The 112,395-nt window shown below is 61.9% G+C and carries 112 protein-coding genes, 1 tRNA gene and 1 pseudogene (1 of these 114 only partly in view); 55 read left to right on the top strand and 59 right to left on the bottom strand.

All coding sequences use genetic code 11. From position 1 onward, the window contains the following. Window positions 1-439: 439 nt before the first annotated feature. Genes J1N02_RS01405 through J1N02_RS01430 form a run of 6 tightly spaced genes read right to left on the bottom strand, consistent with a single transcriptional unit; the run spans window position 440 to window position 6,363 of the window. Window positions 440-2,182, bottom strand: coding sequence for an ABC transporter substrate-binding protein (locus J1N02_RS01405; protein ID WP_092357432.1), 1,743 nt, complete (start codon window positions 2,180-2,182; stop codon window positions 440-442). 32 nt (window positions 2,183-2,214) lie between these two features. Next, window positions 2,215-2,487, bottom strand: coding sequence for a DUF2160 domain-containing protein (locus tag J1N02_RS01410; protein ID WP_027607297.1), 273 nt, complete (start codon window positions 2,485-2,487; stop codon window positions 2,215-2,217). Window positions 2,488-2,497: 10 nt separating this feature from the next. Further along, window positions 2,498-3,298, bottom strand: coding sequence for a carbohydrate ABC transporter permease (locus J1N02_RS01415; RefSeq protein ID WP_003174634.1), 801 nt, complete (start codon window positions 3,296-3,298; stop codon window positions 2,498-2,500). A gap of 10 nt (window positions 3,299-3,308) precedes the next feature. Further along, window positions 3,309-4,175, bottom strand: a complete 867-nt coding sequence (locus tag J1N02_RS01420) for a carbohydrate ABC transporter permease (RefSeq protein WP_025858174.1) — start codon at window positions 4,173-4,175, stop codon at window positions 3,309-3,311. Then, window positions 4,172-5,269, bottom strand: a complete 1,098-nt coding sequence (locus J1N02_RS01425; RefSeq protein WP_092357434.1) for an ABC transporter ATP-binding protein — start codon at window positions 5,267-5,269, stop codon at window positions 4,172-4,174. Before J1N02_RS01425 ends, J1N02_RS01420 begins: the two co-directional genes overlap by 4 nt. Further along, window positions 5,269-6,363, bottom strand: coding sequence for an ABC transporter ATP-binding protein (locus J1N02_RS01430; RefSeq protein WP_027607299.1), 1,095 nt, complete (start codon window positions 6,361-6,363; stop codon window positions 5,269-5,271). The genes J1N02_RS01425 and J1N02_RS01430 overlap by 1 nt, the downstream gene beginning before the upstream one ends. A gap of 262 nt (window positions 6,364-6,625) precedes the next feature. Here J1N02_RS01430 and J1N02_RS01435 point away from each other — a divergent pair, with 262 nt between their 5' ends. Beyond that, on the top strand, window positions 6,626-8,443 hold the full coding sequence (locus tag J1N02_RS01435) for a sigma-54-dependent Fis family transcriptional regulator (protein WP_092357436.1): 1,818 nt from the start codon (window positions 6,626-6,628) through the stop codon (window positions 8,441-8,443). Here the strand turns inward: J1N02_RS01435 and J1N02_RS01440 are convergent. From J1N02_RS01440 to J1N02_RS01450, 3 genes are all read right to left on the bottom strand, one after another. Then, window positions 8,440-9,372 carry a FecR family protein gene (locus J1N02_RS01440; RefSeq protein ID WP_092357438.1) on the bottom strand — a complete coding sequence of 311 codons (933 nt, stop codon included), beginning with the start codon at window positions 9,370-9,372 and terminating at the stop codon, window positions 8,440-8,442. The genes J1N02_RS01435 and J1N02_RS01440 overlap by 4 nt on opposite strands. Further along, window positions 9,369-9,911: a sigma-70 family RNA polymerase sigma factor gene (locus tag J1N02_RS01445; RefSeq protein WP_092357440.1), complete on the bottom strand. Its 543-nt coding sequence runs from the start codon at window positions 9,909-9,911 to the stop codon at window positions 9,369-9,371. Before J1N02_RS01445 ends, J1N02_RS01440 begins: the two co-directional genes overlap by 4 nt. Before the next feature lie 231 nt (window positions 9,912-10,142). Continuing rightward, window positions 10,143-12,260: a TonB-dependent receptor family protein gene (locus J1N02_RS01450; protein ID WP_108572703.1), complete on the bottom strand. Its 2,118-nt coding sequence runs from the start codon at window positions 12,258-12,260 to the stop codon at window positions 10,143-10,145. Window positions 12,261-12,500: 240 nt separating this feature from the next. On the opposite strand from J1N02_RS01450, the gene J1N02_RS01455 reads away from it, so the two are divergent. From J1N02_RS01455 to J1N02_RS01465, 3 genes are all read left to right on the top strand, one after another. Further along, window positions 12,501-12,659, top strand: coding sequence for a hypothetical protein (locus tag J1N02_RS01455; RefSeq protein ID WP_162844266.1), 159 nt, complete (start codon window positions 12,501-12,503; stop codon window positions 12,657-12,659). Window positions 12,660-12,663: 4 nt separating this feature from the next. Beyond that, window positions 12,664-13,290, top strand: a complete 627-nt coding sequence (locus J1N02_RS01460) for a helix-turn-helix domain-containing protein (protein WP_421147087.1) — start codon at window positions 12,664-12,666, stop codon at window positions 13,288-13,290. Window positions 13,291-13,354: 64 nt separating this feature from the next. After that, on the top strand, window positions 13,355-13,861 hold the full coding sequence (locus J1N02_RS01465; RefSeq protein WP_027607306.1) for a hypothetical protein: 507 nt from the start codon (window positions 13,355-13,357) through the stop codon (window positions 13,859-13,861). A 253-nt stretch (window positions 13,862-14,114) separates the two neighbouring features. On the opposite strand, the gene J1N02_RS01470 is transcribed toward J1N02_RS01465, so the two are convergent. The 7 genes from J1N02_RS01470 to J1N02_RS01500 form a co-directional block, all read right to left on the bottom strand. Further along, on the bottom strand, window positions 14,115-14,384 hold the full coding sequence (locus tag J1N02_RS01470) for a hypothetical protein (RefSeq protein ID WP_065927112.1): 270 nt from the start codon (window positions 14,382-14,384) through the stop codon (window positions 14,115-14,117). A gap of 124 nt (window positions 14,385-14,508) precedes the next feature. Beyond that, a complete protein-coding gene (locus J1N02_RS01475) occupies window positions 14,509-15,258 on the bottom strand; it encodes a hypothetical protein (protein ID WP_027607308.1) in 750 nt (249 codons plus the stop codon). Window positions 15,259-15,758: 500 nt separating this feature from the next. Next, window positions 15,759-16,391 (bottom strand): hypothetical protein, encoded by a 633-nt coding sequence (locus J1N02_RS01480; protein ID WP_421147088.1) that lies wholly within the window; start codon window positions 16,389-16,391, stop codon window positions 15,759-15,761. A 101-nt stretch (window positions 16,392-16,492) separates the two neighbouring features. Beyond that, on the bottom strand, window positions 16,493-16,777 hold the full coding sequence (locus J1N02_RS01485) for a hypothetical protein (RefSeq protein WP_027607310.1): 285 nt from the start codon (window positions 16,775-16,777) through the stop codon (window positions 16,493-16,495). A gap of 30 nt (window positions 16,778-16,807) precedes the next feature. Next, window positions 16,808-17,704: a hypothetical protein gene (locus tag J1N02_RS01490; RefSeq protein ID WP_421147089.1), complete on the bottom strand. Its 897-nt coding sequence runs from the start codon at window positions 17,702-17,704 to the stop codon at window positions 16,808-16,810. Window positions 17,705-18,016: 312 nt separating this feature from the next. After that, window positions 18,017-18,580 (bottom strand): hypothetical protein, encoded by a 564-nt coding sequence (locus J1N02_RS01495; protein ID WP_223841603.1) that lies wholly within the window; start codon window positions 18,578-18,580, stop codon window positions 18,017-18,019. Between the two features lie 296 nt (window positions 18,581-18,876). Beyond that, window positions 18,877-18,967, bottom strand: a tRNA-Ser gene (locus tag J1N02_RS01500). Window positions 18,968-19,119: 152 nt separating this feature from the next. Between J1N02_RS01500 and J1N02_RS01505 the strand changes: the two genes are divergently transcribed. Further along, window positions 19,120-19,791, top strand: a complete 672-nt coding sequence (locus tag J1N02_RS01505; RefSeq protein ID WP_027607314.1) for a Bax inhibitor-1/YccA family protein — start codon at window positions 19,120-19,122, stop codon at window positions 19,789-19,791. Window positions 19,792-19,854: 63 nt separating this feature from the next. Here the strand turns inward: J1N02_RS01505 and murB are convergent, their stop codons facing one another. The 8 genes from murB to J1N02_RS01545 form a co-directional block, all read right to left on the bottom strand. Continuing rightward, the gene (murB, locus tag J1N02_RS01510; protein ID WP_027607315.1) at window positions 19,855-20,874 is read right to left on the bottom strand and encodes a UDP-N-acetylmuramate dehydrogenase; all 1,020 of its coding nucleotides are present in this window, start codon (window positions 20,872-20,874) and stop codon (window positions 19,855-19,857) included. Further along, window positions 20,871-21,335 (bottom strand): low molecular weight protein-tyrosine-phosphatase, encoded by a 465-nt coding sequence (locus J1N02_RS01515; protein ID WP_027607316.1) that lies wholly within the window; start codon window positions 21,333-21,335, stop codon window positions 20,871-20,873. Before J1N02_RS01515 ends, murB begins: the two co-directional genes overlap by 4 nt. Next, window positions 21,335-22,099: a 3-deoxy-manno-octulosonate cytidylyltransferase gene (gene kdsB, locus J1N02_RS01520; RefSeq protein WP_065927093.1), complete on the bottom strand. Its 765-nt coding sequence runs from the start codon at window positions 22,097-22,099 to the stop codon at window positions 21,335-21,337. Before kdsB ends, J1N02_RS01515 begins: the two co-directional genes overlap by 1 nt. After that, window positions 22,096-22,281 (bottom strand): Trm112 family protein, encoded by a 186-nt coding sequence (locus tag J1N02_RS01525; RefSeq protein ID WP_003174668.1) that lies wholly within the window; start codon window positions 22,279-22,281, stop codon window positions 22,096-22,098. The genes kdsB and J1N02_RS01525 overlap by 4 nt, the downstream gene beginning before the upstream one ends. A gap of 23 nt (window positions 22,282-22,304) precedes the next feature. Further along, on the bottom strand, window positions 22,305-23,315 hold the full coding sequence (gene lpxK / locus J1N02_RS01530; protein ID WP_421147090.1) for a tetraacyldisaccharide 4'-kinase: 1,011 nt from the start codon (window positions 23,313-23,315) through the stop codon (window positions 22,305-22,307). Continuing rightward, on the bottom strand, window positions 23,315-23,743 hold the full coding sequence (locus J1N02_RS01535) for an ExbD/TolR family protein (RefSeq protein WP_027607319.1): 429 nt from the start codon (window positions 23,741-23,743) through the stop codon (window positions 23,315-23,317). The genes lpxK and J1N02_RS01535 overlap by 1 nt, the downstream gene beginning before the upstream one ends. Further along, window positions 23,740-24,375: a MotA/TolQ/ExbB proton channel family protein gene (locus J1N02_RS01540; protein ID WP_027607320.1), complete on the bottom strand. Its 636-nt coding sequence runs from the start codon at window positions 24,373-24,375 to the stop codon at window positions 23,740-23,742. Before J1N02_RS01540 ends, J1N02_RS01535 begins: the two co-directional genes overlap by 4 nt. A 109-nt stretch (window positions 24,376-24,484) precedes the next feature. Next, window positions 24,485-26,710, bottom strand: coding sequence for a DNA internalization-related competence protein ComEC/Rec2 (locus tag J1N02_RS01545; protein WP_421147091.1), 2,226 nt, complete (start codon window positions 26,708-26,710; stop codon window positions 24,485-24,487). A 135-nt stretch (window positions 26,711-26,845) separates the two neighbouring features. On the opposite strand from J1N02_RS01545, the gene J1N02_RS01550 reads away from it, so the two are divergent. Further along, window positions 26,846-27,361 carry a DUF2062 domain-containing protein gene (locus J1N02_RS01550; RefSeq protein ID WP_027607322.1) on the top strand — a complete coding sequence of 172 codons (516 nt, stop codon included), beginning with the start codon at window positions 26,846-26,848 and terminating at the stop codon, window positions 27,359-27,361. Between the two features lie 3 nt (window positions 27,362-27,364). On the opposite strand, the gene J1N02_RS01555 is transcribed toward J1N02_RS01550, so the two are convergent. Both J1N02_RS01555 and J1N02_RS01560 read right to left on the bottom strand, forming a co-directional pair. After that, window positions 27,365-28,732, bottom strand: a complete 1,368-nt coding sequence (locus J1N02_RS01555) for a sensor histidine kinase (protein ID WP_043293730.1) — start codon at window positions 28,730-28,732, stop codon at window positions 27,365-27,367. Then, the gene (locus J1N02_RS01560) at window positions 28,722-29,450 is read right to left on the bottom strand and encodes a response regulator transcription factor (RefSeq protein ID WP_027607324.1); all 729 of its coding nucleotides are present in this window, start codon (window positions 29,448-29,450) and stop codon (window positions 28,722-28,724) included. The genes J1N02_RS01555 and J1N02_RS01560 overlap by 11 nt, the downstream gene beginning before the upstream one ends. Window positions 29,451-29,655: 205 nt before the next feature. Between J1N02_RS01560 and J1N02_RS01565 the strand changes: the two genes are divergently transcribed. From J1N02_RS01565 to J1N02_RS01580, 4 genes are all read left to right on the top strand, one after another. Further along, window positions 29,656-32,409 (top strand): response regulator, encoded by a 2,754-nt coding sequence (locus J1N02_RS01565; RefSeq protein WP_421147092.1) that lies wholly within the window; start codon window positions 29,656-29,658, stop codon window positions 32,407-32,409. A gap of 23 nt (window positions 32,410-32,432) precedes the next feature. Then, window positions 32,433-33,422, top strand: a complete 990-nt coding sequence (locus J1N02_RS01570) for a 2-hydroxyacid dehydrogenase (protein WP_092357596.1) — start codon at window positions 32,433-32,435, stop codon at window positions 33,420-33,422. A 71-nt stretch (window positions 33,423-33,493) separates the two neighbouring features. Then, window positions 33,494-33,934, top strand: a complete 441-nt coding sequence (locus tag J1N02_RS01575; RefSeq protein ID WP_098479180.1) for a hypothetical protein — start codon at window positions 33,494-33,496, stop codon at window positions 33,932-33,934. Continuing rightward, on the top strand, window positions 33,931-34,335 hold the full coding sequence (locus J1N02_RS01580; RefSeq protein ID WP_027607328.1) for an META domain-containing protein: 405 nt from the start codon (window positions 33,931-33,933) through the stop codon (window positions 34,333-34,335). Before J1N02_RS01575 ends, J1N02_RS01580 begins: the two co-directional genes overlap by 4 nt. Before the next feature lie 140 nt (window positions 34,336-34,475). Here the strand turns inward: J1N02_RS01580 and J1N02_RS01585 are convergent, their stop codons facing one another. Beyond that, entirely contained in the window at window positions 34,476-34,937 is a 462-nt protein-coding gene (locus tag J1N02_RS01585; RefSeq protein ID WP_032889653.1) for a TlpA disulfide reductase family protein, read from the bottom strand. Between the two features lie 115 nt (window positions 34,938-35,052). Between J1N02_RS01585 and arsC the strand changes: the two genes are divergently transcribed. Genes arsC through J1N02_RS01600 form a run of 3 tightly spaced genes read left to right on the top strand, consistent with a single transcriptional unit; the run spans window position 35,053 to window position 36,408 of the window. Beyond that, window positions 35,053-35,406 carry an arsenate reductase (glutaredoxin) gene (arsC, locus tag J1N02_RS01590; protein ID WP_092357602.1) on the top strand — a complete coding sequence of 118 codons (354 nt, stop codon included), beginning with the start codon at window positions 35,053-35,055 and terminating at the stop codon, window positions 35,404-35,406. Continuing rightward, window positions 35,403-36,017: an NAD(P)H:quinone oxidoreductase gene (gene wrbA, locus J1N02_RS01595; RefSeq protein ID WP_092357604.1), complete on the top strand. Its 615-nt coding sequence runs from the start codon at window positions 35,403-35,405 to the stop codon at window positions 36,015-36,017. The genes arsC and wrbA overlap by 4 nt, the downstream gene beginning before the upstream one ends. Then, window positions 36,001-36,408 carry a DUF2069 domain-containing protein gene (locus J1N02_RS01600; RefSeq protein ID WP_092357606.1) on the top strand — a complete coding sequence of 136 codons (408 nt, stop codon included), beginning with the start codon at window positions 36,001-36,003 and terminating at the stop codon, window positions 36,406-36,408. The genes wrbA and J1N02_RS01600 overlap by 17 nt, the downstream gene beginning before the upstream one ends. Before the next feature lie 7 nt (window positions 36,409-36,415). On the opposite strand, the gene J1N02_RS01605 is transcribed toward J1N02_RS01600, so the two are convergent. Continuing rightward, a complete protein-coding gene (locus J1N02_RS01605) occupies window positions 36,416-37,087 on the bottom strand; it encodes a DNA-3-methyladenine glycosylase I (protein ID WP_053128532.1) in 672 nt (223 codons plus the stop codon). Between the two features lie 80 nt (window positions 37,088-37,167). Further along, window positions 37,168-37,992: a tRNA 2-thiocytidine(32) synthetase TtcA gene (gene ttcA / locus J1N02_RS01610; protein ID WP_065948342.1), complete on the bottom strand. Its 825-nt coding sequence runs from the start codon at window positions 37,990-37,992 to the stop codon at window positions 37,168-37,170. A gap of 264 nt (window positions 37,993-38,256) precedes the next feature. Between ttcA and J1N02_RS01615 the strand changes: the two genes are divergently transcribed. Then, the gene (locus J1N02_RS01615) at window positions 38,257-38,859 is read left to right on the top strand and encodes a Yip1 family protein (RefSeq protein ID WP_027606356.1); all 603 of its coding nucleotides are present in this window, start codon (window positions 38,257-38,259) and stop codon (window positions 38,857-38,859) included. A 129-nt stretch (window positions 38,860-38,988) separates the two neighbouring features. Further along, a complete protein-coding gene (locus J1N02_RS01620) occupies window positions 38,989-39,483 on the top strand; it encodes a SprT family zinc-dependent metalloprotease (protein ID WP_027606355.1) in 495 nt (164 codons plus the stop codon). A 33-nt stretch (window positions 39,484-39,516) separates the two neighbouring features. On the opposite strand, the gene J1N02_RS01625 is transcribed toward J1N02_RS01620, so the two are convergent. After that, the gene (locus tag J1N02_RS01625) at window positions 39,517-40,692 is read right to left on the bottom strand and encodes a CaiB/BaiF CoA transferase family protein (RefSeq protein WP_027606354.1); all 1,176 of its coding nucleotides are present in this window, start codon (window positions 40,690-40,692) and stop codon (window positions 39,517-39,519) included. Window positions 40,693-40,849: 157 nt separating this feature from the next. On the opposite strand from J1N02_RS01625, the gene tusD reads away from it, so the two are divergent. The 6 genes from tusD (at window position 40,850) to J1N02_RS01655 (ending at window position 44,286) form a co-directional block, all read left to right on the top strand. Continuing rightward, window positions 40,850-41,242 (top strand): sulfurtransferase complex subunit TusD, encoded by a 393-nt coding sequence (gene tusD / locus J1N02_RS01630; protein ID WP_027606353.1) that lies wholly within the window; start codon window positions 40,850-40,852, stop codon window positions 41,240-41,242. Window position 41,243: 1 nt separating this feature from the next. After that, window positions 41,244-41,594: a sulfurtransferase complex subunit TusC gene (tusC, locus tag J1N02_RS01635; protein ID WP_027606352.1), complete on the top strand. Its 351-nt coding sequence runs from the start codon at window positions 41,244-41,246 to the stop codon at window positions 41,592-41,594. Further along, window positions 41,594-41,872 (top strand): sulfurtransferase complex subunit TusB, encoded by a 279-nt coding sequence (tusB, locus tag J1N02_RS01640; RefSeq protein ID WP_421147093.1) that lies wholly within the window; start codon window positions 41,594-41,596, stop codon window positions 41,870-41,872. Before tusC ends, tusB begins: the two co-directional genes overlap by 1 nt. After that, window positions 41,869-42,204 (top strand): TusE/DsrC/DsvC family sulfur relay protein, encoded by a 336-nt coding sequence (locus J1N02_RS01645; protein WP_027606350.1) that lies wholly within the window; start codon window positions 41,869-41,871, stop codon window positions 42,202-42,204. Before tusB ends, J1N02_RS01645 begins: the two co-directional genes overlap by 4 nt. Further along, complete coding sequence (locus tag J1N02_RS01650) at window positions 42,201-43,202, top strand: glycosyl transferase family protein (protein ID WP_027606349.1); 1,002 nt, start codon at window positions 42,201-42,203, stop codon at window positions 43,200-43,202. Before J1N02_RS01645 ends, J1N02_RS01650 begins: the two co-directional genes overlap by 4 nt. 88 nt (window positions 43,203-43,290) lie before the next feature. Beyond that, window positions 43,291-44,286 carry a glutathione S-transferase family protein gene (locus J1N02_RS01655; protein WP_368962772.1) on the top strand — a complete coding sequence of 332 codons (996 nt, stop codon included), beginning with the start codon at window positions 43,291-43,293 and terminating at the stop codon, window positions 44,284-44,286. Between the two features lie 50 nt (window positions 44,287-44,336). On the opposite strand, the gene cysG is transcribed toward J1N02_RS01655, so the two are convergent. The 6 genes from cysG to J1N02_RS01685 are packed head-to-tail and all read right to left on the bottom strand — an operon-like array spanning window position 44,337 to window position 51,839. Continuing rightward, window positions 44,337-45,731, bottom strand: coding sequence for a siroheme synthase CysG (cysG, locus tag J1N02_RS01660; protein ID WP_027606347.1), 1,395 nt, complete (start codon window positions 45,729-45,731; stop codon window positions 44,337-44,339). Continuing rightward, window positions 45,732-47,012, bottom strand: a complete 1,281-nt coding sequence (gene serS, locus J1N02_RS01665) for a serine--tRNA ligase (RefSeq protein ID WP_027606346.1) — start codon at window positions 47,010-47,012, stop codon at window positions 45,732-45,734. Window positions 47,013-47,028: 16 nt separating this feature from the next. Beyond that, complete coding sequence (gene crcB / locus J1N02_RS01670; protein ID WP_027606345.1) at window positions 47,029-47,403, bottom strand: fluoride efflux transporter CrcB; 375 nt, start codon at window positions 47,401-47,403, stop codon at window positions 47,029-47,031. After that, the gene (locus tag J1N02_RS01675; protein WP_027606344.1) at window positions 47,403-48,725 is read right to left on the bottom strand and encodes a replication-associated recombination protein A; all 1,323 of its coding nucleotides are present in this window, start codon (window positions 48,723-48,725) and stop codon (window positions 47,403-47,405) included. Before J1N02_RS01675 ends, crcB begins: the two co-directional genes overlap by 1 nt. 27 nt (window positions 48,726-48,752) lie before the next feature. Further along, window positions 48,753-49,376 carry an outer membrane lipoprotein chaperone LolA gene (gene lolA / locus J1N02_RS01680; protein ID WP_027606343.1) on the bottom strand — a complete coding sequence of 208 codons (624 nt, stop codon included), beginning with the start codon at window positions 49,374-49,376 and terminating at the stop codon, window positions 48,753-48,755. A gap of 54 nt (window positions 49,377-49,430) precedes the next feature. Continuing rightward, on the bottom strand, window positions 49,431-51,839 hold the full coding sequence (locus J1N02_RS01685) for a DNA translocase FtsK (protein WP_027606342.1): 2,409 nt from the start codon (window positions 51,837-51,839) through the stop codon (window positions 49,431-49,433). 498 nt (window positions 51,840-52,337) lie between these two features. On the opposite strand from J1N02_RS01685, the gene aat reads away from it, so the two are divergent. The 3 genes from aat (at window position 52,338) to infA (ending at window position 54,100) form a co-directional block, all read left to right on the top strand. Further along, a complete protein-coding gene (gene aat, locus J1N02_RS01690) occupies window positions 52,338-53,018 on the top strand; it encodes a leucyl/phenylalanyl-tRNA--protein transferase (protein WP_027606341.1) in 681 nt (226 codons plus the stop codon). A gap of 55 nt (window positions 53,019-53,073) precedes the next feature. Continuing rightward, window positions 53,074-53,781 (top strand): arginyltransferase, encoded by a 708-nt coding sequence (locus J1N02_RS01695; RefSeq protein WP_027606340.1) that lies wholly within the window; start codon window positions 53,074-53,076, stop codon window positions 53,779-53,781. A 100-nt stretch (window positions 53,782-53,881) separates the two neighbouring features. After that, entirely contained in the window at window positions 53,882-54,100 is a 219-nt protein-coding gene (gene infA / locus J1N02_RS01700; RefSeq protein ID WP_002553999.1) for a translation initiation factor IF-1, read from the top strand. Between the two features lie 163 nt (window positions 54,101-54,263). Here the strand turns inward: infA and clpA are convergent, their stop codons facing one another. Together clpA and clpS are read right to left on the bottom strand one after the other, a co-directional pair. Continuing rightward, window positions 54,264-56,534, bottom strand: a complete 2,271-nt coding sequence (clpA, locus tag J1N02_RS01705; RefSeq protein ID WP_027606339.1) for an ATP-dependent Clp protease ATP-binding subunit ClpA — start codon at window positions 56,532-56,534, stop codon at window positions 54,264-54,266. A gap of 29 nt (window positions 56,535-56,563) precedes the next feature. After that, on the bottom strand, window positions 56,564-56,932 hold the full coding sequence (gene clpS / locus J1N02_RS01710; protein WP_010567912.1) for an ATP-dependent Clp protease adapter ClpS: 369 nt from the start codon (window positions 56,930-56,932) through the stop codon (window positions 56,564-56,566). 225 nt (window positions 56,933-57,157) lie between these two features. On the opposite strand from clpS, the gene cspD reads away from it, so the two are divergent. Next, window positions 57,158-57,436: a cold shock domain-containing protein CspD gene (cspD, locus tag J1N02_RS01715; RefSeq protein WP_043293603.1), complete on the top strand. Its 279-nt coding sequence runs from the start codon at window positions 57,158-57,160 to the stop codon at window positions 57,434-57,436. 81 nt (window positions 57,437-57,517) lie between these two features. Here the strand turns inward: cspD and icd are convergent, their stop codons facing one another. Then, a complete protein-coding gene (icd, locus tag J1N02_RS01720; RefSeq protein WP_027606337.1) occupies window positions 57,518-58,774 on the bottom strand; it encodes an NADP-dependent isocitrate dehydrogenase in 1,257 nt (418 codons plus the stop codon). A gap of 493 nt (window positions 58,775-59,267) precedes the next feature. Here icd and J1N02_RS01725 point away from each other — a divergent pair, with 493 nt between their 5' ends. Continuing rightward, window positions 59,268-61,493, top strand: coding sequence for an NADP-dependent isocitrate dehydrogenase (locus J1N02_RS01725; RefSeq protein WP_146477137.1), 2,226 nt, complete (start codon window positions 59,268-59,270; stop codon window positions 61,491-61,493). A gap of 57 nt (window positions 61,494-61,550) precedes the next feature. On the opposite strand, the gene J1N02_RS01730 is transcribed toward J1N02_RS01725, so the two are convergent. Together J1N02_RS01730 and J1N02_RS01735 are read right to left on the bottom strand one after the other, a co-directional pair. After that, on the bottom strand, window positions 61,551-62,423 hold the full coding sequence (locus tag J1N02_RS01730; RefSeq protein WP_027606335.1) for a LysR family transcriptional regulator: 873 nt from the start codon (window positions 62,421-62,423) through the stop codon (window positions 61,551-61,553). A 72-nt stretch (window positions 62,424-62,495) separates the two neighbouring features. Beyond that, on the bottom strand, window positions 62,496-63,392 hold the full coding sequence (locus tag J1N02_RS01735; RefSeq protein WP_092357614.1) for a DMT family transporter: 897 nt from the start codon (window positions 63,390-63,392) through the stop codon (window positions 62,496-62,498). A gap of 189 nt (window positions 63,393-63,581) precedes the next feature. Here J1N02_RS01735 and J1N02_RS01740 point away from each other — a divergent pair, with 189 nt between their 5' ends. The 21 genes from J1N02_RS01740 to nuoN all read left to right on the top strand — a co-directional run bounded on the left by J1N02_RS01740 (window position 63,582) and on the right by nuoN (window position 87,210). Continuing rightward, window positions 63,582-64,028 (top strand): NUDIX hydrolase, encoded by a 447-nt coding sequence (locus J1N02_RS01740; RefSeq protein WP_027606333.1) that lies wholly within the window; start codon window positions 63,582-63,584, stop codon window positions 64,026-64,028. Between the two features lie 59 nt (window positions 64,029-64,087). Further along, window positions 64,088-65,212, top strand: coding sequence for a tRNA 2-thiouridine(34) synthase MnmA (gene mnmA, locus J1N02_RS01745; protein ID WP_098479174.1), 1,125 nt, complete (start codon window positions 64,088-64,090; stop codon window positions 65,210-65,212). Beyond that, entirely contained in the window at window positions 65,209-65,832 is a 624-nt protein-coding gene (gene hflD / locus J1N02_RS01750) for a high frequency lysogenization protein HflD (protein ID WP_027606331.1), read from the top strand. Before mnmA ends, hflD begins: the two co-directional genes overlap by 4 nt. 125 nt (window positions 65,833-65,957) lie before the next feature. After that, complete coding sequence (gene purB / locus J1N02_RS01755; RefSeq protein WP_027606330.1) at window positions 65,958-67,328, top strand: adenylosuccinate lyase; 1,371 nt, start codon at window positions 65,958-65,960, stop codon at window positions 67,326-67,328. An 83-nt stretch (window positions 67,329-67,411) separates the two neighbouring features. Next, window positions 67,412-68,578, top strand: coding sequence for a cupin domain-containing protein (locus J1N02_RS01760; protein ID WP_027606329.1), 1,167 nt, complete (start codon window positions 67,412-67,414; stop codon window positions 68,576-68,578). Further along, complete coding sequence (locus J1N02_RS01765; RefSeq protein ID WP_027606328.1) at window positions 68,571-68,993, top strand: GNAT family N-acetyltransferase; 423 nt, start codon at window positions 68,571-68,573, stop codon at window positions 68,991-68,993. Before J1N02_RS01760 ends, J1N02_RS01765 begins: the two co-directional genes overlap by 8 nt. Before the next feature lie 126 nt (window positions 68,994-69,119). Continuing rightward, complete coding sequence (locus J1N02_RS01770; protein ID WP_027606327.1) at window positions 69,120-69,857, top strand: secretin N-terminal domain-containing protein; 738 nt, start codon at window positions 69,120-69,122, stop codon at window positions 69,855-69,857. Window positions 69,858-70,351: 494 nt separating this feature from the next. Next, on the top strand, window positions 70,352-71,677 hold the full coding sequence (gene aceA, locus J1N02_RS01775) for an isocitrate lyase (protein WP_003219577.1): 1,326 nt from the start codon (window positions 70,352-70,354) through the stop codon (window positions 71,675-71,677). A 594-nt stretch (window positions 71,678-72,271) separates the two neighbouring features. Beyond that, window positions 72,272-72,685 carry an NADH-quinone oxidoreductase subunit A gene (locus J1N02_RS01780; RefSeq protein ID WP_015372409.1) on the top strand — a complete coding sequence of 138 codons (414 nt, stop codon included), beginning with the start codon at window positions 72,272-72,274 and terminating at the stop codon, window positions 72,683-72,685. A gap of 10 nt (window positions 72,686-72,695) precedes the next feature. After that, window positions 72,696-73,370: a NuoB/complex I 20 kDa subunit family protein gene (locus J1N02_RS01785; protein ID WP_003174719.1), complete on the top strand. Its 675-nt coding sequence runs from the start codon at window positions 72,696-72,698 to the stop codon at window positions 73,368-73,370. A gap of 72 nt (window positions 73,371-73,442) precedes the next feature. Then, complete coding sequence (nuoC, locus tag J1N02_RS01790; protein WP_098479172.1) at window positions 73,443-75,227, top strand: NADH-quinone oxidoreductase subunit C/D; 1,785 nt, start codon at window positions 73,443-73,445, stop codon at window positions 75,225-75,227. A gap of 2 nt (window positions 75,228-75,229) precedes the next feature. After that, entirely contained in the window at window positions 75,230-75,727 is a 498-nt protein-coding gene (gene nuoE / locus J1N02_RS01795; protein WP_421147094.1) for an NADH-quinone oxidoreductase subunit NuoE, read from the top strand. Continuing rightward, entirely contained in the window at window positions 75,724-77,079 is a 1,356-nt protein-coding gene (nuoF, locus tag J1N02_RS01800; RefSeq protein ID WP_027606325.1) for an NADH-quinone oxidoreductase subunit NuoF, read from the top strand. Before nuoE ends, nuoF begins: the two co-directional genes overlap by 4 nt. A 135-nt stretch (window positions 77,080-77,214) precedes the next feature. Next, complete coding sequence (nuoG, locus tag J1N02_RS01805) at window positions 77,215-79,929, top strand: NADH-quinone oxidoreductase subunit NuoG (protein ID WP_027606324.1); 2,715 nt, start codon at window positions 77,215-77,217, stop codon at window positions 79,927-79,929. Continuing rightward, entirely contained in the window at window positions 79,926-80,933 is a 1,008-nt protein-coding gene (nuoH, locus tag J1N02_RS01810; RefSeq protein ID WP_017137518.1) for an NADH-quinone oxidoreductase subunit NuoH, read from the top strand. Before nuoG ends, nuoH begins: the two co-directional genes overlap by 4 nt. An 11-nt stretch (window positions 80,934-80,944) precedes the next feature. Further along, window positions 80,945-81,493, top strand: coding sequence for an NADH-quinone oxidoreductase subunit NuoI (gene nuoI / locus J1N02_RS01815; protein ID WP_003174725.1), 549 nt, complete (start codon window positions 80,945-80,947; stop codon window positions 81,491-81,493). 9 nt (window positions 81,494-81,502) lie between these two features. Beyond that, window positions 81,503-82,006, top strand: a complete 504-nt coding sequence (nuoJ, locus tag J1N02_RS01820; RefSeq protein WP_003174726.1) for an NADH-quinone oxidoreductase subunit J — start codon at window positions 81,503-81,505, stop codon at window positions 82,004-82,006. A 2-nt stretch (window positions 82,007-82,008) separates the two neighbouring features. Further along, the gene (gene nuoK / locus J1N02_RS01825) at window positions 82,009-82,317 is read left to right on the top strand and encodes an NADH-quinone oxidoreductase subunit NuoK (protein WP_003174727.1); all 309 of its coding nucleotides are present in this window, start codon (window positions 82,009-82,011) and stop codon (window positions 82,315-82,317) included. Beyond that, window positions 82,314-84,167, top strand: a complete 1,854-nt coding sequence (gene nuoL, locus J1N02_RS01830) for an NADH-quinone oxidoreductase subunit L (protein WP_027606323.1) — start codon at window positions 82,314-82,316, stop codon at window positions 84,165-84,167. Before nuoK ends, nuoL begins: the two co-directional genes overlap by 4 nt. Window positions 84,168-84,206: 39 nt before the next feature. Beyond that, a complete protein-coding gene (nuoM, locus tag J1N02_RS01835; protein WP_017527174.1) occupies window positions 84,207-85,739 on the top strand; it encodes an NADH-quinone oxidoreductase subunit M in 1,533 nt (510 codons plus the stop codon). 7 nt (window positions 85,740-85,746) lie between these two features. Next, window positions 85,747-87,210, top strand: coding sequence for an NADH-quinone oxidoreductase subunit NuoN (gene nuoN, locus J1N02_RS01840; protein WP_003174731.1), 1,464 nt, complete (start codon window positions 85,747-85,749; stop codon window positions 87,208-87,210). 124 nt (window positions 87,211-87,334) lie between these two features. Here the strand turns inward: nuoN and J1N02_RS01845 are convergent, their stop codons facing one another. Both J1N02_RS01845 and J1N02_RS01850 read right to left on the bottom strand, forming a co-directional pair. Beyond that, the gene (locus J1N02_RS01845; protein WP_368962754.1) at window positions 87,335-88,087 is read right to left on the bottom strand and encodes an outer membrane beta-barrel protein; all 753 of its coding nucleotides are present in this window, start codon (window positions 88,085-88,087) and stop codon (window positions 87,335-87,337) included. Between the two features lie 123 nt (window positions 88,088-88,210). Further along, complete coding sequence (locus J1N02_RS01850) at window positions 88,211-89,050, bottom strand: arylamine N-acetyltransferase family protein (RefSeq protein WP_368962753.1); 840 nt, start codon at window positions 89,048-89,050, stop codon at window positions 88,211-88,213. 120 nt (window positions 89,051-89,170) lie between these two features. Between J1N02_RS01850 and J1N02_RS01855 the strand changes: the two genes are divergently transcribed. Further along, window positions 89,171-89,407, top strand: a complete 237-nt coding sequence (locus J1N02_RS01855; RefSeq protein WP_027606320.1) for a DUF6555 family protein — start codon at window positions 89,171-89,173, stop codon at window positions 89,405-89,407. Between the two features lie 32 nt (window positions 89,408-89,439). Here the strand turns inward: J1N02_RS01855 and J1N02_RS01860 are convergent. Next, window positions 89,440-89,639: pseudogene (locus J1N02_RS01860) on the bottom strand (DUF6021 family protein). A 12-nt stretch (window positions 89,640-89,651) separates the two neighbouring features. Beyond that, window positions 89,652-89,831: a hypothetical protein gene (locus J1N02_RS01865; RefSeq protein WP_027606318.1), complete on the bottom strand. Its 180-nt coding sequence runs from the start codon at window positions 89,829-89,831 to the stop codon at window positions 89,652-89,654. 133 nt (window positions 89,832-89,964) lie between these two features. Between J1N02_RS01865 and J1N02_RS01870 the strand changes: the two genes are divergently transcribed. Continuing rightward, window positions 89,965-90,486, top strand: coding sequence for a DUF3087 domain-containing protein (locus tag J1N02_RS01870; RefSeq protein ID WP_098479170.1), 522 nt, complete (start codon window positions 89,965-89,967; stop codon window positions 90,484-90,486). 1 nt (window position 90,487) lies between these two features. Here the strand turns inward: J1N02_RS01870 and J1N02_RS01875 are convergent, their stop codons facing one another. The 3 genes from J1N02_RS01875 to J1N02_RS01885 form a co-directional block, all read right to left on the bottom strand. Next, window positions 90,488-91,621 (bottom strand): MFS transporter, encoded by a 1,134-nt coding sequence (locus tag J1N02_RS01875; protein ID WP_027606316.1) that lies wholly within the window; start codon window positions 91,619-91,621, stop codon window positions 90,488-90,490. A gap of 57 nt (window positions 91,622-91,678) precedes the next feature. Continuing rightward, the gene (locus tag J1N02_RS01880; protein ID WP_421147095.1) at window positions 91,679-93,046 is read right to left on the bottom strand and encodes an MFS transporter; all 1,368 of its coding nucleotides are present in this window, start codon (window positions 93,044-93,046) and stop codon (window positions 91,679-91,681) included. Between the two features lie 118 nt (window positions 93,047-93,164). Continuing rightward, window positions 93,165-94,028, bottom strand: a complete 864-nt coding sequence (locus tag J1N02_RS01885; RefSeq protein ID WP_421147096.1) for a Dyp-type peroxidase — start codon at window positions 94,026-94,028, stop codon at window positions 93,165-93,167. 151 nt (window positions 94,029-94,179) lie between these two features. Between J1N02_RS01885 and J1N02_RS01890 the strand changes: the two genes are divergently transcribed. Together J1N02_RS01890 and J1N02_RS01895 are read left to right on the top strand one after the other, a co-directional pair. After that, window positions 94,180-95,796: an NADP-dependent glyceraldehyde-3-phosphate dehydrogenase gene (locus J1N02_RS01890; RefSeq protein ID WP_169898927.1), complete on the top strand. Its 1,617-nt coding sequence runs from the start codon at window positions 94,180-94,182 to the stop codon at window positions 95,794-95,796. Window positions 95,797-95,886: 90 nt separating this feature from the next. Continuing rightward, window positions 95,887-96,948 (top strand): FUSC family protein, encoded by a 1,062-nt coding sequence (locus J1N02_RS01895; RefSeq protein ID WP_065927053.1) that lies wholly within the window; start codon window positions 95,887-95,889, stop codon window positions 96,946-96,948. A 166-nt stretch (window positions 96,949-97,114) separates the two neighbouring features. Here the strand turns inward: J1N02_RS01895 and J1N02_RS01900 are convergent, their stop codons facing one another. Next, window positions 97,115-97,867, bottom strand: coding sequence for a TetR/AcrR family transcriptional regulator (locus J1N02_RS01900; RefSeq protein WP_027606310.1), 753 nt, complete (start codon window positions 97,865-97,867; stop codon window positions 97,115-97,117). A gap of 362 nt (window positions 97,868-98,229) precedes the next feature. Here J1N02_RS01900 and J1N02_RS01905 point away from each other — a divergent pair, with 362 nt between their 5' ends. From J1N02_RS01905 to J1N02_RS01920, 4 genes are read left to right on the top strand one after another with little or no spacing between them, the layout of a single operon-like run. Continuing rightward, window positions 98,230-98,934, top strand: a complete 705-nt coding sequence (locus tag J1N02_RS01905; protein WP_027606309.1) for an ABC transporter ATP-binding protein — start codon at window positions 98,230-98,232, stop codon at window positions 98,932-98,934. Next, window positions 98,931-100,130: an ABC transporter permease gene (locus J1N02_RS01910; protein WP_027606308.1), complete on the top strand. Its 1,200-nt coding sequence runs from the start codon at window positions 98,931-98,933 to the stop codon at window positions 100,128-100,130. Before J1N02_RS01905 ends, J1N02_RS01910 begins: the two co-directional genes overlap by 4 nt. Continuing rightward, window positions 100,123-101,601: a TolC family protein gene (locus J1N02_RS01915; RefSeq protein WP_027606307.1), complete on the top strand. Its 1,479-nt coding sequence runs from the start codon at window positions 100,123-100,125 to the stop codon at window positions 101,599-101,601. The genes J1N02_RS01910 and J1N02_RS01915 overlap by 8 nt, the downstream gene beginning before the upstream one ends. Further along, the gene (locus J1N02_RS01920; protein ID WP_421147097.1) at window positions 101,591-102,832 is read left to right on the top strand and encodes an efflux RND transporter periplasmic adaptor subunit; all 1,242 of its coding nucleotides are present in this window, start codon (window positions 101,591-101,593) and stop codon (window positions 102,830-102,832) included. Before J1N02_RS01915 ends, J1N02_RS01920 begins: the two co-directional genes overlap by 11 nt. Before the next feature lie 76 nt (window positions 102,833-102,908). On the opposite strand, the gene J1N02_RS01925 is transcribed toward J1N02_RS01920, so the two are convergent. From J1N02_RS01925 to J1N02_RS01970, 10 genes are all read right to left on the bottom strand, one after another. Next, complete coding sequence (locus J1N02_RS01925; RefSeq protein WP_108572666.1) at window positions 102,909-104,303, bottom strand: FAD/NAD(P)-binding protein; 1,395 nt, start codon at window positions 104,301-104,303, stop codon at window positions 102,909-102,911. Window positions 104,304-104,315: 12 nt separating this feature from the next. Further along, window positions 104,316-105,083 carry an ABC transporter ATP-binding protein gene (locus tag J1N02_RS01930; RefSeq protein WP_027606304.1) on the bottom strand — a complete coding sequence of 256 codons (768 nt, stop codon included), beginning with the start codon at window positions 105,081-105,083 and terminating at the stop codon, window positions 104,316-104,318. Window positions 105,084-105,086: 3 nt separating this feature from the next. After that, complete coding sequence (locus J1N02_RS01935) at window positions 105,087-106,427, bottom strand: ABC transporter substrate-binding protein (protein ID WP_065940088.1); 1,341 nt, start codon at window positions 106,425-106,427, stop codon at window positions 105,087-105,089. A gap of 18 nt (window positions 106,428-106,445) precedes the next feature. After that, complete coding sequence (locus J1N02_RS01940) at window positions 106,446-107,495, bottom strand: branched-chain amino acid ABC transporter permease (protein WP_421147098.1); 1,050 nt, start codon at window positions 107,493-107,495, stop codon at window positions 106,446-106,448. Between the two features lie 4 nt (window positions 107,496-107,499). Then, a complete protein-coding gene (locus J1N02_RS01945; RefSeq protein ID WP_027606301.1) occupies window positions 107,500-108,381 on the bottom strand; it encodes a branched-chain amino acid ABC transporter permease in 882 nt (293 codons plus the stop codon). Then, window positions 108,381-109,151 carry an ABC transporter ATP-binding protein gene (locus tag J1N02_RS01950; protein WP_065940090.1) on the bottom strand — a complete coding sequence of 257 codons (771 nt, stop codon included), beginning with the start codon at window positions 109,149-109,151 and terminating at the stop codon, window positions 108,381-108,383. Before J1N02_RS01950 ends, J1N02_RS01945 begins: the two co-directional genes overlap by 1 nt. Beyond that, the gene (locus J1N02_RS01955) at window positions 109,148-109,996 is read right to left on the bottom strand and encodes an acyl-CoA synthetase (protein WP_421147099.1); all 849 of its coding nucleotides are present in this window, start codon (window positions 109,994-109,996) and stop codon (window positions 109,148-109,150) included. Before J1N02_RS01955 ends, J1N02_RS01950 begins: the two co-directional genes overlap by 4 nt. Before the next feature lie 114 nt (window positions 109,997-110,110). Next, a complete protein-coding gene (locus J1N02_RS01960) occupies window positions 110,111-111,559 on the bottom strand; it encodes an LLM class flavin-dependent oxidoreductase (RefSeq protein WP_043293595.1) in 1,449 nt (482 codons plus the stop codon). Next, window positions 111,559-111,885: an acyl-CoA dehydrogenase gene (locus tag J1N02_RS01965; protein ID WP_027606297.1), complete on the bottom strand. Its 327-nt coding sequence runs from the start codon at window positions 111,883-111,885 to the stop codon at window positions 111,559-111,561. Before J1N02_RS01965 ends, J1N02_RS01960 begins: the two co-directional genes overlap by 1 nt. A gap of 11 nt (window positions 111,886-111,896) precedes the next feature. Next, window positions 111,897-112,395, bottom strand: the 3' end of a protein-coding gene (locus J1N02_RS01970; protein ID WP_092357640.1) for an SfnB family sulfur acquisition oxidoreductase. The gene runs 698 nt beyond the window's last position; 499 of the gene's 1,197 nt are visible here — the last part of the coding sequence; the start codon falls outside the window, past its right edge; the stop codon is at window positions 111,897-111,899.

Here is a 112,395-nt window from a genome sequence, read left to right on the forward strand (position 1 = left end):
CGAACGCAGGCTTTGGAGCGTGGGTAACCCGGCAGGACGCCGGGTTAGCCGCGCTGGGCCAGGGATGGCCCATCGCGGCGGCCCACGCTCCAAAGCCGGAGTGAGGGCACACCGAGCCTAGGCGAGGTGCCGAGTGTTGGGGCGAAGACCTTTTGGTTACTTTTGGGTCTTTCCAAAAGTGACCCGCTGTAAGAGCGGAACCGTAGGCAGCCGTGACCGCAGCAACGGATATGTACTCGGTCAACTCCAAATACATGGTCGGCCCGAAGGCCGCCACGGAAGCAAGCTTCCTCGCCACAGACCAATGAAAATTGTGTAGACACCCATACTCAGGATTACCTGACCACCGCGCGTCATCGGTCACAGAGCTGCGCCTTTATGTTTGCACCAAAACAAAACGGCACCTGGGTGCCGTTTTGTGTTCGACGCCCCGGCACGTTTACTTACGCGCTGCCTCCCACTGCTTGAGCAGGTCGCCATAGGCCACGGTCTCGCCTTTCGGTTTCTCGTTGGCCAGTTTCGGTTTCGGCGCACCCGGTTGGTCGAACCAGTATTGCGCATCACGCTCGGGGTTCATTTTCGGACCGCATACCGGCTGCACCTTGGAGCGCTCCAGGCGCGTCATGATCGCGTCCTGCTCCTTGGCCAGGTTGTCGAGGGCCTGTTGCGGGGTTTTCTCGCCGCTGGCGGCGGCGGCGATATTGCTCCACCACAGTTGCGCCAGACGTGGGTAGTCCGGCACGTTGGTACCGGTCGGGGTCCACTCGACCCGCGCCGGGCTGCGGTAGAACTCCACCAGGCCACCGAGTTTCGGCGCCATGTCGGTCATGGCCTGGGAGTTGATGTCGGACTCACGAATCGGCGTCAGGCCGACGATGGTTTTCTTCAGGGACACGGTTTTCGAGGTGACGAACTGCGCGTAGAGCCAGGCCGCGAGTTTCTGTTTCTCCGGGGTGGACTTGAGGAAGGTCCAGGAACCCACGTCCTGGTACCCCTTCTTCATGCCTTTTTCCCAATACGGCCCGACCGGCGACGGCGCCATGCGCCATTTCGGCGTGCCGTCGGCATTCACCACCGGCAGGCCCGGCTTGGTCATGTCGGCGGTAAACGCGGTGTACCAGAAGATCTGCTGGGCGATGTTGCCCTGGGACGGCACCGGGCCGGATTCGGAGAAGGTCATGCCCGCCGCTTCCGGTGGCGCATAGGCTTTCATCCAGTCCACGTATTTCTGCGTGGCGAACACCGCCGCCGGGCCGTTGGTGTCGCCGCCACGGGTGACGCTGGAGCCTACCGGGTGGCAGTCCTCCACGCGGATGCCCCACTCGTCCACCGGCAAACCGTTGGGCAGGCCCTTGTCGCCGCCGCCGGCCATGGAGAACCAGGCATCGGTGAAGCGCCAGCCCAGGGACGGGTCTTTCTTGCCGTAGTCCATGTGCCCATAGATGCGCTTGCCGTCGATTTCCTTGACGTCTTCGCTGAAGAATCTGGCGATGTCTTCATAGGCCGACCAGTTCACCGGCACGCCGAGTTCATAGCCGTATTTTTCCTTGAACTTGGCTTTCAGTTCCGGCCGCTCGAACCAGTCGGCGCGGAACCAGTAGAGGTTGGCGAATTGCTGGTCGGGCAGCTGATAGATCTTGCCGTCCGGCGCGGTGGTGAAGGAGATGCCGATAAAGTCCTTGATATCCAGGGTGGGCGAGGTGAAGGCCTTGCCTTCGTTGGCCATCAGGTCGGTGATGGATTCGGTCTTGCCATAGCGAAAGTGCGTACCGATCAAGTCGGAATCGTTGACCCAGCCGTCATAGATATTCTTGTCGGACTGCATCTGGGTTTGCAGTTTCTCCACCACGTCGCCTTCCTGCAGCAGGTCGTGGGTCAGCTTGATGCCGGTGATTTCGCTGAAGGCCTTGGCCAGTACCTTGGATTCGTACTCGTGGGTGGTGAGGGTTTCCGATACCACGTTGATTTTCATCCCACGGAACGGTTCGGCGGCCTTGATAAACCACTTCAACTCCTCAAGCTGCTGGTCGGCCGTGAGGGTCGACGGCTTGAACTCGCTGCCGATCCATTTCTTCGCCGCATCTTCATACGCATCAGCCCAGGCCGAAGCGCTCAAACCGCTGAGGGCCAGTACGGCGGCCAATGAAATGCTATGTCGCAGCTTATTGTTCTTATTCAACATAGAGACCTCCTGGTTGTTTATTCATAAGGGCACTAGCCCCAACGCATCACACTCAACAGCCATACCAGGGAGAGCGCGGACGCTACCCAGATGCTCCAGTCGGTAACGCCGATCACCAGCAAATGCAGGTAGGCGCTGCCGAGAAGACCGATAAACAAGCGATCACCACGGGTGGTGCTGATCGGCAGGACGCCGCGCCGCGGGATGCTCGGCGAGCGCAGCTCCCAGGTGGTCATGCCCGCCAGAATCAGGGCAATGCCGCCAAAGAACAGTGCAGTAGGGGTGGTCCAGGCCATCCATTCCATCATCGACTCCTCAGACCCGGCCCAGGGCAAAGCCCTTGGCCACGTGGTTGCGAACAAACCAGATCACCAGCATGCCGGGCAGGATGGTCAACACCCCCGCCGCTGCCAGCACGCCCCAATCGATACCCGAGGCCGACACCGTGCGGGTCATCACCGCCGCGATGGGCTTGGCGTTGACCGAGGTCAGGGTGCGCGCCAGCAGCAGCTCGACCCAGGAAAACATGAAGCAGAAAAACGCGGTCACACCGATGCCGGAGCCGATCAACGGGATAAAAATCTTCACGAAGAACTTGGGAAAACTATAGCCGTCGATGTAGGCGGTTTCGTCGATTTCCTTGGGCACCCCGGACATGAAGCCCTCCAGGATCCACACCGCCAGCGGTACGTTGAACAGGCAGTGGGCCAAGGCCACGGCGATGTGCGTGTCGAACAGGCCGATGGACGAATACAGCTGGAAAAACGGCAGCAGGAACACCGCCGGTGGCGCCATGCGGTTGGTCAACAGCCAGAAGAACAGGTGCTTGTCACCCAGGAAGCGGTAGCGCGAGAAGGCATAGGCTGCCGGCAACGCCACGCTCAGGGAAATCACCGTGTTCAGGCTCACGTAGTACAGCGAGTTGAGGTAACCGGTGTACCAGCTCGGGTCGGTGAAGATCACCTTGTAGTTGGCCAGGGTGAAATCCTGCGGAAACAGGGTCAGGCCGCCGAGGATTTCGGTGTTGCTCTTGAAGGACATGTTCAGCAGCCAGTAGATCGGCACCAGCAGGAACAGGATGTAGATCAGCAGCGGAATAACCTTGCGCTTGCTCATGTTGGCGGCCTCAGCGGTTGGCGTCGGAGTGGGTCATGGCGGTGTAGAACAGCCAGGACACCAACAGGATGATCAGGAAGTACACCAGGGAAAACGCCGCCGCCGGGCCCAGGTCGAATTGGCCTACGGCCATCTGGGTCAGCGTCTGACTGAGGAACGTCGTGGCATTACCCGGCCCGCCCCCCGTGAGGACGAAGGGCTCGGTGTAGATCATGAAGCTGTCCATGAAGCGCAGCATCACCGCGATCAGCAGCACGCTTTTCATCTTCGGCAACTGGATATGCCGGAACACCGCCCACGCCGAGGCCCGATCGATACGCGCCGCCTGGTAGTACACATCCGGGATCGCTCGCAGCCCGGAATAACACAGCAGCGCCACCAGTGAGGTCCAGTGCCACACGTCCATCACCAGCACGGTGACCCAGGCGTCCATGGTGTTGGCCGCGTAGTTGTAGCTGATGCCCAGGGCGTTGAGGCTGTAGCCCAGCAGGCCGATATCGGCGCGGCCGAAGATCTGCCAGATGGTGCCCACCACGTTCCACGGAATCAGCAGCGGAATGGCGAGGATGATCAGCACCAGCGACGACCAGCGGCCCTTGGTCGGCATGGTCAGGGCGATGGCGATGCCCAGGGGAATTTCGATCAGCAGCACGCAGGCCGAATAGATGAACTGGCGCAGCAGCGAGTCATGCAGGCGCGGGTCGAGCAGCACCTGCTTGTACCAGTCGGCGCCGACAAAGTAGCGGCTGGACTGGTCGAAGATGTCCTGCACCGAATAGTTGACCACCGTCATCATCGGGATCACCGCACTGAACGCCACCAGCAGGAACACCGGCAACACCAGCCACCAGGCCTTGTTGTTCTGCACCTTGTTCATGGCTGCACCTCCAGCAGGTAGTCGTCGGCATACACCATCAGCCACTGCGCGGGAAAGCTGATGGACGCCCTGCCCTCGGGCACCGGTTTGTCTTCGGCCAGGCGCACCTTGAGGGTGGCGCCGTCAAGGTTGAGGGTCATGATCTTGTAGGTGCCGAGGTCTTCGAGGTGAGTGACATCGGCTTGCAGGGCGTCAGGGTTGTACTCGTCCCATACGTGAATGAATTCCGGGCGGATCCCCACCTGCAGCGTCTTGTAGTCGCTGCCGGCAATGCGTTGCTGCAAGGCCTCGGACAACGGCAGAAGCGTGCTGGCAAAGCGCACACCACCGGCCTCGGCCTGCACCTCGATCAGATTCATCCCAGGGCTACCGATGAAATAGCCGACAAAGGTGTGGCTGGGCCGCTCGAACAACTCACGGGGCGTGCCGAACTGCACGATCTGCCCGCCGTACATCACCGCGATCTTGTCGGCGAAGGTCGAGGCCTCAAGCTGGTCATGGGTGACGTAGACCATGGTGATATTGAACTGCTCATGGATCTGCTTGAGCTTGCGCCGCAGCTTCCACTTCAGGTGCGGGTCGATCACCGTCAGCGGTTCGTCAAAGAGGATGGCCGACACATCATCCCGCACCAGGCCACGGCCCATGGAGACTTTCTGTTTTTCGTCGGCGGTGAGGTTGCGGGCTTTTTTGCTCAGCAGGTTTTGCAGGTCGAGGACTTCGGCGATTTCCTGCACCTTGCTGTGAATTTTCGCCTCGGCCATGCCCTGGTTTCGCAGGGGAAAGGCCAGGTTATCGAACACGGTCATGGTGTCGTACACCACCGGGAACTGGAACACCTGGGCGATGTTGCGTTTTTCCGGGGTGAGGTCATTGACCACTTTGCTATCGAACAGCACCTGCCCTTCGGACGGGCTGAGCAGGCCGGAGATGATGTTGAGCAACGTCGACTTGCCGCAGCCCGACGGCCCGAGCAAGGCGTAGGCACCGCCCTGCTCCCACACGTGATTCATTGCCCGGATAGCGTAGTCCTCAGGGCCGCTCGGCGTGGGACTGTAGCTGTGCGCCAGGTTCTGCAAATGGATCTCGGCCATCAGGCAACCCTCGCGACGCGGCGCCCGGGGGCCTGGACCAAACGGCCCTGGCCATCGAACACAAACAGTTTATGGGTGGGGATGTACACACGGATCGGCGCGTCGACGTCGTACTCATGTACCCCCGGCAGGTGCAGCACCAGCAGGAAGTGCTCGCTGCGCACATGCAGGAAGGTTTCCGAGCCGCTGATCTCGGCGACTTCCACGGTCACCGCCAGTTCGAGGTCGTCGTCGTTACTCGGCACCAGGCTGATATGGCTGGGGCGCACACCAAAGCGGAATTCGCCTTCGCCGATGGGGCGCAGGTCGACGTTCAGCGGGAAGTGCACGAAATTGGCGAAGCTCACCTCGTTACCGCTGATACGTCCCGGCATCAGGTTGATCGGCGGCTCGGAAAACAGCTCGGCGGCCAACACCGTTTGTGGTTGGTGATACACCTCGGCAGCCTTGCCGCTCTGGATCACCCGGCCTTCGTGAAGAATGGTGGTGGTGCCGCCCAGGGCCAGGGCCTCGTTCGGTTCGGTGGTGGCGTAGATGGCGATGGTGTGCCGCGCCTTGAACAGCTCGCGCATTTCCTGACGCAGCTCTTCGCGCAGTTTGTAGTCCAGGTTCACCAGCGGCTCGTCGAACAGGATCAGTTCGGCATCTTTCACCAACGCGCGGGCCATGGCCGTGCGTTGCTGCTGGCCCCCGGACAACTCCAGCGGGTGACGTTGCAGGAATTTCTCGATGCGCAGCATCCGCGCGGTTTCCAGCACCTTGCTCTGGATCAGCTCGTTGGACACACCGGCCTGGCGCAGCGGCGAGGCGATGTTTTCGAACACGGTCATGGTCGGGTAGTTGATGAACTGCTGATACACCATCGACACGTTGCGCAGGCGCACCGGTTTGTGGGTGACATCCACGCCGTTCATTAGGATGCGCCCGCTGTCGGGCTTGTCCAGGCCCGCCATCAGGCGCATCAGGCTGGTCTTGCCGGACAGGGTGCGGCCCAGCAGAACGTTGAAGGAGCCGGCTTCGAAGCGCAGGTTGGCGTCGTCGATCCAGGTTTGGCCTTCGACGACGCGGGAGACATGTTCCAGGGTCAATGACATGACACGACCTTTTTATTATTGGAATGAATCTGGCCAGTCGTCAGAGCGAGTTTCATGCCAAAAACGGCAGGTGCTTGATCCGCAAGGAAATGGATTGAACGTGATGTTCAGGAGCGAACAGAAATGAACAGGTCTGGCTGAACAACTGAACAATCCGGGGGTTGACAATGAACAGTTATGAACAACACTCTTTGAACCCGATTGACTTCGTTGCATCCGTTGATTGTGCAAGACCCCAAAACAATAAAAAGAAGGTCGCCCCATGGCCGAACCCCTGGCTCACGACACCCTTATCCAGGAATCCTGGCGCCGTTGCCGCGCCTTCGGCCTGGACCACCAGAGCACGCCCAGCTTCGATCAACTGCCCGCCGAGGGCATCAGCCAATTGCTGGAAAGCCAGCATTCCCTGGTGCAGACCACGCACCAGGAAGTCCTGCCTTACTACGAAAACATCCTGAGCAATTCCAACTGCCTGATCATGCTGGCCGACAACCAGGGCCAGGTGCTGACCAGCTGGGGCACCCAGCGCTTTATCGAGCCCAAGCTGGCCCGAGGGTTCAGCGCCGGCGCCAGCTGGATGGAGCGCTCCAGCGGCACCAATGCCATCGGCACCGCACTGGCCTGCGCCCAGGCGGTGCATATCGAACATGACGAACACTTCCTCAAGGCCAACCGCTTCATGACCGGCTCGGCAGCGCCGATCTTCGATGCCCAGCGCGAAATCATCGCGGTGCTGGATGTCTCCAGCGACAGCTACCTGCCGCCCTCCCACACCCTGGGCATGGTCAAGATGATGAGCCAGACCGTGGAAAACCGGCTGATCCTCAACCTGTTTCGCGGCGAACACTTCCAGCTGACCTTCAACACCGGCCTGAGCAACCTCGACAGCCAATGGGCGGGCCTGCTGATCTTTGACGAGAGCGGCCAGGTGCTCTCGGCCAACCGCCGGGCCGACAACCTGCTGGGCATCAGTCTGTCGCGGGTGATGATCGACAGTCTGTTCAAGGTGTCGCTGCTGGAGTTGCTCAATCAGCCGGAGGGCCTGCCCTTTTCGCTGCAGGCGGCCGGACGCAATCGCTTCCAGTGCCTGCTGAAGCGGCCGAAGCAGATGCCGGTGCAGGCCCGCGTGTTCAGCGAGCCCATTGCGCCAAAGCCCGCCGCGATTGGCCTGAAGACCTTGCACTTTGGTGATGTGCGCGTGGAAAAAGCCGTGCGCCAGGCCGAGCGCCTGCTGGAGAAGGACATCCCGCTGCTGATCCACGGGGAAACCGGGGTGGGCAAGGAAGTCTTCGTCAAGGCCCTGCATCAGGCCAGTTCCCGCAGCCAGCAGGCGTTTATCGCGGTGAACTGTGCGGCGATTCCCGCCGAGCTGGTGGAATCGGAACTGTTCGGCTACGAAAAAGGCGCGTTCACCGGCGCCAACCAGAAAGGCAGCATCGGCCTGATCCGCAAGGCCGACAAGGGCACGCTGTTCCTCGATGAAATCGGCGATATGCCGCTGCCGACGCAAGCGCGCCTGTTACGGGTATTGCAGGAACGTTGCGTGCAACCGGTGGGCAGCAGCGAGTTGTTCCCGGTGGACTTGCGCATCATCTCGGCCACTAACCGAGCCTTGCGCGAGCAGGTCCAGGCCGGGCGCTTTCGCGAGGACTTGTACTACCGCATCGGCGGCCTGACCCTTGAATTGCCGCCGTTACGCGAGCGCAGCGACAAGCGGGCGCTGTTCCAGCAGCTGTGGCAGCAACACCGGGAGCCAAGCCAATGGGCCGGGCTCAGCGCCGAGGTGCTGGCGCTGTTCGAACAGCACCCGTGGCCCGGCAACCTGCGCCAGGTGAGCAGCGTGCTGCAGGTGGCGCTGGCGATGGCCGAGGAACAGCCGATCCGTCCGGAGCATCTGCCGGACGATTTTTTTGTCGATTTGAACCTGACGGCGCCACTGCCCGCCAGTGAACACCTGGATGCCAGCATCGACCTGACCCAGCGCTTGAAGGCCGCCGGCGGGAATATTTCCCACCTGGCGCGGGAGCTGGGCGTGAGCCGCAACACCCTGTACAAGCGCCTGCGCCAGAACGAACGCTAGCGCGGCTTGACCACCACCAGCAGGTCGGTGAAGTACTCCACCTGGATCGGCAGGTTATCCGCCAGGGTCGACAGCGCCGCCGCCGTGTCATCCAGCTTGAACACCCCCGTCACCCGCAGGTTCTGCAAGGCCTGGGGGTCGAAGCGCAGCAGGCCGTGGCGGTAGCTGGCCAGGGTTTGCAGCACTTCGCTCAGGGGTTGGTCGTTGACCTTGAGCAGGCCACGGGTCCAGGCGTCCGGGTCGGTGTCGTCGGTGGCCTGGGGCGGTTGGGCGCGGCCATGGTCGAGGATCGAGCGCTGGCCGGCGGCGACCTTGACGCCTTCGCTGCTGTCACCTTTGACTGCCACGGTGGACTCGATCACCGTCACCACCGTGGTGCCGTCTGGCGCACGCTTGACCAGGTAACGCGTGCCCAATGCCGTCGCCGTGCCTTGGTCGGTACGCACCACGAAGGGCCGTTGCGCATCCTTGGCCACGTCGACCCAGAGTTCGCCTTGCAGCAGTTCGATCACCCGTTGGTGGCCGTCGAATTTCACGTCCACCGCCGAGTTGCTGTTGAGTTGCAACTGGCTGCCGTCTTCAAGGGCGATCTGGCGCCGCTCGCCCACGTCGGTGCGCTGGTCGGCCATCCACACCGGCAGGTGCGTAAGGCCCAGCCAGCCGCAGAGTAATACGCCGAGCACGCCCATCGCCTGGGCACCGCGCGCGCGACGCGGGGCAAATGCGCGGTTCAGGGCCACGCGTGCGGGTTGTGCAGGCAAGGCATCGAGGCTGCCCCACAGCGCGCGCATGCGGTCGATGGCAACCGCGTGGCGAGGGTCGGCCTGGCACCAGGCGTTGAAGGCCTGACGCTCGGCGTCGCTGACCTCTTCGTCGTGCAGGCGGGTCAGCCAATTCGCCGCTTGCTGGATGATCTGTTCGGAACTCATGCCAGCGGGTCTGCCGCGTGCAGGCTGTGGTAGCAGTGCACCAGGGCGCTGGAGATGTAGTTTTTGACAGTGCTGGCGGACACCTCCAGGCGCGTGGCGATTTCGCTGTAGGTCAGCCCGTCGAGGCGACTCAACAGGAAGGCTTCGCGAGCCTTGGCGGGCAAGCCGGCAAGCATTTCGGCGATGCGTTCCAGGGCTTGCAGGGCCACATGGATCGCGGCCGGGTCGGGCATGCCGGCATCCTCGCCCTGGATCACCAGGGCTTCCATGTAGGCTTTTTCAATGCGTCGACGCCGGGCGCCATCGATCAGCAGGCGCCCCGCCGTGGTGGCCAGGAAGGCCCGGGGTTCCTGGATATTTTGCGGCTCGGCCAGCATCAGCACACGGATGAAGGCATCGTGGGCCAGGTCGGCGGCGTGCTGGGAACACCCCAGTTTTCTGCGCAGCCAGCCTTGCAACCAGCCGTGGTGCTCGCGGTACATCGCCGTAAGGGTCTGCTGACGCACTGAATCGCCCAGCGCGGCCGGAATATCATGCATGCGCAAAAGAGTCTCAAATGGGAAGAGTTACCAATTGCGCAAACAATGCCAGTAAAACGATAGTGGGGCAAGGGGCGCACAAGCGCTGAAAGCACCATGAATCAACTGTGGGAGGGGGCTTGCTCCCGATAGAGGGTGGGTCAGTCAGCTTATCTGTCGCTGATACACCGCTATCGGGGCAAGCCCCCTCCCACAGTTTGATCTCCATGCAGCAGGTAACTGTGTGTCCTCTTAGCGCCAGCTCCATGAGACACCGGTGTAGATCCCGCGGCCATCGGCCGGGGTTGAGCGTGCGACATCCAGGCCCTTGTCGTCGTAGCCCGGCGTGACGGTGTTGGCGTAGCGACGGTTGGTGAGGTTGCGCAGGTCGACCCAGGCTTGCCAGTCCTGCTTGGGTGCGTCGTAGCCGAAGGTCGCGCCCAGAAGGGTGTAGGACGCGGCGTAATAGGAATTGGCGTAGTCCACCGCCACCCGTGAGGAATACTCGGTATTGAGGCCGGTGTAGAAACCCGTCGGGTGGCTATAGCGCAGTTGCGCCTGATAGTAGTGCTGGGGGATGCCCGGCAAGCGGTTGCCGCCGAAACGGTCGTCGTCGCGGTAGTGGAAGTCGCTGAAGGTATAGGCTTGGCGCAGGTCGAGCTTACCGCTGCGGCCACCGTCCCACAGCGGGCTGAGCAGGCCCAGTTCCACGCCCTGGTGCACCGTGGGGCTGGCGTTGGATTCGGCGAGGATGGCATTGCTGGTCGAGGTCTGGGCCCGGGTTTCCACGGTGAGCAGTTCATGGCGTACTTCGGAGCGGTACAGCGCCAGGTCCCACTGGCCGAGCCATGCTTCGCCACGGCCACCGATTTCCAGGGTGGTGGCGGTCTGGTTTTTCAGGCTGACGCCTTCGCGCTGTAATCCAGTGGCCGGGCCGCTGCCCGCTGGAAAGTACTTGTTGGAACCCCAGATCATCGACCACGCATGCGGCGGCTCGACCGAGCGGCTCAGGTTGCCGTACACCTGCAGCTGCGGGGTGAAGTCATAGCGTAGGCCGATGCGCGGCGCGTAGTCCCAGTCATGCTGGCTGAGCGGTGCCTGGCCTTCGGGATAGGTGACCTGGGTCTCACGGCGGGTGTAGATCGCGGCCAGGCCGGTGGTCAGCCACAGGTCCTGGACCAGCTCCAGGTCGTTGCCGATATGCAGCACGGTGTCGGACCCCAGGTAGCTGTAGTCGCGGGTCTTGGTGCCGGGGGTATAGGTTGCGGTGTTGCCGGCCGGCGTGCGCACGTATTCCGACGTGCCGTTGTTGGGCATCGCCTGGGTGGTGCGCAGGCCGAGGGTGGTTTTGCTGTCGTGGCCGAACAGCGTGTCCTGGCGGATGTAATTCAGGGTGCTGCTGATATCGGTGTAGGCCACCTTGAGACGGTTGGTGCCTTCGCGCAGGTCCATCGGGTAATCGTGATAGGCCAGCCCGACTTCCAGGCGCGAATTGTCGTCCAACTGCAAGGTGGTCTTGTTGGCGATCCAGGTGGAACCCGGTTGCAGGCGCTTGGAATCGCGGGCAACGTTGAGACTGTTGGCGGCACGCGGGTCGTGGCTGATCTGGGCGCGGGTGAGTTTGCCGGGGGTGTCGTTGGTGGTTTCGCGGTAGCGGAAATAAAAGCGGGTTTCCAGGTCCGGGTTGAAGCGGTAGCCGAAGTTGGCGGCCATGCCCTTGCCGGTGGCGGCGCTCTGGCGCTGGTAGCCGTCGGATTCCGAGTCGGTGAGGCTGAAGTAGTAGTCGGCATCCCCCAGCACCTGGCCAGAACTGATCTCGCGCTGGGCATAGCCACGGCTGCCGGCTTCGTAGCGCACTTGCAGCTTGGGCGCATCGTAGCCGGTATGGGTCACGTAGTTGACCGCGCCGCCCAGGGCCAACGCGCCTTGATCAAAACCGTTGGCGCCGCGCAGCACCTCGACGCGGCTTTGCCACAGCGGGTCCTTGAGTTCATAAGGGGTGCCGCCGGGGCCGGTCAGCGGCAAGCCATCGAACATCTCATAGAGCCCGGAGGCGTGGGCTCCTGGGCTGCGGTTCAAGCCCGAACCGCGAATGGACAGCTTCACCCCTTCGTTATTCGCCGCCTTGGCATACACACCCGGCTGGTACTTGAACACGTCTTCATTGGTACTCACCCGCCCCTGCTGCACGCTGCTCATGTCGATGTAATTGGTGGCGCCGGGCACGCTCTTGAGCTGCGCCTGGGCCACTTCGCCGGCGCCGGCCTCGGGCGTGGTGACTTCGACCGGTGCCAATTGCAGGTCTTCGGCGTGCACCAGGGAGCTAAAGGTCAGGGCGGCAAACAGGAACGGAGGTGGGCGCAGCAGCATGGGCGGATCCTTGGAATTCGGGGGCGTGAAAGGCTGGGCCGTCACGCGAACAGTGATGGGAAGACAACGATGCCCGCCAAGTCACGCCTTGATAACGGACCAGACGCTTCCCACAACAGCGTCGGACCGGATTTATTTTTTAAGTCCAAAATCGAATTAATACATGCAAACTCAGTATTTAAAGAAATAACCAGTACCCATTACTGTGGAGCCATCGAGTCACCTACGAGATCGCCTCCCATGCCTGCATCCGCCACCGTCATCGACTTTACCCTCCACCGCAAACGCCGCCAGGCACGTGCTGCGGCCGAGTTGATGTGGGCGATGTACGCAGCGCGCGCAGGGTTGGCGGTGTTTACCACCCACGCCGCAACGCCCAGCGATACACGCCGGGCGTAGGCCAATGAATTTCCTGCATGTGATTCCCGAACCGCCCGAACCGCTGCCCAAGCCCAACACCGATGACGATGTGATCAGCCTGTGCGTGGCGCATAACCTGCAACGCCTGCGCAGCAAACGGCACTTGTCACTGGACGCCCTGGCACGCGCCTGCGGCGTGAGCCGGGCAATGCTGGCGCAGATCGAATCCGGGCGCAGCGTGCCGTCGATCAAGGTGTTGTGCAAAATTGCCAAGGGCTTGACGGTGTCGGTGGCGGCGTTCCTGGAAGATCGCGCGTTCGAAGGAGTGGAAGTGTTGCCGGCGCAGCAGAGCAAGCGCCTGGTGAGTGCCGATGGCGCGTTTATCAGCCGCGCATTGTTTCCCTACGATACGGCACGCCAGTCCGAGTTCTACGAGATTCGCCTGCGGGCACTCGGCGAGGAAGTCTCCCAAGGCCACGGGCCGGGCATCCAGGAAAACCTGGTGGTGGCCCAAGGCGTACTGGAAGTCAGCGTCAATGACGAGCGCTACCTGCTGTCCACCGGCGATTCAATCCTGTTCTACGCCGACCAGCCCCACCGCTACCGCAACCCGGCGGACAGCGAAGCCGTGGCGTTCCTGGTGATCACCTACCCCGAGCGGCTGGATTAATCACGGCAAAAAAAACGCCCCGACTTATCGGGGCGTTTTTTCATCGCGCGGGACCTGTCAGCAGGTGCAGCACATCATCGGCATGCCGTTGCAGCTCATCATCATGGGCATGGCGCAGTCGTTCATCATTTTGTTCATGAGCATGCAGCAGTTGTTCATCATGTCCATGCTCATGCCCGGCATCGGCATCATTTTGCACATCATGCCGTCGGCCATCATGGTGCATTCCATGACGCACTTCATCATGGGCATGGGCATGCCCATCATCGGCATCATGTTCATGCCGGTCATCATGGCCATGGCGTCGGCCGACATGCACATCATCGACAGGTTGGCGCACTGCATCATCATCGGCATGCCGCAGTTCATCATCATCGCCATCATTTCGGCATTGGTCTTGAACTGGGCCATGTCCATGCCGGCTGCCGGCTTCATGGTGCACATCATGGCGTCAGCGGCCATTTCGCATTTCATGGTGGCCATCATCATCGGCATGCCCATCATCGGCATCATTGGCATGGAGGTGTTCATCGGCATCTGCATTGCATTCATCATGTTCGAAACTCCGTAATCGACAGGAAATGGCTAGGTTCTGGCGCCGATTCTAGAGAGACCTGAAGGCTGCGCAAGACGCCGGCAGAGCAGCAGGAACGGGTGTTCCCAGGCACGCTTAGTCGAACAAGACAGCGGTATTTGGCGTAATAACAGTTATTAGGACGCTATTGCGTTACTTATATCCGTTACCTGGCGGATATGGACGTCATGGATATTCGATTGAGGAATCTCGTCCAATCTTAAGGAAATAAACGGTCTAACGGATGAGCCTAGCCGTCGGGCTTTTCCAGCGACTGCATCAATTCATCGGCCTCCGACCCTGGTGGTAGCCTGAACCCATGCATTTCATCAGTGGCCAGAATTTCCCCCAGAGCAGCGAGCAACTGCGCCTCTGTCGGCGAGTCTCGCAGCAATTTATGCGCGGGCAGCAACAGCTCAGAGGGGACGCCGTGAACGCTCGCGGCGTCGATCACAGCGAAAAGGATAAAGCGCAGGCGTATTTCGCGGTCCGTCGGCCAAGCCGTTTTTCGCTTACCCAAGGTAGGGCCTCGTTTTTTCAGAAAAATCCGAGGCTATTGTGCACAGACAGGTGTTTCAAGCATCGGGATGCAAGATAGGCAGATTCCTACATTCAAAGGAGAAACAGCATACCGAACAACCCAATTACTGCACCGGCAGGAAATTCATCAACAACAGGCTTTGTGCATAGTTAAGCCCAATACGGCGGTAGCGTTCGTCGAGCATCTGGGTCAACAGGTCCAGACGCGCAACAATCTTGCCGAACTCGACGGCGAAACTCAGGTTGCTGCCCTCCTCCGAGATCTCGTTGGAAAACAGGAGCAGGACACCGTTTGCATCCTGGCGCTTGCTGAGCAGCCAGGTGGCCTTCTCGATATTGCGCGCGGCATTGCTGACGAACTGCGGGTTGATCGAGTCGGTAATGTAGAACTCGGTACGCCCACCGTGGGCGGTCACGATCATGCTGCCGATGGCATAGATAAACGCCCCGACCCGATCGCCCTGAAACTCAGGGCTCAAGGAGTAGCTCAGCGCCGCCAGGTCGCGACGCTCCCCGAGGGCAGGCAATGAGCGGCGCTGCTCAATGGCCAGGCGGATCTCCCGCGCAGCGCTCACCGCATCCGGATAACCCGACTGGCGCCACTGGTTGGGGTTACGCAGATAGAGCTTGTTCATGAGCAAATACAGGCTTTGCAAGTTGTCGCGCATGCCCAGGGTCGCCATGCGATCGACACTGGTCTGGAAGAATTCATCGGGTTTGCCATCGCTGAACTGCTTGGCGATGTCCCGCCCCTGCTGCTGGGTGCAGCCACTGGCGCAGAGTATCAACACCACGGCCAGCCACAGGGGCCGAGGCACTCGTCGAGTCTTGAATAAAAGTAACGTGCGATCCATCGGCACCCGATCTGGTTCTTTTGCCCACGCGGGAAATCGGCAGGGCTGGGACAAGGATAGATTGGATAAATGAAAAAAAGTGCAATGGGCTGGGCAGATAGTTGTAAGCAGAGCCCGCAGCGGATTGAATCGGCCCAATCGTGAAAGATTCGTTTCAGGGCCTATACTCAATGGAACAGTTGCGAGTGTTGTTGGCGATCCAGGGAGGATCTACATCGCGCACGGCACTTCCCCCCGCAGCTGTACAGGAGGGTCGCACAGATGAAACATCCCATTCGAGCTCAGATTTTTGTCCAGGTGATTTGCCTGCTATCGGTGGCTCAGCTTTTCTGCTGAGCCATGGTTCACTGCCTTTAAGATCAGCTGCGCGTGTGGCTGGGGCAGGTTTCGCCCTGTATTTGGGCCCATCAACTTAAATGCCATTGCTGCCGCAGTAGCGTTCGCGCGGGTTTCAAGCGCGGACGGCCCGACACTACGCGTCTGGTATTAACGCGAATGTTTCATTTATCCAGATTCACCAGTTCGTGCATCCGCGCCCCTATCATTCCCCGCAACCACTCAGCATGAAACGCCATTTCGTCCAGAGAGATCCCCTCACCCAACCGATATTCGAAAACCTTGTCCTTGGGTCCCTGACCCACGAGGTGGAAATGCCCATGGCGATCAAACCGGGCGAGGACGTAGGGGCAGACGTAAATGATGTTGCTGAATGGCACCCGCACTTCGTAGGGCCCGCGGCCACGACGGATAACCGTGAGGCTGAGCAGTTGCTGGTTTTCATCGAACGTAAAGGCCTCCACATGAGGCGTAGAGGCCATCCAGGCAAACATCGCACCGATGAGCACTGCGGTACCGAGCATGAACAGGATGAGCGCCGACGTCGTAAAACTCGATTCAGCGCTGGCCGGCGTGACCTGCAGCGCTCCGAGCCCGGCCAGGAGCAACATCACCAGCCCGTAGCCCGGCAACAGCATCAGTAGCGCAATGTAGAACCCCAGGATCCCCCGACCACTGCCGCCAACGCTCGGTAGATCCGGGCCGTAATACCAGGTGGGTGGGTGCGCGACAGGGCTTGCAGCGCTTGGCGCTCCGGGAAGCGTGGCGACAAGGTGAGGTAGGTCTTGACGGTTCATCCAACGGGCTCCAGGGGTTGCAGCGTTCAATAATGGGCGAAAAGCCAGGAACCTTCGCGTTCCCCTCAAACCGTTAGTTGGACGCCCGCCTAAGGGCGGCCTTACTTGAGCAGGGCAATCACCGCGCAGACAATCATGATCGCCAGCGCCGGCCACTGCATGGGCATGAAAAAGAAGTGATGGCGCACGCCATCTTCATGCACCTGCCGATTCAGGACAAAGCCCAGCACGGTGTTGATGGCCGAGCCAATCCCCACCCCCATCAACAGTTGCATCAGTGAGGTATTGCCGGGTTTGACGCTGGGGTCGGGCCACACCCCCATCAGCAACAACACCATGGCCACCGGCGTGAACAGTGTCAGCCAGCCTGCGCCGCGATAGATCATCGTTTAATCCTCATGAATGACACGATTGGCTCAAGCCGGCTCGCGTGCTTGCTCTTCAGCCGCAAACACGGCATCGAGTGTGTTGAGGAACAGGTCGTGGCTCAGAATGCCGGTGGCGATGGTCGACAACACGGGTTTGCCGCTCTCGTCCTTGATCACCACCTTTTCGGTCCAGGCGTTAAGGTCGACGGTACGCAGCGACGACATCGGCACCTTGCGCCCCTGGTATTCGAGAAAATCCTGGCTCACCACAATCGGCGTCGTGGTGATTTTGAGGAAGTTGCCGCTGACACGCTTGCCCCAGACCTGCCCGGAGCTGATGCAATTAAACCTGACTGCCCCACCCGACTCCAGCGTCGCCAGCACCCCCGGCAGACGTGCACGTACGTGCAGCTCACGGACCAACTGCTGGAAATCGTGAAAACCCTTGAGGCTCTCGATCACTCGATGAAACGGCTCGGAGGCATTACGACGGTAAGCCACGTTGGTGATCATGCCGGTCAGCACGGTTTGCCCGGAGCCGAACAGATACAGGTCATCAATCTCGGCAAAGGCGGTGTATTCGCGCTGATCGTTGATGATGCGCTCGATGCCATGCTCATACACGTCGTAAAGCGGCGCACGCAGTTTCCTGTGCCAGGCGTAAGCGGCAAATATACCCAGCCCGAGAACCGCCAGCAAAGCGCTGGTGGCGTAAATCAAGGTATGGGGGCTGCTGAAGCTGAAGGCCATGCCACGGGACGTCTGGAGGCTGACCGGCCCTTCATTGCCCGGTGGCAGGATCGTGCCCAGATACAACACAAACCCGGCGAGACCTAACAACACAACGCCAAATATCAAACTGAAAATCAGAAAACCCTTGCCGTGACGGAAACTGGCGATCAGTTCGCCGGTGGCGGAAGGCGCTTGGGAGGGGGATGACTGCATAACGCTTGCGTCCTTGTAATGGGGTTGCGCGCACCGCTGTTTATGCGGGGACGATTGAACCCTGCCGTCATTGGGCGGGCTTGGCACGGCAGGTTGGAACATGGCCCATTAACATCGTTCCCTGCGCATATGGGTTAATGCCAACGGGTTCACAACGTTCGCGACATTGGGGCCGGAAACACGAAAGCCCCGCTAAGGCGGGGCTTTCGATTAAGTCCTGGCGGGAAACCACGCCTGGGACCCTCGTCATCTTTCGGACAATGCAGCGCTTGTTTCACCAGCTGGCAAAAGACGTCCCCGGACGTGGAATCATTATCGGGCTTGGCGAAGCACAAGCTCCGACAGACGGGTCTTAACTCGGAAGCAGAACTCACGAATTTGAAATTGATAAGCCGGCATAACCATGTAGTTTAAATCGGGACCCAATGAGTCTTTAATTTCCATGTATTTGGCAGTCTTGGCAGCAATGGCCTGGTATTGCGCCTCGTATTTATCGTAAGACGCTTTGTTGTAGACCTTTAAAACATCCAGTTCTTTACGGCATTGCTCAGCGCGATTTTGGTTCAAGTTTGTTTCTGTTTCTGACTGAGCAGACTCCAGAGAAGCTGCTTTCGGGGCGTCAGCACTGGCGTTCACAGGTGCAGCCTCGTATCGCACAGTCCACTTTTCTGGGGTCGAAGGTGCGACCTCAGGCGGTGCTTCCTGGACGACGGCAGGAGGTGGAGTCACATCAGGTTTTTCGGGAGTTTTCGTAGCGCATCCAGAGAGGGCAAGCCCTACCACTACAACGATGCCACACATTTTATCCATCGGTTCCACCAAGAGGTAATTACGGATGGCTGAGTCGTTAGGTTCTGGGTAAAAGTAATAACTCATTCAATGATCGAGTGTAATTTTTCTACCAGCCTCAAGGCGCTCAGCCTCTCTTCCTTGAGTGCGCAGATGAACGATAGTAGTAAAAAAATAAAAAGATGACGAGCAAAAGCTGGCTGGAAAAACCACGAATTAAATGAGCCAGTGGAAGTGGCTTCAATTGCTTGATTCAGGTCCCGGGCTGCATCGGCAATCATCAGTATTGGCTGCGCGAGTCTGCTACAGGGCACAGTAAGCAGAAGATCGCCAAACCCCAGAAACACAAAAGCCCCGCTTTCGCGAGGCTTTCGTTTGAATCTTGGCGGGAAACCAGGGATTCGAACCCTGGGAACGCTATTAACGTTCGCCGGTTTTCAAGACCGGTGCATTCAACCACTCTGCCAATTTCCCTTGTGCATCACAGGATTAGGATAGCCCATCCTGTCTCAGCGGGCGCCATAATACCCGAATGAAACACACTGTCAAACTCTCGCCATCGCTTGTTACAGAGCGTCTGTTATGATCTTTGCGACTGAACGTTTCAAAACCGAAGGAGTGTCGCCATGCGCGAACAGAATTACGCAGTGAATGGTAACGCGCAGGCTGAGCAGCTTGAAGTCAGCCGCGTGTTGCGCAACACCTATGGACTGCTCGCCCTTACCCTCGCATTCAGCGGCTTAATGGCGTTCGTGGCCCAGCAGATGCACGTCGGCTACCCGAATATCTTTGTCGTACTGATCGGTTTCTATGGCCTGTTCTTCCTGACCAACAAGCTGCGTGACTCGGCCTGGGGCCTGGTGTCGGCGTTTGCCTTGACCGGTTTCATGGGCTTTATCCTCGGCCCGATCCTCAACCGTTACCTCGGCATGGCCGGTGGTGCGGAAGTGGTCAGCTCGGCGTTTGCCATGACCGCCCTGGTGTTTGGTGGTCTGTCGGCCTACGTGCTGGTCACCCGCAAGGACATGAGCTTCCTGGGTGGTTTCATCACCGCGGGCTTCTTCGTGTTGCTGGCAGCGGTGGTGGCGGGCATGTTCTTCCAGATCAGCGGCCTGCAACTGGCGATCAGCGCGGGTTTTGTGCTGTTCTCCTCCGTGTGCATCCTGTTCCAGACCAGCGCCATCATCCACGGCGGTGAGCGCAACTACATCATGGCGACCGTCAGCCTGTATGTGTCGATCTACAACCTGTTTATCAGCCTGTTGCAGATCTTCGGCATCATGAGCCGCGACGACTGATTTACTTGTTGCATAAAAAATGCCCCGTATCGAAAGATGCGGGGCATTTTTGTTTTCACTGCATTAGTACTGGTTGGGTTCCATTTCCAGCTCGACCTTGAAACGCTGGGCGATGTCGCGCTGGATACGCTGGGCCAGGTTGGCAATATCGTGCCCTGTGGCGCCGCCATAGTTGACCAGCACCAGCGCCTGCAGGACATGCACGCCGGCATCGCCATCACGAAAGCCCTTCCAGCCGGCCTTGTCGATCAGCCAGCCAGCGGCCAGCTTCATCTGCCCATCCGCCTGCGGGTAAGCTACCAGGTCCGGATACTGCGCCTGTAACTCTTCAGCCAGGGCCTTGGACACCAGCGGGTTCTTGAAGAAGCTGCCGGCATTGCCAAGCACTGCCGGGTCGGGCAATTTTTCGCTACGGATACTGCAAATCGCGCGACTGACATCGCTCGGTGTCGCCTCGGTGATCCCCTGCCCTGCCAGGCGCTGCTGCACTGGGCCGTAGTCGAGCTTGAGGCGGCTGGCGCGACTCAGGGCGAAGCGTACCCGCAGGATCAGCCAGCGCCCGGTTTCGTGCTTGAACAGGCTGTCGCGGTAGGCAAAGTTGCATTCTTCCAGGCTGAAGTCACGCAACTCGCCCGTCTGGCGATCGAGGGCGGTCAAGCCGGCAAAGACGTCCTTGATCTCCACGCCGTAGGCACCGATGTTCTGCATGGGGGCAGCACCGACGGTGCCGGGGATCAGGCTGAGGTTTTCCAGGCCGCAGAAGCCCTGCTCCAGGGTCCACAGTACAAACGGGTGCCAGGCTTCGCCGGCTTCGGCTTCGACCACCACCTGCATGCCATCATCCTGAAGCACCCGAATGCCCTGGGTGGCCATACGCAACACCAGGGCAGGAATGTCCTGGGTCAGCAGCAAGTTGCTGCCACCGCCGATCACCAGCAAGGGCAACGCCTGGGTCGACGCATAGGCCAGTGCCTCGCGCACATCGGCGTCACTGCGGGCCTCGGCGAAGAGTTGGGCACGCACATCAATGCCAAAGCTATTGAATGGCTTGAGCGACACCTGCGTCCGCACTTGCAAGGTCATAACCGTCCCTTCAATTCGATCACCAGTAAATCGCACGCCCGCTCGATCAGGTCCAGGACCCGTTCGAAGCCTTGTTCACCTTCGTAGTAGGGATCCGGCACCTCGTCCACTTCAGCCTCATAGCGGCGCAGGAACAGGTCCAGCTCCGCCTTGCCCTGGCCGGGCTGCATGGCCTTGAGGTTGCGCAGGTTGCTGTGGTCCATGGCCAGGATCAGGTCGTAGCGCGCAAAGTCGGCGCGGGAGACCTGCCGGGCCCGCTGGGCCGACAAATCGTAGCCGCGCACCAGCGCCGCACGTTGGCTGCGCGGGTCCGGCGGGTTGCCGACATGCCATTCGCCGGTGCCGGCGGACGCAACATCGACCTGCCCCGCCAGCCCGGCTTCGCGCAATTTATGGCGCAGTACGCCCTCGGCGGTGGGCGAGCGGCAGATATTGCCCAGGCAGACAAACAGAACCTCCATCAGGCCCCCAGCAGGCGACGGACGCGCTCAAGGTCTTCCGGGGTATCGACACCCGCAGGCGGTGCTTCCAAGGCGTCCCCCACGTGGATACGTACGCCGTGCCAGAGGGCTCGGAGCTGCTCCAGGGATTCGGTGTTTTCCAACCAGCACGGCCCCCAGCTGACGAAGTCATGCAGGAAACCGGCACGGTAGGCGTAGATGCCGATATGGCGACGGTACGGCACCCCTTCCGGCAACAGGTCAGGGTTCCTGGCGAAGGCATCACGCGCCCAGGGCAAGGTCGAACGGCTGAAAGTCAGCGCCAGGCCGTTGACATCACTGACCACCTTGACCACGTTCGGGTTGAACAGGGTGTCGATGTCTTCAATCGGCTCGGCCAGGGTCGCCATACGCGCTTCACCATGGGCGGCCAGGTTGGCGGCCACCTGGTCGATCACGCCCGGCGGGATCAACGGCTCGTCACCTTGCACATTGACGACGATGGCGTCGGGCGCCAGGCCCAACTGCGTGGCCACTTCGGCCAGGCGATCGGTGCCGGAGTTGTGATCTTCACGGGTCAGCACCGCTTCGGCGCCGAACCCTTTGCAGGCTTCGATGATGCGCGGGTCATCAGTGGCCACCACGACACGCTCAGCGCTGCTTTTGCAGGCCTGCTCCCACACCAGCTGGATCATCGGCTTGCTGCCGATCAGTTGCAGTGGCTTGCCCGGCAGGCGTGTCGAGGCGTAGCGGGAAGGAATGACAACGGTAAAGGCTGTGGTCATTTATCCAGGCGCTCGTCGGTGGTCAGGGTGCGGGCTTCGCTTTCCAGCATCACCGGGATGCCATCACGGATCGGGTACGCCAGGCCGGCGCCCTTGCTGATCAGCTCGGTTTTATCGGCGCTGAGCTTGAGCGGGCCTTTGCAGATCGGGCAAGCGAGGATGTCGAGCAGTTTGGTGTCCATGAGTGTTTCCTGGATAGCAGCGTTTAAGGCAAAAGACGGGCGGGCAGCAGACGCATCAGCTGCGTGTCGAACCAGGCGACGAACGCCGGCGACGGCACCGCATCCACCGCAAGGTACCACCAGTCGGGCTGGGCAAAGGCGCGGCACTTCACCGCGTCCTTCTCGGTCATGACCAGTGGCAATGACGGGGTAAAACTCAAGACCTCGGCACTGTAGGGCGCATGGTCGGCGAAAGCATGGGGAATCGGCTGCCAGTGTAGCGTTTCGAGGGTGTTGAAGAAACGTTGCGGGTTGCCGATACCGGCAACCGCATGTACCTGCTGCCCCTCAGGAAAGTAAGCCAGCGACTGGCGCTCGCCGCTGTGCAGGTTGACCAGTGCGGTGGGTTGCAGGCGAAACCCAAAGCCATCGTCGCGATCCGAGCCGACACCGTTGTAGAGCAATGCATCCACACTGTGCAAACGCTCAACCGGTTCGCGCAATGGCCCCGCCGGCAGGCAACGGCGATTGCCCAGGCCCCGGGCGGCGTCGATCAGCACCAGTTCCAGGTCACGGGCCAGGCGGTAGTGTTGCAGCCCGTCGTCGGAGAGGATCAGGTCGAGGGTCTCGCTGGCAACCAGGGCCTGCACCGCACGACTGCGATCGGGATCGATCATCAGCGGCACGCCGCAGCGCTGCACGATCAGCAAAGGCTCGTCGCCCGCCACAGTGGCGCTGTGGCTCGCCTCGACGCGCCATGGCAACTGCGGCGGCTTGGCGCCATAGCCGCGACTGACCACACCCACCCGCAGGCCACTGCGCCGACAGTGTTCGATCAACCACAGGATCAACGGCGTCTTGCCGGTGCCGCCCACGGTGATATTACCGACCACCACCACCGGCACCGGCGATTGATAGATCTCGCCCTCTCCCGCCAGGAACCGCGCGCGCTTGCGCTGCACCACCCGGCGATACAAAGACTCCAGTGGCCGCAACAACGCCAGCGCCGGATGGCCCTCGTACCAGGCCTTGAGCAAACGATCGGACATGGCCATCAGGGTTGGCTCGCCGCCTCGACAGTGCTCATGCGCAGATGGCTGAAACCGAGCTTGCCGGCGGCGTCCATCGCCGTGATCACGGCCTGGTGCTGGGTCTTGCCATCGGCACTGATGGACAACGGCATCTTGGTATCGCCGCCGGACTCTTTCTCCAGGGCCGCCATGAGGCTGGCGAGGTCGTTTTTCTCCAGCACCTGGTTATTCACCGAAAACGCCCCGTCGGCGCTGATGGCGATGTCCAGTTGCTTGACTTCCTGGTCTTCGGCCGGCGAACCACTCACGGCTTCCGGCAGGTCGACGCGCAGTTCGGTCTGCCGGGTGAAGGTGGTGGTGACGACAAAAAACAGCAGCAGGATAAACACCACGTCGATCAACGACGCGAGGTTGATGTCGACATTTTCCCGTTGCTTGCGGCGAAATTTCACGCTTTGCCCCCAACCAGGTCCACATCACGGTCGCCCTGCACCACTTCCACCAGCTTGATGGCTTCCTGCTCCATACCGACCACCAGTTCATCGATGCGCCGCTGCAGGAAACGGTGGAAGAACACCGAAGGAATACCGACCATCAGGCCCGCCGCCGTGGTAATCAGGGCCTTGGAGATACCGCCGGCCAGCACGGCCGCGTTGGTGGTCATGCCCGAGCCCATGAACGAGCTGAAAATATCGATCATGCCCAGTACCGTCCCCAGCAAGCCGAGCAACGGCGCCATGGCTGCGATGGTGCCGAGGGCGTTGATATAGCGCTCAAGTTCATGGATGACCCGGGCGGCGGCCTCTTCGATGCACTCCTTCATGATCTCGCGACCATGCTTGGAATTGGCCAGGCCGGCGGCGAGGATCTCACCCAGGGGCGAGTTGGCGCGCAGTTCCTTGAGTTTGTCCTTGTCCAGTTGCTTGTTCTTGATCCAGCTCCAGACCTGCCCCAGCAGATGCTCGGGGGTGACGCGACTGGCGCGCAGGGTCCACAAACGTTCGGCAACGATGCCGAGTGCGGCGATGGAGCTCAGGATGATGGGCAACATCATCCAGCCGCCAGATTTGACCAATTCCCACACAGTGAATGTCCCCTCGAAAAAGTGCGCCACTTTACCATATAGGTTCGGCGGCGGGGTTCGTCGGCCATGGACCCGTCTGTCCCAGGCGCCGGTCTTTGGCATGGCCGGCTCAGGGTAACGTTTCGCGCCAAAAACGGCGTTGACTACGCGCAACAGTCGGTGGCTGGAAAGCCCCTAATTGCACACGCACCGCGCCCTGCTCGGCACTGTCGTATATCTGGCTGCCCAGTCGCTGGTAGCGCTCTACTACCTGCGGGTGAGGATGGCCGAACGCATTGCCACGCCCACGGGAAATCAGCACCGACGTGGGCGCCAGCCGCTGTAGAAAAGGCCACGACGACGAACTGCGGCTGCCATGGTGAGGCGATTGCAGCCAATCGGTGCGCACTGCCAGCGAAGACGCGAGAAATGCTCGCTCGGCAGCCCGATCAATATCCCCCGTGAGCAGCAGCCGCTCACCATTGGCCTGGACCTGCAGAACACAGGACTTGGGATTGCCATCAATCGCATCAGGCCACTGCCACAGCTCGAATGCCACACCGTCCCACTCCCACCGTTCGCCGCTGACACAGGGCTGGGTGGCGAGAAACCCGGGCAACCCCTCGGTTTCACCGCCCACGACACGCCGGATCGGCAACCCTCGGGCCACAGCCGACGCCCCACCGGCATGATCGGCGTCGGCGTGGCTCAGCAGCATCATATCCAGCGTCCCGACGCCGAGTTTTTTCAACGCAGGCACTACCACACGGGCACCAAGGTCAACCGTCCCCGAACGCGGGCCGGCATCGTAGAGCAACGTGTGATGGCGGGTACGCAGGATCAAGGCCTGACCTTGCCCGACATCCAGTTGCACCACCTCCACCCGCCCATGGGGCACGAGCTCGCGGGGTGGAAACACGGCCAACAACAGCAGCGGCAAGCCCAGGGGCCGAAACGGCACGCCGCTGGGCAGCAGTAACAGCACCGCGCCGACCAGGCTGATCAGCCAGTAACCCAGGGGCTCCTCGGCCGGTATCCAGGCAGGCATTAGCCCAGCGAGCCATGCCAAGCTCCGGAACAACCCGTCAAGCGCCCCACCCGCCAGCCACAACAAGCCCTCACCCGCATACGGCAGCGGCAACAATGCGCTCCCCAGCAAGGCCAGGGGCAACACCACCAGGCTGATCCACGGCACGGCAACCAGGTTGGCCAGCGGCGCACTGACGCTGACGGGCAAGCCGAGCACCAGCAACACAGGAAACAGACCAACGGCAATCAAGCACTGGGGGCGTGTCCATGCCTGCCAGACACTCCACGGCCCCAACCGCCCACCAAATCCCAGGACCAGCACCGCGACAGCCATGAAGGACAGCCAGAATCCGGGTTGCAGGCTGGCCAGTGGCTCCAGGATCAGCACGCCATTGAGTGCCAGCAACAACGGCCACCAGAAGCCCAGATGACGAAAGCGCAGGCGCCACAACAACACCAGCCCCACCATGACGCAGGCCCGTTGCACCGGCACGCCAAACCCTGCCAGCAGGCCGTACCCCAGCGCGGCGGCAAACGCCAGGCCGCACGCCCAAGGCAGCCACGGCCAGGTACGGGGCCAGCAGCCGTAGCGTGCAAGTAGCGCGACCAAGCCGTAGATCAACCCCGCCAGCAAGCCAATGTGCTGGCCGGAAATCACCAGCAGGTGCACCGTGCCAGTGTCCTGCAACACCTGCCAGTCTTCGGCCGCCAGCCCGGAGCCATCCCCCAGCACCAAAGCCGCCAGGCCCGCCTCGCGGCCTTGGGCGTCCACCGCCATCAGGCGTTGGCGGACCGTGTCACGCCAGGCATGACGCGCCGGCGCCAGGCGCTCACCATCCTTCACCGAGCCGGTGGCGCCAATGCGCTGGGCCAGCAGCCAGGCCTCCTGATCGAAACCGTGAAAATTGAGCAGCCCGGCAGGCCGTTTCAGCGTCACGGCCAGACGCCAGCGCTCGCCACTGCGTACCGGCGGCCCGCCGTGCCAAAACACCCGGATGCGCTTGGGCAACCGGGCGTTGCGCGCCTGGCTGTCGGCCAGCTCAAAACGCACGCCCGTCCCTGTCTGCTGCGGTAACCCGGTTACACGGCCTTCCAGCCATCGCGTCTGGCCATCCAGCACCGGCCGTAGTCGATCATCCAGCGCCCACTGCGCACTGATGCAGGCCCAGCTCAAGCCCAGCAGGAAAAATGCCAGTGGCGACGTACGAAAGGGCAATAGCATCAATGCCAGCACCAACATGGCTATCAGCCACCCCGTCGACGGCAACGCCGGTAAAAAACGCAAGGCAAGCAACCCCAGCGCGAGCGCGAACATCCCTGTCTTCATGAACCCTCCTTTTCAAGTGATCCACTCAGTCTTAGACGAGGGCCCAGCGTGTCCTATGATGTTTTGTCACAAAGTCTGAATTTTCTGTTTATAGAATGCGGGCATACTTGCCCCTCGAACTGACCTGGACCCCCTATGCCTCGGCGCTTATTCAAACGGTACATGCCCGACCCCACCAGTATCAGGGAACACAAGTCATTACAGTTTCTTGGCACGTTGCTGCACGACCCGAACCTCTGGCACCTGAACCGGCACTCCGTGGCACGCGCCATGGCCGTGGGTTTGTTCGCGGCGTTTATCCCGATCCCGTTGCAGATGCTGCTGGCGGCAGTGCTGGCGATCACCGTGCGCGGCAATATGCCCATCGCCATCAGCCTGGTATGGCTGACCAACCCGATCACCATGCCGGTGGTGTTCATCTGCACCTACATGACCGGCGCCTGGCTGATGAATGTGCCACCGCGCAGCCTGCCCGACGACCTGACCTGGGAATGGATCAGCGGCCAGTTGAGCACGCTGTGGCAGCCCTTCCTGCTGGGTTCGGTGGTGTTGGGGCTGGTGCTGGGCGCACTGGCCTACTGCCTGACCATGGGGTACTGGCGCTGGTGGGTCGCGCACCAATGGAAAAAGCGCAAGCAGCGCCGAGGCTGAGACCTATCGCGCCGGCAACCGCAGGTGCACACGCAGGCCCTGGCCGGTATTTTCCGCCCACAGGCTGCCGTCCTGGCGTTGCACGGCATTGCGCGCGATGCTCAGGCCCAGCCCGAAGCCACCATCGCCGGGCCTCGAACCGTCCAGCCGCGTAAACGGCGCAAAGATTCGCTCCAGATCCTGCTCATCGATTCCCCCGCCCTGGTCTTCCAACCAAAGGTGCCAATACTCCCCCTCGCGGCATCCATCCAGGCACACGATCCCCTGCGCCGGGGAATGGCGTATGGCGTTGCGCAGGATATTCTCCAGGGCCTGGGCCAGGGCATTCAGGTTGCCCCGCACCCAACTGTCGGCGCCCAGAAGGCAGGGCAGCCGCGATGCCGGCCAACCGCTTTCAAAGCACGCGTTCTCGCGCAGCATGTCCCACAGCGCCTGCACCTGAATATCTTCTTTGGGCAGCGGCGCCCGCTCGGTATCCAGCCAGGCCAGTTGCAGGCTGTCTTCCACCAGGCGCTGCATGGCGTCGATCTCCCGCCCCAGCCGCTCACGCAGGCGCGCAAGATCCTGCTCACTGTCACAGGCCACCCGCAAACGGCTCAAGGGCGTGCGCAGTTCATGAGACATGTCCCTTAACAGCTGCTGTTGCAGCATCACCGTACCCTGCAAGCGCTCGGACATATGATCAAACGCGCGCCCCAGCTCGCCCAATTCGTCCTGGCGGCTGGTGGCGTCGTGGGACATCCGCGTATTCAACTGATCGGCACGCCATGCGTTGGCCTGCTCGCGCAGTTGATTGAGGGGCATGATCAGCAACCGATAGAGGCCGATGCACAGCAACAAGGTAAAGAGGCCGGGAATCACGCCGTTGGTCAGCACCCGCCAGAACAGTTGGTAGCGCCCCGGCATAAAGCGCTGCGGCAGTTCAATCACCAGCGAACCGGCGCCCGGATCCACCGCAAACGGGATCTTCAACCACGGCAACCCCTTGACGTGGCGGCTGACCGGCCAGTCCAGGCCCCGCAGGAAGGTCAGGCGCTGGCTTTCCGTATCGGTCAGCGGGTAGCTGCTCAACGACTGCAAGTCATTGCCGATCACCCCGACCCACGTGCTTTCGCGCTTGCCCATTGCCTGCAGCCACGCATCGACGCCGGCATTGCCGCCCTGGTTCCAGGCCTGCTCGGCGCCTGCCGCATAACCACTCAAGGTGCTCCTGGCCTCATCGGACAGGTAGGCGTTCTTTTGCTCCATGTACCGACCCCAGGACCAACTGAGCCAGATCATCAGCAAACAGAAGGCGATCAGCAGGCAGGCGAGCTTCCAGAATAACGAGTGCCTGCCCGGCAGCCGTTTCAGCGATGCCTCAAAGCCCATCGTCGTGACCGCTCAGCACATAGCCCTTGCCCCACACCGTGCGCACCTCACGCTCGGTGTAGCCGATGGCCTTGAGCTTGCGGCGGATCTGGCTGATATGCATGTCGAGGCTGCGATCATGGGGCGCATAACCCCGTTGCAACACGTGCTGGTAGAGGAAGGCTTTGCTGAGGACTTCTTCAGCGTTGCGATGCAGGGTTTCCAGCAGGCGGTATTCGCTACGGGTCAGGCCCGCCCAGCGCTCCTGATGAAAAACATCGCACAGCTCATCATCGAAACGCAGCGTGCGGGTGTCCTCGCGCACGGGCGCAAGCGTCGGCAACGGGCGCCGATCCAGGGCCACCCGCCGCAGGATGGCTTCGATACGCACGCGCAGCTCAACCATGCTGAAGGGCTTGGGCAGGTAATCATCGGCCCCCAGGCGAAAACCGCTGACGCGATCGGTTTCAGCGCCCAGGGCCGACATCAGGATCACCGGAATCGAATGGCTCCGGCGCAAATGGGTGAGGATCGACAAGCCATCCAGGCCCGGCAGCAGAATATCCATCAACACCACGTCGAATGCCTGGTCGCGCGCCATCTCCAGGCCCTGCTGACCGTTCTGGCACCAGGTGACCTGGAAGCCACAGCGCCCCAAATGCTCGTGCACATAGGCACCCAGCACGGGGTCATCTTCAATTGTGAGGATACGGGGTAGGCCAACTGCCGCGGGATTCATTAGCGTCTGCAAGTCATTCTCAATCACTGATTATTCAAGATAACCCCGCCGCAGGCAATCGCCACACGGCGTCCAACGGCCCGAAGATTGCCCTCTGTCATTAATTTGCAAGATTCCAGGCCGCGCAAATGGCTACACTGCGCAGGTGGCGCGGGCCGGATGCCGGCGCGGAAGATTGATATCAGTGTGGTAGCAGGAGAGTGGCGTGCTTAAACGAATGGGGATAAAAGGCCGCGTACTGTTGCTGACCTTATTACCGACCAGCCTGATGGCCCTGTTGTTGGGAGGGTACTTCACCTGGATGCAGCTCTCGGAGTTGCAGGCCCAACTGCTGCAACGCGGCGAAATGATCGCCGAGCAGCTGGCGCCCCTGGTGGCCCCCGCCATGGGCAGCAGGAATACCGACCTGCTGGAGCGTATCGCCACCCAATCCCTGGAACAGACGGACGTGCACACCGTGGCATTCCTGGCGCCGGACCGCACGCCCCTGGCCCACGCCGGCCCGACCATGCTCAACCAGCCGCCGGTCGGCAACAGCTCCCACCTGCTGCAACGCACCGGCAACGACGCCACGCGCTACCTGCTGCCGGTGTTTGGTCGCCATCGCAACCTGGCGGGCGATTTGATCCCCGATGAAGCCGATCGCCTGCTCGGCTGGGTCGAGGTGGAGTTGTCCCACAACGGCATGTTGCTGCGCGGCTATCGCAGCCTGTTCGCCAGCCTGCTGCTGATTGCCATCGGCCTGATCTGCACTGCGGCCCTGGCCTTGCGCATCAGCCGTACGATCAACGCGCCGATTGGCCTGATCAAGCAAGCGGTGGCCCAACTCAAGGACGGCAACCTGGAAACCCGCCTGCCACCCTTGGGCAGCCAGGAGCTGGATCAACTCGCATCGGGCATCAACCGCATGGCCGAAACCCTGCAAAATGCCCGGGAAGAATTGCAGCACAGCATCGACCAGGCCACCGAAGACGTGCGCCAGAACCTGGAAACCATCGAGATCCAGAACATCGAGCTGGACCTGGCGCGCAAGGAGGCCCTGGAGGCCAGCCGCATCAAGTCCGAGTTCCTGGCGAACATGAGCCATGAAATCCGCACGCCGCTCAACGGCATACTCGGCTTTACCCACCTGCTGCAAAAAAGCGAGCTGACCCCGCGCCAGTTGGACTACCTGGGCACCATCGAAAAATCCGCCGACAACCTGCTGGGCATCATCAACGAAATCCTCGATTTCTCGAAGATCGAGGCCGGCAAGCTGGTGCTCGACAGTATCCCGTTCAACCTGCGGGATCTGCTGCAAGACACCCTCACCATCCTCGCTCCCGCCGCCCATGCCAAGCAACTGGAACTGGTCAGCCTGGTGTACCGCGACACGCCGCTGGCGCTGGTGGGCGACCCGCTGCGGCTCAAGCAGATCCTCACCAACCTGATCAGCAATGCGATCAAGTTCACCCGCGAAGGCACCATCGTGGCCCGGGCGATGATCGAGGACGAGCAGGAAGACAGCGTGCAACTGCGTATCAGCGTGCAGGACACCGGCATCGGCCTGTCCAGCCAGGACGTGCGGGCGTTGTTCCAGGCGTTCAGCCAGGCCGACAATTCACTGTCGCGCCAGCCCGGCGGCACGGGGCTGGGCCTGGTGATTTCCAAGCGCCTGATCGAACAAATGGGCGGTGAAATCGGCGTCGACAGCACGCCGGGCGAAGGTTCTGAATTCTGGATCAGCCTGAACCTGCCCAAGACCCGCGACGACGTCGAAGACCTGCCCTGCGCGCCGTTGCTGGGCCATCGCGTGGCGGTACTGGAAAACCACGACCTGGCGCGCCAGGCCCTGCAGCACCAATTGGAAGACTGCGGCCTGGAAGTAACGCCGTTCAATACCCTGGAAAGCCTGACCAACGGCATCACCAGCGCTCACCAGACCGAGCAGGCTATCGACCTCGCGGTACTCGGCGTGACCGCCAACGATATTCCGCCCGAGCGCCTCAACCAGCACCTGTGGGACCTCGAACACCTGGGTTGCAAGGTGCTGGTGCTGTGCCCCACCACCGAACAGATGCTGTTCAACGAGTCGGTACCCAACCCCAACAGCCAGTTGCAGGCCAAGCCGGCGTGTACCCGCAAGCTGCGCCGTGCGCTGTCCGACCTGATCAGCCCGCGGCCGTCCCGCAGTGAACCGGGCGAGCCGTTGTCCAGCCGTGCGCCGCGTGTGCTGTGTGTCGACGACAACCCGGCAAACCTGCTGTTGGTGCAGACCCTGCTGGAAGACATGGGCGCGCAGGTCCGTGCAGTGGAAAGCGGCTACGCGGCGGTCGACGCGGTGAAACAGGACACCTTCGACCTGGTGCTGATGGACGTGCAGATGCCGGGCATGGACGGACGTCAGAGCACCGAGGCGATCCGCCAGTGGGAAAGCGAGCGCCATGGCACGCCCTTGCCGGTGGTCGCCCTCACCGCCCATGCCATGGCCAACGAGAAGCGCGCCTTGCTGCAAAGCGGTATGGACGATTACCTGACCAAACCCATCAGCGAACGGCAACTGGCCCAGGTAGTGCTGAAATGGACCGGCCTGGCCCTGCGCAACCAGGTGCCGGAGCGCGCCGTCGAAGGCCTGGGCCCCGGGGTGCAATTGCCGGTGCTGGACCACGAGGAAGGCCTGCGCCTGGCCGCCGGCAAGATGGACCTGGCGGCCGACATGCTGGCCATGCTGCTGGCCTCCCTGGAAGCCGACCGCCAGGCCATTCACGTCGCCCGTGAGGCCAAGGACAACCTGGCCCTGATCGAACGCGTCCACCGTCTGCACGGCGCCACCCGCTACTGTGGCGTGCCGCAACTGCGCGCCGCCTGCCAGCGCGCCGAAACCCTGCTCAAGCAGGACGACGCCAAGGCCGTGACCGCGCTGGACGAGCTGGACATGGCCATTGCACGGCTGGCCAGTGAAGCGCGGGTCAGCGCCTGAATTCATCAAAAAGGAAGCCTTTGATGCGCGTGATTCTTTTCAGCAGCCAGACCTACGACCGCGACAGTTTCCTCGGCGAGCCCTTGCCGCACGGCCTGGAACTGCAATTCCAACCCGCCCGGCTCAACCTCGACACCGTCGCCCTGGCCGAACACCACGAGGTGGTCTGCGCCTTTATCAACGACGACCTCAGTGCCCCGGTGCTGGAACAGCTGGCCAAGGGCGGCACGCGGTTGATCGCGTTGCGTTCGGCCGGCTACAACCATGTGGACCTGCCTGCCGCCAAACGCCTGGGCCTGACCATCGTGCGCGTCCCGGCCTATTCGCCCCATGCGATCGCCGAACACGCGGTGGCCCTGATCCTCGCCCTCAACCGCCGCCTGCATCGCGCCTACAACCGCACCCGCGACGGCGATTTCAGCCTGCATGGCCTCACCGGCTTCGACCTGGTGGGCAAGACCGTCGGCGTGGTCGGCACCGGCCAGATCGGCGCCACGTTCGCCAGGATCATGGCGGGCTTCGGTTGCCGGCTGCTCGCCTACGACCCGTTCCCCAACCCCCAGGTCCAGGCCCTCGGCGCTGACTATGTGAGCCTGCCGGAGCTCTTGGCCCAGGCCCAGATCATCAGCCTGCACTGCCCGCTGACCGCCGACAGCAAGCACCTGATCAATGCGCACTCCCTGGCGCGGATGCAACCCGGCGCCATGCTGATCAACACCGGTCGCGGTGGCCTGGTCGACACGCCGGCGCTGATCGAAGCACTCAAGGACGGCCAGCTCGGCTACCTGGGGCTGGATGTGTACGAGGAGGAAGCCCAGCTGTTTTTCGAGGACCGCTCCGACCTGCCCTTGCAGGACGACGTGCTCGCGCGCCTGCTGACCTTCCCCAACGTGATCGTCACCGCACACCAGGCGTTCCTCACCCGCGAAGCCCTGGCGGCGATTGCCGGCACCACATTGGCCAATATTGCGGCATGGGCCGATGGCCGGGCGCAGAACCTCGTCGAAGGATGATCAGCGGTCACATACCAGGCTCATGATCAGCAGGCACCCGTGATAGGATGCCGCGCCTATTTGGAGGATCCATGGCCGAACACGATTTCCGCTTCAGCTTGCTGAGCCCGCAACACACCCTGATCGAATGCCGCGCCCTGGTGCCGGGCCGTTACCAGGTCACCGGCAACGGTGGCTCGATCAAGCATGATGACGTGCTGATCGTCACCCTGCGCGGCAGTAAAACCTTGTCCATGCGCCTTACCGTCGAAGGTGACGCGCGCTACTCCATCCGCCCTGCCGGCCAGTGGGTCGCCATGGCCCGCGGGCCGAAGTTCGGCGAGCTGGAGATTCACACCTGGAAGGTCAACTGCGACAGCTGCGACACCGTGCTGGAGTTTGAATTCGCGGTGGAAACCAAGCTGACCAAGGAGCCGCTGCAACCGGCCGCCAACGCGCGCATTGCCGAGTTGGGCTGGACCAGCGAAGGCGACAAGCACCGTTGCCCGACATGCCAGAAGGCCGGGCAATGAAAGGCCTGCTTCTGCTCGCCGCCGTCGGTGCGGCCCTGAGTGGCTGCGCCGGTGACGCGGCCAAGCTCAAGCAGGATCACAGCTACGTGGTGGAGTGGATTGGTGAGCGGCCGTTGATGGATTACGCACACCTGACCGTCACCCTCGGCGCCGATGGGCGTGCCTACGGCAACGGCGGTTGCAACCACTGGTTCGCGCCGTACACCCTTGAGGGCGACAAACTCAGCTTCGGCAAGCTCGGCAGCACCCGCAAGCTCTGCGCCGAGGCCCTGATGGAACAGGAACAGCGCTTCTTCCAGGCCCTGCAAGGCGTACAGCGCTGGGACATCTCGCCGATCGAGCAGACCCGCTTCTGGCCGGCCGAAGGCAAGCCGATTCGCCTGTGGCTCGAAGAGGGCTGACTCCACCGATCTACAGGTTGGTGAGATTTAAATGTGGGAGGGGGCTTGCCCCCGATGACGGTGTAACAGTCACTGATGTATTGACTGACACACTGCTATCGGGGGCAAGCCCCCTCCCACATTTGATCGAGGACAATACTCTAGCCGCGCAAAGCCTTGAGCTTGGCCAACACCCCTTCCGCCGTCTGCTCACCCATCAACTGCTCGCGCACCTTGCCCTTGTCATCGATGATATAGGTCACCGGCAACGCTTCGCTGCGCGGAATCTCGAAGATCCCATCCGGGTTCTGCGCCAGCACGGTGAACTTGATCCCCAGTTTGTCGCTGGCTTCCTTCAGCTCTGCACCCTGCACATTGTCGAAGTTGACCCCGAACACCCCCACGCCCTGCCCCTTCAACTGTTCCGCCAGGGCGTTGAGTTCGGGGATTTCCGTACGGCATGGGCCACACCATTCCGCCCAGTAGTTGACCACCAGCCACTGTTTGTCCAGGCGCTCGGCCGCGACCTTCTGGCCGTACTGGTCAACGCCGTAGTCATTGCCGCAGCCGCTGAGCAGCAGGGTTGTGATGATCGCCAATGCACCGATCAGTCGCCTTGTCATGGGGTATTCCTTCGCAAAAATGAACGTTGGCTGCGACCTATCGCCTCTTACGGTTTAAGGACAGGACGCCGCGCAGGTAGAATACCCGCCACCTTACGCAAGATGCGACCCGCACATGACCGATCTGACGCTTTATCACAACCCGCGCTGCTCGAAATCCCGCGGTGCGCTCGAACTGCTGGAAGCCCGAGGCCTCGCCCCCACCGTGGTGCGTTACCTGGAAACCCCGCTGAATAGCGCACAATTGAAGACACTGCTGGCCAAGCTGGGCATCAGCGCCCGCCAACTGCTGCGCACCGGCGAAGACGAATACAAGGCCCTCAACCTGGCCGACGCCAGCCTCAGCGAAGCGCAGTTGATCGCCGCGATCGCCGAACATCCCAAGCTGATGGAACGCCCGATCCTGGAAACCGCCGATAAAGCCATCATTGGCCGTCCGCCAGAGAACGTGCTGGAGATCCTGCCGTGACGTCGCCGTATGTGCTGGTGTTGTATTACAGCCGCAATGGCTCGGTGAGCGAAATGGCTCGGCAGATTGCCCGGGGCATCGAGCAAGGCGGCATGGAAGCGCGACTGCGCACCGTACCGGCGATCTCCACCGAATGCGAAGCCGTGGCGCCGAGCATCCCGGACGAAGGCGCGCTGTACGCCAGCCTCGATGACTTGAAAAACTGCTCGGGCCTGGCCCTGGGCAGCCCGACGCGCTTCGGCAACATGGCCGCGCCGCTCAAGTACTTCCTCGATGGCACCAGCAACCTGTGGCTCACCGGTGCGCTGGTCGGCAAGCCGGCCGGGGTGTTCACCTCCACCGCCAGCCTGCATGGCGGCCAGGAAACCACGCTGATGTCGATGCTGTTGCCGCTGCTGCACCACGGCATGCTGATCACTGGCCTGCCCTACAGCGAACAGGCGCTGCTCGACACCCAGGGCGGCGGCACGCCGTATGGCGCCAGCCACCATGCCGGGCCGGATGGCAAGCGCCTGCTCGACCCGCATGAAATCACCCTGTGCCGGGCCCTGGGCCTGCGCCTGGCCAAGACCGCCACGTTGCTGGAGAACGGCCGTGGCCAGGAAGCCTAAGGTTCTGCCGCCGCAGGCGTGGCTGGAGCCACGGGTCAAGGCGGTACGCGCGTTAAGCCTGCTGGCGTTTTTCGCCCTGGTGGGTTTGTTGTGCGGGTACTACCTGTTCGTCGCCGACCTGCACGGCGCACGCCCGTGGGTGATCCTGCTGATCGAACTGGTGCCGCTGCTGGTGCTGGCGCCGGGGATGATCATCGGCAGCGCGCGCGGGCATTCGTGGATGTGCTTTGCGGTGAACCTGTATTTCATCAAGGGCGCGCTGGCGGCGTATGACCCGAACCGGCAGTGGTTCGGGGTGCTGGAGATGCTGGCCAGCCTGGCGGTGTTTTGCACGGCGCTGCTGTATGTGCGCTGGCGGCACCAGTTGAACCGCCGGTTGGCCACACCCTAGAAGCCGGTCAGTGATTCACCGTATAGGCCAGCATCATCGACAGCTGGCACATCGGCCGCCCGCTCTCGGCATGCCACTGGTTGAACGCAGCCTGCACCGTGGCCAGGTCGCGCAGGCTGGTGGGTGCCTTGTCGACAATCTTCTGCGCATTCAATGCCGCGACCACGTCATAGCTCGGCACAAAGGTATCCTTGCCCACCATCCGCAAAAAGCGCGGGGCCGACAGCCCGCCCAGCTGATGACCGTGCTTGCTCAGGTATTTCCATAACCCGACGATATCGGTCACCGGCCAGTCGGCGATAAATGCGCCGAAGCTGCCTTTTTCCTGCTCGATGTCCAGGATCATCTGCGCATTGCGCGGCACGCTCTTGAGCTTGCCCAGGTGACGGATGATGCGCGTGTCCTGCATCAGCCGCTCCAGGTGCTCGGCCCCCATCAGCACGACTTTTTCCGGGTCGAAGCCGAAGAACACCTGCTCGAACGCCGGCCACTTGGCATCCACCACGCTGTGCTTCAAGCCGGCGCGAAACACGCGCAGCGCCAAGGTCGACAGGTAGCGATCATCACTGATCTTGCGCAATTGCGCCGGGGTCTTGGGCACCGGCAGGTGGGCGTCCAGCTCGGCCGCTGAACCGAAGCGGTTCAGACAATATTCGTGCAGCCACTTGTAATCGCGCATGCCCTCTCCTGCTGTTGAATGCTGGCAATGGAATTGAAAACGGCGCCCGCGAGCGCCGTGTGTCAGAGCGTTGAATGAGCTCAGAGGTTCACCACATTGACGAAACGCGGCGCGGCGCTCTCATCGATTTTCAGACTGGTGAAGTCGAACAGGTTGCGGTCGGCCAATTGCGAAGGCTGCACGTTCTGCAGGCTGCGGAAGATACTTTCGGTACGCCCGGGGGTCTTGCGCTCCCAATCCACCAGCATGTCCTTGACCACCTGGCGCTGCAGGTTTTCCTGGGAGCCGCACAGGTTGCACGGGATGATCGGGAATTGCTTGAAGTCGGAGTAGGCCTGGATGTCCTTCTCGTTGCAATACGCCAGCGGGCGGATCACCACGTTGCGCCCATCATCGGCACGCAGCTTGGGCGGCATGGCCTTGAGCGAACCGTTGAAGAACATATTGAGGAAGAAGGTCTCGACAATATCGTCGCGGTGGTGACCCAGGGCCATCTTGGTCGCACCGATCTCATCGGCAAAGGTGTAGAGCGTGCCACGGCGCAGGCGCGAGCACAGCGAGCAGGTGGTCTTGCCTTCAGGGATCAGTTCCTTGACCACCGAATAGGTGTCTTTTTCGACGATGTGGTACTCGACGCCCAGCGCCTTGAGGTAGGCCGGCAGCACGTGCTCGGGGAAGCCCGGTTGTTTCTGGTCCATATTGACCGCAACGATGTCGAACTTGATCGGTGCGACCTTTTGCAGGTGCAGCAGCACGTCGAGCATGGTGTAGCTGTCTTTGCCGCCGGAGAGGCAGACCATGACCTTGTCGCCGTCCTCGATCATGTTGAAATCGGCGACTGCCTCACCGGCCAGGCGGCGCAGGCGTTTTTGCAGTTTGTTCTGGTTGACCGTAAGAGTGCCCATGGCGCTTGGATCCGCTGGAGGTGTGTGACGAAAAGCCGGGTATTTTACGCAAAAAAAACAGCTAAAGGGCTAACAGTAAAAGACCCCGCCGCGATTAGGCCCCCTGTTTACAGCGCAATTTGCTCTAAAGGCCCTACGGTTATTCCGGTCATCCCTTCCTATACTGCGACTTGAGGTCGCACACATATATCCAGACCTTTGTGGCCATCTGGCCCGTGGGCGCTCCGATGGGGGGCGATGGTAATAACGACAGGAGTGACTGGCATGATCCATCACGTCGTGGGGCTGTTTACCCATCCCGACCAGGAATGGCGGGAAATTCGTGGCGATAAAGAAGAAAGCATCGGCCACATGTACCTCACTCACACCCTGATTCTCGCGGCGATCCCCGCCGTATCGGCTTTTATCGGCACCACCCAGGTCGGCTGGGTCATCGGCAACCGCTCCCCGGTCATGTTGACCCAGGAAAGTGCGCTGTGGATGACCCTCATGTCCTACGCGGCCATGCTCGGCGGCGTGGCAGTGATGGGCGCGTTCATTCACTGGATGGCCCGCACCTACGACGCCAACCCCAGCATGGCGCGGTGCGTGGCGTTTGCCACCTATACCGCGACACCTCTGTTCATCGGCGGGCTGGCGGCGCTCTACCCGCATATGTGGCTGGGCATGGTGGTGGGCACTGCGGCGATCTGCTACACGGTGTACCTGCTGTATGTCGGCGTACCGACCTTCATGAGCATCGACCCGGATGAAGGCTTCCTGTTTTCCAGTTCGATACTGGCCGTAGGGCTGGTGGTGCTGGTGGCGATCATGGCGTTTACCGTGATCGTCTGGGGCCTGGGCGTGGGGCCGATCTACACGAACTGACCCGTTCAATGGCAAAGGCAAGGCCACCGCAAGGTGGCTTTGTGCGTGATGGATGACCATTCGGCGCCTGACAGATTCGGAAACACTCGGTTTTGCGGCATACTGGACGTCTCTGGAGATATGTACAGCATGCCCGAGCAACTCAATACCCGCGTCGAAGATTGTTTCCTGCAAGCCGAATCCTTTTTCAAACGAAGCTTCAAACGCCCCCAGGTCAGCCTCAAGCTGCGGGGTCAGAAGGCCGGTGTCGCGCATTTGCACGAGAACCTGCTGCGCTTCAACCCACAGTTGTACCGAGAAAACAGCCAACACTTCCTGAAACAGACCGTGGCCCATGAGGTGGCGCACCTGATTGCCCACCAATTGTTTGGCGAGCGCATCCAGCCCCATGGTGAGGAATGGCAACTGATCATGCGTGGGGTCTACGAACTGCCGCCGGACCGCTGCCACACCTATGCCGTGAAGCGTCGCCAGGTGACCCGTTATATCTACCGGTGCCCGTGTGCCGACAGCGACTTCCCGTTTTCATCGCAACGCCATGGCATGGTGGCTCAGGGGCGGCGGTATCTGTGCCGGCGGTGTCGGCAGACCTTGGTGTTTACCGGCGAAACCAGGGTGGAATAAAGGCCTCATCGAGAGCAAGCCTCCACCCAGCCACTACATAATCACCTTGGAGCTGCGCAGCTCGCTGATGCGCTGCGGGCTCAAGCCCAGCTCCGCCAACACTTCATCACTGTGCGCGCCCACGGCGACGCCAATGTGCCGGGGCGCTGGCAACCCTTCCGAAAACTTCAACGGGCAGGCTATCTGCGCCTGGCTCGAGCCATCGCCCCTGGGCACCTGGCTGACCAGCGCCCGCGCCTTCAACTGCGGATGGGCCACGGCTTCGCTGAGCGTCAGCACCGGCTCCACGCAGGCATCCGCCCCGGCAAACAGCTCGCACAACTGCTCGAAACTGCGCTTCTCGAACTCCACCTGCAAGGCCTGCCTAAGCGCCGGCTGCTGCTCAGGCTTCAAGCCCTGCGCGGCCAACTCCGGGCGGCCCAACGCTTCACACAACTGCTGCATGAAAGCCGGTTCCAGGCTGCCGACCGACATCCAGCGCCCATCTCGCGAGCGGTAGTAATCGTAGAAACTTCCGCCATTGAGCACATGGCTCTCCCGCTCAGGCTCTACACCACACGCCAGGTAACCCGCGCCGGCCATGGCATTCAGGCTGAACGAGCAATCGGTCATGCTCACATCCAGGTATTGGCCGACCCCGCTCTGCTGCCGGGCGATAACGGCCGCCAGCAGCCCCACTACCGCATGCAGCGAACCGCCGCCCACGTCCGCCAACTGCACGCCCAAGGGCAGTGGCCCGCTGTCCCGGCGCCCGGTGTAGCTGGCGACCCCGGCCAGCGCCAGGTAGTTGATGTCATGCCCGGCGCGGTCCTTATAGGGCCCGGTCTGGCCGTAACCGGTGATCGACACATAAATCAGCCGCGGGTTGATCGCCTTCAGCGCCTCATAGCCCAGGCCCAGGCGCTCCATCACGCCGGGGCGGAATTGTTCGAGGACAATGTCGTAGTCCTTGACCAGTTCGCGCACGATCTCCAGCCCTTCGGGCTGTTTCAAATCCAGCGCCAGGCTGCGTTTGTTGCGATTGAGGTAGGCATGGCTGGCCGAAGTCCCCCGGTCATGGGGCGGCAGCACCCGCAGCAGGTCCGTGCGCGTGGGAGATTCGATGCGCAGTACCTCGGCGCCCATGTCCGCCAGCATCAAGGAAGCAAACGGGCCGGGCAGCAAGGTGGAAAAATCCAGTACTTTGAGGGACGCCAAGGGACCTGACATGGAGACTCCATTTGGGTTTCGAATTCCCACAGACTAGGCAGCCTGGCGCCTACCGGCAATCGTCAGAACGATCATCGAGGGTGACCGTTTTGATCATGGCGGGCTTTTTCGTGGCAGCGGCTTTATCATTGCCCCACGTTTGCTTGCAGAGTGTTCCATGAAGTTTGCGATTGCAGTGTTTTCCGCCGCCCACGCGCCCTCCTCGCGCCGCGCCCTGCTGTTTGCACAGGCAGCGTTGGCCGGCGGGCATGAGATTGTGCGGCTGTTTTTCTATCAGGACGGCGTCTACGGCGCCTCCAATAACATCGTTGCACCCCAGGATGAGCAGGACATTGCCCGCCAATGGCGCGAGTTGGTCAATGCGCATCAACTCGACGGCGTGGTGTGCATCGCTGCCGCCTTGCGTCGTGGCGTGCTGAATGCCGAGGAAGCCACGCGCTATCAACGCAGCGCGGCCAACCTGGATGCGCCCTGGGCATTGTCGGGCCTGGGGCAATTGCACGACGCCACCCAGGCCGCCGACCGCCTGATCTGTTTTGGAGGGCCGTGACATGTCCAAATCCTTGTTAGTGATCAGCCGCCAGGCGCCCTGGTCCGGGCCGAGCGCGCGCGAAGCGCTGGATATCGTGCTGGCCGGGGGCGCGTTTGATCTGCCGATCGGCGTGCTGTTCATGGATGACGGCGTGTTCCAACTGGCGCCGCACCAGGACGCCAAGGCCGTGCAGCAAAAAGACCTCAGCGCCAATCTGCAGGCCTTGGGCCTGTTCGGCATCGATGAGGTGTTCGCCTGCCGCCACAGCCTGGGTGAGCGCGGGCTGACGCAGCCGGCCAATGCCCAGTCGCTGGACAGCGAAGCGATCTCCAGGCTGATTGACCGTTACGACCAGGTGATAACCCTCTGATGTCGACTTTACATGTGGTATCTCACTCTCCTTTTACCGATAGCCGCCTCGCCAGTTGCCTGCGTATCTGTGGCGCCGAGGATGCGATCCTGCTCTGCGGCGATGGCGCCTACGGGCTGCACGACCCGGCCCTGCGCACCAAGGGCGTGAAGGTGTTCGTGCTGGCGGAAGACATGCAGGCGCGCAACATGCCGCTGCCGGACTGGGCCGACAGCGTGGACTACCCGGGTTTCGTGCAGCTGTCGCTCGACTACCGCAAGGTCAACACCTGGCTATGAACACCCTGACCGTAGGCCCGCGCACCCTCGAACTGGACAAGGACGGTTACCTCGTCGACCTGAACGAATGGTCCCCTGAGGTGGCCGAGGCCCTGGCCGCCGCCGAAGCCCTGGAGCTGACCCCGGACCATTGGCAGATCCTCGAGCTGCTGCGCCAGTTCTATGCCGAGTTCCAGCTGTCCCCCGCCACGCGCCCGCTGATCAAGTACACCGCCTTGAAGCTGGGCCCGCAAAAGGGCAACAGCCTGCACCTCAACACACTGTTCAACGGCACTCCCGCCAAACTCGCCGCCAAGCTGGCGGGCCTGCCCCGGCCGACGAATTGCTTATGACCGACTTTGCCCCACTGACCCTTGAAACCCCTGCCGAGCATCCGTTTGCGCAGTTCGTGCGCATCCTGGGCAAAGGCAAGCGCGGCGCGCGCAACCTCACCCGCGAAGAGGCCCGCGACGCCATGGGCATGCTGCTCGACGAACAAGTCGAAGACACCCAGCTCGGCGCGTTCCTGATGCTGCTGCGCCACAAGGAAGAAAGCCCGGAAGAACTCGCCGGTTTTACCCAAGCCGTGCGTGAACGCCTGGACGCCCCCGCACTGAATGTGGACGTCGACTGGCCGACCTACGCCGGCAAGAAGCGCCACCTGCCGTGGTTCCTGCTGGCCGCCAAGTGCCTGGCGCAACATGGCGTGCGCATTCTCATGCACGGCGGCGGCGCACACACGGCGGGCCGGCTGTACACCGAACAATTGCTCGAAACCCTGCATATCCCGCTGTGCCGCAATTGGCAGCAGGTCGGGACCGCGTTTGAACAAGGCAACCTGGCGTTTATCCCGCTGGGCGACTGGGCGCCGCAACTGCAACGCATGATCGACCTGCGCAACACCCTGGGCCTGCGCTCGCCGATCCACTCCCTGGCGCGCCTGCTCAACCCGCTGAATGCGCGCTGCGGCCTGCAAAGCATTTTCCACCCCGGTTACCAGGGCGTGCACCGCGATGCCAGCGGCCTGCTTGGCGACCATGTGATCGTGGTCAAGGGCGACGGCGGCGAAGTCGAGATCAACCCCGACACGATCAGTCACCTCTATGGCACCACCGGTGGCGAAAGCTGGGATGAAGAATGGCCCGCCCTCTCCGACCAGCGCCACGTCAAGCCGGCAACCCTGGAGCCTGATCACCTGAAGGCCGTGTGGCGCGGCGACGTAGAAGACAGCTACCCGCAACTGGCGCTGATCGCCACCATGGCCCTGGCCTTGCGCGGCCTCGGCCACCCACGGGAACAAGCGTTCGCATTGGCCCGACAATACTGGGATGCACGGGACAAATCGATTTAATCGATCATTCCCGCCCGGTCTTTGCGCTTTTAGTTCGAACTCATCCCTTTAGACTGGGCTCCAACGCTTATTAGCCAAGGAGCCAGTCATGGGTTTGCTGATCGAAGGACACTGGAAAGACCAGTGGTACGAAAGTAGCGCAGATGGCGCTTTCCAGCGCGAACAGGCCCAGCGCCGCCACTGGGTGACCGCCGATGGCCAGCCGGGGCCCAGCGGCGAAGGCGGCTTCAAGGCCGAGGCCGGTCGTTATCACCTCTATGTGTCCCTGGCCTGCCCCTGGGCCCATCGCACCCTGATCCTGCGCAAGCTCAAGGGCCTGGAAAGCATGATCGACGTGTCCGTGGTCAGCTGGCTGATGCTGGAAAACGGCTGGACCTTCGACAAGGCCCACGGCTCCACCGGCGATAAGCTCGATGGTTTCGAATTCATGCACCAGCGCTATACCGCCGACACCGCCGACTACACCGGCCGCGTCACCGTGCCGGTGCTGTGGGACAAGCAGCTCAACCGCATCGTCAGCAATGAATCGGCAGAGATCATCCGCATGTTCAACAGCGCGTTCAACGGCCTGACCGGCAACACCCTGGACTTCTACCCCGAGGCCCTGCGCCCGGCCATCGATGGGCTGAACGAGCGGATCTACCCGGCCGTGAACAATGGCGTGTACCGCGCAGGCTTTGCCACCTCACAAAAAGCCTATGAAAGCGCGTTTGATGATGTGTTTGCCGAACTGGACCATCTGGAGCAGCACTTGGGCGACCATCGCTACTTGGCCGGCGAGTACCTGACCGAGGCGGATGTGCGCTTGTTCACCACGCTGATTCGTTTTGATGCGGTGTATTACAGCCACTTCAAATGCAATCTGCGGCGGATTGCCGATTATTCGAACCTGTCGAATTGGCTGAGGGAGATGTATCAGTGGCCGGGCGTGGCCGAGACGGTGGATTTCGCACACATCAAGGGGCATTACTATGGGAGCCACCGCACGATCAACCCGACGGCGATTGTGCCGAAGGGGCCGTTGCAGGCGTTTGATGCCGGGCATGATCGAGTGCGGCTGACAGGTCAGGGTGTCTTGAGCTGAGTACGGCTGGCAAGCCCGTCTTGGTGAGCGGGCTTGTCGCAAGAGTGTTGTCAAACCTGAGACTGGGCGCCTTCAAACCACTTCAGCTTCTCGCGCAGCACCACCACCTCACCGACAATCACCAGTGTCGGCGCATGCACTTCATGCTCCGCCACCATGCGCGGCAAGTCTGCCAGGGTGCCGGTAAACACGCGCTGGTTGGACGTGGTGCCCTGTTGGATCAACGCCGCCGGGGTATCCGCGGCACGCCCATGCTTGATCAGTTGCTCACAGATGATCGGCAAGCCAATCAAGCCCATGTAGAACACCAGGGTCTGCGACGGCCCTACCAGGTCACTCCAAGGCAGGTCCGACGTCCCGTTCTTCAAGTGCCCGGTGATAAAGCGTACCGACTGTGCGTAGTCGCGATGGGTCAGCGGAATCCCGGCGTACGCCGCGCAACCACTGGCTGCGGTGATCCCCGGCACCACCTGGAACGGGATGCCATGGGCCGCCAGTTCCTCGATTTCTTCACCGCCACGACCAAAGATGAACGGATCGCCCCCCTTGAGGCGCAGCACGCGCTTGCCTTGCTTGGCCAGGTCCACCAGTTGCTGGTTGATCTGGTCTTGCGGCACGGCGTGGTCGGCGCGGCGCTTGCCGACGTAGATGCGCTCGGCATCACGACGGCATAGCTCCAGAATCGCCGGCGCCACCAAACGGTCGTACAGCACCACGTCGGCTTGCTGCATCAGGCGCAGGGCACGGAAGGTCAGCAGGTCCGGGTCGCCCGGGCCGGCACCGACCAGGTACACCTCGCCCGGCGCATAAGGCGGTGCGCCGTTGACCTTTTCGATCAACAGACGCTCAGCCTCATCGCCCTGCCCGGCCAACTGACGGTCGGCAATCGGCCCTTGGAACACTTCTTCCCAGAACGCCCGACGCTGCTGCACATCCGGGTACAAGCCTTTGACCTGGGCACGAAAGCGCGCCGCCAGCCCGGCCAACTGGCCGTAGGTGGACGGAATCCAGGTTTCCAGCTTGGCCCGGATCAAGCGCGCCAGCACCGGCGCATCGCCGCCGCTGGACACCGCGATCACCAAGGGCGAACGGTCGACAATCGCCGGGAAGATCACGCTGCACAAGGCCGGCGCGTCCACCACATTGACCGGTACGCAACGACGCTTGGCGTCACTGGACACTTGCGCGTTCAATGGCTCGTCGTCGGTCGCCGCGATGATCAGGGTGCAGCCTTCCAGGTCGGCCTCCTGATAACCGCGCAGAATCATTTCCCCGCCACTGCCCTGCACCAACTCGCGCAACTGGTCTTCGATCTGGGGAGCAACCACCCGCAGCACGGCGCCGGCGTCAGCCAGCAGGCGGGATTTGCGCAAGGCAATCTCCCCCCCACCGACGACCAGCACACGACTGCCGCGCAGGTTATGAAACAGCGGCAGGAATTCCATTTAGCGGATGACCTCGACGCCCGCCATGTAAGGCTTGAGCACTTCAGGTACGCGGATCGAACCGTCAGCCTGCTGGTAGTTTTCCAGCACCGCCACCAGGGTGCGACCTACAGCCAGGCCCGAACCGTTGAGGGTGTGCACCAGCTCCGGCTTGCCGGTTTCCGGGTTACGGAAACGCGCCTGCATGCGCCGGGCCTGGAAATCACCGCAGTTGGAGCACGACGAAATCTCGCGGTATTTGTCCTGGCTGGGTACCCACACCTCGAGGTCGTAGGTCTTCACGGCGCTGAAGCCCATGTCGCCGGTGCACAGCGCCAGGACGCGGTACGGCAGCTCCAGCAGCTGCAGGACACGTTCGGCGTTGGCGGTCAGGCCTTCCAGGGCGTCCATGGAGGTCGACGGCTCGACCACTTGCACCATCTCGACCTTGTCGAACTGGTGCTGGCGGATCATGCCGCGGGTGTCACGCCCCGACGCACCGGCTTCACTGCGGAAGCACGGGCTGTGGGCGACGAACTTGAGCGGCAGTTGCTTGGCATCGAGGATCTCGCCGGCAACGATATTGGTCAGCGACACTTCGGCGGTCGGGATCAGGTACAGATCGGCTTCGCCATCGCGGCTGATCTTGAACAGGTCTTCCTCGAACTTCGGCAGCTGGCTGGTGCCCATCAGCGCCGGCGCCTGCACCAGGTACGGAGTGTAAGCCTCTTCGTAACCGTGCTCGCCGGTGTGCAGGTTGATCATGAACTGCGCCAGGGCACGGTGCATGCGTGCGATCGGGCCGCGCAGCAAGGCAAAGCGCGCACCGGACATTTTGGCGGCGGTTTCGAAATCCAGGCCACCGGTCAATTCGCCCAGGGCGACGTGGTCCTTGATCTCGAAATCAAAGGCCGTTGGCGTGCCCCAGCGGCGCACTTCGACGTTGCCGTCTTCGTCGTCGCCAATCGGCACGGACTCGTGCGGCAGGTTGGGGATGCCCAGCAGGATCGAATCCAGCTCGGACTGAATGCCTTCCAGCTCGACCTTGCCGTCGGACAGCTCGGTGCCCATGCGCTCGACGTCCGCCATCAACGGCGCGATGTCTTCGCCACGTTGCTTGGCCTGACCGATGGATTTGGAACGCGCATTCCGCTCAGCCTGCAGTGCTTCGGTGCGGGTCTGGACGGTCTTGCGCTGTTCTTCCAGCGCTTCGATGCGCGCAACATCCAAGGCAAAGCCACGGGATGCCAGGCGGTCCGCTACGTCCTGAAGGTTGCTACGTAACAGTTTGGAATCGAGCATGTCGGTCTCTCGTTTATCAAAGTTTGGTCAAGGACAGGCCGGCCCAGGTGGCGAGCAGCCCGCCGAACACGCTGATGCCCAGGTACCCGAAGGCGACCAGGGCCTGCCCGCTTTCCAGCAGGCGCAGCGTATCCAGTGAAAAGGATGAAAAGGTCGTCAGACCGCCTACAAAGCCGACAATCAAGCCGGCGCGAATTTCAATCGGTACTTCCGGGCGCAACAGGAACCAGCCGTACAACAACCCGATGATCAGGCAACCCACCAGGTTGACCGCCAGGGTCGCCGCATAAAAATGCTTCGGCCAATTGGCGCTCACCCAAGTACCGGTGGCGAAACGCAATAATGTACCAGCGATGCCGGCTGCGGACACGGCAAGAATCGTCTTGAACACTACTTTCTCCGCTGTTTGGGGCTGAGGCGGTCGAGTTGGGCGAGGTGATTGAGCTTTTCACCGATCTTCAGCTCCAGGCCGCGGGGCACCGGCTGGTAGAACGGCTGCGGCTCAAGCTCATCGGGGAAATAGTCTTCGCCGGCGGCATAGGCGTCCGGCTCATCATGGGCATAGCGGTATTCATCACCGTAGCCCAGTTGTTTCATCAACTTGGTCGGCGCATTGCGCAGGTGCAGCGGCACTTCGAGGGAGCCGTGTTCGGCGGCCGCACGCAGGGCGGACTTGAAGCCCATGTACACCGCGTTGCTTTTCGGTGCGCAGGCCAGGTACGTGATGGCCTGGGCCACCGCCAGCTCGCCTTCCGGGCTGCCGAGGCGCTCCTGCACTTCCCAGGCCGCCAGGCATAGGCTCAAGGCACGCGGGTCGGCGTTGCCGATGTCTTCACTGGCCATGCGCACCACGCGGCGGGCCAGGTACAGTGGGTCGCAGCCGCCGTCGATCATGCGCGCAAACCAATACAGCGCGCCGTCCGGGTTGGAGCCGCGCACGGATTTGTGCAGCGCCGAAATCTGGTCGTAGAAAGCTTCGCCGCCCTTGTCGAAACGTCGACGCGTATCGCCGAGCAGGCTTTGCAACAGGTCGACGCCAATCTCGCTGCCGTCTTCGGCGAGGTCGGAGGCGTTCTCCAGCAGGTTGAGAAAGCGGCGACCGTCGCCGTCGGCAGCGCTGAGCAGGATCTTGAAGCCTTCGTCGCTGAGGCTCAGCTGACGCTTGCCCAGGCCCTTGTCTTCGCTCAAGGCACGGTGCAACAGCTTCTGCATCGCGGCTTCGTCGAGGCTCTTGAGCACATAGACCCGCGCCCGCGAGAGCAACGCATTGTTCAATTCAAACGAAGGGTTTTCGGTGGTGGCACCGATAAAAATCAGCGTGCCATCCTCGACGTAGGGCAAAAACGCATCCTGCTGAGACTTGTTGAAGCGATGCACTTCGTCGACAAACAGGATGGTGCGCTTGCCGTACTGCCCGGCCTGCTGCTTGGCCACCTCGACAGCCTGGCGGATCTCCTTGACCCCGGCCAGCACGGCCGAGACCGTTTCGAAGTGTGCATCCGAGACTTTTGCCAGCAGCCGCGCCAGGGTGGTCTTACCCACGCCCGGCGGCCCCCAGAAAATCATCGAGTGCAGCGCACCCTGCTCCAGGGCTTCGCGCAACGGCTTGCCGCGAGCGAGCAGGTGTTCCTGACCGACGTACTCATCCAGGTTGGTCGAGCGCAGGCGCGCGGCCAAAGGCTGGGCAATCGGGTCACTTCGAAACAGATCCATGGGCAGCGTTTGAAACCTCTGGGCAGTTTATTCCTGGATCACGTCGGCACCCTTGGGGATGTCGAACTTGAACTTGGACGCCGGTACCGGCTGGTTGGCCTTGACCCCGGAGAACAGGATATCGGTGCGCTGGCCGACGCTGTCGACCAGGCGCATGTTGTTGATCACGCCGTTGCCGAACGACAGGGACAGCGTGTCAAACAGCGTGTCCTTGGATTTCGGCTTGAGGGTGAACTCGATCACGTTGCTGGTCTGCTTGGAGGTGATGTCGAAGCTGTCGTTGATTTTCGACACGTCGCCCGAGAGCAGCAGCGCCGGCGTCTGGTTCAGGCGCGGGTCGAGCTTCTTGATGGTGGCCTGCTCCAGGTCCGGGTCCCACAGGGTGACTTTCTGGCCGTCCGAGACAATGGTCTGCTCGGCCTTGCCTTCGGTGTGCCAGTAGAACAGCCCTGGGCGCTGCACGGCCATCTCGCCGGCGGTTTCCTGCAACTGGGTGCCACCGGCATCCAGGGTGAGCTGGGAGAAGCGCGCAGTCAGGGTCTGGGATTTGTCCAACAGGTTTTTCAGGCTGGCGACGGAGGCCGGGTCAGCGTGGGCCGAAACAGCGGTCAGGGCCAGTACCGGCAACAACAGCATGCGGATAAGACGCATGGGAGTCCTCATTGAGTCGTAAGGGCGCGCCGCGTGCTGCCACGCGGCACGGAATCAGTCGCGCATCTGCCCGGGGGCGATGACTTCGCGCGAGCCGTTGGTGTTCATGGCAGTGACGACGCCAGCGTTTTCCATGGCTTCGATCATGCGCGCAGCGCGGTTATAGCCGATCTTCAGCTTGCGCTGCACCGCAGAAATCGAGGCGCGGCGGCTTTCCAGCACGAAGGCCACGGCTTCGTCATACAGCGCGTCGGTTTCGGCATCGTCGTCGCCACCGCTGCTGCCGCCGTCGAAGCCGCTGCCGGCCTCTTCGACACCGGCAAGGATGTCGTCGTTGTATTCGGGTGCGCCACGCAGCTTCCAGGCTTCCACCACGCGGTGCACTTCATCGTCGGAGACGAAGGCGCCGTGGACCCGGATCGGCAGGCTGGTGCCGGGCGGCATATAGAGCATGTCGCCGTGGCCCAGCAGTTGCTCGGCACCGCCCTGGTCGATGATGGTCCGTGAGTCGATCTTGCTCGACACCTGGAACGCCATGCGGGTCGGGATGTTGGCCTTGATCAGGCCGGTGATCACGTCCACCGACGGACGCTGGGTGGCAAGGATCAAGTGAATACCCGCCGCCCGCGCCTTCTGGGCGATACGGGCGATCAGTTCTTCGACCTTCTTGCCGACGATCATCATCATGTCGGCGAACTCGTCGACCACCACCACGATGGTCGGCAGCTTGCCCAGCAGCGGAGCCTCGTCGTGGATACTTTCGCGCTTGTACAGCGGGTCGGTCAGCGGCGTGCCGGCGTCCTGGGCTTCCTTGACCTTGGCGTTGAAGCCCGACAGGTTACGTACGCCCATCTTCGCCATCAGTTTGTAGCGGCGCTCCATCTCGGCCACGCTCCAGCGCAGGGCGTTGGCGGCGTCCTTCATGTCGGTGACCACCGGGCAGAGCAGGTGCGGAATGCCTTCGTAGATCGACAGTTCGAGCATCTTCGGGTCGATCATGATCAGCTTGGCGTCTTCCGGGCCGGACTTGAACAGGATCGACAGGATCATCGCGTTCACGCCCACCGATTTACCCGAACCGGTGGTACCGGCCACCAGCAGGTGAGGCATTTTGGCGAGATCGGTGATCACCGGCTTGCCGCCGATGTCGTGGCCCAGGGCCAGGGTGACCGGCGACTTGAAGTTGTCGTATTCGGGCGTCGACAGCACTTCGGAGAAACGCACGATCTGGCGGTCCTCGTTGGGAATCTCGATACCCACGGTGGTCTTGCCCGGGATCACTTCCACCACGCGCACGCTGGTCACGGCCAGGGAGCGCGCCAGGTCCTTGGCCAGGTTGGAAATGCGGCTGACCTTGACGCCGGCAGCCGGCTGGATTTCGTAACGGGTAATCACCGGGCCGGGATGGATCGAGTCCACCGACACCTCGACGCCGAACTCCTTGAGCTTGATTTCCAGCAGATGGCCGACGGCCGCCAGGGACTCAGGGGAATAGTTGAGCTGTTTCTTTTCGGCCGGATCGAGGATCGAGATCGGCGGCAAGGTGCCTTCCACGGCGCTGTCGACAAACAACGGCGCCTGTTTCTCTTTCTGCACGCGGTGGCTCGGCTCGGCCGGCTTGGGCGGCGCCGGGGCGATCACCGGCGGTACCTGCTTCTCGCGGTCCGACATGTGCTTGCTCAGGGCCTGCTCGCGTTCGATCAGGCGTTCCTTGACCTTGGCCTGCTCACGGCGGTCCGGTGTGCTTGGGGCCACCACTTCGTTGACGCGGGTATCCACCTCGCGCAACTGGGCCACCATGCGCTTGCGTTCGACCCGGGCGGCCCACCAGCGGTTGGCAGCGCCCTGGAACAGCTCCAGCAGGTCGAGGGTGATCTTGCCCGTCACGTCCATCACCTTGAACCACGACAGGTCGGTGAACACGGTGAGGCCAAACAGGAACAGCGCGATAAACATCAGGGTGCTGCCCTGGATATTCAGGGTCTTGCGCGCCAGGTCGCCGAGGCTCTCGCCCAGCGCCCCACCCGCACCCGCCGGCAGGCCGGTGGGTGCGTGAAAATGAATATGCGCCAGCGCGGCACCGGACAGCACCAGGAATACCAGGCCGATCAGGCGCCACGAAAACAGCCAGCCGCTCCACTGCCACGGCTCATGACGCTGGCGGAAGATCTGCCAGGTCTTGATCGCCAGCAACAACGGGAAGATATAGGCGAAGTAACCCAGCACCATGAACAGGATGTCGGCGCTGTAGGAGCCGGCAGGCCCACCGAAGTTCTGCACGTCTTCGATCTTGCTGTTGTGGCTCCAGCCCGGATCGTCCTTGCCATAGGTGAGCAAGGCCATCATCAAGAACAGGCACAGCGCGCCGATAGCGATCAGCGCGCCTTCCTTGAGTCGATAGTGCAGGTGCTGGCGCCAGGCCGGCACGACGGCTGCTTTAGGTGTTGCGGCGGATTTCTTCAAAACGGGTCTTTTCCTGCGCCTGTTAGCGCGTCCATCTGTTGAATAAGTGCAAATACTGCCCAATCCGAGCAGTTGAAAAATGAACGAACGTCGTGGAATCTACTTTTAACACTGGGCGATTGCTGGATGAAATGGCGATAACGCCACAATGGCCGCATTGTACGGGTTTGTGTTGCGGTTGCCACGCCACTTGGCTTTCTTCAGGCAGCATAGCCAATTGTGTGTCACAACATGTTCAATTTGAGCATGCATTGTCTTTGCTGACAAAGGCTTATGAGCTGTTTTTACCAATCCAGGCAAGCTTGGCAAATGGCCTGCATGGGCCAGACCCGATTACGACCACGTCTCACGCAGAGAGTTGCAGAAACACCCGCTCACGCTTATGCACGCCAACAGCCGATTCGGGCTGGCCCCACAGCGCTGCGTCGACAATAATCACACCCCTTGGGGCACGCGATCCGCCTGCCACTCCCCTCCCCTTCCGCAAGCCTGGATGCCATGCTGACCTGGTTACAACGCGACTCACTGACATTCCCCCCGCTGGCCAAGGCCATGCGCGAACCCAATGGCCTGCTCGCCGCCGGCGGCGACCTGTCGGCCGAGCGACTGGTGCAAGCCTACCGCCACGGTTGCTTTCCCTGGTTCTCGGAGGGCCAGCCGATCCTCTGGTGGTCGCCGGACCCGCGCACCGTGATATTCCCCGACGAGCTGCATGTCTCCCGCAGCCTGGGCAAACTATTGCGCCAGCAGCGCTATACCGTGACCTTCGACCAGGACTTTGCCGCCGTCATCCAGGCGTGCGCCGCGCCGCGTGCGTATGCCGATGGCACCTGGATCACCGAAGGCATACAGAGCGCCTACCTGACGCTGCACCAGCGCGGTTACGCCCATTCGGTGGAGGTATGGGACAACGGCGAGCTGGTAGGCGGCCTGTATGGCCTGGCGATGGGCCAGCTGTTCTTCGGCGAGTCGATGTTCAGCCGTGCCGACAACGCCTCGAAATTCGGCTTTGCCACATTGACCCGGCAATTGCAGGCCTGGGGCTTTGTACTGATCGACTGCCAGATGCCCAACGACCACCTGCACAGCCTGGGTGCCCGCGCCATATCCCGCAGCGACTTTGCAGGTTTCCTGCGCAACCATCTGGACCAACCCAACGCAGGGCCATGGGTTTCTTAGGCGACATCCGCACACCTGGCTTACACTTATTTCAAAGCTTATCCGAGGGTTGATCATGACCGAGTTGGCGCGTTTGAAGTTTTATGCCACTCAACCCCACTCTTGCAGCTATCTGCCCGACGAGCAGGCCACCACGCTGTTCCTCGACCCCAGCCAGCCAATGGATGTGCACGTGTATGCCGATCTCTCGGAAATGGGTTTTCGACGCAGCGGCGATCATCTGTACCGGCCCCACTGCCAGAACTGCAATGCCTGCGTGCCGGCACGCATCCCCGTGGCGCAGTTTCTGCCGGACCGCAATCAGAAGCGCATCCTCAAGCGCAATGCCGACCTGACGGTGGCAGCTGCCAAGCCGCGATTCACCGAAGAGTATTTCGACCTGTACCAGCGCTATATCGAGCAGCGCCACGCCGACGGCGATATGTTCCCACCGAGCCGAGACCAGTTTTCCACCTTCCTGGTGCGCGACCTGCCGTTCTCGCGCTTTTACGAATTTCGCGCGGACGGCCGCCTGGTGGCCGTCGCCGTGACCGATTTGCTGCCTAACGGCCTGTCAGCGGTCTACACCTTCTACGAGCCGGCCGAAGAGCGACGCAGCCTCGGGCGTTTCGCGATTCTCTGGCAAATCGGTGAAGCACTGCGCCTGGAACTCGAGGCGGTGTACCTCGGATACTGGATCAAGAACTGCAAAAAGATGAATTACAAGACCCAATATCGCCCCATAGAACTGCTGATTAATCAAAGATGGGTCACGCTTAACTAGAACCCCTTGGCTTAAACACCCTTTTTCGGGCACAATGCACGCCGCTTTTGCCTGGCGCAGTTGCACCGGGCCATTCACTGGATACCGAGGGCTTTACTGCATGTCGAAAGAAGACAGCTTCGAAATGGAAGGCACTGTCGTCGACACCCTGCCCAACACCATGTTTCGTGTGGAGTTGGAAAATGGGCACGTCGTAACCGCGCATATCTCCGGCAAGATGCGCAAGAACTACATTCGTATTCTTACCGGTGACAAAGTGCGCGTCGAGCTGACGCCCTATGACTTGAGCAAAGGGCGTATCACTTACCGCGCTCGCTAAGCAAGTCAATACAAGACGCCCGGTTATGCCGGGCGTTTTTGTGTGCATGGGATTTCTCAAACACCGAGGGATCCTGCGGGAGGGGGCAAGCCCCATTCTGAGAATTGCATTTCAAGACAGCAAAAAGGCGCCTTTCGGCGCCTTTTGCGTTGTTACAGAACGATCAGGCCATTTCAGCCGTGGTTTCGAACTCGAAGGTCAGCTCGCCATCCTTCAGGTCGATATGCACCACGCCACCATGGTCGGAAAGCTCGCCAAACAGGATCTCTTCGGCCAGCGGCCGCTTGATCTTGTCCTGGATCAGGCGCGCCATCGGGCGAGCGCCCATTGCCGCGTCGTAGCCACCTTCGGCGATCCAGCTGCGCGCCGCTTCCGTGACATCCAGTTGCACGCGCTTGTCTTCCAACTGCGCCTGAAGCTCGGTAAGGAACTTGTCCACCACACTCTTGATGACCTCATGGCTGAGGCGACCAAACTGGATAATGGTGTCCAGGCGGTTGCGGAACTCCGGCGTGAAGCTCTTCTTGATCACTTCCATCGCATCGGACGAGTGATCCTGGTGGGTAAAGCCGATCGAAGCCCGCGCGGCCGTCTCGGCACCGGCGTTGGTGGTCATGATCAGGATGACATTGCGGAAGTCCGCCTTGCGCCCGTTGTTGTCGGTCAGGGTCCCGTGGTCCATTACCTGCAGCAGCAGGTTGAAGACTTCCGGGTGGGCCTTCTCGATTTCATCGAGCAGCAGTACGCAATGGGGCTGCTTGGTAATCGCTTCGGTCAACAGACCGCCCTGGTCGAAACCGACATAGCCCGGAGGCGCACCGATCAGGCGCGACACGGTGTGACGCTCCATGTATTCGGACATGTCGAAGCGCACCAGCTCGATCCCCATGGCCTTGGCCAATTGCCGCGCCGCCTCGGTCTTGCCGACACCGGTAGGACCGGCGAACAGGAACGAACCGACAGGCTTGTCCGGCGACTTGAGGCCCGCACGCGACAGCTTGATCGCAGTGGACAGCGCGTCGATCGCTGCGTCCTGGCCGAACACGGTGAGCTTGAGGTCGCGCTCCAGGTTACGCAGCAGCTCCTTGTCAGAACTGTTGACGTGTTTTGGTGGAATCCGCGCGATCTTCGCGACAATGTCCTCGACCTGAGGCACGTCGATGCGCTTAACACGCTTCTCGACCGGCTGCAGGCGTTGGTAGGCCCCGGCCTCGTCGATCACATCGATGGCCTTGTCCGGCATATGCCGGTCATTGATGTAGCGCGACGCCAGCTCAGCGGCCGCACGCAACGCCTCATCGGTGTACTCGATGCCGTGGTGCGCTTCAAACCGCCCCTTGAGCCCGCGCAGGATGCCGATGGTGTCTTCGACCGACGGCTCGGACACGTCGACTTTCTGGAAGCGACGCGCCAGGGCACGGTCTTTCTCGAAGATGCCGCGGAATTCCTGAAAGGTGGTCGAACCGATGCAGCGGATATCACCCGACGACAACAACGGCTTGAGCAGGTTGGAAGCATCCATCACCCCACCGGATGCCGCACCCGCACCAATGATGGTGTGGATCTCGTCGATGAACAGGATCGCCTGCGGGCGTTTTTTCAGCTCGCCGAGCAGAGCCTTGAAGCGCTTCTCGAAATCGCCACGGTACTTGGTCCCGGCGAGCAACGCGCCCAGGTCAAGGGAGTAGACGACACTGTTGGCCAGCAGGTCCGGCACCTGGTTGTCGACGATGCGCTTGGCCAGGCCTTCGGCAATCGCGGTCTTGCCCACGCCCGCCTCACCCACCAGCAACGGGTTGTTCTTGCGACGGCGCGCCAGGATCTGCGCTACGCGCTCAACCTCAAGCTCACGCCCCACCAGCGGATCGATCCGCCCCTGGCGCGCCAGCTCGTTGAGGTTGCTGGCATAGGCATCCAGCGGGTTGCTTGAAGAAGAAGACTCACCGCCCTCGTCGTCCTGCATATCCTGCTCACCCTCGGAATGATCGCCGTGCCCAGGCACCTTGGAGATACCGTGGGCGATGTAGTTGACGACATCGATACGGGCAACGCTCTGCTGCTTGAGCAGGAACACTGCCTGGCTTTCCTGTTCGCTGAAGATCGCCACAAGCACATTGGCGCCTGTGACTTCACGCTTACCGGAGCTCTGTACGTGGAAAACAGCACGCTGCAATACCCGCTGGAAGCCCAGGGTTGGCTGGGTCTCGCGGTCCTCGTCATGCACGGGGATCAGTGGCGTGGTGGAGTCGATAAACTCCTGCAGGTCATGCTTGAGCTTGTCGAGATTGGCGCCGCACGCACGCAGAACCGTGGCGGCAGCTTCGTTATCCAAAAGTGCCAGCAGCAGGTGTTCGACGGTCATGAATTCATGACGCTTCGAACGAGCCTCCTTGAAGGCAAGATTGAGGGTGACTTCGAGCTCGCGGTTTAACATAGCTTCACCTCATACCCAAGTGGTCGGCGTTAACCGTCCTTCTCGATTTCACAGAGTAGCGGATGCTGGCTTTCCCTGGCGTACTGGTTGACCTGCATGGCCTTTGTCTCGGCGATGTCACGGGTAAACACTCCACATACTGCCCGTCCTTCTGTGTGAACGGCCAGCATTACCTTGGTCGCCAACTCGCGGTTCAGGTTAAAAAACACCTCGAGCACTTCGACCACGAAATCCATCGGTGTGTAGTCATCGTTGAACAAAACCACCTTGTACATCGGCGGCGCCTGTAAAGCAGGCTTGGCCTCCTGAACAGCAATGCCTGCAGAACCGTCGTCATCGTGTTCGTGATCCGGTCGATCCTGATTGAATGTTAGTCGAATCTGGCTGATTGCATGCATGGAAAGAAAGGTTCGTCAGTGGTTCAAATACAGTGGTGGGGGCGACCTGTCAGAATTTCAACTCCTGACCACCCGGTCGCCTTGACTATCGGCAAATCGGTGTTACAACCAATAGAACCCACAGTGGGTAAAAAAGGTCCGCGCAGTCAACCTTATTTATTCGGGTTAGGACGGATAAACTGGATGATACTCCAGTGATGGAGTCTGGTGCAGAGGGATATGGGTATGTCTGGCGTCAAGATCAGTGGCAAGGTCAAGTGGTTCAACAATGCCAAGGGATATGGCTTTGTTAATGAAGACGGTAAAACCGAGGACCTTTTTGCGCACTACTCAGCGATTAACATGGATGGGTACAAAACGCTGAAGGCGGGCCAAGCTGTGAGCTTTGAAATCATTCAAGGACCGAAAGGGCTGCACGCCGTGAATATCGGTGCAGTGAAAGCCGAAACACATGAAAAAAACACGCCATCAACCGCTCATAACGAAAAGAAACAAACGGCCTGACACCCCGCGAAGCGAGTGACATGCGATAAAAAACCGGCCGCCCGATCGACTTGGGTTGGCCGGTTTTTTTGTACCAGGCTTTTACATATGCGAAATCAACGCATCCCCAAAGCCCGACGACGACACCAGCTTCGCGCCATCCATCAGGCGCTCGAAGTCATAGGTCACGGTCTTGGCCGAAATAGCACCATTGGTGCCCTTGATGATCAGGTCTGCTGCCTCGGTCCAACCCATATGACGCAGCATCATTTCCGCCGACAGGATCAATGAGCCCGGGTTGACCTGGTCCTTGCCCGCATACTTGGGCGCAGTGCCGTGGGTGGCCTCGAACATGGCCACGGTGTCGGACAGGTTGGCACCCGGCGCAATCCCGATGCCACCCACCTCCGCCGCCAGGGCGTCGGACAGGTAGTCGCCGTTCAGGTTGAGGGTCGCGATCACGTCATACTCGGCCGGACGCAACAGGATCTGCTGGAGCATGGCATCGGCGATGGCATCCTTGACCACTACATTCTTGCCGGTCTTCGGGTTCTTGAACTGCATCCACGGGCCGCCATCCAGCAGGGTCGCACCGAATTCTTCAGCCGCCACTTCGTAGGCCCATTCCTTGAAGGCCCCTTCGGTGAACTTCATGATGTTGCCTTTGTGCACGATGGTCAGCGAGTCGCGGTCGTTATCCACTACATATTGCAGGGCCTTGCGCGCCAGGCGCTTGGTGCCTTCCAGCGATACCGGCTTGATCCCAATGCCGCAATCCTGGTCGAAACGAATCTTGGTGACGCCCATTTCCTCCTTGAGGAACTTGATGACCTTGGTCGCTTCCGGCGAGCCGGCCTTCCACTCGATCCCGGCGTAAATGTCTTCGGAGTTTTCGCGGAAGATGGTCATGTCCACGTCGCCTGGTTTCTTGACCGGGCTGGGCACACCTTCGAACCAGCGCACCGGGCGCAGGCAGACGTAGAGGTCGAGTTGCTGGCGCAGGGCCACGTTCAGCGAACGAATGCCACCCCCTACCGGAGTGGTCAGCGGGCCCTTGATGGACACCACGTAATCCTTGACCGCATCCAGGGTTTCCTGGGGCAGCCAGGTGTCCTGGTCGTAGACTTGGGTCGCTTTCTCGCCGGCGTACACCTCCATCCACGAGATCTTGCGCTTGCCGCCGTAGGCCTTTTCAACAGCTGCGTCGACCACCTTGATCATCACCGGGCTGATGTCGACGCCAATACCGTCACCTTCGATATACGGGATGATCGGTTGGTCAGGAACATTGAGAGAATGGTCTGCATTGACGGTGATTTTGTCGCCGACTGCCGGAACCTGAATCTTCTTGTATCCCATGCTGAACTCCATCTATGGATTGAACATCTGGCTGCGTTCGAGCCTACTCCAGATAAATGGCGACTGAAACCTCGCGCCATGCTCATTTGCATCGAAAACAGCATAAATTGTCGCCTACAAGCCTGAAAGCAAAGGGAAAAACGCCAATCTTGAGCACTTCGTGCGACTTTAGGCGTAACCCGGTACCTGCGACCTTTAGACCAATGGACGACACACCTTTTGTATGAAGGCTCGGCGTAAGCATAGCGACCTATGTATAATGCCGCCGCTGACCAAAGAGTCACGATGGCAGACCGCTCTGGAACAGGGCCCTCCGCTACAAAGCAGGACTAATACAATAGTCCACCCGCTTGACGCTCGACTGATGCAACCCAACATCACCGCGAAGAAACCTCGACCTTTCGCTCATGGATGACTTTGAACGAACGCGCTCCACCCGGCGCATCTCGAGTTTCTGCGCACGCTTTCAGCAAAGAAGAGAGTTAATCCGAATATGCCCACCCGCTCGAAGATCATCTACACCTTCACCGACGAAGCCCCAGCCCTCGCCACCTATTCACTGCTGCCTATCGTAGAGGCCTTCACCGCTTCCGCTGATATTGCCGTGGAAACCCGCGACATCTCCCTCGCAGGGCGCATCCTCGCAAGCTTCCCCGAGCAACTGGGCACCAAGGCCGTACCGGACCACCTCGCCGAACTGGGCGACCTGGCCGTTACCCCTGAAGCCAACATCATCAAGCTGCCTAACATCAGTGCCTCGACCCCGCAACTGCAAGCCGCGATCAAGGAACTGCAGGCCCAGGGCTATGCCCTGCCGGACTACCCGGAAACCGTAACCACCGACGCGGAAAAAGAAACCCGTGCACGTTACGACAAGGTCAAGGGCAGCGCCGTGAACCCGGTACTGCGCGAAGGCAACTCCGACCGCCGCGCGCCGCTGTCGGTCAAGAACTACGCTCGCAAGCACCCGCACAAGATGGGCGCCTGGGCTGCGGACTCCAAGTCCCACGTTGCCCACATGAGCAACGGCGACTTCTACGGCAGCGAAAAAGCCGTGCAGATCGAAGCCGCTGACGCGGTCAAGATCGAGCTGGTCGCCCAGGACGGCACCACCACCGTCCTGAAAGAAAAGACCACCGTCAAGGCCGGCGAAATCATCGACAGCGCGGTACTGAGCAAGAACGCCCTGCGCAGCTTCATCGCCGCTGAAATCGAAGATGCCAAGAAACAAGGCGTGCTGCTGTCGGTCCACCTGAAAGCCACCATGATGAAGGTCTCCGACCCGATCATGTTCGGCCAGATCGTTGCCGAGTTCTATAAAGACGCCCTGGCCAAGCACGCAGACGTGCTGGCACAGATCGGCTTCAACCTGAACAACGGCATCGGCGACCTGTACGCCCGCATCAAGGCCCTGCCGGCCGAGCAACAAGCCCAGATCGAAGCTGACATCCAGGCGGTCTACGCCGCTCGTCCTTCCCTGGCGATGGTCAACTCCGACAAAGGCATTACCAACCTGCACGTGCCGAGCGACGTCATCGTCGACGCCTCGATGCCGGCCATGATCCGTGACTCCGGCAAGATGTGGGGCACCGACGGCCAACTGCACGACACCAAGGCCGTGATCCCGGATCGCTGCTACGCCACCATCTACCAGGCGGTGATCGAAGAGTGCAAGGCCAACGGCGCCTTCGACCCTACCACCATGGGCAGCGTGCCGAACGTTGGCCTGATGGCGAAAAAAGCCGAAGAGTACGGCTCCCACGACAAGACCTTCCAGGTCAAGGCTGACGGCGTCGTCCGCGTGACCGACAGCAAGGGCAACCTGCTGATGGAACAGAAAGTCGAAGCCGGCGACATCTTCCGCATGTGCCAGACCCAAGACGCGCCGATCCAGGATTGGGTCAAGCTGGCCGTCAACCGTGCCCGCGCCAGCAACACCCCGGCCATCTTCTGGCTGGACCCCCAGCGCGCGCACGACGGCGTCGTGGTCGAGAAAGTCCAGGCCTACCTGAAAGACCACAACACCGAAGGCCTGGACATCCGCATCATGTCACCGGTCGACGCGATGAAGTTCACCCTGGAACGTACCCGCAAGGGCCTGGACACCATCTCGGTGACCGGCAACGTGCTGCGTGACTACCTGACCGACCTGTTCCCGATCATGGAACTGGGCACCAGCGCCAAGATGCTGTCCATCGTACCGCTGATGAATGGCGGTGGCCTGTTCGAAACCGGCGCCGGCGGCTCGGCACCGAAGCACGTACAGCAACTGCTGGAAGAAAACTTCCTGCGTTGGGACTCCCTGGGCGAGTTCCTGGCCCTGGCCGCTTCCCTCGAGCATTTGGGTGTGACGTACAACAACCCGAAAGCCCTGGTACTGTCCAAGACCCTGGACCAGGCCACCGGCCAGTTCCTCGACAACAACAAGTCGCCATCGCGCAAAGTCGGCAACATCGACAACCGCGGCAGCCACTTCTACCTGGCGCTGTACTGGGCCCAGGCCCTGGCCGCCCAGACCGAAGACACGGCACTGCAAGGCCAATTCGGCGAACTGGCCAAGACCCTGGCCGCGAACGAAGCAACCATCGTTGCCGAGCTCAATGCCGTACAGGGCAAGCCAGTGGACATCGGCGGCTACTACGCGCCGAACCCGGAGCTGACCAGCAAGGCCATGCGCCCAAGCAACACCCTCAATGCGGCGATTGCCAAGTTGAAGTAAGGTTGTAGGGATGCATCACAAACCCCGGCCACGTGCCGGGGTTTGTGTTTTCAGGGTTTATGCAACACCGTATTCCTCGCGCCATGCGGCCTCGATAATCGCCAGGAACTGCGGTTTGTACCAAGGTTCCCAGCCCGGCCTCTGCTTGAGTTCAACCCCAAACCCCGGCAGCGCAGGCAAATGCGCGAGCGCTTCGACGTTTTTCAAGCCCGGCACTTGGGCAAACCAGGGTAAAAGCGTCACACCGACTCCCGCCTGGACCGCTGAACGCAGCGACATCAAGTCTTCAGACTCATACACGCAGCGCCACCTGATGCCACTCTCCTCCAAACGCCGAATCGCCAGGCTCCTGAACACGCAGGGCGCCTTGAACAGCGCCAGCGAAACTTCCTGCCCTTCCATGGGGGCTGCCGCACACTCGCCACCCAGCCACATCAACGAAAGTGCATGCAAAGGCACGCCAGCGACTTTTGGCAACTCATCAATCATCAGGCCAATATCGATTCGTCCCTCACTGAACGCCTCTGCGAGCAACAGGGAGCGCGCGACCTTGACCACAATTCGCACTGAAGGTAATTCAAGCGCCAGAGCAGGAATAATGCGCTGCAGGATTTCCTCGCTGAAATATTCGGGAATACCCAGCGTCACGGACTCTTGAGTGCGACTGGCATCAAACAGGCTCCCCACTTTGTCGTTGACGCTGACCATTTGCTGGGCATAGCCGGTCAAGCGCTCTCCTTCGAGGGTGAGCAACACCTGCCGATTGTCGCGGGCAAAAAGCTCGACACCCAGCAAATCCTCAAGTCGTCGAATTTGCTGGCTGATTGCCGGCTGGGTCAGGCTCAACGCTTGCGCGGCCCGGGTGAAACTGCCCAGCTCTGCGACCTTGAGGAAACTGCGCAGCGACTGAATATCAAGATTGACTCTCATGCCACACCCATGGGAGTGAGTAATTATTCCCCGCCATTAGTGCAAGGCGCCCGCTATACCTGTCAAGACTACCTACTTGGCGCGCACATGATTCATCCAATAAACCCCTGCCCCTGAAACAACAAACCCTACAATCGCCACCCCACTCGGCACCTCACCCAACACCAACGACGCCATGATCTGCGTGACCGCCGGAATCACATGAAACAAGTTCGTCGCCTTACTCGCCTCCCCGCGTCGAATCATCAAATACAGCAGCGTCAGCGCACCCACGGAGTTCATCAGCGTGATCCAGGCCACCGACGCTGCGAATGGAACCCACTCGGTGACCTGCATGGTTTCGGTGGTGTAGGCCAGCAGCAACATGACCAACGACGCGGTGACCATCTGAATGAAACACCCCACCCATAGATTCACCCCGCCAAGAAAGCGCTTCTGGTAGAGCGTGCCAAGCGTGATACCCAATAGCGCCAAGCCCACCGCGCCGTAACCACCCACTGACGCCTCGGAGCCAAAAAAGCTGCTGGCCACGACGATGGCCACGCCGCCAACGCCGAGGATCGAACCCGGCAGGTCGCGCCAACTCAATTGTTCACCCAGGCAGAAATAGGCACCGATCACCACGAACACCGGCATCAGCCCGACGATCAATGCCGCCTGCCCTGCGGGAACGCCGTGGCTGATGCCGGTGTAAAGGCCGCCGAACTGCAGGGCCTGCAACAGCAGCCCCACTGTCGCAGCATGGAAGTAGGGTGCAAGTCGTTTCGGCCATTGCGCCTTGATGGCGAGTGCAACGCCCAGGAACACCAGGGCAGCCAGGGCAAACCGATAGAACGTCATGGTGAAGGGCTCGCCATAACGCACACCGAACGCACCGCCGATGTAGCCGGAACTCCACAGCAGGATGAAGGCAATGGGCAGTGGCGATGTAAGGCGTACTTCGTAGCTTTTATCGGCAATCGGGTTCATAACACTCTCCAAACTGAGGGTTCTGGAGAGATAAGCTGCGCCAGGCGCTGAAATCGGTAAAATCATAAAATGTCAGGCGCATCATGCAGATTGCTTATGCATCATCCTTGTGGGAGGGGGATTGCCCCCTCCCACACTGCTGTAATCCTGCTCCAAGACTGCGCTGCATTCAGAATCGAGAGGCATCCCATGACCTGGCAACCCCACATCACCGTCGCCACCATCGTCGAAGACAACGGCAAATTCCTGATGGTCGAAGAGCTCAAGGGCGGCCGCGCCGTGCTCAACCAGCCCGCCGGCCATCTCGACCCGCATGAAACCCTGACCGAGGCCGCCGTGCGCGAGACCCTCGAGGAAACCGGCTGGGACGTGGAAGCCACGGGTATCGTCGGCATCTACCTGTACACCGCACCCAGCAACGGGGTTACCTATCAACGCGTCTGCTTTATTGCCAAGGCACTGAAACACCACCCGGACTATCAACTGGACGAAGGCATCCTGCGCGCCCGCTGGTTGAGCCGTGACGAGCTGATGGCCGTGCGCGACGACTGGCGCAGCGAGCTGATCATCCGCTGTATCGATGATTACCTGGCCGGTCAGCGTCACAGCCTGGAATTGATCCGCCCTTCTCTTTAGCCTTGCGGGCCCAGGCCTGTTAGAATCGCGTCCTTTTTCAAGACACCCGTTGAAACCCTATGCGTGATCCAGCCCCTTCTGACACACAAAAGAAGCGCGTCATCGTCGGCATGTCCGGCGGCGTGGACTCTTCCGTTTCCGCCGTTCTGCTCATGGAGCAGGGTTATGAGGTGGAAGGCCTGTTCATGAAGAACTGGGAAGAAGACGATGGAACGGAATATTGCACCGCCATGGACGACCTCGCGGACGCCCAGGCCGTGTGCGACAAAATTGGCATCAAGCTGCACACCGCCAACTTCGCCGCCGAGTACTGGGACAACGTGTTCGAGCACTTCCTGGCCGAATACAAGGCCGGTCGCACGCCGAACCCGGACATCCTGTGCAACCGCGAAATCAAGTTCAAGGCGTTCCTCGACTACGCCATGATCCTTGGCGCCGACCTGATTGCCACTGGCCACTACGTGCGCCGCCGTGACATCGATGGCCGTACCGAACTGCTCAAGGGCCTGGACCCGAACAAGGACCAGAGCTACTTCCTGCACGCCGTCGGCGGTGAACAGATCGCCAAGACCCTGTTCCCGGTGGGCGAGCTGGAAAAGCCCGAAGTGCGCAGGATCGCCGAGCAACACGGCCTGGCGACCGCCAAGAAGAAGGACTCCACCGGGATCTGCTTTATCGGCGAGCGCCGCTTCAGCGACTTCCTCAAGCAGTACCTGCCGGCGCAACCGGGCGAGATCAAGACCACCGACGGCGAAGTGATCGGCCGTCACCACGGCCTGATGTACCACACCATCGGCCAGCGCCAGGGCCTCGGCATCGGCGGCCTGAAGGATGCCGGCGAAGAGCCGTGGTACGTGCTGGTCAAGGACCTGGAGCACAACGTGCTGATCGTCGGCCAGGGCAATGAACACCCGCTGCTGTTCTCGGGCGCACTGCTGGCCTCGGAGATCTATTGGGTCAACCCGATCGACCTGAGCACCCCGCGCCGCCTGACGGCCAAGGTACGCTATCGCCAGGGCGACCAGCCCTGCGTCCTGGAAAAAACCGCGACGGGCTACCGCGCCACCTTTGATGACCCGCAACGCGCGGTCACCCCTGGCCAGTCCGTGGTGTTCTATGACGGCGAAATTTGCCTGGGCGGCGGCGTGATTGAAGTCGCCGAAGCCTGGAGCAACCCGGCATGAGCCCGACCCAGGAGCAATTGACAGCACTCGGCGGGGTATTTCTCTCCGCCGTGCTGGTGGACAAGATCGCCAAGACCGGCCAGGTTACCGAAGCCGGCCTGACCTGCATGCTCGGCAGCCTGCTGATCCGCGACCCCAAGGACACCCTGGAAGTCTACGGCGGCGACGACCTCGCACTGCGTGAAGGTTACCGCGCACTGATCGGCGCCCTGGAGCGCGACCCGAGTACCTTGCAGCGTGAGCCGCTGCGCTACGCCCTGTCGATGCTCGGCCTCGAGCGCCAGCTGGCCAAGCGCGAAGACATGCTGGAAACCATCGGCAAACGCCTGCCACAGATCCAGTCCCAGGTAGAACACTTCGGCCCGGCCCACGAAAATGTGATCGCCGCCTGCGGTGCGCTGTACCAGGACACCTTGAGCACCCTGCGCCAACGCATCCAGGTGCACGGCGACATGCGCAACCTGCAGCAACCGAACAACGCCTCGAAAATCCGTGCACTGCTGCTCGCCGGCATTCGTTCGGCGCGGTTGTGGCGGCAATTGGGCGGTCATCGCTGGCAGCTGGTGATCAGCCGACGCAAATTGCTCAAAGAGCTTTACCCGTTGATGCGCAACGAATAAGTCGCACCGACAGGCTATTTTCAAGCCGATACGCGTAATACGCCGGTCAGTTGGCAACGGACCGGCGGATTTTTTCATGTATGATACGCGCCCCATTTCGTTGCCCGACTGTCCGAGAACACCCCATGCAGCTCTCTTCGCTCACTGCGGTTTCCCCTGTTGACGGCCGCTACGCCGGCAAAACCCAGGCCCTGCGCCCTATTTTCAGCGAATACGGCCTGATCCGTGCTCGTGTACTGGTTGAAGTGCGCTGGCTCCAGCGCCTGGCCGCTCACCCCGCCATCAGCGAAGTGCCGGCGTTCTCCGCCGAAGCCAACGCCGTACTCGACGCCCTGGCGGACAACTTCTCCCTGGAGCACGCCGAGCGTGTGAAAGAGATCGAGCGCACCACCAACCACGACGTCAAGGCCATCGAATACCTGCTCAAGGAGCAGGCGGCCAAGCTGCCGGAACTGGCCCAGGTCAGCGAATTCATCCACTTTGCCTGCACCAGCGAGGACATCAACAACCTGTCCCACGCCCTGATGCTGCGCGAAGGCCGTGATGACGTGATGCTGCCGCTGATGCGCCAGACCGCCGAAGCGATCCGCGAGCTGGCCATCCGTTTCGCCGATGTGCCGATGCTGTCGCGTACCCACGGCCAGCCGGCGTCGCCGACTACCCTGGGCAAGGAACTCGCCAACGTGGTGTACCGCCTGGAGCGCCAGATCGCTCAAGTCGCAGCAGTCCCACTGCTGGGCAAGATCAACGGCGCCGTGGGCAACTACAACGCCCACCTGTCGGCCTACCCTGAGATCGACTGGGAAGCCAACGCCCGCGCCTTCATCGAAGACGAGCTGGGCCTGGGCTTCAACCCGTACACCACGCAGATCGAACCCCACGACTATATTGCCGAGCTGTTCGACGCCATCGCGCGCTTCAACACCATCCTGATCGACTTCGATCGCGATATCTGGGGCTACATCTCCCTGGGCTACTTCAAGCAGCGCACCATTGCCGGTGAAATCGGTTCGTCGACCATGCCGCACAAGGTCAACCCGATCGACTTCGAAAACTCCGAAGGCAACCTCGGCATCGCCAACGCCCTGTTCCAGCACCTGGCCAGCAAGTTGCCGATCTCCCGCTGGCAGCGCGACCTGACCGACTCCACCGTACTGCGCAACCTCGGCGTGGGCTTTGCCCACAGCGTGATCGCGTACGAAGCCAGCCTCAAAGGCATCAGCAAACTGGAGCTCAACGCGCAGAAAATCGCCGCTGACCTGGACGCGTGCTGGGAAGTGCTGGCCGAGCCGATCCAGACCGTGATGCGCCGCTACAACATCGAAAACCCTTACGAGAAGCTGAAAGAGTTGACCCGTGGCAAGGGCATCAGCCCTGAAGCACTGCAAACTTTCATCGACGGCCTGGACATGCCAGCCGCGGCCAAGGCCGAGCTGAAACTGCTCACCCCGGCCAACTACATCGGCAACGCTGTAGAGCAAGCCAAGCGCATCTGATTCGCGCAAGCCCCTTGAGACGCCCGGCCGCGCCGGGCGTTTTTATTTCAGTCTGAAAAGTGCTTTTTTTCAATAGGTTACACATGAATCCTGATATCCCTCTTCAACTTCTGGGCGGCATCACGGCACGGGAATTCCTGCGCGACTACTGGCAGAAAAAACCGCTGCTGATCCGCCAGGCGATCCCTGACTTCGAAAGCCCGATCGACGCCGACGAACTCGCCGGCCTGGCCCTGGAAGAAGAAGTCGAATCGCGCCTGGTGATCGAACACGGCGAACGCCCGTGGGAACTGCGCCGCGGCCCGTTCGCCGAAGACGCCTTCAGCACCCTGCCTGAGCGTGAGTGGACACTGCTGGTACAGGCAGTCGACCAGTTCGTGCCGGAAGTGGCCGAGTTGCTGGAGCAGTTCCGCTTCCTGCCAAGCTGGCGCATCGACGATGTGATGATCAGCTTTGCCGCACCCGGCGGCAGCGTAGGCCCGCACTTCGACAACTACGACGTGTTCCTGCTGCAGGCCCAGGGCAAGCGCAACTGGAAGATCGGCCAGATGTGCAGCTCCGAAAGCCCGCTGCTGCAACACGCCGACCTGCGCATCCTCGCCGAATTCGAAGAAAGCGCCGAATGGGTGCTGGAACCGGGCGACATGCTCTACCTGCCGCCACGCCTGGCGCATTTCGGCATCGCCGAAGATGACTGCATGACGTACTCGGTGGGCTTTCGCGCCCCAAGCGCCGCAGAAGTACTGACCCACTTCACCGACTTCCTCGCCCAGTACCTGACCGACGAAGAGCGCTACACCGACGCCGACGCGCAGCCGGTCAGCGACCCGCACCAGATCCAGAGCGACGCCCTCGACCGCCTCAAGAGCCTGCTGGCCGAGCACATGAGCGACGAGCGCATGCTGCTGACCTGGTTCGGCCAATTCATGACCGAGCCGCGCTACCCGGAACTGGTAGCAGGCGAAGAGCTGGGCGAAGACGACTTCATCAACAGCCTGCAGGACGGCGCGATCCTGGTGCGCAACCCAAGCGCGCGCATGGCCTGGTCGGAAGTCGACGATGACGTCCTGCTGTTCGCCAGCGGCCAGAGCCGTTACCTGCCGGGCAAACTGCGCGAACTGCTGAAACTGGTCTGCGCCGCCGATGCCCTGCACGCCGAAAACCTCGGCGAATGGCTGCTGGACGAAGACGCCCGTGACCTGCTGTGCGAGCTGGTCAAGCAAGGAAGCCTGGGGTTTGCCGATGAATAGGATTCACGTAGGTGTCGCGGACTGGCATAAGGATATCGCCGAGATTCGGCGCATTCGTGAAGCGGTATTTATCGCTGAACAATCGGTTCCACCTGAGCTTGAGTGGGATGCGGACGACGCAGACGCAGTGCATTTCCTTGCATTCGAAGGCGACTTTCCGATTGGCACCGCGCGCCTGCTGCCCAGCGGCGAGATCGGCCGAGTGTCGGTGCTCAAGGACTGGCGCGGGCTGAAGGTCGGCGACAAGCTGATGGAAGCGGTGATCGGCGTGGCCGAGCAACGTGGCCAGACCAAGCAGTTCCTGAGCGCGCAGGTGTATGCGGCGCCGTTCTATGAGCGACTGGGCTTCAAGATCGTCAGCGAGGAATTCCTGGAAGTCGGGATTCCCCATGTCGATATGGTGCGCGGGGGCTGATCCCTGCTGTAAGGGCTTGCCCGTGGTGAGCCAGCTTGCCTGTGGTGAGCGGGCAAGCCCGCTCACTACACCCCAGGCCGACAAACTGGCACTATCAAGCCTAACTGACTCGCAGAGATAACGGACATGTCCCTACGCACCCTGCTCACCGCCCTCCTCCTCACCGCCAGCTGCTCGGCAATGGCCGACACCGAAGTCGTCAACCTGAGCAACCGCACCAGCACCGACCTGCTCCCGGTTGCACAGAACTTCATCGGCAAGGACGGCACCGTCAGCGCCTACGGCAACCAGCTTATCGTCAACGCTGCCCCCGGCAAGATCCAGGACCTGCGTGCGCTGCTCGCCCAGCTGGATACACCAGCCAAGCGCCTGCTGATCACCGTCGATACCAATGAAAACAACCAGCAGAACAGCGGCGACAGCCAGACCCGCATCATCAGCTACGGCACGGCCAGCCGCGACGGCGGCATCCAGCAGATCCAGGCCAGCGAAGGCGTGCCCGCGCTGATCCAGGTCGGCCAGAGCGTGCCACTGACCACGACCCAACCCGACGCCTACGGTCGCCCGCAGAACCAGACCCAGTACCGCAACGTCACCCAGGGCTTCTACGTCACCGCCAGCGTCACCGGCGAGACCGTGCACCTGGCGATCAGTACCAACCGTGACCGCATGAGCCAGGAACGTCCCGATGTAGTGAATGTGCAAAGCACCGACACAACCGTCAGCGGACGTCTTGGCGAATGGATCCCCCTGGCCGGCATCAACCGCGAGACCCAGGCCGATAAATCCTCCACAACCCGCAGCTACTCTACCCAGGGCCGCGATGACCTGACGTTGCGGGTCAAGGTCGACACCCTGAACTGAAGCACCAAAAACTGACTGATGAGTCGTATTAGACTAAATATGTAGTGCCTGAAAAAAAGCACTACAAAACATTTGACGATCCAAAAAAGCATGGGCATGATGGCCTCGCTCCCGCTAATCAGGGGCCCTGGCAAGGGCCTTCGGATCGCCGCTCCAAGCTACCCACCCGAGCCGATTCGTGTCTGTACCGCCCACAAGGTGTGTTTGACGAGGTTGCGACTGGAACGAAGTTGTCCCGAGGGACGGAAGCTAACCAGGTAACCCGGCTACACACTGATGGATAGTACAAAGGCCCACGATGCCCGAAGACCGTTCGCAGTTCGCCCTTACCTGCTCAACTCCTCCCTTGAGCCATCGTTCATCCCGTCGCCTGCCCCGCCGAACTTGACTTGAACACCTGAGCTTCTGGTCAGCGAGCAGCCATAACCACGCATTCACTACGTGGCTGGCAAATGGAATTTTCCACCTAGACCTATGCGACGAGGTTTTCCCCCATGGCACTGACACGCGAACAGCAAATTGCAGCCCTCGAGAAAGACTGGGCTGAAAACCCACGCTGGAAAGGCGTAACCCGCGCTTATTCCGCTGCTGACGTCGTCCGCCTGCGTGGCTCGGTTCAACCTGAGCACACCTTTGCAAAACTCGGCGCCGAGAAGTTGTGGAAGCTGGTCACCCAAGGTGCCAAGCCGTCCTTCCGCCCCGAGAAAGATTTCGTCAACTGCATGGGCGCCCTCACTGGCGGCCAGGCAGTCCAACAGGTGAAAGCCGGTATCCAGGCGATCTACCTGTCCGGCTGGCAAGTGGCAGCGGACAACAACTCCGCTGAATCCATGTACCCCGACCAATCGCTGTACCCGGTGGACTCCGTGCCGACCGTGGTCAAGCGCATCAACAACTCGTTCCGTCGTGCCGACCAGATCCAGTGGAAAGCCGGTAAAGGCCCGGGTGATGAAGGCTACATCGACTACTTCGCGCCCATCGTGGCCGACGCCGAAGCCGGTTTCGGCGGCGTATTGAACGCCTACGAGCTGATGAAGAGCATGATCGAGGCTGGCGCGGCCGGCGTGCACTTCGAAGACCAACTGGCTTCGGTGAAGAAATGCGGCCACATGGGCGGCAAGGTACTGGTACCGACCCAGGAAGCCGTACAGAAGCTGACCGCTGCCCGCCTGGCGGCTGACGTTGCCGGCACGCCGACCATCATCCTGGCCCGTACCGACGCCAACGCTGCAGACCTGCTGACCTCGGACTGTGACCCGTACGACCAGCCGTTCGTAACCGGCGAACGTACCCAGGAAGGTTTCTACAAAGTGCGCGCCGGTCTCGACCAGGCCATCGCCCGCGGCCTGGCCTACGCGCCGTATGCCGACCTGATCTGGTGCGAAACCGCCAAGCCGGACCTGGACGAAGCGCGTCGCTTTGCCGAAGCAATCAAGAAGGAATACCCGGACCAGCTGCTGTCCTACAACTGCTCGCCTTCCTTCAACTGGAAAAAGAACCTGGACGACGCGACCATCGCCAAGTTCCAGCGCGAACTGTCCGCCATGGGCTACAAGCACCAGTTCATCACCCTGGCCGGCATTCACAACATGTGGCACAGCATGTTCAACCTGGCGCACGACTACGCCCGCAACGACATGACCGCCTACGTGAAGCTGCAGGAACAGGAATTCGCTGACGCCGCCAAGGGCTACACCTTTGTGGCCCACCAGCAGGAAGTGGGCACCGGCTACTTCGACGACATGACCACCGTGATCCAGGGCGGCACCTCGTCCGTGACCGCGCTGACCGGTTCGACCGAAGAAGAGCAGTTCCACTGATCGATGTGAGTACACGGCCACGGCGAATCCGTTAAAGAGCTAACCGCAGTGCCGCACGATCTGACGCCCCGACTGGTTCGGGGCGTTTTTTTTGCCGGTACACATCCCACTGATTCAATCGGGAAAATGTGGGAGGGGGCTTGCCCCCGATAGCGGTGAGGAACCCTCGCAACCTGAAGATTTTGTACAAAACCTTGATCCAGAGCGGTATTGGCTGCAGATAAATCGGTTAAAAGATCCGCTCCAACAACTCGCGCTAATCAGGCAAGTAACGGCAACTTACTCCGCTGTATGAGAAACAATCGCTTCAACCCCGCGCAAACAATATTCATTATCATTTAGAACATAAAAACTTCGTTACAGGTTAAACAAAACACATTTGATCAAATGCCCGCTAATGCCCGCCCCGCAAGGGCTACAGCCCCAAGAAGGTGCACTATGTGCTTATTCCATCGAATAATTTCGCCCTAGGAATTTTACTTGCCCGGTGTTTAGCCATAAAATCACCGCGATTGATTGCAGTGCGACATATCGTCACTGCATCGTTACTTTTTCGAGCTCAGAGACCTTTGCTCTCTGTTAAGGATTTCCAGCATGACCGAAGCGACAGGACTCATAGCCCACAACTGGGGCTTTGCCATTTTCCTCCTCGGTGTTGTCGGCCTTTGCGCCTTCATGCTCGGTGTGTCCAGCCTCCTCGGGTCAAAAGCCTGGGGCCGCAGCAAGAATGAACCGTTCGAATCCGGCATGCTGCCTACAGGTGGCGCCCGCTTGCGGCTCTCAGCCAAATTCTATCTGGTCGCGATGCTCTTCGTGATCTTCGACATCGAAGCCCTCTTTCTCTTTGCCTGGTCTGTGTCCGTCCGCGAAAGCGGCTGGACCGGATTCGTCGAAGCCCTCGTTTTCATAGCAATTCTGTTGGCAGGCCTTGTCTACCTATTTCGAGTGGGCGCCCTTGACTGGGCTCCGGAAGCTCGTCGTAAGCGGCAAGCGAAGCTGAAACAATGAGGCTTTGGCGATGCAATACAATCTCACCAGGATCGACCCGGATGCTCCTAACGAGCAGTACCCCATCGGCGAACGGGAAACCGTTTCCGATCCGTTAGAAGACCAAGTCCACAAGAACATCTACATGGGCAAACTCGAAGACGTGCTGAGTGGCGCGGTCAACTGGGGACGTAAGAACTCCCTGTGGCCGTACAACTTCGGTCTTTCGTGCTGCTACGTGGAAATGACCACCGCCTTCACGGCGCCCCACGACATCGCGCGCTTTGGCGCCGAAGTTATCCGGGCATCACCGCGCCAGGCGGATTTCATGGTTATCGCCGGTACCTGCTTTATCAAGATGGCGCCGATCATCCAGCGTCTCTACGAGCAAATGCTCGAGCCAAAGTGGGTTATCTCCATGGGTTCGTGCGCCAACTCCGGTGGCATGTACGACATCTACTCCGTGGTTCAGGGGGTGGACAAGTTCCTGCCCGTGGACGTCTACGTGCCTGGCTGCCCGCCCCGCCCCGAAGCATTCCTGCAAGGCTTGATGCTGTTGCAGGAATCGATTGGCAAGGAGCGTCGCCCGCTTTCCTGGGTCGTCGGCGATCAAGGCGTGTACCGCGCCGAGATGCCGTCGCAAAAGGAACAGCGCCGCGAACAGCGAATCGCAGTCACCAACCTGCGCAGCCCCGACGAAGTCTGATCCAGCCCCGCTTCTTTTATAGAACGAAAACCTGGCTTCATTCTTTACGTTGACCGAAAGCGATAAAAAACCATGACTACAGGCAGTGCTCTGTACATCCCGCCTTATAAGGCAGACGACCAGGATGTGGTCGTCGAACTCAATAACCGTTTTGGCCCTGACGCCTTCACCGCCCAGGCCACACGCACCGGTATGCCGGTGCTGTGGGTGGCGCGCGCCAGGCTCGTCGAAGTGCTGACCTTCCTGCGCAACCTGCCCAAGCCGTACGTCATGCTCTATGACCTGCATGGCGTGGACGAGCGCCTGCGCACCAAGCGCCAGGGCCTGCCGAACGGCGCCGATTTCACCGTGTTCTATCACCTGATGTCGCTGGAACGTAACAGCGACGTGATGATCAAGGTCGCACTGTCCGAGAGCGACCTGAGCGTGCCGACCGTGACCGGTATCTGGCCGAACGCCAGCTGGTACGAGCGCGAAGTCTGGGACATGTTCGGTATCGACTTCCCGGGCCACCCGCACCTGACGCGCATCATGATGCCGCCAACGTGGGAAGGTCACCCGCTGCGCAAGGACTTCCCTGCCCGCGCCACCGAATTCGACCCGTTCAGCCTCAACCTCGCCAAGCAGCAGCTTGAAGAAGAGGCCGCGCGCTTCCGTCCGGAAGACTGGGGCATGAAGCGCTCCGGCACCAACGAGGACTACATGTTCCTCAACCTGGGCCCGAACCACCCTTCGGCCCACGGTGCCTTCCGCATCATCCTGCAACTGGACGGCGAAGAAATCGTCGACTGCGTACCGGACATCGGCTACCACCACCGTGGTGCCGAGAAGATGGCCGAGCGTCAGTCGTGGCACAGCTTCATCCCGTACACCGACCGTATCGACTACCTCGGCGGCGTGATGAACAACCTGCCGTACGTGCTCTCGGTCGAGAAGCTGGCCGGCATCAAGGTCCCGGACCGCGTCGACACCATCCGCATCATGATGGCCGAGTTCTTCCGGATCACCAGCCACCTGCTGTTCCTGGGTACCTATATCCAGGACGTCGGCGCCATGACCCCGGTGTTCTTCACCTTCACCGACCGTCAGCGCGCCTACAAGGTCATCGAAGCCATCACCGGTTTCCGCCTGCACCCGGCCTGGTACCGCATCGGCGGCGTCGCCCACGACCTGCCGAATGGCTGGGAACGCCTGGTCAAGGAATTCATCGACTGGATGCCCAAGCGCCTGGACGAGTACCAGAAGGCTGCGTTGGATAACAGCATCCTCAAGGGCCGTACCATCGGCGTCGCCCAGTACAACACCAAGGAAGCCCTGGAATGGGGTGTCACCGGTGCCGGCCTGCGTTCGACCGGTTGCGACTTCGACCTGCGTAAAGCGCGCCCTTATTCCGGCTACGAGAACTTCGAGTTCGAAGTCCCGCTGGCGGCTAATGGCGATGCCTACGACCGTTGCATCGTGCGCGTCGAAGAAATGCGCCAGAGCCTGAAGATTATCGAGCAGTGCATGCGCAACATGCCGGCCGGCCCGTACAAGGCGGATCACCCGCTGACCACGCCGCCGCCGAAAGAGCGCACGCTGCAGCACATCGAAACCCTGATCACGCACTTCCTGCAGGTTTCGTGGGGCCCGGTAATGCCGGCCAACGAATCCTTCCAGATGATCGAAGCGACCAAGGGTATCAACAGTTATTACCTGACGAGCGATGGCGGCACCATGAGCTACCGCACCCGGATTCGTACCCCAAGCTTCGCCCACTTGCAGCAGATCCCTTCGGTGATCAAAGGCGAGATGGTCGCGGACTTGATTGCGTACCTGGGTAGTATCGATTTCGTTATGGCCGACGTGGACCGCTAAGCATGAACAGCACGCTTATCCAGACAGACCGTTTCACCTTGAGTGAAACCGAGCGCTCGGCCATCGAGCACGAGCTGCATCACTACGAAGACCCGCGCGCGGCGTCGATCGAGGCCTTGAAGATCGTCCAGAAGGAACGTGGCTGGGTGCCGGACGGCGCCCTCTACGCCATCGGCGAGATCCTCGGCATCCCCGCCAGCGACGTTGAAGGCGTGGCGACGTTCTACAGCCAGATCTTCCGCCAGCCGGTCGGCCGCCACATCATTCGCGTGTGCGACAGCATGGTCTGCTACATCGGTGGCCACGAGTCGGTGGTCAGCGAGATCCAGGCCAAGCTGGGCATCGGCCTCGGCCAGACCACCCCGGACGGCCGCTTCACGCTGCTGCCGGTGTGCTGCCTGGGCAACTGCGACAAGGCGCCGGCGTTGATGATCGACGACGACACATTCGGTGACGTGCAGCCTGCTGGCGTGACCCAAATGCTCGAGGGCTACCCATGACCCTGACTTCCTTCGGCCCGGCCAACCTGATCAAGCGTTCGGCCGAGACCCACCCGCTGACCTGGCGCCTGCGTGACGACGGCGAGCCGGTATGGCTCGACGAGTACCAGGCCAAGAACGGCTACGCCGCTGCGCGCAAGGCCTTCGCCGACATGGCCCAGGACGACATCGTCCAGACCGTGAAGGACGCCGGCCTCAAGGGTCGCGGCGGTGCAGGCTTCCCCACCGGTGTTAAGTGGGGCCTGATGCCCAAAGACGAATCCATCAACATCCGCTACCTGCTGTGCAACGCGGATGAAATGGAACCCAACACCTGGAAAGACCGCATGCTGATGGAGCAACTGCCCCATCTGCTGATCGAAGGCATGCTGATCAGCGCCCGCGCGCTGAAAACCTACCGTGGCTACATCTTCCTGCGCGGCGAATACACCACCGCCGCCAAGCACCTCAACCGTGCCGTGGCAGAAGCCAAGGCCGCAGGCCTGCTGGGCAAGAACATCCTCGGTTCGGGCTTTGACTTCGAACTGTTCGTGCACACCGGCGCCGGGCGTTACATCTGCGGTGAAGAAACCGCACTGATCAACTCCCTCGAAGGCCGCCGCGCCAACCCGCGCTCCAAGCCGCCCTTCCCTGCCGCCGTGGGCGTGTGGGGCAAGCCGACCTGCGTGAACAACGTCGAGACCCTGTGCAACGTGCCGGCGATCATCGCCGACGGCGTGGACTGGTACAAATCGTTGGCCCGCGAAGGCAGTGAAGACATGGGCACCAAGCTCATGGGCTTCTCCGGCAAGGTCAAGAACCCTGGCCTGTGGGAGCTGCCGTTCGGCGTGACCGCACGCGAGTTGTTCGAGGACTACGCCGGCGGCATGCGCGACGGTTACACCCTCAAGGCCTGGCAGCCAGGCGGCGCCGGCACCGGCTTCCTGCTCCCCGAGCACCTCGACGCACAGATGTATGCCGGCGGCATCGGCAAGGTGGGCACCCGGATGGGTACCGGCCTGGCGATGGCGGTGGACAACACCGTGAACATGGTCTCGCTGCTGCGCAACATGGAGCAGTTCTTTGCCCGTGAATCCTGCGGCTTCTGCACCCCATGCCGCGACGGCCTGCCGTGGAGCGTGAAGCTGCTGATGGCCCTGGAAAACGGCGAAGGCCGCGAGGGTGATATCGAAACCCTGCTGGGCCTGGTCGGCTTCCTCGGCCCAGGCAAGACCTTCTGTGCTCACGCACCGGGCGCCGTGGAGCCATTGGGCAGCGCAATCAAATACTTCCGCTCGGAGTTCGAAGCCGGCATTGCGCCCACCAGCGCCGCCGTCCCGCCTCTGGCAAGGCCGATCGTAGTCGGCGCGTAACGCTTAAACAGGCGAAGGGTCCGTGCCCTTCGCCTGCTCATGTGCTGACGCCTTCATGGCTGTGTAGATGCACATGAATAACAAGATTCCATTAGCCACGCCCGCTGACAACGGGCCAACGAAGAACTTTGAACCATGGCCACTATCCACGTAGACGGCAAAGCGCTCGAAGTCGATGGGGCGGACAACCTGTTACAGGCGTGTCTGTCACTCGGCCTCGATATCCCGTATTTCTGCTGGCACCCCGCGCTTGGTAGCGTCGGTGCCTGTCGCCAGTGTGCGGTCAAGCAGTACACCGACGAAAACGACACCCGTGGTCGTATCGTCATGTCCTGCATGACCCCAGCCACCGACAACACCTGGATCTCCATCGACGATGAAGAATCCAAGGCGTTCCGCGCCAGCGTTGTCGAATGGCTGATGACCAACCACCCCCACGACTGCCCGGTCTGTGAGGAAGGCGGTCACTGCCACCTGCAAGACATGACGGTGATGACCGGCCACAACGAGCGCCGTTATCGCTTCACCAAGCGTACCCACCAGAACCAGCAACTGGGCCCGTTCATTTCCCACGAAATGAACCGCTGCATCGCCTGCTACCGCTGCGTACGTTTCTATAAAGACTACGCCGGCGGCACCGACCTCGGCGTATTCGGCGCCCACGACAACGTGTACTTCGGTCGCGTTGAAGACGGCGTGCTCGAAAGCGAGTTCTCCGGCAACCTCACCGAGGTCTGCCCGACCGGTGTGTTCACCGACAAGACCCACTCCGAGCGCTACAACCGTAAGTGGGACATGCAGTTCTCGCCAAGCATCTGCCATGGCTGCTCGAGCGGTTGCAACATCTCCCCGGGCGAGCGCTACGGCGAACTGCGTCGCATCGAAAACCGCTTCAACGGTTCGGTCAACCAGTACTTCCTGTGCGACCGTGGCCGTTTCGGCTATGGCTACGTCAACCGCGAAGACCGCCCACGCCAGCCACTGCTGGCCGATGGCGCCAAGCTGAGCCTGGACGCGGCGCTGGACAAAGCCGCCGACCTGCTGCGCGGCCGCAACATCGTCGGTATCGGCTCGCCCCGCGCCAGCCTCGAAAGCAACTACGCGTTGCGCGAGCTGGTGGGTGCCGAGCACTTCTACTCCGGTATCGAAGCCGGTGAGCTTGAGCGCATCCGCCTGGTCCTGCAGGTGCTGAACGACAGCCCACTGCCGGTGCCGAACATGCGCGACATCGAAGACCACGATGCCATCTTCGTGCTCGGTGAAGACCTGACCCAGACCGCCGCGCGCATCGCGCTGTCCCTGCGTCAATCGGTCAAAGGCAAGGCCGAAGACATGGCCGACGCCATGCGCGTCCAGCCTTGGCTCGACGCTGCGGTGAAAAACATCGGCCAGCACGCGCTGAACCCGCTGTTTATCGCCAGCCTGGCGGAAACCAAGCTCGACGACATCGCCGAAGAATGCGTCCACGCCGCACCGGACGACCTGGCCCGCATCGGTTTCGCCGTGGCCCACGCCCTCGACGCCAGCGCGCCGGCAGTCGAAGGCCTGGACACTGAAGCCGCCGAACTGGCCCAGCGTATTGCCGACGCCCTGCTGGCAGCCAAGCGTCCATTGATCATTGCCGGTACCTCGCTGGGCTCCAAGGCCTTGATCGAAGCCGCCGCCAACATCGCCAAGGCCTTGAAGCTGCGCGACAAGAACGGCTCCATCAGCCTGGTGGTGCCGGAAGCCAACAGCCTCGGCCTGGCCATGCTCGGCGGCGAGTCCCTGGATGCCGCCCTGCAAACCGTGATCGACGGCACTGCCGATGCGATCGTGGTGCTGGAAAACGACCTGTACACCCGCACCGACGCCGCCAAGGTTGACGCTGCGCTGAATGCCGCCAAGGTCCTGATCGTCGCCGACCACCAGAAGACCGCCACCAGCGATCGCGCCGACCTGGTACTGCCAGCCGCCACCTTCGCCGAAGGCGACGGCACCCTGGTCAGCCAGGAAGGCCGTGCCCAGCGCTTCTTCCAGGTGTTCGATCCGAAGTACATGGACGCCAGCATCCTGGTTCACGAAGGCTGGCGCTGGCTGCATGCCCTGCGCGCGACCCTGCTGAACCAGCCGATCGACTGGACCCAGCTCGACCACGTCACCGCCGCAGCCGCCGCGAGCGCGCCGCAGCTGGCGCGTATCGTCGACGCCGCACCGTCCGCCGCGTTCCGCATCAAGGGCATGAAGCTCGCCCGTGAGCCGCTGCGTTACTCCGGTCGTACCGCCATGCGCGCCGACATCAGCGTGCACGAACCGCGTACCCCGCAAGACAACGACACCGCGTTCGCCTTCTCCATGGAAGGTTACTCGGGTTCGGTCGAGCCACGTCAGCAGGTGCCGTTTGCCTGGTCGCCGGGCTGGAACTCGCCACAGGCCTGGAACAAGTTCCAGGACGAAGTCGGTGGTCACATCCGCGCCGGCGACCCGGGCACTCGCCTGATCGAACCCCAGGGCGACGCGCTGAACTGGTTCGCTGCGGTCCCGCGTCCGTTCAACCCGGCCCAGGGCACCTGGCAGGTTGTGCCGTTCTTCCACCTGTTCGGCAGCGAAGAAACCTCTTCCAAGGCCGCGCCGGTACAAGAGCGCATTCCCGAGGCCTACGTGTCCGTGGCCAAGTCCGAAGCCGACCGCCTGGGCGTCAACGACGGCGCCCTGCTCGACGTGACCGTTGCCGGCCAGACCCTGCGTCTGCCGCTGCGCATCAACGAAGAGCTGGGTGCCGGCCTGGTTGCCCTGCCTAAAGGCGTCGCCGGCATCCCGCCGGCGATCTTCGGCAAAACCGTTGACGGTCTGCAGGAGGCAGCGCAATGACCTGGTTCACCCCTGAAGTGATCGACGTGATCATCTCGGTCGTCAAGGCCATCGTGATCCTGTTGGCCGTGGTGGTCGCGGGCGCCCTGCTCAGCTTCGTCGAACGTCGCCTGCTGGGCTGGTGGCAGGACCGTTACGGTCCGAACCGCGTTGGCCCGTTCGGTATGTTCCAGATCGCCGCCGACATGCTGAAGATGTTCTTCAAGGAAGACTGGACCCCGCCGTTTGCCGACAAGGTGATCTTCACCCTGGCACCGGTCGTGGCCATGAGCGCCTTGCTGATCGCCTTCGCGATCATCCCGATCACCCCGACCTGGGGCGTGGCGGACCTGAACATCGGCTTGCTGTTCTTCTTCGCCATGGCCGGCCTGTCGGTCTACGCGGTGCTGTTCGCCGGCTGGTCGAGCAACAACAAGTTCGCCCTGCTGGGCAGCTTGCGGGCCTCGGCCCAGACCGTGTCCTACGAAGTGTTCATGGGCCTCGCGCTGATGGGCATCGTGGTGCAGGTCGGCTCGTTCAACATGCGCGACATCGTCGAGTACCAGGCGCAGAACCTGTGGTTCATCATTCCGCAGTTCTTCGGCTTCTGTACCTTCTTCATCGCCGGCGTCGCCGTGACTCACCGTCACCCGTTCGACCAACCGGAAGCGGAACAGGAACTGGCCGACGGTTACCACATTGAATACGCCGGCATGAAATGGGGCATGTTCTTCGTCGGTGAATACATCGGCATCATCTTGATCTCGGCCCTGCTGGTCACGCTGTTCTTCGGCGGCTGGCACGGTCCGTTCGGCATCCTGCCGCAGCTGGCGTTCTTCTGGTTCTTCCTGAAGACCGCGTTCTTCATCATGCTGTTTATCCTGCTGCGCGCTTCCATTCCGCGTCCACGATACGACCAGGTGATGGATTTCAGCTGGCGCTTCTGCCTGCCGCTGACCCTGATCAATTTGCTGGTGACTGCTGCCGTTGTGTTGTTGAACACGCCAGCGGGCGCGGTTCAGTGAGGATTTGACCCATGTTCAAATATATTGGCGACATCGTTAAGGGTACCGGTACCCAGTTGCGAAGCCTGGTGATGGTTTTCGGCCATGGCTTTCGTAAACGCGACACCCTGCAATACCCGGAAGAAGCGGTGTACCTGCCGCCGCGCTATCGCGGCCGCATCGTGCTGACCCGCGACCCCGATGGCGAAGAGCGTTGCGTGGCCTGCAACCTGTGCGCCGTGGCGTGCCCGGTGGGTTGCATCTCCCTGCAGAAAGCTGAAACCGAAGACGGTCGCTGGTACCCGGACTTCTTCCGCATCAACTTCTCGCGCTGCATTTTCTGCGGCCTCTGCGAGGAAGCTTGCCCGACCACCGCGATCCAGCTCACACCGGATTTCGAGATGGCCGAGTTCAAACGTCAGGACCTGGTGTACGAGAAAGAAGATCTTTTGATCTCTGGTCCCGGTAAAAACCCTGATTACAACTTCTATCGTGTTGCAGGTATGGCCGTTGCCGGTAAGCCGAAAGGCGCCGCACAAAACGAAGCCGAGCCGATCAACGTGAAGAGCTTGCTGCCTTAAGGAAGAAAGATGGAATTCGCTTTCTATTTCGCATCGGGTATCGCGGTTGTGTCCACGCTTCGCGTGATCACCAACACCAACCCCGTGCACGCCCTGCTCTACCTGATCATTTCGCTGATCGCCGTGGCCATGACCTTCTTCAGCCTCGGCGCACCGTTCGCCGGTGTGCTGGAAGTGATCGCCTACGCCGGCGCCATCATGGTGCTGTTCGTGTTTGTGGTGATGATGCTCAACCTCGGGCCGGCCTCGGTCGCCCAGGAACGCGTCTGGCTCAAGCCCGGCATCTGGCTCGGCCCGGTTGTCCTCGCAGCGCTGCTGCTGGGTGAACTGCTGTATGTGCTGTTCGCTCACCAGAGCGGCCAGGCCATCGGCCATACCACCGTGGACGCGAAAGCCGTGGGCATCAGCCTGTTCGGCCCGTACCTGCTGGTGGTCGAACTGGCGTCGATGCTGCTGCTCGCCGCAGCCATCACTGCCTTCCACTTGGGCCGCAACGAAGCCAAGGAGCAATGACGATGCCTGCTATCCCTTTGGAGCATGGTCTGGCGGTCGCCGGCATCCTGTTCTGCCTTGGCCTGGTCGGCCTGATGGTTCGCCGTAACATTCTGTTCGTGTTGATGAGCCTGGAAATCATGATGAACGCTGCGGCACTGGCGTTCATCGTTGCAGGTGCACGTTGGGGCCAGCCGGATGGACAAGTCATGTTCATCCTGGTGATCAGCCTGGCAGCCGCCGAGGCCAGTATCGGCCTGGCGATCCTGCTGCAACTGTATCGTCGCTTCCACACGCTTGATATCGACGCTGCCAGTGAGATGCGCGGATGAACATGATCTTTCTGACTTTCGTATTTCCCCTGATCGGTTTCCTGCTGCTGTCGTTCTCTCGCGGACGCTGGTCGGAAAACCTTTCGGCCCTGATCGGTGTGGGCTCCATTGGCCTGTCGGCTATCGTTGCCGCCTACGTCATCTGGCAATTCAACGTGGCACCGCCGGAAAGCGGCCACTACACCCTGGTGCTGTGGCAGTGGATGTCGGTGGAAGGCTTCAAGCCCAACTTCGCCCTCTACGTCGACGGCCTGTCGATCACCATGCTTGGCGTGGTGGTGGGCGTGGGCTTCCTGATCCACCTGTTCGCGTCCTGGTACATGCGCGGTGAAGCGGGCTACTCGCGCTTCTTCTCGTACACCAACCTGTTTATCGCCAGCATGCTGTTCCTGGTGCTCGGCGATAACCTGTTGTTCCTGTACTTCGGTTGGGAAGGCGTGGGCCTGTGCTCGTACCTGTTGATCGGTTTCTACTACAGCAACCGCAACAACGGTAACGCGGCACTCAAGGCATTTATCGTCACCCGCATCGGCGACGTGTTCATGGCCATCGGCCTGTTCATCCTGTTCCAACAGGTGGGCACGCTGAACATCCAGGAACTGCTGGTGCTGGCACCGCAGAAATTCCAGGTCGGCGACTTCTGGATCACCCTGGCGACCCTGATGCTGCTGGGCGGCGCCGTGGGTAAATCCGCGCAACTGCCGCTGCAGACCTGGCTGGCGGATGCGATGGCCGGTCCTACCCCGGTGTCGGCACTGATCCACGCCGCAACCATGGTGACCGCCGGTGTCTACCTGATCGCCCGTACCCACGGCCTGTTCACCCTGGCGCCGGACATCCTGCACCTGGTGGGCATCGTCGGCGGCGTGACCCTGGTACTGGCCGGCTTCGCCGCGCTGGTGCAGACCGACATCAAGCGGATCCTCGCCTACTCGACCATGAGCCAGATCGGCTACATGTTCCTGGCCCTGGGCGTCGGCGCCTGGGACGCGGCGATCTTCCACCTGATGACCCACGCCTTCTTCAAGGCCCTGCTGTTCCTGGCCTCCGGTGCGGTGATCGTGGCCTGCCACCACGAGCAGAACATCTTCAAGATGGGCGGCCTGTGGAAGAAACTGCCACTGGCCTACGCCAGCTTCATCGTCGGTGGTGCCGCCCTGGCCGCCCTGCCGCTGGTGACCGCCGGTTTCTACTCCAAGGACGAAATCCTCTGGGAAGCCTTTGCCAGCGGTAACCAGAACCTGCTGTACGCAGGCCTGGTGGGTGCGTTCATGACCTCGCTGTACACCTTCCGCCTGATCTTCATCACCTTCCACGGTGAAGCCAAGACCGAAGCCCACGCAGGCCATGGCATCTCCCACTGGTTGCCACTGTCGGTGCTGATCATCCTGTCGACCTTCATCGGCGCGCTGATCACCCCGCCACTGGCCGGTGTACTGCCGGAAAGCGCCGGCCATGCCGGCGGCGCCGCCAAGCACAGCCTGGAAATCGCCTCGGGCGCCATTGCCATCGCCGGTATCCTGCTGGCGGCCCTGCTGTTCCTCGGCAAGCGTCGCTTCGTGACCGCCGTGGCCAACAGTGGCATCGGCCGTTTCCTCTCGGCCTGGTGGTTCGCGGCCTGGGGCTTCGACTGGCTCTACGACAAACTGTTCGTCAAGCCCTACCTGGCCATCAGTCATGTACTGCGTAAAGACCCGCTCGACCAGACCATCGGTTTGATCCCGCGCGCGGCCAAAGGCGGTCACACCGCCCTGAGCCGTACCGAGACCGGCCAGTTGCGTTGGTATGCGGCTTCCATGGCGGCCGGTGCCGTGCTGGTGATCGGCGCCATCGTTGTGGTAGCGGTCTGATATGAACTTTGCGAACTTGCGAAAGGAAACGAGCCCGTCATGATTCTGCCCTGGCTAATCCTGATCCCCTTTATCGGCGGCCTGCTCTGCTGGATGGGTGAACGCTTCGGCGCCACCCTCCCCCGCTGGATTGCGTTGCTGACCATGTCCCTGGAACTCGCACTCGGCCTCTGGCTGTGGGCCCATGGCGACTATTCATTCGCTCCGGCACCGGGTGTCGATCCGACGTTCGCGCTTGAATTCAAGCACGTGTGGATCCAGCGCTTCGGCATCAACGTGCACCTGGCCCTCGACGGCCTGTCGCTGTTGATGATCCTGCTGACCGGCCTGCTGGGTATCCTCTCGGTACTCTGCTCCTGGAAAGAGATCCAGCGTCACGTGGGCTTCTTCCACCTGAACCTGATGTGGATCCTGGGCGGCGTTGTCGGCGTGTTCCTCGCCCTCGACCTGTTCATGTTCTTCTTCTTCTGGGAAATGATGCTGGTGCCGATGTACTTCCTCATCGCGCTCTGGGGTCACAGTTCTTCGGACGGCAAGAAAACCCGGATCTACGCGGCGACCAAGTTCTTCATCTTCACCCAGGCTTCCGGCCTGATCATGTTGGTGGCGATCCTGGGCCTGGTACTGGTCAACTTCAACTCGACTGGCGTGATTACCTTCAACTACGCCGACCTGTTGAAAACCAAGATGTCCCTGACCACCGAGTACATCCTGATGCTGGGCTTCTTCATCGCCTTCGCGGTGAAGCTGCCGGTGGTGCCGTTCCACTCCTGGCTGCCTGACGCTCACGCCCAGGCGCCGACCGCCGGTTCCGTGGACCTGGCCGGTATCCTGCTGAAGACGGCGGCCTACGGCCTGCTGCGTTTCGCCCTGCCGCTGTTCCCGAACGCCTCGGCCGAGTTCGCGCCGATTGCCATGACCCTCGGCCTGATCGGGATCTTCTACGGTGCGTTCCTGGCATTCGCGCAAACCGACATCAAGCGTCTGATTGCCTTCTCGTCCGTTTCCCACATGGGCTTCGTACTGATCGGCATCTACTCCGGCAGCCAGCTGGCGTTGCAAGGTGCAGTGATCCAGATGCTGGCCCACGGTGTCTCGGCCGCCGCACTGTTCATCCTGAGTGGCCAGTTGTACGAGCGCCTGCACACCCGTGACATGCGCGAGATGGGCGGCGTGTGGTCGCGCATTGCGTACCTGCCGGCGATCAGCCTGTTCTTCGCCGCCGCTTCCCTGGGCTTGCCGGGTACCGGTAACTTCATCGGCGAGTTCCTGATCCTGATGGGTGCCTTCGTGCAAACACCGTGGATCAGCGCCATTGCTACCTCCGGCCTGGTATTCGGTTCGGTCTACTCGCTGATCATGATCCACCGCGCCTACTTCGGCCCGGCCAAGTCCGACACCGTCCTCAAGGGGATGGATGCTCGCGAACTGATCATGGTGCTCGGCCTTGCGGTATTGCTGATCTACATCGGCGTGTACCCGCAACCGTTCCTGGACACTTCTGCCGCGACGATGCATGGCGTGCAGCAGTGGTTCGGCACCGCCTTCTCTCAACTCGCTTCGGCCCGGTAAGAGCGCTATGGAATTCACGATCCAACACTTTATCGCGCTTGCGCCGCTGCTGATCACCAGCCTCACCATCGTGGTGGTGATGCTGGCGATCGCCTGGCGCCGCAATCATTCACAAACGTTCCTGCTGTCCTGCGCCGGTCTGAACCTGGCCTTGCTGTCGATTATCCCGGCACTCAAGGTCGCGCCACTGGCGGTGACCCCGCTGATGATGGTCGATGACTTCGCGCTGCTGTATATCGCGCTGATCCTCGTCGCCACCCTCGCCTGCGTCACCCTCGCCCACGCCTACCTCGGCGAAGGCGGCACCGGCTACCCGGGCAACCGCGAAGAGCTGTACCTGCTGATCCTGCTGGCTGCGGCCGGCGGTATCGTGCTGGTCAGCGCGCAGCACCTGGCCGGCTTGTTCATCGGCCTGGAACTGCTGTCGATCCCGACCTACGGCCTGGTGGCCTACGCCTTCTTCAACAAGCGCTCCCTGGAAGCCGGCATCAAGTACATGGTGCTGTCGGCCGCCGGTTCCGCGTTCCTGTTGTTCGGCATGGCCCTGCTCTACGCCGAAGCCGGCAGCCTGAGCTTCACCGGTATCGGTCACGCCCTGGCCGCCACCAACAGCCCCGCGCCGATCGCCCAACTGGGCCTGGCGATGATGCTGATCGGCCTGGCGTTCAAGCTGTCGCTGGTGCCGTTCCACCTGTGGACCCCGGACGTGTACGAAGGCGCCCCGGCGCCGGTGGCGGCGTTCCTGGCGACCGCGTCCAAGGTCGCTGTGTTTGCGGTGATGGTGCGTCTGTTCCAGATCTCGCCTGCCGCCAACACCGGCGTGCTGAGCAACGTGCTGACCGTGATCGCCATCGCGTCGATCCTGTTCGGTAACCTGCTGGCGCTGACCCAGAACAACCTCAAGCGTCTGCTGGGTTACTCGTCCATCGCCCACTTCGGCTACCTGCTGATCGCCCTGGTGGCGAGCAAAGGCCTGGCCGTGGAAGCCATCGGCGTGTACCTGGTCACCTACGTGATCACCAGCCTCGGCGCGTTCGGCGTGATCACCCTGATGTCCTCGCCTTACAAGGGCCGTGACGCCGACGCCCTGTACGAATACCGCGGCCTGTTCTGGCGCCGTCCGTACCTGACCGCCGTACTGACCGTGATGATGCTGTCCCTGGCCGGTATCCCGCTGACCGCGGGCTTTATCGGCAAGTTCTACATCGTCGCGACCGGTGTCGAAGCCCACGAGTGGTGGCTGGTTGCGTCCCTGGTGCTGGGCAGTGCCATCGGCGTGTTCTACTACCTGCGCGTGATGGTCACCCTGTACCTGATCGAGCCAAACCTGCGCCGTGTGGATGCCGAGCTGCACTGGGAACAGAAAGCCGGTGGCGTGATGCTGCTGGCTATCGCCCTGCTCGCCTTCTTCCTGGGCGTGTACCCACAACCGTTGCTGACCCTGGTGCAGCACGCGGTGCTGGGGGTTTGATCCCTTAGCGGTATGTGAACCAACAGAAACGGCGCCCCAGGGCGCCGTTTTTGCGTTCTGGGCTGACCTGCAACAGCCCAAAAAAACGCCCCGAATGTTCGGGGCGTTTTACATTGCAATCGCGTCAGAACGCGATACCGACCTTGACCCCGTACTCATCCCGCTTGAGCCGAGTGTTATCGGCCACTTCGGAATCACCGTCGAGCTTGTATTCGGTGCGGGTGTAGTAAAGGCCCGCCATCACCGGCAGGTCGCCCTTCTGGTTCATCAGCAGGCTGACTTCGGCGTAAGGGTTGGTGCGGTCCTTGAGGTCCACGGTGTCGCTGCCCACGCCGTCCACCTTGAGCTTGGTACGACCATCAATGGTGCGACGCGCACCGGCTTCGAAACGCAGCGTCATGTCATCGAACTGATGGTTGTAGCCCAGGGCTGCCTTGGCGAACGGCGACTTGTTGGTGAGCTCCATGTCGTAGTCGTTCGAGTCCAGCTCATAGCGGGTCCAGCTGTAACCGCCGCCCACGATCACGTCGACGAAGTTGCGCGCATCCAGCGCGGCACGCCAGCCGAGATCCAGGTCGGCCTGGCCTTCCTTGAGTTTGTTATCACTCTTTTTACCGTACTTGGCTTCCACACCTGCCTGGTAGATAAAGCCCGACTCGGCGGTGAGCTTGTTGCCGAAGTTGTAGAAAAGACCGGCTTCGGGCATGTGGTCCTTATCACTTTCACTACCGCCTTCGAGCTTGAAGTCGTTGTAGCTGCCCAGAATCCCAAAGGTAGAAATCGGGTCAGTGGACGGTGCGGCGAACACCAAGGCTGGCGCGGCGACCAGCGCCAGCAGTGAGGAATGCTTGAGGAGGTTTCCGAATAGTTTGGACATCGTTTACATCTCCTTGTCTGGTGGGCAAATTATTCAGGAAACGCTTCGAACCCAGGCTGGCACCAAAGGTTCGAAAAAATTTGCCCCCACTTGGAGGTAAAACGGTTCAGCGATCGCTCTGGATCAATACTCCTGGCGTGCAGCCATTACCAAGCCCTCAAGGGTTGAATCAAGCTGAGGGTGAACCGGCACGCGAATCCCAAAGGTAGTGCCCAGTACGTCCAGCAGCTCGTCGGCGCTCTGGATCACACGCTTGTCACTCGGCCGATCCAGGTAGTGAATCCCATAGAGGGCGTTGTTCAAGGTGTGGCGTTCCCCCGCTGCCAGGCGTGCGACTTTCAATTGGCCCACGAACGGCGAACCTGGATGGGTCGAGACGTACCAGTTACCGATTTCGTAGTCGATGTCTGCCTGCACTTGCAGGTCGAACACATACAAGCCACGCCACTCCCCCGCGACCTCGGCCCACAAGGTGTAGCTGCTCTCCTGTTCATTGAGAGTCAGGCGATACGGCTCATGGGCCGTGGCCTGCACGGCCTGCGTGTCCAACTGCAACGGACTGCTGGGCACCATGCCACCAAAGCCGACGTCGGTGATGTAGCGCACGCCGTCCAATGTCACCAGGCTCAGGCGATGGGTACGCGCCGTACGTGCATCCGGCGGCCCCCCCATCACAACCCGCCCGGTAATGCCGCGAGCATCGAAGCCCAGTGCCTGCAACAGCGCCAGGAACATCTGGTTCAACTCATAGCAATACCCACCCCGCCCATCGAACAGGACTTTCTGCTCGACGCTGGGCAAGTCGATCGGCACCGGCAGACGCAACAGGGTCGACAGGCTTTCGAAGGCGAAGGTGCACACATGACGCAGTTGCAAATCCCGCAGGGTCTGCAGGGTGGGCGGTGGTGGCGAGTCGTAACCCAGGCGTTGCAGGTACAGGCGGCTGTGGTTCAGGAGGGTCATGGCGCGATCCTTGGGCGCGGGAGGAATGCGTCACTATGCCGCGCAAGCATGCAGATTGTCATTTTGAGTGAACCTTTTTAAACCGTTCCCTATCCATCTATAACAAGACAGGGAGGCAACATGAGTACCGCAAAAATCTACACCATCCACTACCAACTGCACGGTCAACCGAAGTCCTTTGTGGTGCGTGCCGAAGTGATGAACAACGCCGAGGCCTGGCACTGGGCAGCCGTTGACGCCGACATAGCGCATGTCAGTCGTATCGGCCGGGTCGGCCATGAGCAGGTGAAAAAAACCACGCGCCCATGGGCCGAGAAGTACGGCATCACCGACGTCACCTGGATGCCGCCCAGATAAATAAAAAGCCCCACTCATTGGCGGGGCCCAGCTCATTTCTTCAAGTCGCCCAACGGATCGTAGGGCGGCTTTTTTTCCCGTCGTCCTTGGCCTTTTTATCCAGGGGGGCGATGGCCGGACCGATGGGATCAACCTGCGGGTCGGCCACATCGGGCGAGTCCGGATCAAATCCCAGCTCATCCTTGCCGCTGGCGTGTTCGTTGGAGGGCGGTCCATCCGAGCGCTTGTTCATCATGGTCTCCTGTTATAGCGGGCGAGCTTTGTCGTGGAGGTTTTCCAGGTCGTCTTCGACGCGCTCCACATCATCCTGGGCGTCACGCTCTTTCGGGTCATTGGGGCGCAAGGCATCGTTGTCGCGCTCCTCTTCGCCGGGTGTGCGATCGGGGTCCGGGGTACCGGGCGGTGGCTGCTTGTACTCGGGCATGGTGGTTGACCTCAAAGGGGCTACACCGGTTTAGAGAAACTGCCCCAGATCATGGTTCAACTTGATTGCCCCACCACTGACCGCCGACCATGAGAAGATGCCTTCCCCTACCCGCCCTGGAGACCTGGACCGGATGTTCGAGCTCAAACCCTGCGACCCCGTCACCTACCGCCAACAGACGCGCCGCAGCACCCTGATCGTAGCCGTGCTGTTCGTGGCCCTGGCCATGCTGCTGTCGAGCCTGGCGGTGATGCTGTTCGGCGAACCCGGCGGTGACAACTTCCGCTTCAATGTCGGTGGCGTATTCGCCGGGGTGTTGATAACGGTCGCCCTGCTGCGCGGCCCGTTCCGCACCCAACCGTGGTTGGCACCGGCCGTCTATGGCTGGCAGCTCAAGCGCACCCTGATGCGCGTGACCAACGTGATGCACACCGTCACCGAGCGTGTGCAGGCGAATGATCCGACGGCCATGAAGGTCCTGCGTTTCTATCACCTGGGGCTGACGCAGATGCACGCCCTGGACGCCAACTCCAGTGCCCAGGCGCAGTTGGTGGGGGAAATCGAAGCACATCAGGCGAAGATGCACGTGCTGGGGATCGACACCGAACAAACCCGCTTTGATCCCGCGTGGCTGGAAGGATTGAAACGCACGTAAGTCAGCCGGCTGCCACACGGGTGCGCCAGCAGAACAACGCACTCACCGCAATCGCCGCACCCGCCACGCCAAACACCAGGGGTGCCGAGGCCACCGGCAACAGCAGGCCTGCCAGCAGTGGCCCGAGGCCCGCACCGATGTCACGCCATACCGCATTCGACGCCAGGGCCGACACCCGCAGCGAACCGGGGTTGCGCTCGGCGACCAGGGTGGTCACCAGGGGCAGTTGCAACGCGCGCAGCACCAACACCGCCGCCGCGCCGACAATCACCCAATAGCTGCCGAACGCCGTCAAGGCCAAGGCACTCAGGAACGAAAACAGCAACAACATCGAGGTCGCGCCAAAGCGCTGGGCGGCGTGGCCTCCCAGGGGACTCAGGAGCATTTCCGAGACATAACGCAGGGCCATCAAGCCGCCGGCGATCAGCACCGCATTACCGCCGAGCAGCTTCTGCGCCTGGATCGACAGGCCGAAAATAAACAGTCCGTCCAGCGCCACGCCTTCGATAAACGACCACAGCGCCACGCTGTCGGGCCACTTGAAACGGCGTCCCGGGGTGCTGTGCAAATCATGCCCGGCGCTGGGCAGGCCGCGCGCCATCCACAGCCCCACCAGGCAACAGCCGGCGAGGATCACAAAGATCGGACGCGGCCCGACCCACAGCGTCAGCCAGCCACCGAACGGTAACGCCAACATCGGCCCCCAGGCGATCAGGGCCCGCGATCGCCCGGCCCGGCGAGCGGCGCCCTCCGGCTCGGAGGTGGCCAATACCTGGGTCGACAGGTTCAACGCAGCGAAACACAGGCCCCACACCAGCCGCAGCCCCAACAACGCGGCAAAGCCCGACAGTACCGAATTACCCAGGGCGCACAGCGTTGCGGCACCGGCGGCGATCATGCAGGTCAGGCGATCGCCGTTGCGCGCGTAGAAATTCAGCACATGGCGATAACCGAAAATCCGCACCAGCCGGTTGGCCGCCAGCAACACCCCGGCCTGGGCGAGCGTGATGCCGAAGGCCTGGGACTCCATGGGCAGCAGCAGATAGAGCAACACGTCACTGGGCAGGCATAACGCCAGGGTCAACGCAGCACGGCGGGAATGGGTATCGGCAGTGCGGAGGGCCAGGCTGGACATAAATCTGAAACATCCCGAAATATTCAGGTCGCCACGGTAGCCCTCCCGCCGCAGGTTTTACAACGGCTTTTTCCCGTAGGGCAGCAAACGCAGGCCACTGGCCACGGCGCCCACCAGCGCAAACACGCAACCCAGCCACAGCGCATACAGCGGGCCATTGCCCAGGGACAGGTGGAAACACAGCGCCACCAACGACGCCCCCAGCGTCTGCCCCAGCAACCGCGAAATCGCCACGATGCCGCTGGCCCCACCGCTGCGCGCCAACGGCGCACTGGTCATCAAGGCCTTGAGGTTGGGCGACTGGAAGAAGCCGAAACCGGCACCGCACAACGCCATGCGCCAGCCAATATCGAAGGCCGACGCGCCGTGGCCCAAGGTCGCCAACGCGGCCATTCCCACGCTCAACATCAACAGCCCGATACCGCACAGCAGGCCCAGGGACACACGGTCAGCCAGGCGCCCGGCGACCAACGCCATCACCGCCACGACCGCCGGCCACGGTGTCATGAGGAATCCGGTTTCCACCTGGCTATGCCCCAGCACCGCCTGCAACAGAAAGGGCAGCGACACAAAGGCCAGGCCCTGGGCGCTGAAGGCGCAGATCGCCGTCAGGGAAGACAAGGCAAACACCGGCCGCTTGAACAGATCCAACGCCAGCATCGGCGCCGGGTGACCGGCCTGCCGACGCAGCAGCAAGGCGCCACACAGCAGCGCCACCGCAATCAAGCCCAGGGTCAACGCCCCCTGCGCACCATGCACCGCCGTGCCCAGCCCCAGCACCAGCAAGGCGAATAACCCGGCACACAGCGCCGCCGCGAGGCGGTCGAAGGCATGCCCGGTCATCGGCAGGGTCGGCAATGAACGCAGGCCCAGTCCCAGGGCCAACAGCCCCAACGGCACATTGATCAGGTACAGCCAGTGCCAGGTCGCCACCGACAGAATCGCCGACGCCGCCGTGGGCCCCAGGGTAAACGCCAGCCCCACCACCAGCGAGTTATAGCCCAGGCCACGCCCGAGCATTTTTGACGGGTAGATATGCCGCAGCAACGCCGTATTGACGCTCATGATCGCCGCCGCTCCCAGCCCCTGCACCACACGGGCGGCGGTCAGGCTGACCAGCGAGCCGGCCAGCCCGCAAAACAGCGACGAGACGATAAACAGCAGCAACCCGCCGAGATATACGCGGCGGTGCCCGAGCACATCGCTGAGGGACGCAAACGGCAGGACCGTGGCGATAATCGCCAACTGGTAGGCATTGACCACCCAGATCACCGAGGCGGAATCGGTGCCAATCCCTTCGGCCAGGGTCGGCAAAGCCGTGTTGACGATGGCCGTGTCCAGGGTCGCCATGCCGATCCCCAGGGAGATCGCGATCACGGCCGGCAGGCGTTTATTGAGGGGCAGCCCATCGGCAATAGAAGACATGAACAATCCGCACAGTGGCAAAGGTGTCTAGATTAAGGGCAGCCGGGGATTTTTTCAGTGGGGGATTGCGTGGCTGTCCGAATTTTCATGTTCAGCCACGCGCCACAGGTAAAGGCGATCAGCCTGCCAGTGCACTCAGGTCCAGGCGCCCACCGAGGGTCGGCGGACACCAGTAGTAACCACCGGTCAACGGCGTGCTGATGCGATACAGGCCATCGACAATCCCGTCCTCCAACCCGCTCATGCGGCGCAGTTGCGCTTCGAACGCATCGAAGGAATGGCCGAACGCGAGGAACATCAACCCGGCCTGGCCATTTTCGGCCCAGGGCATGGAGCGGCGCACCACGAAGGCTTCCGGGGTGAAGCTTTCCTGGGCGGTACGTTTGGTGTGGGCGGATTCGGGAGCGTCTTCCAGCTCTTCGTTGTCGCCATGGCGGCGGCCGATGATGTGGTCGCGCTCCTGGGCGGGCAACGCGGCGAAGCCATCGAGGTCGTGCTGCCATTGCTGGATCGCGGCGAAGCTGGCACCGCTGTCGGTCAGGGCGGCTTCAACGGCAGCGTCATCGTGGGGGTTTTCGGTGCCGTCTTCGTAGTCGGTGAGGTCGAAGCCAGTCTTGTAGCGGAAGCCTTCGGTCGACTGTACCAGGCGAAACGCCGGGGCCAGGGCCTTCTCGAAAGCGCGACTGCGCAGCAGCAACTCGCCGCGATCGACGCCATGCAGCCACACCCACAGTGCCTGCTGGGTGGACGGGTTGTGCGCGCCCGGTGCGCTCACGGCAGGAAAGCTGCGCAAACCATCAATCGTTGCACCCAGCGCGTTGACCAGCGGCTCGCCAAATCCGACCACTGCCGCCGAATCGGCCAACTGCACCAGCGCGTCCAGCGCAGCGGGCACGGCTGCCAGGGTGTCAACGGCAAAAAACAGATGGCGTGCCTGCAAAGGCACCGGTGCGGCAAGAATGCCCGGCTGGTACTGACTCATGTGAACTCCTTCAAGAAAGGCGCGCAGTCTACTATCTCGAAGAGCAGGCGACACGCCCCGGTGTGTAGTGCAACGCGCACAAGCCTTGCCATAGAGCCCTGTGTTGGGTGACTCTCTAGTCATGTTTTGCAACTATTTCAGGGGTAGTGCCATGACCAGCAGCAACCTGCTCGCCCAGCTGTTTCCCACCAGCGTCGCCGATATTCCCGAGCAATACCGCCTGGCGGCGCCCATCGAACAGCGTGACTACCTGGTGGATGGCCAGTTGCAGGTGTGGAACGGCCCCTTGGCCCAGGTGCAGAGCCCGGTGCAATTGGGCGACCGCCGCGTGGTGATCGGCAGCACGCCGTTGCTGGATGCCGACACCGCCCTCACCGCCCTCGATGCCGCCGTGCGCGCTTATGACCGAGGCCAGGGTGAATGGCCGACGATGCGGGTGGTGGAGCGTATCCAGCACGTCGAGGCGTTTTTGCGACGTATGCGCGAACAGCGCGACGCAGTGGTCACGCTGCTGATGTGGGAGATCGGCAAGAACCTCAAGGACTCGCAGAAAGAGTTCGACCGCACTTGCGACTACATCACCGACACCATCAATGCCCTCAAGGAACTCGACCGCCGCAGCAGCCGCTTCGAGTTGGAACAGGACACCCTCGGGCAGATCCGCCGCGTCCCCCTGGGCGTGGCGCTGTGCATGGGGCCCTACAACTACCCGCTCAACGAGACGTTTACCACGCTGATCCCGGCGCTGATCATGGGCAATACCGTGGTGTTCAAGCCGGCCAAACTCGGTGTGCTGCTGATCCGTCCGTTGCTGGAAGCCTTCCGCGACAGTTTCCCGGCCGGGGTGATCAACGTGATCTACGGCAGCGGCCGCGAAACCGTCAGTGCGTTGATGGCCAGCGGCAAGATCGACATCTTTGCCTTTATCGGCACCAACAAGGCCGCCAGTGACTTGAAAAAACTGCACCCCAAGCCGCACCGCCTGCGTGCGGCCCTGGGCCTGGATGCGAAAAACCCCGGCATCGTGCTGCCCGAGGTGGACCTGGACAACGCCGTCAGCGAGGCCGTCACCGGTTCGCTGTCCTTCAACGGCCAGCGCTGCACCGCGCTGAAAATCCTGTTTGTGCATGAAGACGTGGTCGACAGCTTCATCGAGAAATTCAACCGCAAGCTGGAGACCCTCAAACCCGGCATGCCCTGGGAAGACGGGGTTTCACTGACGCCGCTGCCGGAAGTCGGCAAGGTGGACTACCTCAACGACCTGGTGGCCGATGCCCAACAACACGGCGCCCACGTGGTGAATGCCAATGGCGGTACCCATCGTGGTTCGTTCTTCTATCCGGCGGTGCTGTACCCGGTGAATCCGCAGATGCGCGTGTACCACGAGGAACAATTCGGCCCGGTGGTGCCCATCGTGCCCTACCGCGATCTGGAGACGGTGATCGAGTACGTACTCGACTCGGACTTCGGCCAGCAATTGAGTATTTTCGGCACCAACGCCGTGGAAGTCGGACGCCTGGTGGACACCTTCGCCAACCAGGTCGGCCGCATCAATATCAACGCCCAGTGCCAGCGCGGCCCGGACACTTTCCCGTTCAACGGGCGCAAGAACTCGGCCGAAGGCACGCTGTCGGTACATGACGCGCTGCGCGTGTTTTCGATCCGCACCCTGGTGGCGACCAAGTTCCAGGAAAGCAACAAGGCGCTGGTCAGCGATATCCTGCGCAACCGTGACTCAAGCTTCCTGACCACCGACTATATCTTCTAAGCACAATGCCGATCTCAATGTGGGAGGGGACCGCCCCCTCCCACATTTGGATTGTGTACATATCCAAAACCGAGGCCACTTTAATTACCGATGAACCTGCCACTCTTCGCCCGGCGCCTGCTGCGCCCCTTGCTCGACCCCTACCGCCGCTATCGCCACGCCAAGCTGATCCACGCCGTGCGCGTGTCCATCGGCTTGCTGGCGACGATCCTGCTGACCACCGGCATCAACCTGCCCCATGGTGAATGGGCATCGGTGACCATGCTGGTGGTGATCGGCGGTTTGCAACACCACGGCAATATCGGCAAGAAGGCCGTTGAGCGTGCCTATGGCACGCTGATCGGTGCCAGCGTCGGTCTGCTGCTGGTGGTGCAGGAGGCGTATGTCGGCCAGCCGCTGCTCACCTACCTGCTGATGTCGGTGGTGTGCGGGTTTTTTTCCTATCACGCCATCGGCAAGGGCGGGTACACGGCGCTGTTGTCCGCGATCACGGTGTTTATCGTCGCGGGGCACGGTGACAACCCGTTGTCGGACGGGCTGTGGCGCACCGTGGATATCCTGATCGGCATTGCCTTGGCGCTGGCGTTTTCCTTCGCCCTGCCGTTGTATGCCGTGTATTCCTGGCGCTACAACCTGGCCAGCGCCTTGCGTGATTGCGCCCAGATCTACAGCCGGATCATCAATGGCCAGTCGGTCACCGACGATGAACACCTGAAGCTGCTCAACCGCCTGAATGCGGCAATGCTGCAATTGCGCTCGCTGATGCCGTCGGTGTCCAAGGAGGTGCGCATCTCGATGACTGAGCTGGACGCGATCCAACGCCACCTGCGCATGTGCATCAGCACCCTGGAGATTCTCGGCAACACCCGCCCGGACCCGCGGGACGAACAGGCGATGGCGCGCATGCAAGTGATGTTGAAAGCCGAGCATCGGCAGATTCGCGTGCAGTTGGTGGGGATGGCGCGGGCATTGAAGTCGGGGGTCACGGAGCGGCTGGAGCGGCCCAGCCCTGTCAGCGGCGGCGAGCCCAGCCTGGATGCGCCGGTTTACAGCGCGCTGGATGGGTATCGATTGTTGACCGTGCAACTGGCGGCGAATGTGGACGCGATGCGCCAACGCCTGGCTAAAAGCGCCGGGCGCTGGAAGATCTAGAAAGGGAGTCCGTTGACCTGTTTACCCAGCTCAACAGTTTCACACTTTCTCTTACATTTTTTTCACGTTTTATTCACATCCCGGGACGTAGGGTGAAGCCTCATCCGTTACAAACGTTGCACATCAAGCCCGCCGCCCCAGCGGGCTTTTTTTTGCCTGGGATTTGTCAGCGCGAGGCCTTGGCGGCCGGCGCTGTCGCCTGTTCACGAATGGCACGCTGGGTGTCCAGCACCTTGGCCAACGCGTTTTCGGCTTCGGGGCTTTGCTGCGGCACACGAATCGCCGCCGAGACCAGGGTGATCAGCTTGGCCATCACCTCGGCATCCGTCGCCGGGCGGCCCAGGCTCATGGAGTTCATCAGCAGGCGCAATTCGGTACCGGCCATGACCCCGGAAATCGCCTTGAGGGCAAATTGCAGGCGCACCCCCAGCTCGTTGCGCGGCAAGTCCGGCAAGGCCAGGGCGAAGGCTTCGAAGAAGCGTTGGAACACCGGTTGGTAATGCACCTTGAGGTATTCCTGGATAAACGGCGAGGTGTCGCTGTACACCCGCCCGAGGAAACGGATGAACGAACGGCCTTCCCCACTCGCCGGGTCGCTGCGTTCCAGGCCCATGGCCGGGGCGAAGAGCACGCCGAGCAAGGTGTCGCAGTCGAGGGGGCCGTCGGATTCGGCCTCACAGCGCGCCAGCAATTCCAAGCGCTGCTCGTTGAGCGGCTCCAGGCGTTGCATCAGCAGGGTCTTCATCAAGGAGTCCTTGTCCCCGAAGTGGTAGTTCACCGCAGCCAGGTTCACCTGGGCGCGCTCGGTAATCTGCCGCAGCAGCACGGCGTCATAGCCGTATTTGATGAAGAGAGCCTCTGTCGCATCCAGCAATCGAGTCTTGGTAACGTTTGGAGCGCTGAGTTTCTTCGCGACCATAAGGGTTCCACGGCGGAAATATTGTTTTAAAAAATAATTTGATTTTTTATACCGGTGTGGCCGGTCGAAAGCAAGTAGTGACACACCGCCATACTATCCAAAGCCTTTGCCCATGGGGATTCTCAGGCAAGCCACGGACCTTTCGGTAGACCCCCGTACCGGCGAGGGAAATCTTTTCAAAGCGTAAAACCGCTCTACATCCACGGCTGGCGAAGCATCGGGAACACGGTTAGTATTCAAACAATATTTTAAAAACAAGAAATAAAACCAGTCCGTGACGCGAACCAGATAGCTCCCGAACTTGTTACAAAGATTTACAAAGGGCGCATGACGGCAGCGTCGAGACTGCAGGCGTAGTCACGATGACAGATACCCCCGCGCACCCAGGCTTGATTTCCCTGCAAGGCATCGGCAAGCGCTATCAGCTCGCCGGGCAGGAACTGACCATTCTCAATGAGGTGTGCCTGTCCATCGAGCGCGGTGACAGCTGCGGCATCCTCGGCGCCTCGGGCTCCGGCAAAAGCACCTTGCTCAATATCCTCGGCCTGCTGGACCTGCCCAATTGCGGCCAGTACCATTTTGCCGGCCACGATATTTTCAGTGCATCCCCGGACGAACTGGCGGCGATCCGCAACCAGCAGATCGGCTTTGTGTTCCAGAGCTTCAACCTGCTGCCGCGCCTCAGCGCCCTGGACAACGTCGCCCTGCCCCTGAGCTATCGCGGTGTATCGCGGCATGAATCGGTGGCGCAGGCCCTGCGCATGCTCGAACAGGTCGGGCTGGCGGAACGCGCCCACCATCGCCCCGCCGACCTCTCCGGCGGCCAGCGCCAGCGTGTGGCGATTGCCCGTGCATTGGTGGGCAAGCCTTCGGTGATCCTGGCCGACGAGCCCACCGGCAACCTCGACAGCAGCACCGCCCAGGACATCATGGACCTGCTGCTGGCATTGAACCGCGAGCAACAGGTCACACTGATCATCGTCACCCACGACCCGCATATCGCCGAACGCCTGGAGCGCAAGATCCTGGTGCGCAACGGCGTAGTGCACGAGGCCGGGCGCCTATGAGCCTGCGGGTCGAACAGAGCTTCAGCCAACTGCTGCATGAAGCCTTCGTCAGCCTGCGCACCCTGGGCAAGCGCTCGGTGCTGGCCCTGCTGGGCATCGTCATCGGCAGTTCGTCGGTGGTGGCGCTGATCAATATCGGCCATAACGCGGCGGTGGATGCCGCGATGATTTTCAAGGACATGGGCACCGACACCCTGGTCGCCCAGTTCCCTCCCAAGGGCAGCAGCACGGTCCCCGCGCCCGCGAGGCTCGACCTGGATGCCGTGCGCCAGGCCGTGCCGGGCATTGCCCATATCGGCGCGCTGACCTTGTTCAGCGGGCCCATCGTGTTCCATGGCCGCACCACCAACGCCAACCTCGTCGGCAGCACACCGGACATCCAGGCGGCGATGCGCCTGGTGGTACGGCAGGGGCGCTTCCTGTCGAGCTTCGACGCCAACGAAACCTATGGCGTGATCGGTGACCAACTGGCCCAGGCCCTCGGAGCGCCGGGCGATCCGCTGCAACTGGGCGACCGCGTGCGCATCAACGACTACCTGTTCCTGGTGGTGGGCATTCTGCAGAACCAGCCCAGGGCAATGCTGATGCCGGTACAGGCCAACGAGTCGTTGTTCATTCCCGCCGAAGGCATGCGCCGCATCCATGCCATGCCGCAGATCGGCAATGTGATTATCCGCGCCGCGCCCGGCCAGGACATGGAACACATTGCCACTGAAGCCGCCAGCGCCTTGCAGACCCAACTCACCGACCACACGGTCGACATCCAGGTGCCCCAGCAAATGATCGACGGCATGACCCGGCAAAGCCGCACCTTCGCCTACCTGCTGCTGGCCCTCGGTGCCATTTCCCTGGTCGGCGGCGGCGTAGGCGTGATGAATGTGATGCTGATGAACGTGTCGGAACGCCGTCGTGAGATCGGCATTCGCATGGCCCTGGGCGCTCGCCAGCGCGACATCCGCAACCTGTTCCTGCTCGAAGCCGTCACCCTCACCGCCGTCGGCGCGCTGTGCGGTGCGGTACTTGGCATGACCGCCGCCTGGCTCTATGCCTGGCTGTCGGGCTGGCTATTCGACCTGGCCGTCGCCGCCCTGCCCCTGGGCGTGGGCAGTACGTTGCTGGTGGGCTTGTTCTTTGGCATCTACCCGGCGGTGTCGGCCTCACGGTTGCAGCCGGTGGAGGCCTTGCGCGATGAGTAAATGGCTGGGGTTGCTCGTGTTGATCAGCCTGCACGGCATGGCCGCCGAGGTGGTCATCAAGCCGTCGGCCCCCAGCAGCACCCGCAGCGGTTACGACCGGGGCGTGTCCTTGAATGCCCAGGTCACCAGCATGACCCTGGGTGACGCCGTGTACCTGGGCCTGCGCAACAACCCGGCAATCCGCAGCGCCTACCTGCAACGGGTGGCGCAGAAGTTCGACCTGCGCGTCGCCGAAGACGTGTTCAACCCCAAGCTCACCCTTAACAGCTATTACCGCAGCACCCGTGGCTCCCAGGACAGTGCGCGCAATGCCAACGTGGCGCCGGCCACCAGCTTGCTCAGTGAGTACGGCACCCGCCTGAGCATGGCCTGGACCCAGCAGCTGAACAACGCCGACCGCGCCGGCCGCTACCGCAGCGACGGCCTCGACCTGGCGATCATCCAGCCGTTGATGCGCGGCGCCGGCTGGGACGCCACCACCGCACCGTTGCGCCTGTCGCGCCTGTCGGAGCAGGCCAACCGCCTGAACCTCAAGGCGACCGTGGCGCAGACCATCAGCCAGATCATCGCCACCTACCGCGAACTGCTGCGGGCCCAGGAGCAACTGAGCATCGTACAGGACGCCCTCAAGCGCTCCGGCACCTTGCTGGAGGTGAACAAAGCCTTGATCAGCGCCGGGCGCATGGCCGAATTCGAGATCGTGCAGACCGAAGCCGATATCGCCACCCAGCAACTGGGCGTCGAAGAAGCGCAGAACCAACTGGACACCAACCGCCTGGCCTTGCTGCGCCTGCTGGCCCTGGACCTGTCGACGCCGATTCGCGCCACCGAAGCCCTGGAGGCCAAGCCCCTGCAGATCGACAAACGCCAGGCCTTCAACCTGGCGCAGACCCAGCAACCGGAATACCTCGCCGCCCTGCTCGGCAGCCAGCAGGCCGACCTCAACCTGGTGATCGCCAAGGACTCCGGGCGCTGGCAGGTGGACCTGGTGGCCGGCGCAAACCAGATACGCGACGCCTACAATAACGACGGCGGCAGCACCAACAACCGGACCTGGGACAGCTACGCCGGCGTGCAGGTGCAGATCCCCATCGGCGACATCAGCACGCGCCAGGCCGAAGTGCGCGCGCGGGTCAATGTGGAGGACCAGGAGATCCGCATCACCGACGCCCGCCAGGAACTGGAACGCAACGTCAACGACGTGGTACGCGACCTCGGCACCCGCTGGCGCCAGTATGAAATCTCCCAGCGCGCGGTGGAGTTGTCGCGGCGCAAGATCGAGATCGAACGCGAGAAACTCAGCGCCGGGCGCTCCACCAACTTCCAGGTGCTGAGCTTCGAGACCGACCTGCGCAATGCCGAAAACGCGCAGCTCAACGCCCTGATCGCTTATTTGAACGCCCAGACCCAGCTCGACTTGACCCTGGGCATGACGCTGGAAAGTTGGGAAATCGCCCTCAATGACTACTAATCGAAAACGCCTGCTGGGCGTCGCATTGATTCTGCTGCTGGCCGGCGCGGGGCTGGCCCTGCGCAGCCCCGCAGAAGGCCCGGCCGGCGCCACCGAACAATGGCTGGCCGTCAAGCCCGACCCGCTGGTGCACCAGATCGGCCTGGTGGGCAAGATAGAACCCGACACCACCCTCACCCTCACGGCGCCGTTCGACGGTAACGTGCAGGCCAATCTGGTGGAGCAAGGCCAGCGGGTCGAGGCTGGCCAGGTGCTGTTGCGCATGGACCCGGCCACCCTTGAGGTGCAGTTGCGCGACGCCCTCTCCGCCCAGCTCAAGGCCCGCCGCGCCGTGCAAGAGCTGCAGGACTGGGACAGCGGCCCCACCGTCAGCCGTGCGCGCCGCAGCCTGCGCACCGCCGAGATGACCGCCGGCAACACCCAACGCAAACTCACCGAAAGCGAAAACCTGTTCAAGCGCGGCATCATCCCGCGCAATGAGCTGGACGACCTCAAGCAACAGGCTCAGCAACAGCAACTGGACCTCGCCTCCGCCCGCAGCGAACTGCAACAGGCCCTCGACCAGGGCAAGGGCGAATACCGCCAGATCGCCGACATGGAACTGACCAACGCCACGGTGAAATACGAGGCCTTGCGTACCCTGCTCGCAGGCAAGGAGGTGAAGGCGCCGTTCTCCGGCATCGTGGTGCCCGCCCCCGGCAACAATACGCCCCAAAGCGGCAACACCAACGCGCCGATTCAGGCCGGCAGCAAGGTCAGCCAGGGCCAGGTGCTGTTCGGCCTGGCCAATATCGAGCGGCTGAAAATCGTCGCCAAGGTGTCTGAGCTGGACATCAACCAGCTGCACCAAGGCCAGGCGGTGGAAGTGCTGGGCGATGGTTTTGACGGGGAACGGTTGAGCGGCTCGGTGAGCGTGGTCAGCGGCCTGGCGATTGCCAGCGACAGCCAGGGCAGCGCGCAGTTTCCGGTAACCCTGACGATTCCCAGGCTGACCCCGCAACAGTTGCAGCGGGTGCGGCTGGGGATGAGTGCGCGGTTGACCATCGTCACGTACAACAATGCGCAGGCGATGGTGATTCCGAGCGAGGCGATCCAGGCGGACAGGACGGTGGAGTATCGAGAAGCGATGGATAAACCGGTGGAGCGGGTGAAGGTGACTACCGGGCAATCGACGCCGCAGGGGGTGGAAGTGTTCGGCCTAAAACCCGGTTTCGTAAAGACCTCAAGATAAATGGAGATCCCCTGTGGGAGGGGTTGCCCGTTCTGTCCCTTAACTGACCGGCATTGGGGCTTGCCCCCTCCCACATTTAGAAATGCGCCAACTTCAATGCCAAGGCCTTGGCCTGAAGCGCCACATCCGTCACCGCCGTGCTCTCCCACCACATCCCGCGCAACGGCGGGCCCATGGCGAACAATCGCATGCTGACCTGGCCCTGGGCATCCAGCACGGCGCCGCACGTGTCCGCCGCAATCCCCAACGCCAGCGGCCCCGGCCTGATCAGCCCGCGCTTGAGCAACTGCTGCGGCAACGGCCGGGCCACGCGGCGCCAGTCGTATTCGATGCCGCTGGAGTTGATCAGCGCCGCTCCCGATACCAGGCTGACCACCTGTTCGCCACGGTAACGCAAGCGAATGGTCACGCCCTCGCCCGAGGGCTCCAGCCCCTTGAACGACGCCGCGCGAATGCGCAACCGCCCTTGCTCATGCAGCCGGGCCACCAACTGGGCACTCAACGGCGGCGAGCGGTGGTGATGGCTTTCCCACCAGGGCCGCACATGCCGCACGAACTGGCGTTTCTCGCCCTCGCTGGCCTGGCTCCACAGCCGGCCGATATGGGCGCGCACCGTGTCCAATGGCGCCTGCCAATCGATGCCCTGCGCCAATGCCAGGCGGCATTGACGCCGCACCTCGCGCAGCAGTTGTCGCGGGCTGCGCAAGGCGTGGTCGGCAGCGAGGAAATCGTCCCAGCCCGGCGGTTGCCGGCGCACATGGGGCAACAAGCCGTGGCGTGAAAACACCTCGATGGGCCCACGGTGCCCGGCCTGTTCCAGGGACACCACGGCGTCGACCATGGTCAACCCGGAGCCGATGATCAGCACCGGCGCCTGCGGGTCGATCCGGGTCATGGCCTGCACGTCCCAGGGGTCCACGGCGGCGGCGTTCAAGCCGCTGGACTGGGTCTGCGGCGTGCGTGCCGCCGGGAACATGCCGGTGGCCAACACCGCCTGGGCGCCGCGCAGTTGCTGGCCGTTGTCGAGGGTCAGCAACACTGAATCGTCGCCGACCTGCAGGTCGACGACTTCGGCGCGGATATGCTCGACGGTGGACGCCGACAACGCCTTGGCCTCAGCCAGCCGTTGCTGCGCATACAGGCCAAAAATCCCGCGTGGCGGGAACAGTTCGCTGATGGGCACGTGTTGCTGGTCCGACTCGGGCCAACCGCCGGCACCGATGTAGGCGGTCAGCCATTGGGTCAGGTCATCGGCGTTGTCCGGGTCGACGCTCATGCGCGCCGCGTTGCCGTTCAAGGTGTGGCCCAGTTCGACGGCGCTGTAGGCCTCGCCACGGCCGAGTTCGGCGCGCGGTTCGATCACCAGGATCCGGCGCTGCCCAGGCCGGCGCAGCAGTTGCACCGCCAGCATCGTGCCGCTCAGGCCGCCGCCGATGATCAGCACATCAGCGTTGCGGAGGGATTCAGTCATGCACATTCGCCTTTACTGTTTACCCAGATAAATATCGTGCAAGTCGCCCCGCGCCAACAGCTCGGCGGCGCTGCCACTCAAGGCCACGCGCCCAGTATCCAGCACGTAGCCCTGGGACGCATAGTTGAGCGCGACGTTGATGTTCTGCTCGGCGATCAGGAAGCTCACCTGCTGCTCGCGGTTGAGCTGCGCGATGATCTCGAAGATCTCCTGCACGATCATAGGCGCCAAACCCATGGACGGCTCGTCGAGCAGTACCAAAGTAGGACGGGTCATCAACGCGCGGCCGATGGCGACCATTTGCTGCTCGCCGCCGGACGTCAGGCCGGCGCGGGTGTGGCGCTTGGTCTTGAGCCGCGGGAACCAGGCGTAGATGCGCTCCAGGTCCTGTTCCATGGCCTTGCGGCTCAGGCGCCGGACAAAGCCGCCGCTGCGCAGGTTGTCTTCGACGCTGAGCTGGCCGAAGACATGGCGGCCTTCCAGCACATGCACCATGCCCTGGCGCACACGCTGGCTGGGGTCGACGCCGGCCAGGTCGACGCCCGCGTATTCGATCACGCCCCGGCTGACTTCGGCGCGCTCGGCACGCACCAGCCCGGAGATCGCCTTGAGGGTGGTGCTCTTGCCGGCGCCATTGGCCCCCAGCAGGGCGACGATGGCGCCCTTGGGCACGCTCAGCGACACCCCGGCCACGGCGAGGATCGCACCGTCGTAGATCACTTCAATATCGTTGACCGTCAACAACGACGGGCGCGTGGCTTCGCTGGCGAGCTGGCTCATGATTTATTCATCCCCGGTGCAGGTGCGTGGCGTCAGGCCTTTTTCCTTGGCGAACGCCGCGGATTTTTCATCGATCAGCGGGCGCAACAGGGCGCGGTCGGCGGCGATCCAGTCGCTGATCAGCGTCCAGTGGGCGCCGTCCCATTGCTGCACGCGCGCCGAGCCGCCGCCTTCGTGGTCGCGGCACGACAGCTTGAGGTTCTGCATCAGGCCCAGGTAGCCCATATCCTTCAAGCGCGCGTCATCGATATTCAGGTGTTCCAGGCCCCAGCGGCCTTCTTCGCCATTGAGCGGACGCTTGCCGAACCTGGCCTGGCCGGTGCGGATCGCTTCCACGGCCACGGCGGCGTTCACCAGGCCGGAGTTGTAGTAGACGCTGCCGAAATTCTTCAGGTCCTTGAGGTCGCTGTGGCCCTTGTCGAGGATGTACTGCTTGAGGCGCTTGTGGATCTCGAAATCCGCTCCTGCCGGGTAAGGCGTGAGCGCCAGGTAGCCCTTGGCGGCGGCGCCTGCGGGCAATACGTCTTCGCTGGAACTGGCCCAGATGTCGCCGATGATATGGTCCACCGGGAAGCCGAAGCGTGCGGCGGTTTTCACCGCCACCGGGGTGGACACGCCCCAGGTGCGCAGGAACACCCAATCCGGGTTGGCCTGGCGTACCTGGCGCCATTGCGCGGACTGCTCATTGCCCGGATCGGCCACCGGAATCTGGATGTTTTCAAAACCGTATTTTTCCGCCAGCAATTTCAGCGGGCCAAGGGTTTCGCGACCGTAGGCCGAGTCGTGGTAGACCGTGGCGATCTTCTTGCCCTTGAGTTTGTCGAAGCCGCCTTCGCGCTGGGCGATGTAGTTCACCAGGGTCGACGCCTCGCTGTAGAACGTCAGCATCACCGGGAAGTTGTAAGGGAACACGGTGCCGTCGGTGGCTTCGGTGCGACCGTAGCCGAGGGTGATCAGCGGGATCTTGTCCACCTCTGCCCTTTCGCTGAGCGCATAGGCCGCCGGTGCGCCGTTGGGCTGGTACACCGCGACCGGCGCGCCATCCAGGCCGTTCTTGAAGCGCTCGTAGCACTCGATGCCTTTCTCCGCCGTCCACTCGGTCTCGCATTCCTGCCACACCAGCTTGACGCCATTGATGCCGCCTTCGACCTCGTTGATATAACGCAGGTAGTCGATCATCCCGGCCCACACCTGCACGCCGCTGGAGGCGTAGGCACCCACCCGGTAGGTGGCGAGGGGAAAGAACTGCTGGTCGGCCGAGGCTACCGCCTGGGGCACGGCACCGGCCAGGGCAGCCAGCGCGAAGGCGGCGCCGGCCAGGGAGCGTTTCAAGGATGCACGCATAGGGATTCTCTTATTCAATCAGAAACGTAGGGGCCACTGACGCAGCCGGTCACGGAGGTTGTACAACAGGCGAATCAAGCCCTCGGGCTCCTTGATCAGGAACACGATGATCAACACGCCAAAAATGATTTTCTGCAGGTTTTGCAACTGCCCCGCGTCCACCGAGCCACCGAACAACGCCTGCCCGGCATGGCTGAGGAAGATCGGCAGCAAACTGATGAATGCCGCGCCGACGAAGTTGCCGGCAATGCTGCACATGCCGCCGATAATGATGATGAACAGGATCTGGAAGGAGCGGTTGATGTCGAAGCTGCTGGCGCTGGCCGTGCCCAGGTAGGCAAACGCCCACAACGCGCCGGCGATGCCGAGGTAGAACGAACTGACCGCAAACGCCAGGCGCTTGTAGCGCACCACCGGGATACCGACCACGGCGGCGGCGGTGTCCATGTCGCGGATCGCCATCCAGTTGCGACCCACCTGGCTGCGCACCAGGTTGACCGCGGCCCAGGTCAACAACAGCACCGTGACCAGGGTCAGCCAGTAGCGGCCCAGCGGCGTGTTGAGGTCATGGCCGAACAACGCCAGCTTCGGTGCCGAAATGGTCCCGGACGAGCCGTAGTTGTAGAACCAGGGGAATTTGACGAACAGCCACTCCAGGAAAAACTGCGCGGCCAGCGTGGTGACCATCAGGTAGAAGCCCTTGATCCGCGAGCTGGGCAAGCCAAACAGCAACCCGACCACGGCGCTGATGATCCCACCGCCGAGCAGCGCCACCGGCAGGCCCAGCTCCGGCAGGCGCAGTAAAAACCCATAGGTGGCGAACGCCCCAACCGCCATGAAGCCGGCTGCGCCCACCGAGGTTTGCCCGGTATAGCCGGTGAGTAAATTCAGGCCCAGCCCGGCCAGGGACAGCACCAGGAACGGGATGAGGATCGCGTTGAGCCAATAGTCATTGCCCCACAGCGGCACCACGATAAACGCCAGCGCCAGCAGGCCGAGCAGGCTCCAGGGCACGCGCCGCTGGACCAGCAGCAAGGGGGCGGTGTGTTCAGCAACAGGGATCGACATGCTTTCAGACTCGCTCGATGGCGCGCTCGCCGAACAGACCGGCGGGACGGATATACAGGAAGGACAACGCCAGGACATAGGCGAACCACGGCGTGATACCACCACCGATCAGCGGGCCGATATACACCTCGGCGAGGTTCTCCGCAGCGCCGACAATCAGCCCGCCGACAATCGCCCCGCCAATCGAGGTGAAGCCGCCGATGATCAACACCGGCAAGGCCTTGAGCACCACCAGCGACAGCGAAAACTGCACGCCCTGGCGCGCCCCCCACAACAACCCCGCCACCAGCCCGACGATGCCGGCCACCGCCCAGACGATCTGCCAGATGCGGTTGAGGTTGATGCCGATGGACAGCGCCGCCGTGGTGTCATCCGCCACCGCGCGCAGCGACACGCCGATACGGGTCTTGTTGAACAGCAGCGCCAGCACCGTCACCAGCACCACGGCCACGGCCGCGGCGATCAGGTCGAACTGGCTGAGCATCAGCGGCCCGACGAACAGCGGTACATCGTCGATGCCCAGGTCCAGGGCGCGCACCTGCGAGCCCATCACGCCCTGGGCCAGGCCTTCGATAATGAACGACAGGCCCAGCGTCGCCATGAACAACGTGATCTGCGAGCGGTTCACCAGCGGCCGCAGCACCAGGCGCTCGATGAGCAAGGCGCCGACGATCATCACGATCACCGTCAACAGCAACGCCAGGGCAAACGGCACGCCCTGGTCGTGCAGGCTGACGAAGGTCAGCGCGGCAAACAGCAGCATCGAGCCCTGGGCAAAATTGAACACGCCGCTGGCCTTGTAGATCAGCACGAAGCCGATCGCGACCAGGGAATACATGGTGCCGGCGAGCAGGCCGCCGAGCAGGGTTTCGAAGAAGAACGTCATCAGTGCGTCACTCCCAGGTAGGCCGCGATCACCTCGGGATTGGCCTGCACCTCGGCAGGGGTGCCGTCGCCGACCTTGCGCCCGTAGTCGAGCACCACCACATGGTCGGACAGCCCCATGACCACGCCCATGTCGTGTTCGATCAACACCACGGTGGTGCCGAGGTCGCGGTTCACGTCGGCGACAAAGCGCGCCATTTCCTGTTTTTCCTCGGCGTTCATGCCGGCCATGGGTTCGTCCAGCAGCAACAGGCTGGGCCCGGCGATCAATGCACGGCCCAGCTCCACACGCTTTTGCAGGCCATAGGACAGGTTGCCCACCAGCACATCGCGGTAGGCTTGCAGCTCCAGGAACTCGAGGATGCCCTGGGCCCGCAGGCGGAAGGCTTCGGCTTCACGGCGTGCGCGGGGCAAGCCGAGGGCCTGTTCGATAAAGCTGGTGCGCATATGCCGCGACAGGCCGGTGAGGATGTTGTCGAGCACGCTCATTTTCTTGAACAGGGCGTTGTTCTGGAAGGTACGGCCAATGCCTCGACGCGCGGCGCCCAGCGGGTCGATACGCTGGAAATGCTGCGCCTCGAACACGATCTCGCCGGCATCGAAGCGATACACGCCGTTGAGGACGTTGAGCAATGAACTCTTGCCGGCACCGTTGGGCCCGATCAACGCGCAGATTTCCCCGCGCGCCACCTCGAACGACAGCCCATTGATCGCCTTGACGCCCTTGAACGACAGCGAGATGTCCCGCACCTGGAGAATGGCTTGGCTCATGCACGTTCCCGTTTGAATTCGGCAAGCCACGTCGGCTCGGCATTGGATTTGAGGGGCTGCCAGATATAGGCCAGGCGCTGGAAGCCCAACAGTGTGCGCACGCGGTTTTTCAGCAGGCGGCGCAGGCCGCTGTGCGGGTGGGCAATGGCCCAGTCGCACAGGCGTCGACGCCAGGTGCCGTGGGGTGGCAGGCGGCTTTCGATCTCGTCGGCCAGGTGCAGCAAACGGGCGGGCGACAGCAGCAGGCCGGTGGGCGCGACTTCGCTGCGATCACGTCGCGCCGAGGCCAGGCTTTCCGGGAAGGCCAGGCCGTGGCCGCTGCTCAGCCACTGCTCCAGCACCACCGCCAGGCCGCCTTGCCAGTGGGTGCCCTCCTCGCTCCACAACGCGGTTTCACCGGCGGTCTGCCACCAGCGCTGCAGGTGTTGCGCCGGGTCCACGGGGCCGAGCAGTTGGGCGAAATCCAACCGCTGGGTGAAGGTCCAATCGCGCTGGCGACCTTGAACGTAGGCGTGGCTGGGATGAATACGCCACAGCTGTTGCTCCAAGGCCTGCGGCTCGAGGTTATCGGCCAGCGTCAGCACCTGTGCACCGACGGAATGGGCCGCCAACGCCAGCAACAGCAGGTTCGGCTCAAAGGCGCCGCTGAGCACCAAGCGTGACTGTTGATCGAAACCTTGCTGGCGCAAACCATCGGCCAGGCGTTCGACATCGCGCAAGGTGTCGATCCAGCGCCAGGCGTACCACTGGCCCTGGCGCTTGTGGCGCAGGGCGATGTGCAACGGTGTGAGTTGCGCCCAGTGGCTCAGGTGTTCCAGGAGGGCCGTTGGTTCGTGCACGCTCATAGGGGGTTGCTCCTATTGGGGGGTGTGCGTGCGGTGGTCCGCTGGCTTGATTATTTGGATCGACACAGGACAACTGTGGGAGGGGCGGTCTTGCTCCCGATGGCGGTGGATCAGTTAGAACACCTTTGACTGAGCCACCGCCATCGGGGGCAAGTCGAATCGTCGCACCGCCCCTCCCACATTGGTTTTTTGTATCCCAGATAAATTGCGATAGCCCGCGCCAGGGTGGTTCGCGCCCAACCTTGCACCGTCGCCAAACAACTTCTCGCGCAACGTGCCCTGGGCGTATTCGGTCTTATACACGCCACGCTTCTGCAACTCCGGGACCAGCCATTCGACGGCGTCGACAAAGGTTTCATGGGTCAGCGCATAGGCGAGGTTGAAGCCGTCGACGTCGGTCTCTTCGACCCACTCCTGCAACAGGTCCGCCACGGTCTCCGGGCCGCCGACGAACAGCGGGCCAAAGCCGCCGATACCGACCCAATCGGCCAGTTCGCTGGGGGTCCAGACCTTGTTCGGATCCGCCGTGGAGAAAGCTTCCACCGCCGATTGAATCGCATTGGTGTGCACGTGCTTGAGCGGTTCATCCGGCTTGAACTGGCTGAAATCGATCCCGGTCCAGCCGGAGATCAGCGCCATCGCGCCTTCATAACTGGCGTAGGATTTGTATTCGTCGAATTTGGCCTTGGCCTTGGCGTCGGTCTCGTCGACGATCACGGTCTGCAAGTTGAAAATCAGGATTTTCTTCGGGTCGCGTCCGGCTTCGGCCGCACGGCGGCGGATGTCGGCGACGGTCTTTTTCAGCAGCACCTTGGACGGCGCGGCAACGAACACGCATTCGGCCTGCTCGGCGGCGAACTGCTTGCCACGGCTGGAGGCACCGGCCTGGTACAGCACCGGCGTGCGCTGCGGCGAGGGTTCGCACAGGTGGATGCCGGGCACCTGGAAGTGTTTGCCGACGTGGCGGATCTCGTGGATCTTGCTCGGGTCGCTGAAGATCCGACGTTCACGGTCGCGCAGTACCGCGCCCTCTTCCCAACTGCCTTCCCAGAGTTTGTAGCAGACCTCCAGGTATTCCTCGGCATAGTCGTAGCGGGCGTCGTGTTCGGTCTGGGCTTTCTGGCCAAGGTTCTTGGCGCCGCTTTCCAGGTAGGAGGTGACGATGTTCCAGCCGATGCGGCCCTTGGTCAGGTGGTCGAGGGTCGAGAGACGGCGGGCAAACGGATACGGGTGCTCGAACGACAGCGATGCGGTGAGGCCAAAACCCAGGTGCTCGGTAACCAGCGCCATGGGTGCGATCAGCGACAACGGATCGTTGACCGGCACCTGGGTCGCCTGGCGAATCGCCGCGTCGCCGTTGCCGTTGTACACGTCGTAGATGCCCAGCACGTCGGCGATAAACAGGCCGTCGAACTTGCCGCGCTCAAGGATCTTCGCCAGGTCGGTCCAGTATTCAAGGTCCTTGTACTGCCACGAGCGATCGCGCGGATGCGCCCACAGGCCCGGCGATTGGTGGCCGACACAGTTCATGTCAAAAGCGTTCAAGCGGATTTCACGGGACATCACAGCACTCCGTTGAGGTGGTAGTTGCCGACGACCTGGTATTTCCAGCGCAACGGGTCATCCAGGGTCGGTGGCAGCGCGGTGCGTTGGCCGGTCAGTTCGAATTCGGTGTTGCTGGCAAAGAGCAAGGCTTCGGCGGCGGCGATCTGCGCTTCAGTGACGGCGACCGGGCTTGGATCGGTTTCGGCGCGTTCCAGCAAGGCGGCTGCTACATCCACGCGAATCTGCCAATCGCCGAAGCGGCTGATCACGTAGGGGTCGTCGCTTTTTGCGACGTGGCGACGGGTGCTGTCCAGCAGTTGGCGTGCGAGGGTCAGGGCGGTCATGGGTCAGGTCCTCAGTTCCAGGCGTGGCGCGCAGGCTTGACGCCGTTGAGCACGAAATTGCCGATCAGGTGGTATTTCCAGCGGGCCGGGTCGTGCAGGGTGTGGGTCCGCGCGTTGCGCCAGAAGCGGTCGAGGTTGTGCTTGGCGGTGACCGAGCGGGTACCGGCCAGTTCGAAGAGTTTGCTGCTGGCGAGCAACGCGGTTTCGGCCGACAGCACCTTGGCCTGGGCGACCACCAGCGAGGCCTGGGCGACGGTGTCTTCATTCGGTTCGGCAAGGGCCCGGTCGACGGCGAGGCCGGCCTTGGCGAGGATCGCTTCGGTGCCGTGCACACGCCACTCCAGGTCGCCGATGGCGGCGATGGTGAACGGGTCCTGCCAACCGTGATCCTGCTGGCTGTCGATCCACGGACGGGCCTGGCGCGCGAAGATTTTTGCCTGCTCAAGGGCGCCGACGGCAATGCCGGTGTCCACAGCTGCCTGGATGATTTGCGAAATCGGCCCATCGGCC

Source organism: Pseudomonas sp. NFX5 (assembly GCF_049132125.1).
GTDB classification, from domain to species: domain Bacteria; phylum Pseudomonadota; class Gammaproteobacteria; order Pseudomonadales; family Pseudomonadaceae; genus Aquipseudomonas; species Aquipseudomonas marginalis.

Excerpts from the sequence above, each read along its gene's own strand:
- J1N02_RS01885 (WP_421147096.1), bottom strand. The coding sequence starts at position 94,028 with ATGAGTCAGTACCAGCCGGGCATTCTTGCCGCACCGGTGCCTTTGCAG.
- J1N02_RS01575 (WP_098479180.1), top strand. The coding sequence starts at position 33,494 with ATGGCCGAACACGATTTCCGCTTCAGCTTGCTGAGCCCGCAACACACC.
- J1N02_RS01480 (WP_421147088.1), bottom strand. The coding sequence starts at position 16,391 with ATGAACCGTCAAGACCTACCTCACCTTGTCGCCACGCTTCCCGGAGCG.
- J1N02_RS01430 (WP_027607299.1), bottom strand. The coding sequence starts at position 6,363 with ATGTCATTGACCCTGGAACATGTCTCCCGCGTCGTCGAAGGCCAAACC.
- J1N02_RS01475 (WP_027607308.1), bottom strand. The coding sequence starts at position 15,258 with ATGGATCGCACGTTACTTTTATTCAAGACTCGACGAGTGCCTCGGCCC.
- J1N02_RS01960 (WP_043293595.1), bottom strand. The coding sequence starts at position 111,559 with ATGTCCCGTGAAATCCGCTTGAACGCTTTTGACATGAACTGTGTCGGC.
- J1N02_RS01490 (WP_421147089.1), bottom strand. The coding sequence starts at position 17,704 with ATGCAGTCATCCCCCTCCCAAGCGCCTTCCGCCACCGGCGAACTGATC.
- J1N02_RS01570 (WP_092357596.1), top strand. The coding sequence starts at position 32,433 with ATGCGCGTGATTCTTTTCAGCAGCCAGACCTACGACCGCGACAGTTTC.
- ttcA (WP_065948342.1), bottom strand. The coding sequence starts at position 37,992 with ATGGGCACTCTTACGGTCAACCAGAACAAACTGCAAAAACGCCTGCGC.
- purB (WP_027606330.1), top strand. The coding sequence starts at position 65,958 with ATGCAGCTCTCTTCGCTCACTGCGGTTTCCCCTGTTGACGGCCGCTAC.
- J1N02_RS01425 (WP_092357434.1), bottom strand. The coding sequence starts at position 5,269 with ATGGCCGAGATCCATTTGCAGAACCTGGCGCACAGCTACAGTCCCACG.
- J1N02_RS01890 (WP_169898927.1), top strand. The coding sequence starts at position 94,180 with ATGACCAGCAGCAACCTGCTCGCCCAGCTGTTTCCCACCAGCGTCGCC.
- J1N02_RS01495 (WP_223841603.1), bottom strand. The coding sequence starts at position 18,580 with ATGAGTTATTACTTTTACCCAGAACCTAACGACTCAGCCATCCGTAAT.
- J1N02_RS01870 (WP_098479170.1), top strand. The coding sequence starts at position 89,965 with ATGTTCGAGCTCAAACCCTGCGACCCCGTCACCTACCGCCAACAGACG.
- J1N02_RS01780 (WP_015372409.1), top strand. The coding sequence starts at position 72,272 with ATGACCGAAGCGACAGGACTCATAGCCCACAACTGGGGCTTTGCCATT.
- mnmA (WP_098479174.1), top strand. The coding sequence starts at position 64,088 with ATGCGTGATCCAGCCCCTTCTGACACACAAAAGAAGCGCGTCATCGTC.
- J1N02_RS01785 (WP_003174719.1), top strand. The coding sequence starts at position 72,696 with ATGCAATACAATCTCACCAGGATCGACCCGGATGCTCCTAACGAGCAG.
- serS (WP_027606346.1), bottom strand. The coding sequence starts at position 47,012 with ATGCTCGATTCCAAACTGTTACGTAGCAACCTTCAGGACGTAGCGGAC.
- J1N02_RS01930 (WP_027606304.1), bottom strand. The coding sequence starts at position 105,083 with ATGAGCCAGCTCGCCAGCGAAGCCACGCGCCCGTCGTTGTTGACGGTC.
- clpS (WP_010567912.1), bottom strand. The coding sequence starts at position 56,932 with ATGCATGCAATCAGCCAGATTCGACTAACATTCAATCAGGATCGACCG.
- infA (WP_002553999.1), top strand. The coding sequence starts at position 53,882 with ATGTCGAAAGAAGACAGCTTCGAAATGGAAGGCACTGTCGTCGACACC.
- J1N02_RS01855 (WP_027606320.1), top strand. The coding sequence starts at position 89,171 with ATGAGTACCGCAAAAATCTACACCATCCACTACCAACTGCACGGTCAA.
- J1N02_RS01645 (WP_027606350.1), top strand. The coding sequence starts at position 41,869 with ATGAACACCCTGACCGTAGGCCCGCGCACCCTCGAACTGGACAAGGAC.
- J1N02_RS01450 (WP_108572703.1), bottom strand. The coding sequence starts at position 12,260 with ATGCTGCTGCGCCCACCTCCGTTCCTGTTTGCCGCCCTGACCTTTAGC.
- J1N02_RS01545 (WP_421147091.1), bottom strand. The coding sequence starts at position 26,710 with ATGAAGACAGGGATGTTCGCGCTCGCGCTGGGGTTGCTTGCCTTGCGT.
- kdsB (WP_065927093.1), bottom strand. The coding sequence starts at position 22,099 with ATGACCACAGCCTTTACCGTTGTCATTCCTTCCCGCTACGCCTCGACA.
- nuoH (WP_017137518.1), top strand. The coding sequence starts at position 79,926 with ATGACCTGGTTCACCCCTGAAGTGATCGACGTGATCATCTCGGTCGTC.
- nuoJ (WP_003174726.1), top strand. The coding sequence starts at position 81,503 with ATGGAATTCGCTTTCTATTTCGCATCGGGTATCGCGGTTGTGTCCACG.
- nuoN (WP_003174731.1), top strand. The coding sequence starts at position 85,747 with ATGGAATTCACGATCCAACACTTTATCGCGCTTGCGCCGCTGCTGATC.
- J1N02_RS01910 (WP_027606308.1), top strand. The coding sequence starts at position 98,931 with ATGAGCCTGCGGGTCGAACAGAGCTTCAGCCAACTGCTGCATGAAGCC.
- J1N02_RS01920 (WP_421147097.1), top strand. The coding sequence starts at position 101,591 with ATGACTACTAATCGAAAACGCCTGCTGGGCGTCGCATTGATTCTGCTG.
- J1N02_RS01740 (WP_027606333.1), top strand. The coding sequence starts at position 63,582 with ATGACCTGGCAACCCCACATCACCGTCGCCACCATCGTCGAAGACAAC.
- J1N02_RS01760 (WP_027606329.1), top strand. The coding sequence starts at position 67,412 with ATGAATCCTGATATCCCTCTTCAACTTCTGGGCGGCATCACGGCACGG.
- J1N02_RS01440 (WP_092357438.1), bottom strand. The coding sequence starts at position 9,372 with ATGAGTTCCGAACAGATCATCCAGCAAGCGGCGAATTGGCTGACCCGC.
- J1N02_RS01585 (WP_032889653.1), bottom strand. The coding sequence starts at position 34,937 with ATGACAAGGCGACTGATCGGTGCATTGGCGATCATCACAACCCTGCTG.
- J1N02_RS01405 (WP_092357432.1), bottom strand. The coding sequence starts at position 2,182 with ATGTTGAATAAGAACAATAAGCTGCGACATAGCATTTCATTGGCCGCC.
- tusC (WP_027606352.1), top strand. The coding sequence starts at position 41,244 with ATGTCCAAATCCTTGTTAGTGATCAGCCGCCAGGCGCCCTGGTCCGGG.
- J1N02_RS01945 (WP_027606301.1), bottom strand. The coding sequence starts at position 108,381 with ATGACGTTCTTCTTCGAAACCCTGCTCGGCGGCCTGCTCGCCGGCACC.
- tusB (WP_421147093.1), top strand. The coding sequence starts at position 41,594 with ATGTCGACTTTACATGTGGTATCTCACTCTCCTTTTACCGATAGCCGC.
- cysG (WP_027606347.1), bottom strand. The coding sequence starts at position 45,731 with ATGGAATTCCTGCCGCTGTTTCATAACCTGCGCGGCAGTCGTGTGCTG.
- nuoM (WP_017527174.1), top strand. The coding sequence starts at position 84,207 with ATGATTCTGCCCTGGCTAATCCTGATCCCCTTTATCGGCGGCCTGCTC.
- J1N02_RS01560 (WP_027607324.1), bottom strand. The coding sequence starts at position 29,450 with ATGAATCCCGCGGCAGTTGGCCTACCCCGTATCCTCACAATTGAAGAT.
- J1N02_RS01505 (WP_027607314.1), top strand. The coding sequence starts at position 19,120 with ATGCGCGAACAGAATTACGCAGTGAATGGTAACGCGCAGGCTGAGCAG.
- lolA (WP_027606343.1), bottom strand. The coding sequence starts at position 49,376 with ATGCGTCTTATCCGCATGCTGTTGTTGCCGGTACTGGCCCTGACCGCT.
- cspD (WP_043293603.1), top strand. The coding sequence starts at position 57,158 with ATGTCTGGCGTCAAGATCAGTGGCAAGGTCAAGTGGTTCAACAATGCC.
- nuoG (WP_027606324.1), top strand. The coding sequence starts at position 77,215 with ATGGCCACTATCCACGTAGACGGCAAAGCGCTCGAAGTCGATGGGGCG.
- hflD (WP_027606331.1), top strand. The coding sequence starts at position 65,209 with ATGAGCCCGACCCAGGAGCAATTGACAGCACTCGGCGGGGTATTTCTC.
- J1N02_RS01550 (WP_027607322.1), top strand. The coding sequence starts at position 26,846 with ATGCCTCGGCGCTTATTCAAACGGTACATGCCCGACCCCACCAGTATC.
- J1N02_RS01880 (WP_421147095.1), bottom strand. The coding sequence starts at position 93,046 with ATGTCTTCTATTGCCGATGGGCTGCCCCTCAATAAACGCCTGCCGGCC.
- J1N02_RS01955 (WP_421147099.1), bottom strand. The coding sequence starts at position 109,996 with ATGAGCGTGCACGAACCAACGGCCCTCCTGGAACACCTGAGCCACTGG.
- J1N02_RS01420 (WP_025858174.1), bottom strand. The coding sequence starts at position 4,175 with ATGAACAAGGTGCAGAACAACAAGGCCTGGTGGCTGGTGTTGCCGGTG.
- J1N02_RS01905 (WP_027606309.1), top strand. The coding sequence starts at position 98,230 with ATGACAGATACCCCCGCGCACCCAGGCTTGATTTCCCTGCAAGGCATC.
- J1N02_RS01675 (WP_027606344.1), bottom strand. The coding sequence starts at position 48,725 with ATGGATCTGTTTCGAAGTGACCCGATTGCCCAGCCTTTGGCCGCGCGC.
- nuoI (WP_003174725.1), top strand. The coding sequence starts at position 80,945 with ATGTTCAAATATATTGGCGACATCGTTAAGGGTACCGGTACCCAGTTG.
- J1N02_RS01925 (WP_108572666.1), bottom strand. The coding sequence starts at position 104,303 with ATGACTGAATCCCTCCGCAACGCTGATGTGCTGATCATCGGCGGCGGC.
- J1N02_RS01900 (WP_027606310.1), bottom strand. The coding sequence starts at position 97,867 with ATGGTCGCGAAGAAACTCAGCGCTCCAAACGTTACCAAGACTCGATTG.
- J1N02_RS01950 (WP_065940090.1), bottom strand. The coding sequence starts at position 109,151 with ATGAGCCAAGCCATTCTCCAGGTGCGGGACATCTCGCTGTCGTTCAAG.
- aceA (WP_003219577.1), top strand. The coding sequence starts at position 70,352 with ATGGCACTGACACGCGAACAGCAAATTGCAGCCCTCGAGAAAGACTGG.
- aat (WP_027606341.1), top strand. The coding sequence starts at position 52,338 with ATGCTGACCTGGTTACAACGCGACTCACTGACATTCCCCCCGCTGGCC.
- J1N02_RS01615 (WP_027606356.1), top strand. The coding sequence starts at position 38,257 with ATGATCCATCACGTCGTGGGGCTGTTTACCCATCCCGACCAGGAATGG.
- arsC (WP_092357602.1), top strand. The coding sequence starts at position 35,053 with ATGACCGATCTGACGCTTTATCACAACCCGCGCTGCTCGAAATCCCGC.
- J1N02_RS01620 (WP_027606355.1), top strand. The coding sequence starts at position 38,989 with ATGCCCGAGCAACTCAATACCCGCGTCGAAGATTGTTTCCTGCAAGCC.
- J1N02_RS01865 (WP_027606318.1), bottom strand. The coding sequence starts at position 89,831 with ATGCCCGAGTACAAGCAGCCACCGCCCGGTACCCCGGACCCCGATCGC.
- J1N02_RS01460 (WP_421147087.1), top strand. The coding sequence starts at position 12,664 with ATGAATTTCCTGCATGTGATTCCCGAACCGCCCGAACCGCTGCCCAAG.
- J1N02_RS01845 (WP_368962754.1), bottom strand. The coding sequence starts at position 88,087 with ATGTCCAAACTATTCGGAAACCTCCTCAAGCATTCCTCACTGCTGGCG.
- J1N02_RS01410 (WP_027607297.1), bottom strand. The coding sequence starts at position 2,487 with ATGGAATGGATGGCCTGGACCACCCCTACTGCACTGTTCTTTGGCGGC.
- J1N02_RS01875 (WP_027606316.1), bottom strand. The coding sequence starts at position 91,621 with ATGTCCAGCCTGGCCCTCCGCACTGCCGATACCCATTCCCGCCGTGCT.
- J1N02_RS01580 (WP_027607328.1), top strand. The coding sequence starts at position 33,931 with ATGAAAGGCCTGCTTCTGCTCGCCGCCGTCGGTGCGGCCCTGAGTGGC.
- J1N02_RS01650 (WP_027606349.1), top strand. The coding sequence starts at position 42,201 with ATGACCGACTTTGCCCCACTGACCCTTGAAACCCCTGCCGAGCATCCG.
- lpxK (WP_421147090.1), bottom strand. The coding sequence starts at position 23,315 with ATGGCCATGTCCGATCGTTTGCTCAAGGCCTGGTACGAGGGCCATCCG.
- J1N02_RS01695 (WP_027606340.1), top strand. The coding sequence starts at position 53,074 with ATGACCGAGTTGGCGCGTTTGAAGTTTTATGCCACTCAACCCCACTCT.
- J1N02_RS01435 (WP_092357436.1), top strand. The coding sequence starts at position 6,626 with ATGGCCGAACCCCTGGCTCACGACACCCTTATCCAGGAATCCTGGCGC.
- J1N02_RS01455 (WP_162844266.1), top strand. The coding sequence starts at position 12,501 with ATGCCTGCATCCGCCACCGTCATCGACTTTACCCTCCACCGCAAACGC.
- J1N02_RS01765 (WP_027606328.1), top strand. The coding sequence starts at position 68,571 with ATGAATAGGATTCACGTAGGTGTCGCGGACTGGCATAAGGATATCGCC.
- J1N02_RS01655 (WP_368962772.1), top strand. The coding sequence starts at position 43,291 with ATGGGTTTGCTGATCGAAGGACACTGGAAAGACCAGTGGTACGAAAGT.
- nuoF (WP_027606325.1), top strand. The coding sequence starts at position 75,724 with ATGACCCTGACTTCCTTCGGCCCGGCCAACCTGATCAAGCGTTCGGCC.
- J1N02_RS01515 (WP_027607316.1), bottom strand. The coding sequence starts at position 21,335 with ATGGAGGTTCTGTTTGTCTGCCTGGGCAATATCTGCCGCTCGCCCACC.
- J1N02_RS01935 (WP_065940088.1), bottom strand. The coding sequence starts at position 106,427 with ATGCGTGCATCCTTGAAACGCTCCCTGGCCGGCGCCGCCTTCGCGCTG.
- nuoC (WP_098479172.1), top strand. The coding sequence starts at position 73,443 with ATGACTACAGGCAGTGCTCTGTACATCCCGCCTTATAAGGCAGACGAC.
- tusD (WP_027606353.1), top strand. The coding sequence starts at position 40,850 with ATGAAGTTTGCGATTGCAGTGTTTTCCGCCGCCCACGCGCCCTCCTCG.
- J1N02_RS01965 (WP_027606297.1), bottom strand. The coding sequence starts at position 111,885 with ATGACCGCCCTGACCCTCGCACGCCAACTGCTGGACAGCACCCGTCGC.
- J1N02_RS01625 (WP_027606354.1), bottom strand. The coding sequence starts at position 40,692 with ATGTCAGGTCCCTTGGCGTCCCTCAAAGTACTGGATTTTTCCACCTTG.
- J1N02_RS01895 (WP_065927053.1), top strand. The coding sequence starts at position 95,887 with ATGAACCTGCCACTCTTCGCCCGGCGCCTGCTGCGCCCCTTGCTCGAC.
- J1N02_RS01445 (WP_092357440.1), bottom strand. The coding sequence starts at position 9,911 with ATGCATGATATTCCGGCCGCGCTGGGCGATTCAGTGCGTCAGCAGACC.
- J1N02_RS01735 (WP_092357614.1), bottom strand. The coding sequence starts at position 63,392 with ATGAACCCGATTGCCGATAAAAGCTACGAAGTACGCCTTACATCGCCA.
- J1N02_RS01555 (WP_043293730.1), bottom strand. The coding sequence starts at position 28,732 with ATGGGCTTTGAGGCATCGCTGAAACGGCTGCCGGGCAGGCACTCGTTA.
- nuoK (WP_003174727.1), top strand. The coding sequence starts at position 82,009 with ATGCCTGCTATCCCTTTGGAGCATGGTCTGGCGGTCGCCGGCATCCTG.
- J1N02_RS01770 (WP_027606327.1), top strand. The coding sequence starts at position 69,120 with ATGTCCCTACGCACCCTGCTCACCGCCCTCCTCCTCACCGCCAGCTGC.
- J1N02_RS01915 (WP_027606307.1), top strand. The coding sequence starts at position 100,123 with ATGAGTAAATGGCTGGGGTTGCTCGTGTTGATCAGCCTGCACGGCATG.
- J1N02_RS01940 (WP_421147098.1), bottom strand. The coding sequence starts at position 107,495 with ATGTCGATCCCTGTTGCTGAACACACCGCCCCCTTGCTGCTGGTCCAG.
- clpA (WP_027606339.1), bottom strand. The coding sequence starts at position 56,534 with ATGTTAAACCGCGAGCTCGAAGTCACCCTCAATCTTGCCTTCAAGGAG.
- J1N02_RS01485 (WP_027607310.1), bottom strand. The coding sequence starts at position 16,777 with ATGATCTATCGCGGCGCAGGCTGGCTGACACTGTTCACGCCGGTGGCC.
- nuoL (WP_027606323.1), top strand. The coding sequence starts at position 82,314 with ATGAACATGATCTTTCTGACTTTCGTATTTCCCCTGATCGGTTTCCTG.
- J1N02_RS01525 (WP_003174668.1), bottom strand. The coding sequence starts at position 22,281 with ATGGACACCAAACTGCTCGACATCCTCGCTTGCCCGATCTGCAAAGGC.
- J1N02_RS01850 (WP_368962753.1), bottom strand. The coding sequence starts at position 89,050 with ATGACCCTCCTGAACCACAGCCGCCTGTACCTGCAACGCCTGGGTTAC.
- J1N02_RS01730 (WP_027606335.1), bottom strand. The coding sequence starts at position 62,423 with ATGAGAGTCAATCTTGATATTCAGTCGCTGCGCAGTTTCCTCAAGGTC.
- J1N02_RS01605 (WP_053128532.1), bottom strand. The coding sequence starts at position 37,087 with ATGCGCGATTACAAGTGGCTGCACGAATATTGTCTGAACCGCTTCGGT.
- murB (WP_027607315.1), bottom strand. The coding sequence starts at position 20,874 with ATGACCTTGCAAGTGCGGACGCAGGTGTCGCTCAAGCCATTCAATAGC.
- J1N02_RS01415 (WP_003174634.1), bottom strand. The coding sequence starts at position 3,298 with ATGAGCAAGCGCAAGGTTATTCCGCTGCTGATCTACATCCTGTTCCTG.
- nuoE (WP_421147094.1), top strand. The coding sequence starts at position 75,230 with ATGAACAGCACGCTTATCCAGACAGACCGTTTCACCTTGAGTGAAACC.
- J1N02_RS01725 (WP_146477137.1), top strand. The coding sequence starts at position 59,268 with ATGCCCACCCGCTCGAAGATCATCTACACCTTCACCGACGAAGCCCCA.
- icd (WP_027606337.1), bottom strand. The coding sequence starts at position 58,774 with ATGGGATACAAGAAGATTCAGGTTCCGGCAGTCGGCGACAAAATCACC.